Here is a 110941-nt window from a genome sequence, read left to right as displayed (position 1 = left end):
GCCTGGTCGATCAGACCGGTGAGCAGCGGCAGGCGGTCCGCGCGTACCGGCTCGCCGCCGCTGTCGCTCGCAAGGCCGATCACCGCCAGGGTCCGTTCCCCCGCCTTGAGCGGCTGGAACAGCCATTCGGATGCGGCAAGGGTGGCAGAGCCCTTTCCCGCCGGAGCGCCGGTGTCGAAGGCCCAGTTCGCTGCGGCCATGTCCATCGTCTCGAGGCTGTAATCCGCATTGGTCGCCGCCGCGACGGCGAGACCGCCGCCCGACGCCGAAGTCAACAGGACCACCTGCACGTCGAACAGCCGCCGGATGTCGTCACAGATCACGCGTCCCGCTTCCGCCGGATCGTTGATCCCGCCCAGGCGGTGCAGGAATCCGGCGAGCGTCGCATTGGCGCGCGCGCTCGCCGCGGCGAGGTCGGCCTGCCCGCGGACGCGCGAGGTGAGCTGACTGGTGGCGATCGCCACGCCGAGCAGCACGAAGATCGAGACGACGTTTTCGGGATTGCTGACGCTGAGCGTGCCGACGGGGGGAAGGAAGAAGAAATTGTACGCGAGGCTGGAGGCGAGCCCGGCGAACAGGCCGGTACGCAGTCCGTAGAGGCTCGCCGCCGCCATGACCGGCAGAAGATAGAGCAAAGCGACATTGCCGAGATTGAGCACGTGGAACAGCGCGCTCGCCAGCAACGTCACGAGCGCCACGCCGCCCAAGGTCACCGCATAGCCGACGGGCGAGCCCCATGCGCCGCCCGTCCGCGCCGCCCGTTCGCGCCGCGGCGGCTCCCCCTCGACGGGCAGGACGTGGACGGTGACGCCCGGCGTCTCGCGCACGAGCTGATCGACGACGGACCCGTGCCGCAGTTCGAACCACCGCGACCGCTTCGATTTGCCGACGACGAGCTGCGTCGCGCGCGCGTCCGCCAGGAAGTCGCGGATCCCCTCCACGACGGTCGGGGCTGGCACTGTCGCGACCGCCGCGCCGAGCTGGGTGGCCAGCGTCATCGTCGCCGCCAGACGGCGATGCTGCGCCTCGCCGAACTGCGCGGTACGCGGCGTGTCGATGAACAGCGCGGTCCATGGCGCGTGCAGGGCGTCGGCGGCGCGCTTGGCCGCGCGGACCAGCTCGTCGGCACCCGGCAGTTCGCTGACCGCGACGACCAGCCGCTCGCCCCCCGCCCAGGTGCCGCCCACGCCGAGCGAGCGGACATGATCGAGCATCTGCGCGTCCACCGCCTGCGCCGCACGGCGCAGCGCGAGTTCGCGGAGGGCGGACAGATTGGATTTCGAGAAGAAATGCGCCAGCGCGCGGGTCGCCTCCTGCGGCAGGTAGACCTTGCCCGCCTTCAGGCGCTCGATCAGTTCGTCGGGCGGGATGTCGACGACCTCGATCTCCGCCGCTTCGAGAATGCGGTCGGGGACCGTCTCGCGCACGCGGACCCGCGTGAAGCTGGCGACGACGTCGTTGAGGCTTTCGACGTGCTGGATGTTGACGGTGGTGTAGACGTCGATGCCCGCCGCGAGCAATTCCTCGACATCCTGGTAGCGCTTGGGATGCCGGCTGCCCGGCGCGTTGGTGTGCGCGAGTTCGTCGACCAGGGCGAGGCGCGGTCCACGCGCGAGAACCGCATCGATATCCATCTCGTACAGCGTGCGCCCCTCGTAAGGGACGGCGCGGCGCGGCACGACCTCCTGCCCGCGCACCAGCGCCTCGGTCTCGACACGGCCGTGCGTCTCGACCACCGCCACGACGACGTCGACGCCGTCGCGCCGACGGGCGGCGCCTTCCGACAGCATCTCGAACGTCTTGCCGACGCCGGGCGCGGCGCCGAGAAATATCTTCAGGCGCCCGCGCCCTTCCTGCGCGGCCGCGCGCAGCAGGGCATCGGGATCGGGACGCGTGTCGTCCCCCGCCATCAGCGCGCCGCCATCATCATTGCGTCATCCGATCCAGCGCGCGGTTGAGCGCGAGCACGTTGACGTGCGGGTCGCCGAAAAGCGACTCCCCCGTGTTCGTCGCGATCAGGGCGGCGACCTTCGCGACCGGCAGCCCGCGCACGCGCGCGATCCGCGGCACCTGCGCCTCGGCGGCGGCGGGCGAGAGATCCGGATCCAGTCCGGAGCCGCTTGCGGTGACGAGGTCGGCCGGCATCGTGCCGACCACGCCTTCGCCACGACGCTTGGCGACATCCGCCTTGACGCGGTCGGCGAGCGCCTGGCTCGTCGGACCGTAGTTGGAGCCCGAGGAGGCGAGCCCGTCATATCCCTTGCCCGCGGCGGATGGGCGCGTCTGGAAATACCGGTCGGAGACGAACGCTTGTCCGACCACCGACGAACCGATCACCCGGCCTCCGGCATCGCGGACGAGGCTGCCATTGGCCTGGTCGGGAAAGATCGTCTGGCCGATGCCGGTCATGGCGAACGGATAGACCAGCCCGAGCAGGATCGCGAACAGGATCGTCATCGCGATCGCGGGCCGAAAGGCGGAAACGAGGTCTTGGTTCATAACTCTTCTCCTTCAGGTCCCTCCCTTTGGTGGGGAGGGGTCGGGGTGGGGGAGACATGGCCGCCGGTTGTTGCGGCGCTCGCCCCACCCCCATTCCCCTCCCCGAAGGGCAGGGGCTTCCGACGGTTACGCCAGACCCAGTCCGGTCACGGCGATATCGATGATCTTGATGCCGACGAACGGCGCGACGAGACCGCCCAGGCCATAGATCGCGAGGTTGCGCGCGAGCAGCGGCCCCGCCCCCATCGGCTTGTACGCCACGCCCTTCAGCGCCAGCGGCACGAGCAGCGGAATGATCAGCGCGTTGAAGATGATCGCGCTGAGGATCGCCGATTGCGGCGTCGCCAGTCCCATCACGTTGAGCACCCCCAGCCCCGGATAGAGCGCCACGAACATCGCCGGGATGATCGCGAAATATTTCGCCACGTCATTGGCTACCGAGAAGGTGGTGAGCGCGCCGCGGGTCATCAGCAACTGCTTGCCCAGGCCGACCACCTCGATCAGCTTGGTCGGATCGCTGTCGAGATCGACCATGTTGCCCGCCTCGCGCGCCGCCTGCGTGCCGGTGTTCATCGCCACGCCGACATCCGCCTGCGCCAGCGCGGGCGCGTCGTTGGTACCGTCGCCGCACATCGCGACGAGCTTGCCGCCCTGCTGCTCCTCGCGGATCAGCGCGAGCTTGTCCTCCGGCGTCGCCTGCGCGAGGAAGTCGTCGACGCCCGCCTCGGCCGCGATCGCGGCGGCAGTCAGCGGGTTGTCGCCGGTGATCATCACCGTGCGGATGCCCATGCGCCGCAATTCGCCGAATCGCTCGCGGATGCCGGCCTTGACGACGTCCTTGAGGAAGATCGCGCCGAGCAGCCGTCCGTCCTGCGCCACCGCCAGCGGCGTGCCGCCGGCGCGGGCGATCTCGTCGGTGATGCGCCGCAACTCGGTCGCCGCCGCCGTTTCGCCGAGCCCGGCATTGGCACGCAGGATCGAATCGACCGCGCCCTTCTGGATCAGCGAACCGCCGATCCGCACGCCGGAAATGCGCGTCTGTGCCGTGAACGGAATGATCTCCGCCTCCGCCGGCAGTTGCGCCGTCGTCACCCGGAACCTGTCGCGGGCGAGCGCTACGATCGAGCGTCCCTCCGGCGTCTCGTCGGCAAGGCTGGCGAGCAGCGCGGCCTCGGCCAGCTCGGCCTCGCCGGTGCCGCCGACGCAGCGGAACTCGCTCGCCTGCCGGTCGCCGATCGTGATGGTGCCCGTCTTGTCGAGCAGCAGCACGTCGACGTCGCCCGCCGCCTCCACCGCGCGGCCCGACTTGGCGAGCACGTTGAACCGCACCAGCCGATCCATGCCGGCGATGCCGATCGCCGACAGCAGGGCCGCGATCGTCGTCGGGATCAGCGTGATCAGCAGCGCCGCGAGGATCGCGACCGGGATGCTGCCGCCGGCGTATTTGGCGAAGGCGGGGATCGTGCCGACGGCGATCAGGAAGATGATCGTCAGGCCGACGAGCAGGATGGTCAGCGCGATCTCGTTGGGCGTCTTCTGCCGCTCGGCACCTTCGACCAGCGCGATCATGCGATCGAGGAAGCCCTGTCCGGGATTGACCGTGACGCGCACGCGGATCTCGTCGGAGATGACGCGCGTGCCGGCGGTCACGGCCGAGCGGTCGCCGCCCGCCTCGCGGATCACCGGCGCGCTTTCGCCGGTGATCGCCGCCTCGTTGACGCTGGCCACGCCCGCCACGACCTCGCCGTCGGACGGGATCAGGTCCCCGGTCTCGACGAGCACGACGTCGCCGATCCTCAACGCGCTCGCCGGTACGTCCTCGTGCTGGCGGCCGTCGCCCTTGAGCCGCTTGGCGGTCAGCTCCGCCTTGGTCGCGCGCAGCGACGCCGCCTGCGCCTTGCCGCGCCCTTCCGCGAGCGCCTCTGCGAAGGTGCCGAACAGCACCGTGAGCCACAGCCAGACGATCAGTTGCAGCTTGAACCCGATGCCCAGGCCGTCGTGCCCGACGACGAGCAACACGGTCAGCAGCATCGCGACGGCGGCGGTGACGAACATCACCGGATTGCGGATCAGCTCGCGGGGGGAGAGCTTCAGGAAACTCGCCTTGATCGCCGGGACCATCAGGTCGGCGGTGAACAGGCTCTTTGCTTGGGACTGTGCCACGTATCGGCGCTCCCGATCAGAAGAGTTGACCGCGGATCATCGCGAGATGATCGGCGATGGGACCGAGCGCGAGGCTCGGCAGGAAGGTGAGCCCGCCCAGCACCAGCACGATGCCGACGAGCAGGCCGACCCACAGGCCGCCGGTGGTCGGGAACGAGCCCGCCGAGGCCGGCGTGTGCTTCTTGGCGGCGAGGCTGCCGGCGATCGCGAGCATCGGCACGATGATGAAGAACCGGCCGACCCACATGGCGACGCCGAGCAGGCCGTCGTACCAGGGGGTGCTCGCGGTCAGGCCGGCGAAGGCGGAGCCGTTGTTCGCCACCGCGCTGGTGAACGCATAGAGGATTTCGCCGAAGCCGTGCGGCCCCTTGTTGAGCGGACCCGCCAGCCCCTGCGCGGTGACCGCCGACAGGGCCGTCATTCCCAGGATGAACAGCGGCAGCACCGCGATGGCAAGCACGGCGAGCTTGACCTCGCGCGCCTCGATCTTCTTGCCGACATATTCCGGCGTCCGCCCGACCATGAGGCCGGCGACGAACACGGCGAGGATGGCGAACAACAGGAAGCCGTAGATGCCTGCGCCGACGCCGCCGATGACGACTTCGCCGAGCTGCATGTTGAACAGCGGGATCAGGCCACCCAGCGCGGTGAAGCTGTCATGCATCGCATTGACCGCGCCGCACGAGGCCGCCGTGGTGACCGCCGCGAAGAGCGCGCTGGCCGCGACGCCGAAGCGCACTTCTTTGCCCTCCATGTTGACGCCCGGCACACCCAGATGGTGCAGCACGGGGTTGCCCGCCGCTTCCGCCCAATAGGCGACGCTGGCGCCCATCAGGAACAGGATCACCATCGCGGCCAGGATCGCCCAGCCCTGGCGGGTGTTGCCGACCGCCTTGCCGAAGCACCAGGTCAGGCCGAAGCCGATCAGGAAAATCGACAGCATCTGGACGAAATCGACCAGTGCGGTCGGATTTTCGAACGGATGCGCACTATTGGCGTTGAAGAAGCCGCCACCGTTGGTGCCGAGCATCTTGATCGCTTCCTGGCTGGCGACGGGCCCGAGCAGCAGCGACTGCTTGGCACCCTCCAGCGTCTGCACGTCGACGACGCCGCCCATCGTCTGCGGCACGCCGCTCGCGATCAGGAACACGGCATAGACGATCGACAGCGGCAGCAGCAGGTAGAGCGTGACCCGCGTCACATCCGCCCAGAAGTTGCCCAGGCTCCTGCTTTCGCGCCGTGCGAAGCCGCGGAAGAAGGCGAAGGCGAGCGCGATGCCCGTCGCCGCCGACAGGAAGTTGTGGATCGTCAGGCCGAACATCTGGCTGAGGTTCGACATGGTCGATTCGCCGGCATAGCTCTGCCAATTGGTGTTGGTAGTGAAGCTGATCGCCGTGTTGAACGCCAGGTGCGGCGACAGGCCGGCCAGCCCCTGCGGATTGCCGGGCAGCACGCCCTGCAGCCGCAGCACCGCATAGGTCAGCGCCATCAGCATGGCGTTGAACAGCAGCATGTGCAGCGCGTAACGGCGCCAGCCCTGCTGTTCGTCCGGATCGATACCGGCCAGTTTGTAGAAGCCGGTCTCGACCGGCCCCAGAACCACATGGAGCGGCGTGCGCCGCCCCTCGTAAAGCGCGAACAGCCACGCGCCGACCGGCTTGGTCAACGCGATCAGAATCGCGACGAAGCCCAGGATAAGGGCCCATCCCTGGAAGGTCATTCTCCCCTCCCCGTCAGAAACGTTCGGGGCGGATCAGCACCGCCACCAGATAGATGATGAGGCCGAGCGCGGTCAGCGCCGCCAGCCACAGGTCGATGGTCATGGCTATCGCCTCCTCAGGCCGCATCGCACAGCCGGGCGTAGGCGAGCGTCGCCGCCACCAGCCCGACCATGACGAGAATCCAGATCAGATCGTCCATGTCGCGATGCTCCGGTCAGAAGGCCGCGGTCAGCGACACGAGCAGGCGGCTGCCGGCGATCGAGCCGGTGCCGTCCTGCCCCTTGCTGAAGCTCGGCTGGAGGTAGGCGCTGCGATTGCGCGAAATGTCGGTGTCGACCCACGCGAGGCCCAGCGTCAGGTTGCGGTAGGTCGTGTCCGCACCCAGCGACCAGTCCCAATAGCTGCCGGTCGGCGTGACGGCGGTCGCGTTCGGACCCAGGCCGCTCTGCCCCCAGCTGTGGCCGACATGCGCCTTTGCGGTGAACGGCGTGCCGTGGATCGCATAAGCGCCGTCGCCCCACAGGTAGAGATTGTCGCCCTTCGCGCCGGGATGGTCGTACACGCCGGCCGCCGCGCTGGCGCCGTTATCGTACCATTTGCCGATCGCCTGCTGCTTGGGCGCATAGGCGACGCCGGCCAGCAGGGTCGCTGGGCCGACGCTGCCCGACAGCTTGGCATAGGGCTCGGCATAATCAGTCTTGTTGGCGCCGCCGGGGTAGACGTACCAGGTCAGGCCGACGTCGAGCATGCCCGTCGGCGAGACCTTGGTCTTGAAGCCGCCGATCAGATCGAGTTCCATGTTGGCGCCGCCGAACGTGCCCCAGCCCGCGAGGTTCGACGCCCAGGTACCGACATAGAGACCGCTTTCGTGCGCTACGGTGATGCCGGCCTGCACCGCGGGATGGTCGTCCGACTGCGACACGCCGCGGAACCGGTAATCCGAGACGATGGCCGCCGATCCGCTTACGGTAATCGGCGGCGGCGGCGGCGTGTCCGTCTGTGCCCGTGCCGCGACGGGCGCGGCGACCGAAAGGATGCAGGCGACGGGTAGGATAGCTTTCATTCTTGCCCCACGGGACGGCGCTCGCCGACCATCGGGGGCGCCTTTCAGGGCAGGCGATTAGGCACGCGGCGCATAGCAATTCGAGGCCGAAACCCCGGTATCGCATAGTGCCGGCATATAGTCGGCGTTCGGCTATACCGCGGCGTCGCGGATCGTCTCCATCGCCACGAAGGTCGATGTGTTCGCGACATGCGGCAGCGCGGAGATGCGTTCGCCCAGCACCTCGCGATATCGCCGGATGTCGGCGGTGCGCACCTTCAGCAGATAGTCGAAGCTGCTCGCGATCATGTGGCATTCCTCGACCTCCGGAATGCGCAGCACCGCGCGACGGAACTCGTCGAGCGCGGCCTCGCGCGTGTCGGAGAGCTTGACCTCCGTGAAGGCGATATGGTCGAGGCCGAGCCGCGCCGGATCGACCACCGCGCGAAAGCCGAGGATATAGCCGCGGGCGATCAGCCGCCGCATCCTGACCTGGCATGGCGTCTTCGACAGCCCGACGCGCTGCGCGAGCTCGGTGACGGAAATGCGGCCATCGTCACGCAAGACATCGATGATACGCCGATCGAACGAGTCCAAAGGACTGTCCAGGGCTGATTCGCTATCATTTTTGCCTGCCATGGCCCCTCACAACGATGCATACGGATCGTGAGGAAGCAGATAACGGTCTGATCGCCGGCGCGGAAGAGATTATGGGCGGATCATCTGAGAGGATCGATTCCCGCCATGACGACCCAGCCCTTCGCCGCTTTCGCGCCCGCCATCCGTCCGTCGACGCCGCTGCGCGACGCGATCACCGCGGCCTATCGCCGGCCGGAACCGGAATGCCTCGCGCCGCTGCTCGACGCCGCGACGCTGCCCGACGCGATCCGGCACGCCGCGACGGCGACCGCCACCGGCCTCGTCACCGCGCTGCGTGCCAAGCACAAGGGCACGGGCGTCGAGGGACTGGTCCAGGAATATGCCCTGTCCAGCCAGGAGGGCGTGGCGCTGATGTGCCTCGCCGAAGCGCTGCTGCGCATCCCGGACACCGCGACGCGCGACGCACTGATCCGCGACAAGATCGCGGGCGGCGACTGGCGAAGCCATGTCGGCGACGGTCGATCGCTGTTCGTCAACGCGGCGACCTGGGGGCTGGTCGTCACCGGCAAGCTGACCGGCAGCGTCAACGACAGCGGCCTTGGCGCGGCACTGACCCGCCTGATCGCCCGCGCCGGCGAGCCGGTGATCCGCCGCGGCGTCGACATGGCGATGCGGATGATGGGCGAGCAGTTCGTCACCGGCGAGACGATCGCCGAGGCGCTGAAGCGGGCCCGTCCGCTCGAGGCGCGGGGTTTCCGGTACAGCTACGACATGCTCGGCGAAGCGGCCACCACCGCGGCGGACGCGGATCGCTATTATGCCGACTATGAGAATGCGGTGCGGGCGATCGGCGAGGCTGCGGCGGGTCGGGGCATCTATGCCGGCCCGGGCATCTCGATCAAATTGTCCGCTCTCCATCCGCGTTACGTCCGCGCGCAGGCGGATCGCGTCATGGGCGAGCTGCTGCCGCGGGTGAAGGCGCTGGCCGTGCTGGCGAAGGGCTACGACATCGGCTTCAACATCGATGCGGAGGAAGCGGATCGGCTCGAACTGTCGCTCGACCTGCTGGAGAGCCTCGCGACCGATCCCGATCTGGCGGACTGGCACGGGCTCGGCTTCGTGGTCCAGGCCTATGGCAAGCGTTGTCCGTTCGTCATCGACTGGATCGTCGACCTGGCGCGGCGTTCCGACCGTCGCATCATGGTCCGCCTGGTCAAGGGCGCCTATTGGGACGCGGAGATCAAGCGGGCGCAGGTCGACGGCCTTGCCGACTTCCCGGTCTACACCCGCAAGATCCACACCGATGTCGCCTATGTCGCCTGCGCTCGCAAGTTGCTGGCGGCGAAGGACGCGGTCTTCCCGCAATTCGCGACCCACAATGCGCAGACGCTGGCCACCATCTACCACCTGGCGGGCGACGACTTCACCGTCGGCGACTACGAATTCCAGTGCCTGCACGGCATGGGTGAACCGCTTTACGACGAGGTGGTCGGCGCGGAGAAGCTGAACCGGCCGTGCCGCATCTACGCGCCGGTGGGCACGCACGAGACCTTGCTCGCCTATCTCGTCCGCCGCCTGCTCGAGAACGGCGCCAATTCCTCGTTCGTCAACCGCATCGCCGATCCCGAGGTTCCGATCGCCGACCTCGTCGCCGATCCGGTCGAAAGCGTGCGCGCGATGGCGGTGCCGGGCCAGAAGAACCCGCATATCGCGCTGCCCCGCGATCTCTACGGCACGCGCGTCAATTCCGCGGGGCTCGATCTCAGCGACGAGCGCACGCTGGCGATGCTGGCGGAGACGATGGCCGCCGCCGGTCCCTGGGAAGCGGGGGTCGACGGCACGCCGCGCGACGTCCTCAACCCCGCCGATCATCGCGACCGCGTCGGACTGGTCCGCGAACTGTCGCCCGAGCAGGCGCGCGCCGCCGCGCACGTCGCGGCAGCGGCCGCGCCGGGCTGGGCGGCGACGGCACCGAGCGCGCGTGCCGCGATCCTCGACCGCGCGGCAGACGCGATGCAGGCGCGCATGCCTGAACTGCTGGCGCTGCTCGTGCGCGAGGCGGGCAAGTCGCTGGCCAACGCGATCGCGGAAGTGCGCGAGGCGATCGATTTCCTGCGCTATTATGCCGAGCAGGCGCGGACCACATTGGGCGCGGGCCATATGCCGCTTGGTGTCGTCACCTGCATCAGCCCGTGGAATTTCCCGCTCGCGATCTTCATCGGCCAGGTCGCCGCGGCGCTGGTCGCCGGCAACGCCGTTCTCGCCAAGCCGGCGGAGGAGACGCCGCTGATCGCCGCGCAGGGCATCGACCTGCTGCACCAGGCGGGGGTACCGATCGACGTGCTGCAGTTCGTGCCCGGCGATGGTTCGATCGGCGCGGCGCTGGTCGCGGCGCCCGAAACCATGGCGGTGATGTTCACCGGCTCCACCGAAGTCGCGCGCCTGATCCAGAAGGAGCTCGCCAGGCGCCTGTCGCCCGCCGGCACGCCGATCCCGCTGATCGCGGAGACCGGCGGCCAGAATGCGATGATCGTCGATTCCTCCGCGCTCGCCGAGCAGGTGGTGGCGGACGTCATCGCCTCTGCCTTCGACAGCGCCGGCCAGCGCTGCTCGGCGTTGCGCGTGCTGTGCCTGCAGGAAGAGGTCGCCGACCGGACGCTGGCGATGGTCAAGGGCGCGCTGCACGAGCTGTCGATCGGCCGCACCGACGCGCTGAAGACCGACATCGGCCCCGTCATCACCGCCGAGGCGCAGACGAACATCGAGGCGCATATCGCCGCGATGCGCGCATCCGGCCACCACGTCGAGCAGCTCCCGCTCGCCGGCGACACCGCGCACGGCACGTTCGTCGCGCCGACGATCATCGAGCTTGGCGACATCGGCGAGTTGAAGCGCGAGGTCTTCGGGCCGGTGCTCCACGTCGTCCGCTTCCGCCGTGCCGAGCTCGACCGGCTGATCGATCGGATCAACGCGACGGGCTACGGCCTCACCTTTGGCCTGCACACGCGCCTCGACGAAACGATCGCGCACGTCACCAGCCGGGTGAAGGCAGGCAATCTCTACATCAACCGCAACGTGATCGGCGCGGTGGTCGGCGTGCAGCCGTTCGGCGGACGCGGATTGTCCGGCACGGGACCGAAGGCGGGTGGACCGCTCTACCTGGGCCGCCTGGTCGCGGGAGCGCCGCTGCCGCCGCCCATCGCGAGCGACCATGCCGATCCCGCGGCGCGCGACTTCGCCGTGTGGCTGGAGGAGCGCGGCGATGTCGCGGGCGCACGGCAGGTCCGCGACGCAATCGCCGCGTCGCTGCTCGGGGCCCAGACGGAGCTGGAAGGACCCGTGGGCGAGACCAACGTCTATGCGCTGCATCCGCGCGGCCGGGTGCTGCTGATGCCCCAGACCCGCGCGGGTCTGGTCGAGCAGCTCGGCGCGGCCCTGGCGGGCGGCAACGACCCGGTGGTCGTCGCCGAAGACGACCTGCGCTCGGCGCTGCAGCCGTTGCCCGACAGCGTCGCCCACCGGCTGCGCTGGTCGCGCGACTGGCGGCGCGAAAGCGCCTATGCCGGCGCGCTGATCGAGGGCGACGCCGCCACCGTCGCCGAGGCGCTGGCGGCACTGGCGGAGCTTCCCGGGCCGATCGTGCTGCCGCAGGCGTCCGGCGCGGGCTATCGCCTCGACTGGCTGGTCGAGGAGGTGTCGACGTCGATCAACACCACCGCGGCGGGCGGCAACGCCAGCCTGATGGTCCTGCCGACCAGCTGATCGTTCAGACCGGTATCGCGGCGGCCGCGATCGCGCCGCCGCGAACGGTACACCAGGCCAGGCTGCCGCCTTCCGCCGAGGCGGCCGCGAAGGCCAAGCCGCCGAGCGCGCGTGTCTCGATCGCCTCCGCCGCGATGCGCGACGCGATGCCGAGGCGCTTGGCGTGCGCCTCCTTCGTCACCCAGCGGGCAAGCGCCTGATCTTCGCGCATCGCCACCCGTTCGGCGATGGTGAAGGCATCGGGCGGCGGGGGCGGCGCATCCAGCGGTTCGACGTCGACGCCGATCCCGATCCGCGCCACCCCGATCAGCGCGAGCGGCCAGCGGCCGGCGACGCTGACATGCCAGCCGTCGGGTGCGATGACGATCGGCGCGCCGGCCTCGTTCCGCGCGATGCGCACCAGATCCGGGTGTACCCCGGCCATCCGTGCGATCAGCGCCTTGGCCAGCCGCCGCCGGAGCGCACGCATCGCCGCCTGCGGCCGGTCCGCCAGGTCGGCGAGATCCTGCGCCGACACGGCCGCGCGCCTGGCGTCCGCCGCCGTTTGCGCGTCGTCCAGCCGCAGCAACCACGCCACCGGCCCGTGCCCCGCCGGGATCGCCGCGAGCGGCCCGGTCGCCCAGGCGGGCTCCGTCATCCGTTGCGGACGAGTCGTGCGGGCGAACCCTCCCACGACGTGCCCGGCGGCAACGTCTCTCCCTTCATCACCACCGACAGATCGCCGAGCTGCGCGTCTTCGCCGATCTCGGCATCGTAGAGGACGATCGCATAGGACCCGATCGTCGCCCGGTCGCGCACGCTGACCCCGCTCACCTTCATCACGCGATCCTCGAACAGGTGCGTCTGCAACCCGGCGAAATCGTTGAGCGCGACATCGTCGCCGATATCGACCAGATCGTGTTCGGTGACGTCGGTAGTGTCCATGTAGCAGCGCTTGCCGATCCGGCATCCCAGCAGTCGCAGATAGGCGGGCAGCCACGGTGTGCCGCGCAACGGCTCCAGCAGGTTCGGCACGGCAAGATTCTCGTAGGTCGCGGTGACCAGCTCCGTCCGCCACACGAAGGTGCTCCACAGGGGCGCGGTCGTCTGGCGATAGCGGCCGACCACCAGCCACTTGAGCAGCACCACGGACAGGCCGCACGCCAGCGCGAAGCCGATGTAGAGGAACGGAAAGGTCAGCGGCACCAGCCAGGCGCCGTTGCCCAGGTCGTCGATCGTCCCGACCGCCGACAGCAACAGGCTGAAGAAGGCGAGGAACAGCGTCAGCGACAGGGTGACGCGGACATATTCGATGCCGAGGCGCGTCGCGACCAGCCGGCGCCCCGGATTGAAGCGCGCGCCTTCGTCGAACAGCCCGACCGTCTGCCGGACCGGCAGCGAGATCGGCGGCGAGCCGAACCAGGTGCCGTCCGGCTTCTCGGCGCCGCCGTCCGCGGGAGGTTTGGAGAGCACGCCGATCAGCACGCCGTCGCCGACACTGGCCCCCGTCGGCAGCAACGCGGAATTGCCGATGAAGCTGCGTCGACCGATGCGGGTATGGGCAAGCCGGATCGCGCCGGGCTCGACGCGCGCCGCCCCGAACAGCACCGCATCCGCGATGAAGCTTTCCGCGCCGATGTCGACGAGATCCGGGACGATCGCCGCCGCGGTCGATATCTCGGCGCGCTTGCCGACCTTCACGCCCAGCGCGCGATACCAGGGCACGACATAGAGCGTCGCATAGATCGGATGCAGCAGGCGCAGCGCCAGGTCGTTGACCTGCTGCACGAACCAGAAGCGCACGTAGAACCAGCTGTGGATGGGGTAGCGACCCGGCCGCACCCGTCCGAGGAACAGCCGTTTCGCCGCCACCGTCAGCACGCACATCAGGATGACGTAGGTGATGGCAAGCGCGGGTGCGAGCAGCAAATAGGTGTAGCTCTCGCTGCGCCAGTCGAGCTCGATGAGCGTGACGAGGCCCGGCGCGATCGGGAGGATCGCGACCAGCGGCAGCAGCAAGGCGCCCAGCGCGAGCGCGAGGCCGACGGCGAGGCGGCGCGTACCGCTGGCCGGCGGCGCCGCCTGCGTGGCGACCATCCCGTGCGAGGTCGCGGGCGAACCGCTCCAGCACTCGCCCGCCGGCACCTGCGTCCCTACCGGCAGCGCGGACAGATCCTCCAGCTGGGCTCCCGCACCGATCGCGCAGTCGCGTCCGACCACGGCCATCGATCCCACGAACGCACGATCGCCGATGCGCGCGGTGCCGAGGCGGAGCAGCCCCCGCTCGACGGAGGTCGTGGCGAGCATCGCATAGTCGCTGACGATCGCGCCCTCGCCGATCGTCACCAGATCGGCCGCGTCGATGTTGCCGCGGCCGATGAACGCATCCTTGCCCACCTTCGCGCCCAGCAGCCGGTAATAGGCGCGGATCATCGGCGTACCCGCAAGATAGGGCGTCGCGATCACCTCCGAGAAGCGGCGCACGAACCACCAGCGCAGGTAATAGCTGCCCCACAGCGGATAGTCGCCCGCGCGGAAGCGGCCGATCACCAGCCATTTGATCAGGATGGAGGCGAGCATCGCCAGCGGGGGGATGAAGACGAAGCTGAAGCCGCTGAGCAGCAGTGCCGGCACGCGGTCGACCTGATCGGCGAGGCGCGTATAGGCGATATAGGGGAAGAACCACTGCAATCCGGCCACCGCATAAATGGGCAGCAGCAGCAGCGTCTGCGCGGCGTAGCAGAGCCACCGCTTCGCATCGGCGATGCGGTGGAACGGTTCCTCGGGGGCGGCGGCGGCCAGGCCGTTACCGTCCAGCCGCGCGGCGAGCGCGCGGATCGTCGGGGCCGCGTACAGGTCCTGGATGGACACGCCGGCAAGTCCGGGTGCCTTGCGGATCGCGGAGACGAGCCGCGCTGCCTTGAGTGAATGGCCGCCCAGATCCTCGAACAGATCGTCGGTCACGCCGACCTTCTGCGGCGCGAAGGCCTCCGCCCAGATCGCCTGGAGCGTCTCCTCCAGCGGCGTCGCGGGCGCGACGGCCTCGCGCGTCTCGTCGGCGACGACGACCGGGCGCACCAGCGCCTTGCGATCCACCTTGCCCGAGGCGGGCAGCGTCGGCAGCGCATCGAGGCGCTGATAGGCAGCGGGGCGCATGTAGACGGGCAGCCGGTCGCGCACGCGGGCGCGGACCGCGTCCATGTCGATCGTCGCGTCGCCACGCGCGACGAGGAAGGCGGCCAGGAATTCCGCGCCGTCCTCGTCCTTGAACAGATGCACGACCGCCTGCGCCACGGCGGGATCGTCGGCGATCACCGCCTCGATCTCGCCCAGCTCGACGCGGAACCCGCGGATCTTCACCTGCGTGTCGATGCGGCCGATGAAGTCGATGTCGCCGACGGCATCCAGCCGCACGAGGTCGCCCGAACGATAGACCAGCGCGGACTTGCCGTCGGGTCCGGCGAAGGGCGTCGTCACGAACTTGTCGGCGGTGAGGTCGGGCCGGTTGACGTAGCCCGCGCCGACGCCGGGGCCGCCGATGACCAGTTCGCCCTCCGTCCCCGCGTCGACCGGCCACAGCTTTTCGTCGACGATCCACGCGGTATAGCCGGGCAGCGGCCGGCCGATGGTGACGCGGCGCCCCGGTTGCACCTCGGTCCAGGTCGCCGTCACCGTCGTTTCGGTCGGCCCATAGGTGTTGAGCATCCGCAGGCCCGGCCGCGACCAGCGATCGACGAGGTCGGGCGGACAGGCCTCGCCCCCGAGGTTGAGCAGGCGCAGCGAGGGCATCGGCGTCTCGACCAGCGTCAGCAGCGACGGCACGACGTGCCAGATCGTCACGCCCTCGCGCGCCAGCACCTCCGCCATGTCGGGCCCCGCCTTGGCGAGCGCCTCGTCCGCGACGAGCAGTTCGGCACCGACGAAGAAGGCGCTCCACATCGTCTCCACCGACATGTCGAACGCCAGGCTGAAGCCGCCGAAAACCTTGTCGCTTTCCTCCAGCGCCAGGATCGCACTTTCGGACCGTACCAGGTGGCAGGCATTGGCCTGGGTGATCATCACGCCCTTCGGCCGGCCCGTCGTGCCGGAGGTGTAGATGATATAGGCGAGGTCGCCGGGCTCCGCGCCGGTGTCGGCGCGCGTCAGCGGCGTCGCGTCGAGCGCGGCGAGATCGCCTAGCGTCTCGTCGACGACGAGCGTTCGCCGCGGCATCGCGCCTGCCCGGTCGCTGTCCGTGACGATCAGCGCGGCGTCGCTGTCCTCGGCGATGAAATCGATGCGATCCTGCGGATAGGTCCAGTCGACGGGAACGTAACAGGCGCCCGCCCATAGCGTACCCAGGATCGCCATATACTGGTCGAGCCCGCGCGGCAGGCAGATGACCACGCGGTCGCCACGGCCGACGCCGAGGGCACGCAGCTGTCGTGCGAAGCGCACCGCCCGGTCGCGCAACTCGACATAGCTGAGCGCCGTCCGCCGCTCGCTCTCGGGATCGTCGACGAGCATCCGCGTCGCGCAGTTGCGTGCGAACCGCCGGACGGCCGCCTCGAAAAGCTCCTGCAGAAGCTCGTCGCGCGCATAAGGCTCCTCCTCGCGCAACGCGGCGAGCGGCGCGATCGGCGCGAACACGGTCGGATGATCGGTGTTGATCACGGGCGCCGGCGCATCCTCGAACCTGTCACTCATCGATACGCCTCGTCCATCACCGGCTGCCCTCGGCGGCAACCCTTCACTCGATCCTCCTACAGGAACAAACGACGCCTGGATCAAGCTCCGATCCGACGCGAATGTCCGAAATCGGTCGCCTCGCGGCTTGCGCGTGCGACACGGGGTCGCCGCCGTCCTCTCTGGCTGGCCCCCGATCGGACCCGCCATTTGCCGCGTTGACACCTGGGCCACCGGCGCAAATAGCTGGTGTCAAAGCGAAACGACGGGAATTTCGGGATGAGGATGATGCAATGGGCGGCCGGCCTGGCGCTGGCGACGGCGGCCCCGGCGCTGGCGCAGCAGGGACCGGTGGTGCGCGTCGACAGCGGTCGGTTGCAGGGGCTCCGCGAGACCAGCCAGACCGGCGACGGTGCCGGCGACATCGCGATCTTCCGCGGCGTGCCCTTCGCCGCCGCGCCGGTGGGCGCACGACGCTGGCAGCCACCCGCGCCCGTGCCGCACTGGTCCGGCATCCGCCAGGCGACGCAGTTCGGCGCCCGCTGCATGCAGCAACCGCTGTTTGCCGACATGATGTTCCGGTCGCCCGGCGTCAGCGAGGATTGCCTCTTCCTCAACGTCTGGACACCCGCGCGGCTCGGCCGGCAGCCGGCGGCCAAGCTTCCGGTGCTCGTCTATATCTATGGCGGCGGCTTCATGGCGGGCGATGGCTCCGAGAAGCGCTACGACGGCGCGGCTCTGGCACGGCGGGGCATCGTCGTCGTCACGCTGAACTACCGGCTCGGTGTCTTTGGATGGCTTGCCCATCCGGCGCTGACCGCCGAATCGCCGCGGCATGCCTCGGGCAATTACGGCTTGCTCGATCAGGTGGCGGCGCTCTCCTGGGTACGTCGCAACGTCGCCGCCTTCGGCGGCGATCCGGATCGTATCACGATCGGCGGCGAATCGGCGGGGTCGATGTCGGTCAGCGCGCTGATGGTGTCGCCCTTGTCGCGCGGATCGATCGCAGGCGCGATCGGCGAGAGCGGCGCCGTGATGCACCGCCTGAGCCCTGTTTCCCTCGCGCAGGCGGAAGCGCAGGGCGCGGCGTTCGGCGTGGCCGCGGGTATCCCGCAGTCGAACGCCCCGGCGACCGCGGCGGCGATGCGGGCGCTGTCCGCCGACCGGCTGCTGGCCGCGCAGGGCGCCGCCCGTGACCTGATGCTGCGCCCCGTCATCGACGGCTATGCGCTGACCGAGGCGCCGGAGGCGACCTTTGCCGCGGGGCGCGCGGCGCGCGTGCCGCTGCTGGTCGGGACCAACTCGCAGGAGGCAGGGGCCGCCGCGCTGCTCGGCGCCGCCACGCCATCGGTGTCGACCTATCGCACGGCGCTTGCGGCGCGGTTCGGCGCACAGGCGGATGCGGTCTTCGCGCTCTATCCCGCCGCGTCGGACGCGGATGTCGTCCCTGCCGCCACCGCGCTGGCGAGCGACGCCTTCCTCGCGCTGCCGACGTGGATGTGGTTCGACCTGAGCCGTCGCACCGGCGCGCCGACCTATCTCTATCATTATGCCCATGTCCGGCCGCGTGCGCTCGCCGATACGTCCGGCGCGCCGCCGGCGTGGGGCGCGGTGCACAGCGCGGAAATCGAATATGCGCTCGGCAATCTCGACGTGAACCCGCTCTACGCCTGGACCGACGCCGACCGGCGGGTATCGGCGACGATGAGCGGCTATTTCGCCGATTTCATCAAGACGGGCGATCCCAATGGCCCCGGCCTGCCGCATTGGCCCGCCGCCACCGCCGATACGGCCGCCATCACGCGCCAGGTGATCGACGTCGACACGCACAGCCAGCCGTTCGTCGAGCAGCGCCGCTACGTCGCCGCGACGCCGCTCCTGCTCGGGATGAAATGACGCCTCAGCTCAGACCATAGCGCTTCGCACGGTCCGCCAGGCGCCGATCGAGTGCGAGCGCGGCATCGCGATCGCGATCGGCGTCCGCCGTCCGGCCCTGCCGCCGCTCGGCCAGGGAGCGGATGTACAGCGACCAGGCGAGTTTGGGATTGAGCGCCAGTGCAGCGGTGAGGTCGGCGATCGCCGCCGCGTCGTCGCCGCGTCGGAACGCGAGGAGCCCGCGGGAGTCGAGATAGCTCGCATTGCCCTTCACCGCGCGCACGGCCGCGTCGCAGTCGCCCCGCGCCTTGTCGAGATCCTTGTTGGCCAGCGCGCGCGCCCAGCACCGTCCGTTCTGCGCGACGCTGCGCTGGCTGTCGTCGTGGTGCGTCGCCAGCCATATGTCATATTGGCCGATGGCGGCGTCGAACGCGTCCGCGCCGGAATAAAGCTGCGCGACGTGCAGCCGCTCCATATCCTCGCGCGGCATCGCGGCGCTCAGCGCGTCGAGATCGGCGATCGCGCCTTCCGGGTTGCCGGCACGCAGCCGCACCTCCGCGCGCAGCAGGCGCGCGCGCCGATCCGCCGGGTCGAGCGTCAGCACGGTGTTGAGGTCGTCCATCGCGAGGACCGGGCGCCGCGCTGCCAGATAGGCCAGTGCCCGCTGCAGCGGGAAGCGAGGATCCTTCGGCGCAAGCGCCATGGCATGCGAATAGGCCTCGATCGCGCCGGGCAGGTCGCGTTGCGTCTGCGCCATCGCGCCGCGGCGGCTATACCCCTCGGCATCGGCCGGTTCGGCCCCCTCGGTCGCGCCACCCTGCACCGCGATGTTCGTCGTCGCGTCGACACGCGTGCCCGTGCTGAACAACCTGCCGCCGGTATAGGTGAAGTACATCCGGTGCTGCGCGTTGGAGACATAGATACGGTGCGACACGAAATAGTCGGCGCCGAGCAGCATGTCGGTGTCGAGCGGTCCGAGGTCCGCCATGCGCAGCCGCACGTTGTGCAATTCCTCGTCGCCGATCTTGAGCAGCTTGAAATGTCCGATCCAGCCCTGGACGACACGGCTGCCGAGGCCCGATTCCCAGCCCGCCTTCTCGACGCCCGGATCACCCGGATGGACCCCGGCTCGCGCAGCCGCGCGCAGGGTCAACACCGTCTGCGGCGCCCCGGTATCGAACGTCGCCCGCAGCTTCGCGCCATCCAGTTCGATAGCGCCGACGGTGTGGTTGCGCGCTTCCTCCTTGCTCTCGATCGGCAGCATGAAGAACGGTTTGCCCGCCGACCAATAGGCCAACGCCGTCTTGCTGCAGCCCTGCGGCCGGAAAAGGCGCACCGCGCCGCCGGGCAGGTCATATTCGACGTCGGCCAGACCCAGCACATTCTGTCCGATCAGCCCGGTCTGACCGATGTCGCTGCCGCTGACGACGAATTCGACGTTCGGGATGTCCACGCCGGCCAGCCCGAAGTGGCGGACGGTCGCGACGCTCGCCTCGCTGCTGCCGCCGATGCCGTTGACGCGCAGGCCGGGATAGGCGCGCTGTGGCAGGCTCAGGCTCTTCGCGACGGGCGGCGAGATGTTGCTGAAGAAGGCGCCGCTGTCGACGATGAAGGGGGCGGGCTTTCCGTTGATCGTCGTCTGGACGACCGGTCGCAGGCCCTGCATCGTCACCGCCAGTTCGGCGATCTTCCCGATCTTGCAGTTTTCCGCCGCAGCGGGATGTGCGGCGATCGTCGCCACGATGCTGGCGACCGCCGCCACCACCTTCGCCCGCGCGCCGCCCGTTCGTTTCGCCACCGCTCGTCCCCCATGATGGCCCTGGCCGGGCCGGCCGCGGTTCGCGGCGCAGGCGACGCTAGCCCGGGAAGCTGACAATGCGCTTACGACGCGCGGGAATTTTCTCCGATCGCTGCCTCTGCGCGCGCATGCGCGTCATCGAGCGCCGCGCGCAGCCGGTCGACGTCCGTCGCGGCGAGGTCGAAGCGCAGCTCGTGCATCTCCATGCCCGACCGATACCCTTCCGGCCAGATCGCCGTCCGCTCGAATCCGCAGGCGAGGAAAAACGGCGCCACCATCGGCGAGGTATCGACGGTGACATAGCGCGTCGGCGGTTCGGCATGCTCCGCGACGTGCAGCAGCCGCGCGAGCAGCAGCAACCGGCCGAGGCCGGCGCCATGATAGCGCCGGTCCGCCATGCCCCAATAGAGCAGCGCCTTGTTGTAATGATCCCAGATCTCGTAACCGCCGAAGGCCGCGACCTGCGCCCCCACGGTGACGACGAACGCCGGACCATCGGGCTCGTCCAGCGTCTCGGCGAGCCAGCCGCGATCGCCCGCGCCGAAATAGTGCGCCGCGTTGCCGTCGAAGATAGCCAGCACTGCCGCGCGATCGTCCGGCCGGTAGGGCCGCACCGCCACACGCATCCTTGTGCCCTTTTCCAAGCTCATCCCGTCACCTTGCCCGGCATCAAGCGTCCCGGGTCGCGCGTGTCGCCCCCCGCCGCGCCTTCGAGGCGGCGCACCGCATCACCGACGAAAAGGGCAGGACGTGACCGCCCTGCCCCTTCGCCGTTCCGGCGCGCCCGTCCGCTAAGGCTATGCGCACGGTGCACGGGACGGGGGTTCGCCGGCTTACTTGCCGCGCAGCGTGTTGATCAGCGCGATCCCGAGCACGCCGCCCAGAGCCGCAGCGGCGAACGGACGCTCGCGGGCGAACTGGCGGACGTAATCGATCGCCGGACGCACCGCGTCCTTCGCCTCGCCATAGGCCTTCTGCGCCGTACCGCTCAGCTGGTCGGCCTTGCCCTCGGCGCGCAGGCCCTGATCGCCCGTCGCCTCGCCGAGGCCATCCTTGATCTTGCCGCCCAGGTTGGTCGCGGCGCCGGTCAGCGTATCCGTGTTCATCGCTCGTCTCCCTTGTTGCGATCCGAGGCAACGACGACTGTCCCGCCGTTGCCGAGAGCCTCCGGGATGCAACGAGGCATCGCGCGGGGGGTCGGGGGCTGGAAACGCACCGGAAGCGTTCGGGTTGCCGCGCCTCGCCCCCCATGCGCGGCCGCATGCCGCGACGCGCGCGTCATGGCGATCTATGTCGTGCATCACGCCGCGGCCGCCCGATATCGAAGGACGCGTCGGTGCGGCGATAGCCCGCAGCACGATCCGGGAAGCGCTTTTCGGCAGCGCGCGCCCGGCGTGCCGCCGGACGGCAGGAACCGGGGGAAAGCCGACTACCCATTTCCTTGGGCACAAGCCGGCGCTGTCGCGGTCCCGCATGGACAAGCTAATCTTGTCCGCACGCTAGGCCATGCTGCTTGGCGGCACCGCGCCTCCGCTGGCACCTGCTGGAGCATGATCAACGCCCTACCCTCCGCCCGGTCCGCGTCACGGCGCTTCCCGGTGCCGCGACTGCCGGTTGCCGCCCGCATCCTCATCGGCCTCGTCGCCGGCCTCGCCGCCGGCTATTGCGCCGGACCGGAAAACGCCGCCCTTCCGGCTTTCGGGACGATCGGCGGCCTGTGGCTCGATGCCTTGCGCATGCCCATCATCCCGCTGGTCTTCGCGCTGGTCATCACCGGCCTCGGCGGCGGAACCGACGTTGACGGATCGACGCGCTCGGCCCGTCGCGCGATCGTCGCCTTTGCGTGTTTCCTGCTCGCGTCCGCCGTCTTCGGCGTCTCGTTCGGGGCGGCGATGTTCAGCGACTGGCAGGTCGCGGGCCTCGACGCCGTGCGTGGCGGCACCGAAAAGCTGCCGCCCCTGCCCCCGCTGGGCGACACGTTGCGCGCGCTCGTGCCGGTCAACCCGATCGGGTCGGCCGCGAGCGGTGCGATCGTACCCGTGGTGCTCTTCGCGCTGATATTCGCCGTCGCGCTACGCCGCATCGATCGCCCGCGCGCCGCGGCGATCACCGAGCTGTTCAGGGGCGTCGCGGACACGCTGCTCGTGATCATCGGGTGGGTGCTATTGCTTGCGCCGATCGGCGTCTTCGCCCTCGCCTTCGACGTCGCGGCGCGGAGCGGGCTGGCGGTCGGCGCCTTGTTGGCCTGGTACGTGCTGGCGCGGATCATCGGCGGCATCGCGCTGGCCGCCGCCTTCGTCGCGCTGGTGGGGGTGTTCGGGCGGACGCCGCTGCGCGCGTTCCTGCGCGCCGCGCTGCCCGCGCAATCGGTCGCCTTCAGCACCCAATCGTCGCTGGCATCCCTGCCGGCGATGCTGCAAGCCTCGCGCACGCTCGGCCTGCCGGAGCGACAGGTCGGCACCGTGCTCCCGCTTGCCGTCGCGCTGTTCCGCATCAGCGCGCCGACCGCCATCAGCCTCGCCGTGCTGGCGCTCGCGCGTCTGAACGGCATCGATCTCGGTCTTCCCCAGATCATGCTCGTGGCGATACTCGCCGTGCTCAACAATCTGGTGATCGCTGGCCTGCCGAACCAGATCAGCTTCTTCGCGGCCTATGCGCCTGTCGCGCTGGCGGTCGGCGTCCCGATCGACCTCCTGCCGCTGTTTCTGGCCGTCGACACGATCCCCGATATGTTCGCGACGAGCGCGAACGTCACCGCCGATCTCGCGCTCGCGACGCTGCTGACCGAGCGCAGCGCCGCCGCAGACGAGGACTTGGCGCCGTAGCGCGACGGCGGGCGCGGGCGGCGCACCCTTCGCGCGGCAGGCCGTCCGACACGCGTTTCGCCGGGCGGAAAGGGGATCACTCAGCTTGCAGGGGCCGTGGCATATCAAATTCCACAGCCACCGCGCGACAGAAACAGAAGCTGGGAACGCAACCGCATTGCCGCCAGCGGAGCCCGTCAGGGCGGATATGTGGCGGAGACGGAGGGATTCGAACCCTCGGTACGGTTTCCCGTACGACGCTTTAGCAAAGCGTTGGTTTCAGCCACTCACCCACGTCTCCGGCTGCGGCAGGATCGCGGCTATAGCGGCGGTCCGCCGGGGGATCAACCGGGCTCGTTGCGGCAACAGGACGCAAATTCGCCCCTAGCCGAGGCTTCGTTCATTGCCCCGCAAGCGCGCCGGTGGTTTACCGTGCGCGTGACGGGGTCTGACGAGGGGCAAATGACATGAAGCGCGTGATCGGCTTTTCTGCGCTGGCGGCGCTTCTTGCCAGCGGTGCCTCGGCCCAGGTGGCGACCATCGACCCCAATCGTGCGATCGACGGCGATCTCGCGACCAGCGCGCCGCCCGCCCGCCAGTCGGCCCGCCCGGTCCGCCCCTCCCCTGCGCCGGACACTGCGACTTCCGCGCAGCCGCAGCCCGGCTTCGACGATTCGGCGCCCGCCGCCCCCCCGCCGCCCGTCGATCCCGCGACCGCCCAGCAACAGGCGCGCGCCGAGGCGACACAGCGTGCGGATACGACGTACGAACGCGAAGACCTGCTGGCGGCCGGCGAGGGCGTGTTCGGCAAGGGCGCCGCGGGCCTGGCCGGCATCCTCGAGAAGGTCCTCAAGGAACAGGGGCGACCCAACGCCTATATCGCGGGGCGCGAGGCGGCCGGGGCCTTCGTCGTCGGCCTTCGCTACGGCTCGGGGATCATGTCGCACAAGGTGGAAGGGCAGATGCCCGTCTACTGGACGGGGCCGTCCGTCGGGTTCGACGTCGGCGGCGACGCCAACAAGGTCTTCGTGCTCGTCTACAACCTCTACGACAGCGAGGAGCTGTTCCACCGCTTTCCCGCCGCGGAAGGCCGACTGTATCTCGTCGGCGGGTTCGCCGCGACCTATCTGCGGCGCGGCAATGTCGTGCTCATCCCGATCCGGCTGGGGGTCGGCTATCGCGCCGGCGTCAACGTCGGCTACATGAAATTCACGCACAAGGCGAAGTGGCTGCCCTTCTAGGCGCGATCCACGTGCGCGAGGCGGCGCCGGCCCGATTGAGCCTCGCTGGATTGGCCCCTAGAATCTGATCCACGCAGCCGGAAGCGGCACCGCCTCGATTCAGCCTTGCCGGATCGCCCGTTAGGCGGCGGCCGAAAGGGTCATGCCTCCAACCGCCAGGCCAAAGTGCGCCCCGCCAGGAACGGCACGACCGCCGTCTCGCCCGCGCCGGTCATCGCCGGAACCTCCACCGGCGTGCGGATCAGCGTCACGCTGCCCTCGTTAAGCGGCAGGCCGTAGAAGCGGGCGCCATGCTCCGCGGCGAACCCTTCGAACCGGTCCAGCGCCCCTTCCTCGTCGAACACCTGCAGATAGGCCTCGAGAGCGAAGGGCGCATTGTAGATGCCCGCGCAGCCGCACCCCGATTCCTTTGCGCCGACGACGTGCGGTGCGCTGTCGGTCCCCAGAAAAAACCGCGGACTGCCCGACACCGCCGCCTTGCGCACCGCCAGCCGATGCGCCTCGCGCTTGGCGACCGGCAGGCAATAGGCATGCGGACGCAGACCGCCTTCGAAGATCGCGTTGCGGTTGATGATCAGATGCTGGGGCGTGATCGTCGCGGCGATCGGGTGATCCGCCTGCGCGACGAACGCGGCCGCCTCCGCCGTGGTGATATGCTCCATCACGATCTTCAGCGCGGGATAGGCGCGGATCAGCGGCGTCAGCACGCGCTCCAGGAACACCGCCTCCCGATCGAATATGTCGATCGCCGGGTCCGTGACCTCGCCATGGATGAGCAGCGGCATGCCGATGCGCTGCATCGTTTCGAGCACCGGCCCAAGCGCCAGCACGTCGGTCACGCCATGTGCGGAGTTGGTGGTGGCGTGCGCGGGATAGAGCTTGCACGCGGCGAAGACACCTGTCTCATAGCCGCGGCGAATCTCCGCCGGATCGCTGTGATCGGTCAGATAACAGGTCATCAGCGGCACGAACCCGCTGTCGGGCCCGACGGCCTCCAGGATCCGCGCGCGATAGGCTTCCGCCGCGGCGACGTCGGTCACCGGTGGGGTCAGATTGGGCATGACGATGGCGCGGGCGAACTGGCGCGCGGTCGCACCGGCCACGGCCTTCAGCATCGCGCCATCGCGCAGGTGGACGTGCCAGTCGTCGGGGCGGCGGATGGTCAGGCGGTCGGTCATGCCGGCGTCCTAATGCCGCCGGGCAAAATGCGCCAGCCGAACGCCGCGGCGCCCGGTGTGACATGATCCGATGCCGTGGGAGGGTCCCCGCGCTCCAGCACCACGCGGCTTTCAGGTGGCCCCCTCCCTCCCTATGTGATGCCGATGAACGCCACGATGCTCGCCGACCGTTCGCTGCTGCGCCTCTCGGGTGACGGCGTGCGCGACTTCCTGCAGGGACTCGTCACCAACGACCTGAACCTGTTGGCGCCCGAGGCACCGCTCTGGGCAGGGCTGCTGACGCCGCAGGGCAAGGCCTTGTTCGACTTCATCCTCTGGGACGACGGTGACGCGGTCCTCGTCGACGTAGAGTCGGGCCAGCGTGATGCGCTGGCGCGTCGCCTTGCCATGTATCGCCTGCGTCGCGCCATCGCGATCGAGCCCGTCGAGGACCGGCGCGTCCATTGGTCTCCGTCCGACGGCCCCGGCCCGGCCGATCCACGCCTGCCAGCGCTCGGCCGCCGCTGGATCGCGCCGGCGGCGGCGGTCGCCGACGGCTGGCACACCCATCGCCTGTCGCTCGGCGTCACCGAGGGCGTTGCCGAACTCGGCAGCGGGGAAACCTTGTGGCTGGAATGCAATGCGGGCGAACTGCATGGCGTCAGCTTCACCAAGGGGTGCTATGTCGGGCAGGAAAACACCGCGCGCATGCATCACCGCAGCAAGGTCAACCGCCGGCTCGTCGTGGCGCCGCTCGGCGAACCCGGTGAGCGCACGCGCACGACCTATCCCGATCGCGGCGTGATGGTCGAGCATCGCCGGGTCGACGCGCTCGGCGACGCACTCGTCCCGGCCTGGCTGGAAGGCGCGCTGCGCGAGGCTTAGTATGTGATCCAGCAAGGCTGGATCGGCGCGGTTCCGGCCCTCACCCCCACCCGACCGCCCACACAGCGTATCGTGGATGGGCGGTCGGGTGGCTGAGAGGGCCGGCACCGCTTCCACGCACGTGGATCAAACTCTAGCAGAGCGACGCGGTCGCATCGAGCCGGAACGGCCGTATCAATTCTGGACGGGGAACCGAGCTCAGCGCCCGACGGCGGAATAGGTGAAGCCGAGGGCTTCGACGTCGTCGCGGCGATAGATGTTGCGCAGGTCGACGAGGACGGGGGCGGCCATGGTCTGCTTGAGGCGGGTGAGGTCGAGCGCGCGGAAGGCGTCCCATTCGGTGACGATGACGACCGCGTCGGCGCCCTGCGCGGCTTCATAGGCGTCGCTGCAATAGGCAAGGTCGGGCATCATCCGCTTCGCCGCGTCCATGCCCTCGGGGTCATAGGCGCGCACCGTCACCCCGGCATCGCCGAGCGCCTGCGCGATCGCGATCGCGGGAGCATCGCGCATGTCGTCGGTATTGGGCTTGAAGGTCAGCCCGAGCAGCGCCACCGTCTTGCCCTTGGCCTCGCCATGGCCCCGCTCGCCGAGCGCGGCGAGCACCTTGCGGCCCATCGCGCGCTTGCGGCTGTCGTTCACCTTGACCACCGCCTCGACGATGTGGACCGGGCTCTCGAAATCCTCGGCGGTCTTGAGCAGCGCCAGCGTGTCCTTGGGGAAGCACGAGCCGCCATAGCCCGGCCCGGCGTGCAGGAACTTCTTGCCGATGCGGTTGTCCAGCCCGATGCCGCGGCTGACGTCCTGCACGTTCGCCCCCACCGCCTCGCACAGGTCGGCGATCTCGTTGATGAAGGTGATCTTGGTCGCCAGAAAGGCGTTGGCGGCATATTTGATCAGCTCGCTCGTGCGCCGGCCGGTGAACAGGATCGGGCTCTCGTTGAGGTACAGCGGGCGGTAGACGCCCTGCATCACCTTGCGCGCGCCCTCGTCGTCGGTGCCGATGACGATGCGGTCGGGCCGCTTGAAGTCGCCGATCGCGGCGCCCTCGCGCAGGAACTCGGGGTTGGAGACGACCTGGACGGCGACGTCCGGGCGCTTCTCGCGCAGGATCGCCTCGACCTTGTCGCCCGTGCCGACCGGCACCGTCGACTTGGTCACCACCACCGTCGGCCCCGTCACCGCCGCGGCGATCTCCTCCGTCGCCCCGAAGACATAGGACAGATCGGCATGCCCGTCGCCACGCCGCGACGGCGTGCCCACCGCGATGAAGATCGCATCCGCCCCCGCAACCGATGCCGACAGGTCCGTCGTGAAGCTCAGACGACCCGCCGCCACGTTCTTCGCGACCAGCGCCTCCAGACCCGGCTCGTAGATCGGCATCCGACCCGCCTTCAGCGCCGCGATCTTCCCCTCGTCCTTGTCGACGCAGGTCACCTCATGCCCGAAGTCCGAAAAACACGCCCCCGATACCAGACCCACATAGCCCGAACCGATCATCGTAATGCGCATGTGTCATCCATCGCTGGAGAGGCAGGGCCGCAGGCCGGCCGCAGAGGATCCGTCGGCCTCTAGGCGGCAAAGACCGGGGCGGCAATGCCACGCGACGCGCGCCGGTCGGCCGCAAAGCCCGGCGGCGGGGTGCGTCGGCAAACGGACAAAGAAAAAGGGAGGCCGGCGATGCCGACCTCCCCAATTCTTCGAAACCGTCTGGTTCGGTAGGAGGCTTATTGCCCCGCGCCCGGACCGTAGGTGATCTCGACGCGACGGTTCTGGACCTCGCGGACGCCGTCCGCGGTCTGAACGCGAAGGCGGGTTTCGCCGTACGCCTGGGTCGACACGACACCGTCCGGGATCGCATGCGACGTCAGGTACGCCTTCACCGCGTCGGCACGGCGCTGCGACAGACCGACGTTGTACTGGGCCGAGCCCGAGGTGTCGGTGAAGCCGGCGACCATGACCTGCGCATTGCCGCAGCTCTGATACTGCGTCACGGCGTTGTCGAGGATCGACGCTGCTTCCGGCGTGATGTCCGACTTGTCCCACTCGAAGAACACGATGAACGGTCCCGGCGAGCAGACCGCAGGCTCCGCGACCGGCGGCGGCGGCGGGGGCGGCGGGGGAGGCGGCGGCGGCGGCGGAGGCGGCGGCGGCGGCGGGGTCGGCGATCCGAAGTTGTAGGTCACGCCGCCCAGGATGCTGTGCGAACGATAGCGACCGTCGAACGTACGGTTCGAAACGTCGACCAGCTTGACGTTGTCGGCGTTGAAGAAGCGATACTTCAGCGTCGCGTCGATGTGGTCGGTCAGCGGCGCACGGATGCCGGCGAGGCCCTGCCACGCGAACACGGTGTCCGAGTCGTCGAGGAAGTTGCCGCGGGTGTTCAGGCCGTACTTGGCCTTGACGCGCGCGACACCGACACCGCCGCCGACGAAGCCTTGGATGCCGTCGTCAGCACCGAAGTCGAGCAGGCCGTTCAGCATGAAGCTGAGCGCCGAGGTCGAACCACCGGCATAGTCGTACTGGCCGGCGGCCGAGTTGCCCAGGCCAGCCGCGGTGTAAGTCGGCGTGGTCAGGGTCGAGCGGTAGCTGTCGACGGTGGCACGGCGATAGCCGACCTCGGTCTCGACGCGGAAGCCGCCGAAGTCATAGCCGACGACGCCATCGACGTCATAGCCATAGTTGTGGTTGACGGTACCCGCCTTGGCAGTCGCACCGATGTCATAGTCGATATCTTCGACAATCATCGCGCCGCCTTCGATGCCGACGTACCACGACTTGTCGCGGGCGAGGGCAGGAGAGGCGAGAGCGGTGGATGCCAATGCCAGAACGGCAGCAAGCTTCCGCATAGAAGTCCCCTTTCTTGAGTGTCACTACGGACAGCGCAAACTCACTATCTGGAGCTTGGTTTCCGCGCAAGCGCACAAAAGGATCGGGCTGTTGCCGAAAAGCCACATCGTCATGCCGCGATCAGGCCATGTCGGCGCAGCGCAGCGAGTATCCCGGCGATCGCGCCCCGGGCTTCGGCGTCCGCGATCGAGCCGCCGGCGGGGTCCGCAATGGCCGCGCCGCGGGCACCGACCACGGGCAGGCCATCGATCATCAGCCGCGCGCCAGAAACGTCACCATCATGCCACATATCCCCATGGTAAGTGATTGTTCTAGAGGCGAAACTATTCCAGACGGTCATGTCCTCCCGGGGTTCTACGAAGCGCCAGCCCGCGGTCGTCCATCCTGCGATCGCGCCCGCCCTGCCAAGCCAGGCGCCGACCGGCGCCTGGCCCACGATCCAGCAATCGCCCGGCCGGGGATCGGCGGGCGGCGCGTCGACGCCCAGGCCGATCACCGCCGCGCCGAGCGCCAAATCAATCGTGACCAACGCTTCGTTATGCGTGATTTCCTTGCCCGCCTGACCGGCCGCGAGCAGCGGCAGCGCGAATCGGTCCGTTGTGAAGTCATTCATCCGACATGCCTTTCCATTTCGAGGCGGGCCGGCGCCGAGGTCGCCAGCGTGCCGCATTGCACCACGCTGACGCGCCCCCCGGGCCCGGGCAGCGCATCGGCGTCGATCCGCAGCCGCGGTTCGGCGGTCGCGATCGTGCGATCGGCACCGTCGCCGCGCAGCGGATCGGACAGCGTGACGCGATAGGCCTCCCGTTCCTCGCCAAGCGGCGCATCCAGATCGTCGGCCCAGGTCCATCCCGAGCGGCTCCGCCGCGTCCAGCGCAGCGTCGCGCCATCGGCATCGCGCTCCAGCGCGAGGTGGACGGGCGGCGGCGGCGCCACCGACCGGCCGTCCAGCCGCACCGCGGCGGTCGCCGGCGCGTCGCCGTCGCCGACGCCGCTCGCCATCACCCGGACCGTCCGGCCGATCGCGTCCGCCGGTAGCGCCAGCACCGTCGTCGCCGCCGCCTCGATCAGGACGAAGGAGGTGCCCTCCCCCTGCGTTCCGATCGCCGCCTCCGTGCCGCGCAGCCCTCGCCGGAGCAGCTCCAGCCGCCAACGGCCGGGCGCGATCCGTGTCGCGGTGCCGAACTGCAGCAGCTCGTCGCCGACCAGCGCCAGGTTCGCGCCGCGTGCCCAACCGGCCCCGTCCGCATCGGCCAGCGCCGCGCGATCGTCCGGGAACCGGACCTCCATCCGGCTGGCGCGGTCGATCAGTCCCGGCGCCGCGCAAACCGGGGGAATGGCGACGACGCCGAGCAGCGCGGGCGCCGCCGTCGCGCCGATCGCGACCCAGCTCGCGCCGTCATCCAGGCTGTAGAACAGGCTCGCCTGCCGCCACCCCGGTCCGGTGCCCGCCGCGAAGATCGACACGCGCGGCGCGGAAGCCGGCACGTCGTCGAGCCCGGGAAGCTCCACCACCGACAGCAGTGTCCGGCCGATCGTCAGGTCGGGTGCCGCCAGCACCCTGCCGCTGCTCGCCGCGGCGGGGTGCGGCAGGTCGGCGGGGGGCTCCAGCGTGAGCGTCGGCGCCATCGCCTCGATGCGCACCCGCACGACGCGCCACGGCACCGCGTCGAGCGTAACGCACTGCCCCGGTACCACCCCGATCGCGTCGAGCCCGGCGGCGATGTCCCGTCGCGTCCGCGCCGCCTCCGCGCGCGCCAGCATCGCCGCGGCGATACCCTTGGCGCCGGGCGCGTCGATCACCGCCGGCAGATCGATCCGGTCGCCGCGCACACCCGGTCCGCCGCGACGCACGCGCTGCACGCCGATCTGATAGTCCCGCGCCGGATCGTGGTGCGCGACCGCGATCTCGCGCGGCACGCCGTCGGCGGCGGCGACGCTGCGTCGCCCGGTCCCGACGGGCCGTCCCGCCGCGAAACCCGCGTCGGTCAGCACGGGTGCGTCCGCCCGCTCGCCGCGGACCAGCCGCCCGCCATCGGCCCGCCACCAGCCGCCGTCGATCGCGGTCAGCGTCTCCAGCGTGCCCCGCACGCTGCCGCTTGCGGCGAAACCGCCCAGCATGACGCCGCCGTCAGCCGCCACTTCCGGGCACAGCGCCGCCGCGATCGCACCGCTGGCCATCGGTCCGTCATCCGCCTCCACCTCGAAGGTCAGCGAGGGAATACGATTGCCGAACCGCTCCAGCGGCAGCCGCTCGAACACCGCATAGGCGATCCCGCGATAGGCGGGCGTCGCGTCTTCCGCCGAGGCGATCAGCGGATCGGCCGGCTGGTCCTCCCCGCCGCGATGGAGGCGAAAGCCGGTCGTCAGCTTCCAGTCGCCCGCCGCGCCGCGGATCAATTGCCCCTCGGCCCAGATCCGCCCCACCGACCGGATCGGCCGTCCCGAGAGCGCGACCGCGAACGAGGCCGCATAGCTGTAGCGGTTCGTCCCGCCGCCGCCCTTGCCGCCCCCCGCGCGTTCACTGGTCTCGATCAGGTCGGTCGCCCAGATCACCGTGCCCGCGACCCGGATGCGCCCGAACAGCTTCGGGATCGTCGTGCCATAGCTCGACGTCTGGACGGCCAGTTCGGACAGGCGGGGGCCGTCGCGCGCGGGTGCGCGGAACAGCCTCTGGTCCACGCCCTGGCCCAGCAGCGAGCCGATCGCGCCGCCGACCGGCCCGCCCAGTGCCGTTCCCACCGCGGTCAGTATCAAGGTCGCCATCGTCACCCTCCCCACTCCGCCATGCCGGCACCCGCCAAGCCCCCAGCATCGGCCAGTCCGCCGCGCCCCGGCGTTCGACGACCCGGCCCAATCCGGCGTCCGCATGGACGATGCCGACCGCCGTCCGCACGGCGAAATGCAGTTGCCCCGGCCCGGCCACGAAGAGCAGTATGTCGCCGGGGCCCGCGACCGCCGTACGTTCCAGCACCGCGTCGAGCCGGGCCACCACGGTCGCCGCGACGCCGCCGCGCAGCGCATAGCCCGTCGGAACGCCGCCATCCCATCCGTCCGCGCGCAGCGCGGCGACCGCCACGCCCAGGCAGTCCGCGCCGGCACCATCGCGGCCGTGGAGGCGGAAGCGCGTGCCGATCAGCGCCCGCGCGGCGGCCGCCCCCGCCTCACCCACCGGGGTAACGCGTCAGCAGGTCGATGCCCGGCAGATGCGGCTCGCCCCGGAAGTTCGCGGCATTGCCGAACCGGCCTGCGCAGGTGGCGAGGCTCTTGTCGCATCCCTCGGCCAGTTCGACGAGCGCACCGGGCGCGACGGCAAAGGCGGGCGGCTGCGCCAGTGCGACCGTCCGCCCGTCCGACGCGGCGATCGCCTGGTCGAGCCCGGCATTGGCACCGCCGAACCAGCGCAGCCGCCCATCGGCATAGGCGCCGCCCGACGGTTCGTCGGCATCGACCGTGATCATCCGCCCGGCCGCCGCGACGACACGAACGAACCGCCGCCGGCCCGCCATCGCGATGCGGCAGCGCGTATCGCCCAGCTCGGCACGGCATTCCGGCGACGTCTCCTCTGCCACCGGCAGCGCCAGCGCCGCCGTCACCCCCGCCAGTTCCGCCGTGAACCCACCCTGCGCGAGCTCGACCGCGCCGATCGTCCCCTCGCCCAGCTCCGCGACGACCGTACCGTCCGACCAGTCGACCGCGAACACCCGCACCCGCGCGCCGTCCCAGCGTCCCGCGATCAGGTCCGTCTCTCCGATCGCACCGCTCGTCAGCGCGCCCGCGACGTCCATCGTGTCCGGCTCGAGTCCGGCCGCCCGCACGACCGCGGACGGCGTCATCCCGGGCGAGGCCCGGTGGATCAGACCGTCGATGGTCAGGTCGCGGTCGTGCGCGGTCAGGCCGATCGCCACCCCGTCGCGTCGCTCGACCCGCCAGCACAGGGCGATCGTGCGCAGATCCCCGCTCATGGCCGCACCTCGATCAGCGGCACCGACGGCGCCTCGCCGGCGAGGAAGGTCGCGCGATTGACGGTCAGCCGGTCCTCCGCGAACCGCACCACCACGTCGAAGGTGAAGCTCGCCGTCACCGCCGCGCCCGCCGCCGGCGCGGCGTCCAGCGTCACCACGCCGTCGCCGTCCACCGAAAAGCCCTGCGTGGGCTGGCCGGCGACCGCGATGCTGACGCTGCCCGGGACCGGGCGCACGATGCGCCGCGTCGCCTCGCCATAATGCCGCACCAGCGGGAAGCGTCGCGTCACGCCGTCGCCGGTGCCGATCGCCTCGTCGACGCCGCGACTGTCGAAGGGGTCGCGCAGGCGGAACGCCCGCGCCGGCCCCATCCGGGCGCGAAAGAAGGCGAGCAGGATCGCGACATCCGCCTCGGCGCGCAGGCCGGGGCCGATATCGTAATGCGTCCGCGCCTCCGCCCAGCGGGCATTGCGCTGTTCCGCACCGCCGGCCGCCGTCAGGATATCCGTCGAGAAGGTCGGCGAGACCTGTGCCTCGCGTCCCAGCGCGATCGGGAACAGCACGTCGTCATAGGCCTGCATCGCATCCTCCCCGCCGCCGTCCGCATCGTCGAAACGTATGAAGCCGTCGCGCATCACCTGCGGGAGGGCCCACAGCACCACCGAGGCGACGCCGCGCGCCCTTGCCGCCGCGGCCGCCGCCTCGATCATGGTCCACTGATCGGCTTTCGCGGCATCGAGCACGAACCCGGACAGGTAATGCTGCCGCGCCGGCGGATAGCGCAGCCGTGCCTCCGCCGCCGCGACGCCGCGCGTCGTGGCGACGCTGTCGCCCGCGGTGACCCAGTCGTAATCCTCCAGCTGGAGCACATCGAACGCCGGATAGGCCCAGCCGACCGGCATGTTGGCCCGCTTCGCCTCCGGCGCCGCGGTATCGAGCACCGTCGGCAGGAACGTGAGGAGGTGCGTGACGCAGCCCGGTGCGACCGCTCTGGCCGCCGCGCACAGGGCCGCGGTCGATGCGGCCAGGCAGGCCCCCGCACGATCCAGCGTCGCGCGCTGGTCCGCGCTCAACGGTGCGCGCAGCGTGGGGATCGCCGCCGGTGCGAACGCCGCCACCGCCGCCGCATCGTAGAGGCATGGCCGCCCGTCGGCCATCGTCCACCACCACGGCTCGCCGACCTGGAATTTCGCCGCCAGGCCGGCTGCGACCGCCAGTCCCATGAATGCCGCCGCGACCTGTCGCAGATAGGCCATCGCACCCGCATGGGCGGGGCTGAGCAACGTCGACGGCGGCGTCCAGCCGGTCAGCGCCGGACTGCCGTCGGCGGCGCGCTGCTTCCAGTCGTTCCAGCAATGCGCGTCGAACAGCTCGTAGCTCATCGACCAGATGATGTCATAGCCCAGCGCCTGCGCGCGTGCCGCGAAATCGCGATGCCAGGCGGCGCAGGCGGTGTTGAGCGCACCGCCGGACAGGCTGACGTAATAGCCGCCGTACAGTGCCTCGAGCCGGAAATAGTGGCTCATCCCGACATAATGCGTGATCGCGCCGCGATAGCCGAGATGCAGCGCGTTGCGGAGCAGCCGCGCCGGCGTCAGATTGTAGCTGTCGTCATAGCCGCTGGCGATCTGGAAGACCTGTTCCGGCAACACCGCGTCGCCGATCGCCAGCACCGATCCCGGCCCCTCGCACCCGATGTCGGTCAGCTCGACCCAGGCCTCCTGCGCCACCGGAAGCGGTCCGTCGACACCGTCGTACCCGGGCGGCACCAGCGACACGAACATGCGATCCACGTCGCCCGCCCACACCGGATCCGCCTCGCCCGGCAACAGGAACCCGCCCGCGACACGCGCGAAATCGATGGTGACCCGCGCGTCCTCGGGCGTGCCGGTCGCATAATTCCACAGCCGAACGTACCAGGATCGCGGCTGCCCCAGGCTGTCGCGCCCCTCGATCGTCAGCACCGGGCCGTTGACCGCGTCGAGCGCGCGCACCCCCTGCGAGCGCCAGCGGAAGTGCAGGCGGCAGTCGCGGAAATCGCGCGCGGTCGCATAGCGCAGCAGCGGATGGTCCCAGCGATCCTCCGCCTCCCAGATCAGCCCGGCGAGATCGTCGCGCTTGTAGAAGACCGCATCGACGCGCAGCGCGTCCGACGCGGTCGTCGTCACCGCCGCCATCATCGGGCGCGGAAAGTTGACCGTCCAGAAACGCGGGTCGAACCGCGTCACCACGCCTTCGACCTGCCCGGCCCGCGCGCGGCACAACCAATGCCCCATGGCGCGTGTCTCCCTGTGATTGCGATCGCACGGAAAAGGCGGCGATCGCCCTTTCGCCCGGGACAGGCCGGCCGGACGTGACCGCCTCACCCCTCCAGCGCGGCCTTGACCGCGCGCGCCACCTGCCGGCTCGATTGCTGCAAAGCCGCCGGCGCCGCGCCGGGCTCCGCGCGCACGGTGATGGCGACTCGTAAGTCGCGTGCCGCGGCCGGCGGCGACGGTTCCACCCGTCCGGCGCTGGTCGGCACGAACAGTTCGGGGCCGCGCTCGCCGACCATATAGGCTTGTCCCGGCGACACCGGACCGCCCGTCGCGCGCCCGGCAAGGCCGAGCAGGCTTACCAGCGCCCCGCCCAGCGTCTGCGCCTGGCCGCCCGTCGCCGCGCCCACGCCCGCCCCGATCGCCGCACGCGCGATCTCGCCGAGCGCGGCCAGCGCCACGCTCTTCAACTGGTCGAAGCCGAATGCGCCCTGTTTGGCCGCGCGCAGCAGCGCGGTCTCGATCGATCGCCCCGCCCGCATCGCACCCAGGCCCAGCGTGCCCTCCAGCGTGCCGCGCATCGCCTCGACCTCGCGCGCGAACGCGCCCGTATCCAGCCGTACCCGCGTCGCCATCGTCTCCAGGTCATCCATCGGGATGCTCCTTCTGCAACCGCGCAATCAGCGCCGCATCGGCGGGCGGCACCGTTGCGCCCTGGGGCGCAGCGACGCCCGCGACCACGGCGGCGATCTCCGCCGGCGTCGCCTGCCAGAAGGCGTCGGGGCTCCACCCCAGCCCCGCCCCGACGATCCCCGCCAGCCGCGCCGCCCCCTCCCCGAACGTCGACATTTCAGCGCCCCGCCAGGATCTGGCTCAGCAGCACGCGCAGCACCGGCGCCAGTTTCGCCAGCCCCATCGCCGCCAGCGCCTCGCCCAGCACCTCGCGCGTCACCCCCTCCGGCACCTCGCGCAGGCAATGCCAGAACAGCGCCACCGTCTCGGCGAGCGACAGTCTGCCCGCGACGGCGCGTTCGACCAGCGCGAAGAGCGGCCCCAGTTCGCCCTCCGCCGCGACCAGCGCCTGGAAGCTGGGGCGCAGCACCAGGTCCGTGCCGTTGACCCGCACGGCCGCCTCGCCGCGCATCGGATTGGCCGGCGCCGTCATGCCGCCACCACCGGGCCGGCGCTCTCCAGGCTCAATGTGTACGAGCGTTCGCCGTTGAAATCGCCCGCATAGTCCAGGCGCGTGACGAGGAAGCGCCCGGTCAGGCTGTCGCCCCCCTCGAAGCTCAGCCGATAATCGTCGGTCGTGCCGGCGAGCGCATTGCCCTTGATCCGCGCTTCCGCCGCCGATCCGGTGAAGACGCCCGCGCCCGACACGCTGACGCTGCGCACGCCGGCGCCGGACAGCAATTGCCGCCAGCCGCCCGAATCCTTGGTGGTCACCACCACCGTCTCGCCGTTGATGCTGAGCTGCGTCGTGCGCAGTCCCGCCACCGTCGCGAAGACGGGGTTCGCCCCGCCGTCGCCGACCTTGAGCAGAAACGCGCTGCCCCGTTCCACTGCCATATCCCGTCTCCCTTCGTTGTCATGCGGTGCGGGCCCGTCACCCGTTCGCGCGGTACAGGCGCACCGCGAATTCGGTCATGCCGGTCCAGCGCCGCCCTTTGCCCACGATCCGGCTGCGCGAGAGCGCGACGCTCGCCAGCCGCCAGCCGCCCGCGCCGAGGTCCGTCGGCATCGCGTCAACCGCCGCTTCCACCCCCGCCAGCAGACGGCGCAGCCGGTCGGGTGCCTCCCCCTCGTCCTCCGCCGCGATCACGATCGTGCCGCCGCGCCCGCTCAGGCCCGCCGCGTCGATCGCCGCCAGCACCGGCTCGCCGACCACCGCATAGGGCAGCGCGGCGCGCACCGGCGGCGCATCGAACACGCGGAGCGGCGCGAGCTGGCGGAGCATGGCCGCGCGCAGCGCCTCGCCCGCGCCGTTCACAGCCGCACCTGACGATAGGGCCGCAGCAGCGCGGCGACCGCCGCGGGCGGCTGCGCGTCCGCCTCGCGATGCTCGAACAGATGCGCCGCGATCAGCGTGACGCCCGTCGCGACGGGCCCCGGCAGGTCGCCCCAATCGCCCAGCCCCGCGACATAGCTGATCGCCACCCGCCCCGCCGCGCCGGGCGCCAGCACGCGCACCCAGCCGACGCCGCCGCTGTCGATGTCATAGCCATAGGCCTCGACCGGCAGCACGAACGGCGCGCCCTCCGCCGGCAGGCCGACCGCGCCAGTGATCCCGGCGACCGGCGCCCGCGCCAGCCGCTGCCAGCCGTTGCCCGCGCCGATCACCGCTTCGTGCGTGCGCCGGATCCAGGTCCGTCCGCAAAAGTCCTCCGCCACGCCGAGCGCGCAGTCGGCGCATCGCGCCATCACCGCATCCGCCTCGACGCGCAGATATGCGCCCGCCGCCGCCGCCGCATCCGCGACCGCCGCGGCGGGAAATGCCCCCTCCGCCATTCGCGCCTCCCGCCTTCATCGCTCCGCCCGTGCGAGGGAGCGGCGCCCGCCCGGCACCGCCCCCCCTTCGGGCGGCCCCCGCCCGGACCCACCCCCTCGCCCGTCGCCTCACGCCGCCGCGAACTTCATCAGCTTGATCGCCTCGCTGTCGGCGACGCACCCACCGATGCGCCGCGTCGCGTAGAAGCTGACGAACGGCTTGTTGGTATAGGGATCGCGCAGGATCGCGGTCTCGCTGCGCTCGGCGATCAGATAGCCGGCCCGGAAATTGCCGAACGCGATCGACAGGCTGTTCGGCGCGATGTCGGGCATGTCCTCCGCCTCGACGACCGGATAGCCGAGCAGCGTCGCCGGCTGCCCGCCCGCCAGGCTCGGCTGCCACAGGGGAACGCCGTCGCCGCTCTTCAGCTTGCGGATGCGGGCCAGCGTCGCGGCGTTCATGACGAAGCACGCGCCCTGCCGGTACGGCGCGCGCAGGCTCTGGACCAGATCGACCAGCCGCTCGTCCGCGCCCGCGCCGAAATCGCCCGCGCTGCCCGTCGCCAGATATTGCAGCGTCCCCAGCGGCCGCGCGCCGTCCTTCGCCGCCGCGGTCGGCGCCTGCAGGAACCCCTTGGGACGGTTGACGCCGCTGCCGTTGACGAAGGCCGCGCCCTCCGCCCTGGCGAATTCCTGGCCGATCTCGCCCGCCAGCCATTGCTCGACGTCGAACGCCGCGTCGTCCAGCATCGCCTGGCTCGCGCTGGGATTGGCGTATAGCTCGCCCATCGGCGGCACGAGTTCGGCGAAGACGGGCGTCGCCGTCTCGGGCCGCGCCGCGGTCTCCGCCGCCCAGCCGGACGGCGTCCCGCCGGTGGTAATCAGCTTGCGATAGCCCGCCGACCCGACCTGCACCACCTGCGCGATGCCGCGGATCGGCGAGATGGTCTTCATCACCGACGCGATCTGCGCGTCGATCTCGCGCGGCACCGCATAGCCGCCGGCGTCGCCGCTGACGCCGGTGAACGCCTTCATCTCCAGCGTCGCGCCGCTCCGCACGAAGCTCGCGAACGCCCCGCTCTCTTCCGCCCGCGCGCCGTCCAGCGCCGGCCTCTCGACCACGTCCATGCCTTTTCTCCCTCGTTGAAACCCGCCGCTCAGCCGAGTCGGTCGATCCGTGCCAGCGGCTGCATCGGCACCGCCACCAGGCTCACTTCCGCCAGCGCGACGCGCAGCAGTTCGCGCCGCGCGCCCTGGCGCACCGCCAGCGGCCGATAGCCGACCGACAGCCCCGCCAGCGCGCCGCAGCGCACGAGCCGCGCCACCGCCGCATCGTCGATCGTCCCGGTGACGCGCAGGCCGCGCGCATCCTCCCCGATCGCATCGATCCGCCCCACCGGCGCGCCGCGATGATCGCGCAGCAGCGGCACCGCGTCCGCCCCGGCAAAGGCGCCGGCCCGCATAACGTCGCCGGCACGGTCGACGCGGTCGAACACGGCGGCATAGCCCGCGAAGCTCAGCGCAGCCACGCGCCGAACCCCAGCTTGATCGCCAGTCCCGTCAGCAACAGCGCCGCGCACCAGCCCGCCGCCGCCTTCCACGCGGAGGTCTTGGCCGCCCGCCACGCACCGATCAGCTGGCGCAGTTCGGCAAGGTCGCCATGCGCCGCCTCGTCCGCCAGCCCCAGCCGCGTCAGCGCCCGCGTCGCCCCCAGCTCGCCCGCCTCCTCGACGATCGCGCGCAGCGTCGTCACGTCCGCGCCCTCGCGCGCGCCCTGCGCCAGCAGCTGCGTCAGCACGTCACCGCTCATCGCCGCGCCTCCCCGATCCCGAGCATCGCCCGCTTCTCGTCCAGCGTCAGGAAATCCGCCGCGGTGACGGAGGCCCACAATTGCGCGCGCTCCTCCGCCAGCGCCGGCACATGGTCGAGGTCGACCGCCAGCGCCGCCCCCTCGAACCAGCCCGCCAGCCCCTGCGCCAGGCCCCGCAGCAGCGTGTCGGCGAGCGGCAGCACCGTCAGGCGCCACAGGGCCCGGTTCGCCTCGCGATAATTCGCATAGGTCGCATCGCCGGGCAGGCCGAGCAGCATCGGCGGCACGCCGAAGGCGAGCGCGATGTCGCGCGCCGCCGTCGCCTTCAGCCCGACGAAGTCCATGTCGGCGGGCGACAGCGACAGCGCCTGCCATTTTAGCCCGCCTTCCAGCAGCATCGGCCGCCCGGCATTGCCCGCCCCCGCGAATCCCGCCTCCATCTCCGCCTTCAGCCGGTCGAACTGGTCCGCCGACAGGGCCGATCCGTCGCCGGGATCGTAGACCAGCGCCCCGGACGGCCGGGCGGCATTGTCGAGCAGCGCCTTGTTCCACCGTGCCGCCGCATTGTGGATCGCGATCCCCGGCGCGGCGACGCCCAGGCACCCCATGCCGTAATGGTCGTCGAGCGGATTGAAGCTGCGGACGTGGATCACGTCCGGCCGTGGCCCCTCGGCCGTCAGCCGCGCCACCCGCTCGCCCACGCGATAGCGATAGGCGGCGGGCCAGCCGCCGGCGTCGACCTCGACCGACACGCGCTCGGGCCGCAGCGCATAAAGCGCGACCGCGCCGCCCTCCGGATCGCGCAGCACCTGCACATAGGCGTTGCCGTGCAGCAGCAGCTGCGCCGCCGCGGTCTCCAGCAGCGCCTGTCCGCCGTCGCGCGCGGCGACCATGGCGGCGAGCGCGGGCGCCGACGCGACCAGCGGCGCGCCGCCCACGGCCTCGGCGATCAGCTTGACCGCGCGCTGCGCGATCGGATTGCCGGCAAAGCCCTCGCGCAATTGCGCCTCATAGGACCGGGGCCACGTCCCCGCCTCCATCGGTCCCGCGCCACGCGCCAGTGCCGGGCGCGCGCCGTCGCGCGTCCGTTTTCCGAACAACCGCATCCCATCTCTCCTGGCTCTCGACCTTCCGGCCGGCGGGCGGACGATCAAAGTCGCGCCGCGCAACTCCGTCGCGATCCGGCCCCCGCCCCCACCCTCCGCTCACGCAGCATATCCTGGCTGGGCGGCCGCATGGGGGTGAGGGCCGGTACCGCGCCGATCCGGCTTTGCTGGATCGCACTTTAGACGCGCCGTACCCCCGCCTGCGTCTTCTGCCCCAGCATCAGGGCGGTGACCGCCCAGACGAGCGCATCCGCCCGATCGGGCGAATGTCCCGGCCCCTGGTAGCCGCCGCCGGCGACCAGGCCGCACATTTCATCCTCCAGCGCCGGAAAGCGGCCGCAATGCCGGACCTTGCCGCGTTCGTAGAGCGCCGCGACCGGTTCTGCCCGGGCGGCCTTGCCGCGGCTGGCGCGCACCAGCCTGACCGGCAGCGTCACGTCCGCCGCGAGCAGCACCGACCGCACCATCGCACCGCCCTGGTTCGCCTCCGCCACCACGCGATCCGCGCCGTGCCGCGCGGCGCAGGCCGCGACCGCGCGGGCCCAGCTCTCCGGCGACCCGCCGGCGACGCTCGCATCCTCCAGCACATGGCCGATACCGTCCCCGTCCAGCGCGACCGCGACGATCCCGCAGGCGTCGCCGCCGCTCTGTCCGTCGCCGGCGGGCGGGTCGACGCCGACGACGACGCGTACCGGCGCGGGCCGCTCCCCGCTCGCCGCCGCGTCGAGCAGCGCGCGCGTCCACAGCGCGCCGGGGATATCGTCGATCATCTCGCCGTCCAGTTCCTGGCGGCCGAGCGTCGTGCCGCCATAGGTGTCCTCGACCTGCTCGACGAAGGCGCGCGGCAGATAGGCATTGTCGCGCGTCCGTCCCCGCGTCTCGACGAGGCCCCGGCTGCGCATCACGCGCCGCATCAGGGCGGTCGGGCGCGGCGTCGTCGTCACCACCACGCGCGGATGCGCGCCGCGCCGCATGCCCATCATCAGATTGTCCCAGGCGGCGTCGCCACGGCGCCATTTGGCCAGCTCGTCGCACCATGCCGCATCATGCTCCGGACCACGCAATTGGTCGGGCGCATCGGCCGAATAGACATAGGCGACCGCGCCGCCCGGCCAGCGCACTTCGCCCCTGTGTTGCAGAAAGCGCGGCGCCTTGTTGAACCGTGCCACCGCCCGCAGCCCGCTCGGCCCGTCGACCATCACCCGGCGGACATCCTCGGCGGTCGCGCCGACCAGTGCGATCCGCGCATCGTCGTTGCCGACGGCCACCGCCGTCACCCATTCCGCGCCGGCGCGCGTCTTGCCGAACCCGCGGCCCGCGCGGATCAGCCAGATGCGCCAGAGCGCATCGGGGGGCGGCGCCTGGCCGGGCTGCGCCCAGCCGCCGACCCAGCGCTCCAGCAACTCCCGCTGCATCGGCCTGGTCAGGCTGCGGACAAGCGCGCGTCGCTCGTCCTCGGGAAGGGCGGCCAGCGCGGCGATGATATCGACGCTTGCTTGCGGCGGCCGTTCGCCATCACCCGCCATCACGCCTCCCCCTGCCGCGTTCGCGCCGCGGCGATCACCGCCAGCTTCTTGAGGATCGCGTCATCGGTTTCGTCGCGCGTTGCGACGACCGGCTTGATGCCGCCCGCCTTCGCCCGGCCGTCGCGGCGCGCGCGATACAGGGTCAGCAGCTTGATGCCGCCGTCCCAGTCGACGGGTCCGACACAATCAGGATCGTCCGGCGCGATGGTGTCGTCGCCGCCGCCCCGCAACACATGGCCGAGCAGCCGCGTCTCGAGCAATTGATATCCAGCCTCCAGCGCCGCCGCCCAGGCCTGAGCGAAGGCCGTGTTGGTGCGACGACGGTGGTGCACCTGCGTCGGTGTCACGCCCGTCGCGCGGGCGGAGGCCGCGACGTTGCAGCTGCCCGCCAGGTGGCTGAGGAAGGCTTCCGTCATCTGGCGATTCCAGCGGATCCACTGTCCGCGCGGCCGCATCGCGGTCGAACCGGGCTGCGTCTCGTCCTGCGCCATGTCGCCTCTCCTGTCGCTTGTGGCCGCGCATCCCGGGCCGGAGGGTCCCACCGTCCCGATGGTCTTGCGCTGAGGGATCGAGGCGGGACGGCACCACCGGCTCCGCTGCCGCACCTCGTCGATGTTCCTGTTTTGTGCCATAACAGCGTGACGATGTCAAGCGCAATGTGCCAGATAGGTTATACTCTGGAACAGCAGAGGGTTGGCGGGCAGTGTCGGGCTGCGACGCAGGACTCCGGGGACCTCTTCGCCCTCCGTCGCCGCTTGCATGCCGTCGACAGGACGCGCGCCTCCCTGCTCGGCGATCACGAAGCGCCGGGCGGCGCGATGGTCGGCATGGACCTATCGGTGAGCCGGAAAGGGTTACCGTCCTCCCTGGCGGACGATCGCGACCGTGGGTTCGGCGACATCCGTCCCGACCGTCGCTGATTAAACGCGCGTCCGCTCAGACGCTTCGGGATCGGAAAGCGGCTGCAGGACCGTCGCCAGCGTCATCGACTCGCGACTCGCCGCGGCGGGCGAGGCGAAGATCGCAGCGCGTCTCAGTGCTGCGCGGGTTTTTCGCCGTTCGTGCCTGCCGAACCGCGCGGGACGATCCGCCGCCACCATTGGGCCAGACGCCGCGCCAGTCCGGCGTCTTCCGCCGGTTGGGTCACGATACCGGCATGGTGCGCCTGGGCGGCACCATCACGCGTCGCGCGGTCGCGCAGCGGCTGCTCGCCGGGATAGGGGATGTGCGACAGGTTGATCATCAGGCCCGTCACGTCGCGTCCCAGCGTATCGTGGTTTTCGGCATTATAGGTCGCACGCAGCGCGCGACCGACGGGATAGAGCCGTCCGTCCTGCGCCGCCTTCAGCGCGTCCTCGTCCTGATGCCGTTCGTCCATGGGACACCCCTGCGTCTCCAGGGCGATCAACGAACGGCGGCATCAAGGGTTCACGCGACGATCAAGGCGCGCGTCGCGATCGTGTCAGGCCGCGACCGCATCCTCGTCGGGCGTGTCGGTCACGGCGTCGCCGCTGCCGTAGCAACGGTCGAGGTAATGGTTGGCGATGATGTAGTGCGCGCGCACCGCCATGGGATGCACGGCGCGCTGGGCGAGCTCCAGCTCGGTCTCCGCCCGGTCGTAGAAATAGCTGCTATCGTCCTGCATCGTTCGTACATTTCGTTGGAAGTCAGCGATTTGGCGACACCTGCCCTGCGGGCGGCGGCGCGACCATCACGTGCGTTGAAGGCGAATATGGGACGCACGGCGTCCCGGCACGTCAGCGGTGTCGGCTTACCCCGTCCGCAACCTTCGCCCAGGCGGCGATCTCGTCGTCGAAGTGGCGATCGACCGTCAGGTCGCCCGCTTGCCCCGAGTCGGGGTCGACCGCGATCGAGCCCGACCATTCCCAGGTGGCGTTGCCCGACAGCTGCACCATCGCGTCGCGCGCGACGCGGGCGCGGACCAGGCCGCCCTTGTTGAACACCGTGATCGGCGCGTCATAGCCCAGCCGCCCGGTCAGGCAGGCGGCGAAGCTCGATGCCGCCATCGCGCTGCCGCAGCTGTCGGTAAGGCCGACGCCGCGTTCGAAGGTGCGCACGAACAGGTCGGGTCCACGCACCTCGACGAAGGACACGTTGGCGCGATGGGGCAGCCAGTCGGGCGCGGCCTCGCATGCGGTGCCGATCGCGACCAGTTCCGCCTCGTCGACGGCATCGACGAAGGCGACCAGGTGCGGATTGGGCATCGTCACCGCCGTGAACCGCCTGTCGCTGCCCAGCGGCGGCACGGGCGCGTCGACGATCCGGTCGTCGTCGATGCCGTGCATCGGCCAGTCGGCGAGGCTCAGGCCCGCCGGTCCCGCCGTTTCCCGGATCGTCACGACACCGGGCGCAACCGCCGCGTCGCGCTCTACCGTCGCGGTCGACGTCTTGAGCGACACCAGCGCGCTGTCGCGGTCGGTCGCCTCGAAGCCCAGCCGCGCGACGCAGCGCAGCCCGTTCAGGCACGTCTCCGCCTCGCTGCCGTCCGCGTTGAACATGCGCATCGCGAAATCGGCGCCGTCGCGCCCCGGCGCCAGCAGCAGCAGGCCGTCGCCGCCGACCGGCCCGCGCCGATCGGCCAGCGCGCGCGCGACCTGCGCCCACACCCGGTCGCTCAGGATCAGATGCCGCGCGTCGATCAGCGGAAAATCGTTACCGGACCCATGGCACTTCACGAACTCGAAACGCACGACTTGCCTACCCCACAAGGCGGCTCGCGCCGCCGCACCCTCTCCTCCGGTCCCCGCTCAACGCGCGGCGCCCGTCGCCGTTCCCCTAGCGGATATCAGGGCAGCCGGTAATGGCCTGCCAGCCGGTCCAGCGCCAGCGTCAGCACGAGGCGCCCCGCACGCGCCGGCCAGCCCAGCGCCTTCTCCGCCGCCGGCAGCGCCTCGCCCGCGCAGATCACCCGCCACGCGACGTCGGACAGGCCCGGTCCCAGTTCGGTCACCGCGGCGTCGAACCGCCGCTTCGCCGCGATCTGCGCCGCCGCCGGATCCAGTCCCCCACCGCCGCCGCCGTCGACGCGGACGCCGTCCCAGCCCATCGTCACCCGTGGCGCCAGCGCCGCGCGCTCATAATCCTGCCGCAGCCGCTCGCCCGCCTCGCACTGGCGCGCGTCGACCAGCCCGCGCGCACGCAGCCAGCCCAGCGGCGATTCCGCCACGTTCACCGTCACCCGTCGCCCCGACGCCAGCCGCGCCTCACGAAGATCCCGTCGCATCCGCCTCGCCTCCCGATGTACCCGAATCGCATGGCGGGGCTTGCCACGGCCCATGGTTTGTAGGAAAGCGTAAAAACCTATCTGGTTAGGAACCCTCGATGATTACCGCCATCCGCGACGTTCGCCGTGCCAAGGGCCTGACGCTGGAGGAGGTGGCGCGCCGCTGCGTGCCGCCGACCACGGCGCAGACGATCGGACGGCTGGAGATGGGGACGCGGACCGTCTCCGTCGGCTGGCTCAATCGTATCGCCGCCGCGCTGGAGGTCGAGCCAGCCGCGCTGGTGACGCTGCCCGACCGGCCGGCACTCCCCGTGGTCGCGACGCTGGGGCCGGAGGGGGCCGCCCCGCTGCGTCGGCCGCAGACCATCGCGGTGCCTCCCGCGCCGGCCGGAGGCGTCGCGATCACCATCTCGGGCGGGATCGGCGATTATCGCGCAGGCGACGAATTGTGGTGCGCGATGCTGGCCCCCGACGCCTTCGCCACCGCGCTGCTGCACGACGTGCTCGCGCCGCAGCCCGCGGGCGACATGGCGTTCGGCCGGCTGCTCGCGATCGAGGCGGGCGCGGTCTATCTGCTGCCGCTAACGCCCGGCGCGAAGCCCGTGGCGGTCGAGCATCCCAAATGGATCGCACGCCCCGTTCGCCTCGTCCGCGCGCTCTAGGAATGCTTGCACGCATGCGGTGCCGGCCCTCACCCCCACCCGGCCGCCCATCCAAGATACGCTGTGGGGGCGGCCGGGTGGGGTGAGGGCGGTACCGCCCCATCGAGGCGTGCAATCGCACGTCAGGGCGCCACATTCCCAACCCGGCGCGTCTCTGCTACGGGCGCGCGCATGCTCAACCTCAACGGCATCACCGTGCGCCTCGGCGGCCGCACGATCCTCGACAATGCGTCCGCCGCGCTGCCGCCGGGCAGCCGCGTCGGCCTGATCGGCCGCAACGGCGCGGGCAAGTCGACGCTGGTGCGCGTCATCGCCGGCCTGCTCGAACCCGACAGCGGCACCGCCGCAATGCCGCGCGGCAGCCGGCTGGGCTATATCGCGCAGGAAGCGCCGTCGGGCACCGCGACGCCGTTCGACACCGTGCTCGCCGCCGACACCGAACGCGCCGCGCTGATGGCGGAATCGGAAACCTGCGAGGATCCGGACCGGCTGGGCGACGTCTACGAGCGGCTGATCGCGATCGACGCCTATACCGCGCCGGCCCGCGCCGCGCAGATCCTGCTCGGCCTCGGCTTCGACGAGGCCATGCAGCAGCGCCCGCTCGACAGTTTCTCGGGCGGGTGGAAGATGCGCGTCGCGCTCGCCGCGCTGCTCTTCTCGCAGCCCGACCTGCTGCTGCTCGACGAACCGTCGAATCACCTCGACCTCGAGGCGGTGATGTGGCTGGAGGATTTCCTGAAGAGCTACAGGGCGACGATCGTCGTCGTCAGTCACGAGCGCGACTTCCTCAACAACATCGTCGACCACATCCTCCACCTGCAGGGCGGCAAGATCACGCTCTACCCCGGCGGCTACGACAGTTTCGAACGCCAGCGCGCCGAGCGGATGGCGCAGCTCGCCGCCGCGCGCGCGAACCAGGACGCGCAGCGCGCCAAGCTGCAGGATTACATCGCCCGCAACTCCGCGCGCGCCTCGACCGCCAAACAGGCGCAGAGCCGGCAGAAGATGCTCGCCAAGATGCAGCCGATCGCGGAAATGGCGAACGATCCGTCGCTGTCCTTCGACTTCCCCGACCCCAGCCCGCTGCGCCCGCCGCTGATCACGCTCGACCTCGCCAGCGTCGGCTATGCCGACGTGCCGATCCTGAAGCGGCTCAACCTGCGCATCGACCCCGACGACCGCATCGCGTTGCTGGGCCGCAACGGCAACGGCAAGACGACGCTCGCCCGCCTGCTCGCCGCGCAGCTGGCGCCGATGGAGGGCGACATGGCCGCGTCGGGCAAGATGAAGGTCGGCTATTTCACCCAATATCAGGTCGAGGAACTCGACGGCGACGACACGCCGCTCGCGCACATGACCCGCGTGATGAAGGACGCCAGCCCGGCGGCGGTCCGCGCGCAGCTCGGCCGGTTCGGCTTCTCCGGCGACCGCGCGACGGGGCAGGTCGGCAAGATGTCGGGCGGCGAGAAGGCGCGGCTCGCGCTCGCGCTCATCACGCGCGACGCGCCGCACCTGCTTATCCTCGACGAGCCGACCAACCACCTCGACGTCGACGCGCGCGAGGCGCTGGTACAGGCGTTGAACGGCTATACCGGCGCGGTCATCCTCGTCAGCCACGATCGCCACATGGTCGAGCTGACCGCCGACCGCCTCGTCCTCGTCGACCAGGGCACCGCGCGCGAGTTCGACGGCAGCCTCGACGATTACATCGCCTTCATCCTGGCCGGTGACGACAAGCCCGCCGAACCCAAGGTGAAGAAGGAGAAATTGTCGAAGGAAGCGATCGCCGCCGCACGCGACGCGGAAAAGGCGCGCAAGAAGGCGATCCGCGACGCGGAAGCCGAAACCGCCAGGCTCACCGCGGAACGCAATGCGGTCGATGCGGCGATGTTCGATCCGAAGCAGGCGACGCCGACGCTCGCGAAGCTGACGATGACCGAATTGATGAAGCGGCGCGCCGATCTGCAGGAGCGTATCGACGCGGCCGAACTCCGCTGGCTGGAGGCGAACGAGGCGCTGGAGGCGGCGGCCTAGAGCCTGATCCAAGTGCGTGGAAGCGGTAGCGGACCGGGCGATCGCCGCCGCCGGCCCGACGCGCATCCGGTCGACCCGCACGAGGGTGCCGGTCGGATCGCCGCCGACGACGAAGCCCGGCCGGGCATGGAAAGGCCGCGCCCCGCGTCCATGTCGGCGGCAGGCCCGATCGCCACCATGACTGGACGGTTCGTACGAGCGGCGGGCGATACCGTCGTCCCCCTCTCGCCGGCACCGATATGGTTAACGCAGCCGTTCCCCGCTATGCAGGCGATTGCCATCGGGATCGGCGACGACGAAGGCGCGCTGGCCGTACTCCTGTGGCTTCAGATCCTTCGCGATCCGTGCTCCGGCAGCGGCACATCGCGCCGCCAGCGCTGCTGCATCGCTGACGAACAGGTGCAGTACGTTGGCGGTCGTCTGCCGGCAGGGGCGGCGGTGCGCAGACCGATGGCGGAAGCGGTGTCCCGACCGTAGGCGTGACCAGCCTCCTTCGCGTGTCGACGATAGGCGCCCCCTGCCTCTGCTTGATGAACGAAAGTTTCGTTGCGGCCGCTTCCATGACAGCCGATGGAGCGGCGCATGGCCATGCGTTTCTCGTCCGACCTCGCGCGTCTGTCCTGCGTCGCGGCACTGGCGCTGGCAGGTTGCGCGGCGCAACCGCGTGGCACCGGTCTGCTGGACAGGATGGCGAAGGTCCGGGCTGGCCGGTCGCCGGTCGAACAGCGGGCCGCGATGGTGCGCGACATCCGCGCCGACATCCGCGCCGCCGATCCCACTGCCGACACACCCGCGCTCGAACGCGCGCTCGCGGCGATCGCGATCATCCCGCGCGAGAGGTTCGTGGCGCCGGGCGGCCGTGCTGCCGCCTATGTCGATCTGCCCCAGGACATCGGCTACGGCCAGACGATCTCCGATCCCTATGTCGTCGCCGTGATGACGGCCCAGCTCGACCTGCCGGCTGACCGGAGCGCCAATGTGCTCGATATCGGCACGGGCTCCGGCTATCAGGCTGCGGTACTCGCGCATGTCGCCCACCAGGTAGCCTCGGTCGAGATTGTCGAACCGCTGGCGCACAGCGCAGACGAACGCATTCGCCGAATGGGTTACACGAACATCGACATCCGGGCAGGCGACGGCTTTCTGGGGTGGCCCGAGCATGCGCCGTTCGACGGGATCGTCGTCGCCGCCAGCGCAGCGGCCGTGCCGCAGCCGCTGATCGACCAGCTCAGGGTCGGAGGCCGGATCGTCATGCCGATCGGCGCGACCGACACCGCCACGCAATTGCTGCGCATGACCAAGCGCCCCGACGGAACCCTCGACCGTTGCCGGCTGGGGCCCGCATTGTTCGTGCCGTTTACCGGTGGCCGCGTGAAACCGTTCGCCGCACACGGTTTGACCGACCGTACGATCCCCTTATGCTATAAGGCACCAATCGTCGGGATCGTCTAAGGTAACGATCCATCAAATCTGGGTCGACGCGGCACCGGCCTCCGCTCGCTGATCGGGTCATGACACAAGGGGATAGGCAACGGGCCGGTTGCTATAAAAACTTCGATTCGCAACCTATGGACTGCGGATTAGGGTTAGCAACCGCATCGTTGCCGATCGGTCGGATTCATGCAACACGTCGGTTGCCATGCCAAGTTCCAGCCCAGCAGACATCTTCGCCGCGCTTGGCGACCCGACGCGGCTGGCGCTGCTCGTCGCGCTGCGGAGCGGCGGCACGCGCTCGATTGCCCGTCTCGCCGCGACGAGCGCCATGACGCGGCAAGCGGTCACCAAGCATCTCAAGATCCTGGAACGCGTCGGTCTGCTTCGTGTGGAGCAAAGCGGCAGGGAAACGCACTTCATCTATCGCCCGGAGGCGCTTGACGGCGCCCGCGCCTATCTGGACGCGATCGGCGGCCGATGGTCTGACGTCGGAAGCGCGGTCCGCTCGGCTAGAGTGTGATCCACGTGCGTGGAAGCGGCACCGGCCCTCGCCGATCCAGCTTTGCTGGATCGCACGCTAGAGGCTGACGGAGGTCCGCCAGGCGCCCGCGCACGGTTCGCGTGCGGGGTGGCGATGCCGACGCCGCTGCCGCGCCGGTATCGCGGGACCGGACGTCAGGCCGTCTCGCCCTCGTCCCCGCCTTCGCCAGTGCCCTCACCCTCCGCGGGACGCTCGTACCAGGCTTCGACCTCTCCGCTCAGCTTGAGCGTCAGCGGACGGCCGTGGCGATCGACCTTTTTGCCCAGCGCGACGCGGATCCAGCCTTCCGAGATCGAATATTCCTCGACATCGCGCCGCTCGTTGCCCTTGAAACGAATGCCGATGCCGCGCTCCAGCTTGGGCTGGTCGAAATAGGGGCTCGACGGATCGGTGGACAGGCGGTCGGGGGGCGTATCGGTCATGGCGCTGCGCTTAGCGGGATGGCGCCACCCGCTCCACAAAAAAAGGCGGCGCCGGACGAACCGGCGCCGCCTCCCCGGTTAACCTGGGGACCGCTGGCCTCAATAGCCGTAGTAATAGTCGCGATAGACGACCGGCGGCGGGGGCGGCGGCGGCGCGTAATACCGCTCCTGGTAATAGACCCGCGGCGGCGGCGGCGGCGCGTCGTAATAATAGCGACGGTCGTAATAATAGCGGGGACGGTTGGAATCGGCGATCGCCGCGCCGATGCCCAGGCCGACGATGCCCCCGAGCAGCGCGCCCGCCGCAACATTGCCGCCCCGATCATAATGGCGATAGCCGCCGTAGCCGCCATAACGGCCCCAACGCTGCGCCTCGGCCGGTGCCGCCGCGCTCAGTGCGGTCGTCGCAAGGGCGACGCCGAGGCCTACCTTCTTCAACAAGCCGTTCATTGCTCGAACCTCCTCATACTCACAAACGCCCGGTCCGCCTCTGTTGAACGCACAAGGGTGCGAGCGTGTTTCCGGTCTATGGCCGAGTCGCGCTGAACCGATCCGGAATGGCGCGTTAAGCCGCTGTTTAGGCGCGCTGCATTCACAAAGCGGACACATTCCGCGGCTAGCCGGGCGCGACGCCAGGGGGGCGGGACCATCGACAGACGTGCGGAGACGGCGCCGGGAACGGCGCGGACGAGACGGCACGGCCACGCCTCCTTTGCCGAATCATCAAAGGGGACCTTCGTGACCAATCGTCATCTTCTGAAAGCCATGCTGCTCGTCGGCGTCGCCGGCGCCGCCTCGCCCGCCCTCGCGCAATCGACGACCGCACCCGCACAGGCCGGTGCGACCGACCCGTCGGTCGAAACCGCCTCGACCGATGCGGGCGAAGTGGGCGACATCGTCGTCACCGCGGAACGCCGCGCGGAGAATTTGCAGCGCGTGCCGCTGTCGGTCGCCGTCGTCGGCGGCAGCGACCTGCGCGCCTTCCAGTCGGGCGGCGAGGATACGCTGGCGCTGTCGGGTCGCGTCCCCGGACTCTTTGCGGAAACCACCACGGGCCGCATCTTCCCGCGCTATTATATCCGCGGTCTCGGCAACATCGATTTCTACCTGGGCGCCAGCCAGCCCGTATCCATCATCCAGGACGATGTCGTTCTCGAGCATGTCGTGCTCAAGTCCAATCCCGTCTACGACGTCGCCCAGGTCGAAGTCCTGCGCGGTCCGCAGGGATCCTTGTTCGGCCGCAACACGACCGCCGGCATCATCAAGTTCGACACGATCCGTCCGACGCAGACCTGGCAGGGGAGAATGTCTGCCTCCGCCGGCGAGTACGGCACCTTCACCTATGACGCGGGCGTCGGCGGTCCGATCGTCACCGACAAGGTGGCGATCCGCCTGTCGGGCCTGATCCAGCATCGCAACGACTGGGTCGACAACGTCTTCACCGGCTCGAGCCCCGACGGCACGACGACGCCGCTCCGCAACGCGATGGGCGGCTTCACCGAAAAGGACGCGCGCCTCCAGATCCTGCTGACGCCGACGGACCGCTTCACCGTCAACGTCTCCGGCCATGCGCGCGGCTATGAGGGCACCTCGACGCTGTTCCATCGCGCCGCGCTGGTGAAGGGCTCCAATTCGGTCGATGCCGAGCCGCGCGACCGCGTCGCCTATGACGAGGCGCAGAACAACCCGCAGAATTACGACACCTACGGCTGGTCGGTGAACGCCGCCTACGACTTCGGCGCGGCGACGCTGACCTCGATCAGCGCCTATGAGACGACCTCGGGCTTCAGCCGCGGCGATACCGACGGCGGTGCGGCGGCCAATTATCCGGTCGGCGGCCGCGCCAATGGCTTCGGCCAGAGCCAGGGCAACATCCGCGACCTCGACCAATATACGCAGGAGGTGCGCCTCGCCTCGCCCGGCGACCAGCGCTTCACCTGGCAGTTCGGCGGCTTCTACTTCAACCAGAAGGACACGACGGACTTCTACCAGCGGGCCTATTTCCTGCTGAAGCCGGACGTCAACGGCACGCTGCCTAATCCAAACAACTGGGTGCGGCTGCGCGACAACAACACCAGCTGGGCCGCCTTCGGCCAGGCCAGCTTCAAGGTGACGCCGGACTTCACCATCACCGCCGGCGCGCGCGAGACGAACGACACGAAGAAGACCGCGCTGGTCAAGACCGCGAACACGATCGCCAACGTCTCGACCTATGGCGGCCGTCGCTACGTGCGCCTGTCCGACACCACGCCGAGCTGGGACGTGTCGGCGCTCTACCAGGTCGATCCGGAAAACAGCGTCTATGCCCGCGTCGCGCGCGGTTTCCGCGGCCCGACGATCCAGGGCCGTTCGGCGGTGTTCAACTCCGATTTCACCACCGCGAACAGCGAGACGATCACCTCCTATGAAATCGGCTCGAAGGGCATCTTCCTCGACGGTCGCCTGCGGCTCAACACCGCGCTGTTCACCTACACCGTCGACGACATCCAGCTGAACGGCAACGACATCAACGGCAACGGCGTGCTGTTCAACGCCAACAAGGCGCGCGCCTGGGGCATGGAGCTGGACGCGGAATTCCGTCCGGTGCGCAACCTGGCGATCACGCTCGGCGCCAGCGCGCTCAAGTCGAAGATCGAGGACAGCCGCGTCTATGCGCAGGTCTGCCAGCTCAACGGCGTCGTCGTGTGCACCGTGCTCGACCCGACGATCAAGGTCGGCGCCAACACCTTCGCGCAGATCGACGGCAACCCGCTGCCCAACGCGCCCAAGTGGAACCTGAACGCCACCGCGCGCTACGACGTGCCGCTCGCCAATGGCGGGAAGCTGTTCGCCGCGACCGACTGGAACGTCCAGGGCTATACGAATTTCGTCCTCTATCGGACGAAGGAGTTCTACGCGGACGGCAACTTCGAGGGTGGCCTGAAGATCGGCTACACCACGCCGGACAACGCCTATGAGGTCGCCGCTTTCGCGCGCAACATCACCAACCAGAAGAACCTGAAGGGCGTGATCGAGAACTACATGGCCGCCGTCTTCAACGAGCCCCGCATCATCGGCGTCTCGCTGAGCGGGCGGTTCAAGTAAGAGCTTAGCTTACTCTGCTTCGCCCTCCATCCACCGTTACTCAAACGCGACGGCGTGTGTGTTTGGGGAACGGTGGATGGACGGTACGACGCCCGCACCGCGGGATGACGGAACGTCCGAACGCTGCTCTCCCGGGGCATGAAAAAAGGGCCGGTGGATCGCTCCACCGGCCCTTCCTTTTGGCCGAAGCCCGAAACAGTCAGGCCGCCTGCTTCGCGCGGCTGGCGCGCTTGCGCTCGTGCGGGTCGAGGTAGCGCTTGCGCAGCCGGATCGACTTGGGCGTGACTTCGACCATCTCGTCATCGTCGATATAGGCGATCGCCTGCTCCAGCGTCATCTTCTTCGGCGGGGTCAGGCGGATCGCGTCGTCCTTGCCGCCGCTGGCGCGGAAGTTGGTCAGCTGCTTCGCCTTCATCGGATTGACCTCGAGGTCATCCGTCTTGGCGTTCTCGCCGATGATCATGCCCTCGTACAGCGCCTCGCCGTGGCCGACGAACAGGATGCCGCGCTCCTCGAGCGGCCCCAGCGCATAGCCCTGCGCCTCGCCGGCGCCGTTCGAGATCAGCACGCCGTTCTTGCGGCCTTCGATGTTGCCCTTGTGCGGACCGTACTTCTCGAACAGCCGGTTCATGATGCCGGTGCCGCGCGTGTCCGACAGGAACTCGCCGTGATAGCCGATCAGGCCGCGGCTCGGCGCGGAGAAGGTGATGCGCGTCTTGCCGCCGCCCGACGGGCGCATATCGGTCATCTCGGCCTTGCGCTGGTTCATCTTGTCGACGACCGTGCCCGAATATTCGTCGTCGACGTCGATCACGACGGTCTCGTACGGCTCGGTCTTCTTGCCGTCCTCGTCCTCGCCGAACAGCACGCGCGGCCGGCTGATGCCGAGCTCGAAGCCCTCGCGGCGCATCGTCTCGATCAGCACGCCCAGCTGCAGTTCGCCGCGGCCGGCGACCTCGAAGCTGTCGCGATCCTCGCTCTCGGTCACTTTGATCGCGACGTTCGATTCCGCCTCGCGCATCAGGCGGTCGCGGATCATGCGGCTCGTCACCTTGCTGCCCTCGCGACCCGCCATCGGCGAATCGTTGACGGCGAAGCGCATCGACAGCGTCGGCGGATCGATCGGCTGCGCCTTGATCGGGGTTGAGACGCTGACGTCGGCGATCGTGTTGGCGACCGTCGCGATGGTCAGGCCGGCGAGGCTGATGATGTCGCCCGCCTGCGCTTCCTCGACCGGCACGCGCTCCAGCCCGCGGAACGACATGATCTTCGACGCGCGGCCCGTCTCGATGACGTTGCCGTCGGCGTCGAGCGCGTGGATCGCCTGGTTGAGCTTGAGCGTGCCGGTGTTGACGCGGCCCGTCAGGATGCGGCCCAGGAAGTTGTCGCGGTCGAGCAGCGTCACCAGGAAGCTGAACGGCGCGTCGACGTCGACCTTCGGCTCGGGCACGTGGCTGACGATCAGCTCGAACATCGGGGTCAGCGTGCCCTCGCGCGCGTCCATGTCGGTCGAGGCATAGCCGTTGCGACCCGACGCATAGAGCACGGGGAAGTCGAGCTGCTCGTCGTTCGCGTCGAGCGACACGAACAAGTCGAACACCTCGTCCAGCACTTCCTGGATGCGCGCGTCGGCGCGGTCGACCTTGTTGACGACGACGATCGGCTTCAGGCCCAGCGCCAGCGCCTTGCCGGTGACGAACTTCGTCTGCGGCATCGCGCCTTCCGACGAATCGACGAGCAGGATGACGCCGTCGACCATCGACAGGATGCGCTCCACCTCGCCGCCGAAGTCGGCGTGGCCGGGCGTGTCGACGATGTTGATACGCGTGCCCTGCCATTCGACCGACGTCGGCTTGGCGAGGATGGTGATCCCGCGCTCCTTTTCGAGGTCGTTCGAATCCATCGCGCGTTCCTCGACGCGCTGGTTGTCGCGGAAGGTGCCGGACTGGCGGAACAGCTGGTCGACGAGCGTGGTCTTGCCGTGATCGACGTGCGCGATGATCGCCACGTTGCGGAGGCTCATGGGAAATCCTGATCGGGAAGAGGGAAGTTCGCGCGCCCATAGCGGATTTGTTGCGCCGCGGGAAGGGCGGGCGGCGGACCCGGGTGCGGCGGGGTCGTGGGAGGACGCCGGGCGATCGGACAGGCCGTGACGCAAGGCCATGTGACGCCGTCTCCTCCCGATCGCTTTGCCCTCGCACGGAAGCGGTTTCGACGCGGGCGGGCCGTCCACGTCGTCCATGTCCGCGCGTGCCTGTCCGCACGTACCTGTCCGCACGTGACCGGACGCCATGGCATCGCTATAAGCGTATTATTCGCATGACACACTTGAACCCCGCGCCGGCAACCGGCACATTGCGAAGGACGACCGGGCCGATGCCCGCTGGAGGACGACGATGGCCACTTCCGCCGACACGCTGACCGCGCAACCGGACCTGGTGCTGACCCCGCCCGATCCCGTGCCGACGGTGCAGGCGGAGCGTGCCGCCGGGCTGGTGCCAATCGACGACACCAAGAAGTCGCAGCTCGAGCAGCGCGTCGACACTTTCGTGCGCGACCTGGTGGCGGAGGACGTCAACAGCCCCGAATTCGGCAAGCGCGTCGATGCGATCACCGCGATGGGCGCGAAGGAGATCCGCGAGGCGGCGGGCCAGTCCAACCGCTTTCTCGATCGCCCGATCCGCGCGATGGACAAGGACACGGGCGTCGGCGCCGATCTGGCGCAGCTGCGTCGTGTGATCGAGGATCTCGATCCCGGTAAGAAGGGCGCGCTGTCGGGGCCGAAGAAGATCTTCGGCGTGATCCCGTTCGGGTCGAAGATGCGCGACTATTTCGACAGCTACAAATCGTCGCAGACGCATATCAGCTCGATCCTGAAGAGCCTGGCGTCCGGCAAGGACGAGCTGTTGATGGACAACGCCGCGATCGACACCGAGCGCGCCAATCTCTGGTCCGCGATGGGCCGGCTGGAGCAGATGATCCATCTGTCCAAGGCAATGGACGCGAAGCTGGAAGAGACCGCCAACGACCTCGACCACACCGATCCCGCCAAGGCTAAGGCGATCCGCGAGACCGCGCTGTTCTACACCCGCCAGCGCACGCAGGACCTGCTGACGCAGATGGCGGTGACGGTGCAGGGCTATCTGGCGCTCGACCTCGTCAAGAAGAATAACGTCGAGCTGATCAAGGGCGTCGATCGCGCCTCGACCACGACCGTGTCCGCGCTGCGCACCGCGGTGACGGTGGCGCAGGCGCTGACCAACCAGAAACTGGTGCTAGAAAGCATCACGCAGCTCAACACGACGACCGCGAACATCATCGATTCGACCGGCAAGCTGCTGCGCTCGAACACCGCCGCGATCCACGAGCAGGCCGCCGCCTCGACGATCCCGCTGGAGACGCTGCAGCGCGCGTTCCAGAACATCTACGACACGATGGACGCGATCGACACCTTCAAGGTCAAGGCGCTCGATTCGATGAAGACCACGGTCAACGCGCTCGGCAACGAGGTCGAGAAGTCGAAGGGCTATATCGCGCGCGCCGAAGGTGCCACGCAGGGGGCGCTGAAGGGCCCCGGCGACCAATATCGCCTGGAATCGTTGTAAGGCCGAGATGACCGAAGTCGACGAACAGATCGCCCGCGCGCGCGCCACGATGGCGCGGATCAGTGCGGATTACGGCGGGCAGGTGCGCGACCAGTATCGCGTCCACGGCAAGCGGCTGAAGCGGCGCGCGGTCAGCGCCGGGCGGCGGCTCGCGGTGATCGCGGCGGTCGACGCGGCGATCCTGATCGCGGCGGCAATTCTGGGCATGATCTTTCCGCTCGGCATCTTCGGTGCGCTCGGCGTGCTTTTGCTGATGGTGGCGGCGACGTTGCTCATCGGCCTCGCCCCCGCCGCGCGGGCGCCGAGCGAACGCGCGCTGCGCGAGGGTGACATCAAGGCGCTGCCGGCGAAGACGGAGCGTTGGCTCGAGGCGCAGCGTCCCGCCCTGCCCGCGCCGGCGCGCGCGATCGTCGACCAGATCGGCCAGCGGCTCGAGACGCTGTCCCCGCAGCTGGGGCGGCTGGAGGGCCGCGACGAGGAAGCCTATGAGGTGCGGCGGTTGATCGGCGAGCAACTCCCCGCCTTCGTCAACGATTATGCCCGCGTGCCCGAGCCGTTGCGCAAGGTCGAGCGCAACGGTCGCACGCCCGATACCGAACTCGTCGCGGGCTTGCGTCTGATCGAGCAGGAGATCGCCGACATGACGCGGCGGCTGGCGCAGGACGATCTCGACAGCCTGTCGACCCGCGGCCGCTATCTCGAGGTGAAATACCGCGGCGATGAGCCTGCTCCGGACAATCGCCAGGGCTGAGACGCTCGGGGGTTGCGGATCGCGTTCATGATGTGTTCCATGCGCATCCCATGCGACTCGATGACGACCTGGTGGCCAAGGCGCTGAGCGCGCTCGATGAATCGGCGGCGCGCGCGCGCAGCGAATCGGTCGCGCCCGATTCGTTGCTGCGCTTCGTCCTCGCGTTCCTTCATGCCGCCATACCGCCGGGGCGCCGTGATCGCGGCCCCTTCGACGCGATGTGGCGGGCGATCACGCGCGGTTCGCCGTCCCCGGCACGGCAGCGCCGGGTCGCCGAGGCGCTGCGTGCCATCCGTGCGCAGATCGATGCGCCGGACACGCAGGTCGGCGCCACGCCGCGCGACGCGATGCTGGCGATGCTTCGTGACGGACAGACGGCGGATCGCCATCAGCAGGCGTGGGATTTGAGAGGGAAGGCCTGCCCGATCCAGCGGCCGATGCGCGATCGGTGGCCGGGCTCCTGAACCGCGGCGCGGATGGTGGGCGCTGACGGGTTCGAACCGCCGACCTACTCGGTGTAAACGAGCCGCTCTACCAGCTGAGCTAAGCGCCCCCGATTGCGGGTGTGACGGGCGATGCCAAAGCGGCGGCGTCCGCGCAAGCCCCGTCGCATCGCGGCGGCGTCGATCAGCCCAAACTTCCCTCTACGCGGCGCGCCGCGACCATGTAGTTGCGCATCGCCTCCGACGCGCGCCGCGACAGGGCCATGAACGCCCGGCGACGGTCGGCGGGGTCGGGATGGCGCGCGAGCAGACCCAGGTCCGTCATCTTGGCGATCCAGCGCAGCGCCGTGGTCGGCGCGACTGCAGCGGCGATGCACAGGCTCGATACGCTGACCTGCCGGTCCTCCAGCTCGGCCGCGTACAGGTCGAGCAGCATGTCCCATGCCGGATCCTCGAACAGGCCCTGTCCAAAGCCACCGAAGAACTTGCCGCGCAGGCGGCGCAGCTGGATCAGCCTGCGGACTTCGGTCGGCTCGACGGGCTCGCCGCCGCTGGTGGGGCCTGCGTCATAGCCGCGATGCCGGTCCGCCAGATCATAGGCATCGCCGCCCGGGCCGTGGTCGGCCCGCGCGAGCCGCGCCAGGATTTCCGCGATCCGCGCCACCTCGTCGTTGAGCCGCTGCAACCTCACCCCGTCGTTCTCGCGCAGGCTGTCGCTCAGCATGGGCGGGCCGTGCGGATGGCCGGCCATGGCCAGCGCGAGGATGCGGTCGAAGGGTTCGGGGTCGCACAGCAGCGTGACCTCGGCGAGAGACAGTGCGGCGGCGACCTGGTCGAGCTGATCGCGTCCGAAGCTGAGGATCAGCGGCACGTCGAGCGCGACGGCAAAACCCTCGAGCCGCGCCAGCGCCAGATCGAGGACATCGGCTGCCACGCCGCGCGCCTCCGCCATGAGCAGCGGCGCGAGCATCGGTTCCGCCAGTCGGTGCGGCACATCGGCCCAGCCGATCCGCCGCAGCATCCGGCTCCCGGCACGCGCGATAGCCTGTTCGGCATCGCTCGCCATCGACGCCTCGGCGATCAGGAGCACCGGCCGTGTCGTCGTGGCATATCCCGTCGCAAGGCCGCTCGTCGTCATCGTCCCCCCATGACGATAGGATAGGTCCTTGATAAGCGGGTCAGCGTGCGGATTCCTCTCCGTTTCGGAGGGGAAGCTCGCCACGCCCGTCCGCGTGCGACCATTTTCCATCCATAACGGATGCGACGGCGATCAGTCCAAGCTTTTGACGATGTCCTCGACCATCTTCTTGGCATCGGCGAGCAACATCATCGTGTTGTCACGATAGAAGACGTCGTTGTCGACGCCGGCATAGCCGACGCCCCCCATCGATCGCTTGACGAACAGCACCGTCTTCGCCTTTTCGACGTCGAGCACGGGCATGCCATAGATGGGGGATGACTTGTCCGTCTTGGCGGCGGGGTTAGTGACATCGTTTGCGCCGATGACGAAGGCGACATCGGTCTGGGCGAATTCGGCGTTGATGTCCTCCAGCTCGAATACCTCGTCATAGGGCACGTTCGCTTCGGCGAGCAGCACGTTCATATGCCCCGGCATGCGGCCCGCGACGGGATGGATCGCATATTTGACGCGGACGCCATGCGCCTTGAGCTTGTCGGCCATCTCGCGCAGCACGTGCTGCGCCTGCGCCACCGCCATGCCATAGCCGGGAACGATGACGACCTGCTCGGCCTGGCTCATCAGGAAGGCGGCATCCTCCGCCGAGCCCCGCTTCCACGGCCGGTCCACCTGCGCCGCGCCGCCGCTGGCGCCACCCGAATCCGCGCCGAAGCCGCCCGCGATGACGCTGAGGAAGCTGCGGTTCATCGCGCGGCACATGATGTAGCTGAGGATCGCGCCCGACGATCCGACCAGCGCGCCGGTGATGATCATCGCGCTGTTGTGCAGCGTGAAGCCCATCGCCGCCGCCGCCCAGCCCGAATAGCTGTTGAGCATGCTGACCACGACCGGCATGTCCGCGCCGCCGATCGGGATGATGAGCAGGAAGCCGATCGCGAAGCTGAGCGCGGTGATCGTCCAGAACACCCAGGGGCTCTGGTCCTGCGTGAAATAGGCGACGAGCAACAGGATGGCGGCCAGCACGCCGAGGTTGAGGACGTGGCGACCGGGCAGCAGGATCGGCTTGCCGCCCATGTTGCCGTTGAGCTTCAGGAACGCGATGACGCTGCCGGAAAAGGTGATCGCGCCGATCGCGACGCCCAGGCCCATCTCGATCCGGCTGACCTGATGGATGACGGCGAAGGGCGGGCCGATCAGCGGCACGACGAGGTCGGCGATGCCGAACGCGGAAGGGTTGAGATAGGCGGCGGCGGCGACCAGCACCGCGGCGAGGCCGACGAGGCTGTGGAAGGCGGCGACGAGCTGCGGCATCGCGGTCATCGCGATGCGGCGCGCGGTGCTGATGCCGATCACCGCGCCGATGCCTATGGCGGCGAGGATTTCGAGGACGGTGAGCCAGTCGATCCGCTCGAACAACGGTCCGGTCGAAGCGACCACGCCGGATGGGTCCGTCAGCACGAGGCCGACCGCCTGAAGCGGCACGTGGGTCACCAACGTCGTCACCACCGCGATCGTCATGCCGATCATGCCGAAGCGATTGCCGCGCTGGCTGGAGGTCGGCGACGACAGGCCGCGCAGCGCGAGGATGAAGCACACCCCGGCGATCAGATAGGCGAGCGCCGCGAACGAGCTGCCGGCGGTTGCGTGTTCCATCCTGTCCCCCTTGCCGTCATCCCGGCGGAAGCCGGGATCCACCGCGCCGCGAGCGCAAGTGGATGAGTGGACCCCGGCCCGCGCCGGGGTGACGCGTTCAGTGCTTCGCGGCGGCCGCCGGCCGGTCCTTCTTCTTGTACATGGCGAGCATCCGCTGCGTGACCGCGAAGCCGCCGAAGATGTTGATGCTGGCGAGCACGACGGCGGCAAGCCCCAGCCACTTCGCCACCGGCGACCCCGCCGCCGCCCCGGCGATCAGCGCGCCGACGATGATCACCGACGAGATCGCATTGGTCACCGCCATCAGCGGGGTGTGCAGCGCCGGCGTGACCGACCAGACCACGTAATAGCCGACGAAGCAGGCGAGCACGAAGATCGACAGGATCGCGACGAAGTCCATGGTTTCAGTCTCCTACCGATCGCACGGGCGCCGGCCCGGCTTTCCACGTCGGCGAATCGGGCGACCCGTCGCGCCGCTCTGCCGTCCCCACGCCTTCCCCTGGGTCGCAAGGCGGCATCGGGAGTCGGGACGGGCGGTTCATGCGCCGAGCAGCCGGGCGTGAACCACCTGCCCGTCGCGCGTCAGGCGGATCGCATCGCCGATCTCCGCATCCAGCACGGGTCGCCCCGCCTCCTTGTCCCAGAAGGTCGACAGGAAGTTGTAGAGATTGCGCGCGAACAGCGCCGAGGCATCCGCCGCCAGGCGCGAGGGCACGTTGCGATGACCGACGATGCGGACGCCGTGCCGCTCGACGATCTCGCCCGGGACGGCGCCTTCGACATTGCCGCCCTGCTCGACCGCGAGGTCGACGATGACGCTGCCCGGCTTCATGCTCGCCACCTGCGCGTCGCTGATCAGCCGCGGCGCGGGGCGGCCTGGGATGAGCGCCGTGGTGATGACGATGTCCTGCCGGGCGATGTGCGCGGAGACGAGTTCGGCCTGCGCCGCCTGATATGCCGGGCTCATCTCGCCGGCATAGCCCCCGGCGCCCTCGCCCTCGATGCCGGCGACATTTTCGACGAACACCGGCTTGGCGCCGAGGCTTAGGATCTGTTCCTTGGTCGCGGAGCGGACGTCGGTGGCGGAGACCTGCGCCCCCAGCCGACGCGCGGTGGCGATCGCCTGCAGCCCGGCGACGCCGACGCCCATCACGAACACCCGCGCGGCGCTGACGGTGCCCGCCGCCGTCATCATCATCGGAAAGGCGCGGCCATATGCCGCCGCCGCGTCGAGCACCGCCTTGTACCCCGACAGGTTCGACTGGGACGACAGGATATCCATGGACTGCGCGCGCGTGATCCGCGGCATCAGCTCCATCGCCAGCGCCTCCAGCCCCGCCGCCGCATAGGCGTCGACCCGGTCGCGCGCGCCGAAGGGGTTGAGCCCCGCGACGATCCAGGCGCCCGGCGACACAGCGCCGAGTTCCGCCGGGTCGGGTCCTTGCACGCCCAGGACGATGTCCGCCCCCGCTAGCGTCGCCCCACGGTCGCCGATGCGTGCCCCCGCCTCGGCATAGCCGGCATCGTCGTAGGAGGCGGCCGACCCCGCCCCCGATTCGACGGCAACTTCGGCACCGAGCGCACCGAATTTGCGGACGGTTTCGGGGGTCGCGGCAACGCGACGCTCGCCGTCTGCTCGTTCGCGGAGGACGGCGATCTTCATGGCGCGATCCTTACGCGATCAGCCAGATCACGAAGGCGGCGATGATCGCACACCCGACCGCGCCCCACTTCAGCATCCCGATGACGCTGCCATAGGTCGCCTCGTGCGCGTGCATGTCCCCGTTGCCGGCCATCCTCTGTTCCCTGGCTTGCACCCCTGCAGGGGTCGTTCTGGTCCGGAACGAACCCTGCCCGCAAAGCTCCGCCGCCGTCAAGCAGCGGCACGTACGATGCGCTTAAGCCGACCTTTACCGTCGCCGGGCTAAGCGATGATCCGAAATGGGACGAGATCGACGATGACCCGTAACGGACAGCGGTTGCTTTTGCTGATCGACGACGAACCGGCACAGCGCAGGCTGGTCGCCGCGCTGGCGGCGCGCGCCGGGTGGCGCTCCATCTTCGCCAATGACGGCGAGATGGCCCTGGCGCAGCTCGGCACGCAGGACGGCATGCAGCTGGATGCGATATTGCTCGACCACCGGGCGCCCGACGCGGATACGGCGGACGCGATCGCGGCGCTGCGCAGCCAGCGTCCGGCGCTGCCGATCCTGATGCTGACCGCGAACGGATCGGTCGCGCATGCGGTAGCCGCCATGCGCGCGGGCGCCACCGACTTCCTGGTCAAGCCGCTTGCCCCGGAACGGCTGCTCGCCGCGCTCGAGGCGGCGGTCGCGGGCACCGCGGCGGGAGAGTTGCGCCCGCTGACCGAGAAGATCCCCGCGCTGCTCGCCTTCGACGAGATCGTCGGCTCCGCGCCCGAGTTCCGCGCCGCGCTGGCCATCGCCGCCAAGGCGGCGCGCGCGCGCGTGCCGGTGCTGATCGAAGGCGAGAGCGGCGTCGGCAAGGAAGTGGTCGCGGATGCGATCCACGCCGCCAGCCCACGCGCGCGGCGACCGATGGTGACGGTCAACTGCGGCGCCATCCCCGCGAACCTCGTCGAATCGGAGCTGTTCGGGCACGAGAAGGGCGCCTTCACCGGCGCGTTCGAGCGCAAGATCGGCAAATTCGTCGATGCCGACGGCGGTACCCTGTTCCTGGACGAGGTCGGCGAAATGCCGCTCGACGCGCAGGTCAAGCTGTTGCGCGTGCTGCAGTCGGGAGAGGTACAGCCGATCGGCGCGCGCCACGCCCGCGAGGTCGACGTCCGCGTGATCGCCGCGACCAACAAGCGGCTGATCGAGGAGGTCGAGGCCGGCCGGTTCCGCGAAGACCTCTATTACCGGCTCAACGTCGTGCAGGTGACGATCCCGCCCCTGCGCGAGCGATCCGGCGACATTCCCGCATTGGCCCGGCACCTGCTGGCGCGGATCGCGCACCAGCCGGGACTTCGTCCGCTTGGCATCACCGACGAGGCGCTGGCGCTGCTCGTCGGCTACGATTGGCCGGGCAACGTGCGGCAGTTGCAGAACGCATTGTTCCGCGCCGCGATCCTGTGTGAGGGCGATGCGCTGACGCGCGCCGACTTCCCGCAGATCGCCGCGCTCGGCCAGCGTCGCGGCGGCGTCGTCGCGCCCGCATCGGGCGCGGGGGTCACGCTGTTCCGGCCGGACGGCAATCTGCGTCCGCTGGAGGACATCGAGGCCGATGTCATCCGACTCGCCATCGGCCATTATCGCGGCCGGATGACGGAGGTCGCGCGGCGGCTCGGGATCGGTCGGTCGACCTTGTATCGCAAGCTCGGCGAGCTGGGCATCGACAACGCCGCCTGATCGCGTGCGACACGCGCCGCGTCACCAGAGTACGCCATGCTCCGGCTGCAGCGGAGCCGGCGCTTCGTCGCCGATCGACTGGAGCAGGTCGATCTCGATCGTGCGGCACATCGCCGACAGCGGCAGATCGTGGACGGTATTGGCGAAGGGATCGACCAGATCGTCGCCGATCGCGAGCACCGCGAGGAACATCAGACCCGCCATCGTCGATCCGAGCGGCGTCGCGAACCCCAGCGTCTCGACGAGGCCGATGGGCAGCAGCACGCAGAACAGGTGCACGAACAGCGTCGGGAAGAAGCGGTATTGATTGGGCAGCGGGGTGTTCTTCAACCGCTCCATGCCGCCCTGCGCATTGGCGATGTCGACCAGCACCGATTCCATCTGCGTCTGCTGGATGGTGTCGATCCAGCCCTGACGCCTGGCATCGTCGATCCGCCGACCGGTGCCGTCGAGCAGCCCATTCGCGATGTTGGTTCGCGACAGCGACGGGGTCGCCTCGCCGCGCGACAGGAATCGCAGCACCTGTTCGTCGACCGGCTGGCGACGAAGCTGGCAGCGGAGCGCGTTCACATAAGCGATCTGGCGCAACACGATCGAGCGGCGCAGGTCGCGCGCCTCGTCGCCCGGCAGGAAGTTGCGCGCCTCGCGGCTGAGGTTGCGCGAGGCGTTGATCATCAGCCCCCAGAGCGAGCGCCCCTCCCACCAGCGCGCATAGGCCGAATTGCTGCGAAAGCCGAGGAACAGCGCCAGCACCGTGCCGAACAGCGTCAGCGGCAGCGACGGCGCGCGAAAGGGCAGGAAATAGTAAGTGACGGTCACCGCGACGTCCCAGAAGAACAGGATGGTCAGCGGGCGCCAGACCTCGGCGACGATCTGGCGCAGACGGGGGGTGGCATCGACGATCATGATTCCTCTTTGTCCGCTCGATTAAGGGCAGGCTGCATGGCCGATCCACCTTGGTCGGACATTGTTCCGATCGGATCGGCCACAAAAGCTCTTAGCTGCCCAACGTCTCTGTCCTCGGATTGCTGCGTTGCAAAATGTTTCCGCTTCGGTCCGTTCGTGCCGGATCAGCCGCCCGCCAGCGCCCGGTCGCGCAGGCCCCGCCACAGCTTCAGCGCCTGCACCGTCTCCGGCACATCGTGCACGCGGAGGAACTGCACGCCTGCGTCCGCGCCCTTGAGCGCGAGCGCGACACTGCCGCCCAGCCGGCGCTCGACCGGCGCCGCATTGTCGAGCGCGCCGATCATCCGCTTGCGGCTGGCGCCGAGCATGATGGGGCACCCCAGGCCGTGGAACAGCGCCAGGGCGTTCACCAGGGCAAGATTGTCCGCCAGCGATTTGCCGAAGCCGATGCCGGGGTCCGCGACGATCCGCTCGCGCGGCACGCCCGCCGCGACGATTGCATCGATGCGGGCCTCCAGCCAGTCGAACACCTCCGTCGCGACGTTGCGATAGACCGGGCGGCCATGACCGCCGGCCTTGGGGTCGGGCGAATGCATCAGGATGACGGGACAGCCGGCGCGGACGACGACCTCGAGCGCGCGATCGTCCCACAGCAACGCCGAGACGTCGTTGACGATGTGCGCGCCGGCGGCCAGTGCCGCTTCCATCACGCCCGCCTTGCGTGTGTCGATCGACACCGGCGTGCCGCTGGCGGCGAGCCGCTCGACGACGGGCAGCACGCGGGCGATCTCGTCCCCTTCCCAGACCTGTGCCGCACCGGGCCGCGTCGATTCGCCACCCAGATCGACCAGCGCCGCGCCCGCCGCGGCCATGTCGACGCCCGCCGCGGCCGCGGCCGCGGGATCGCCGGCGTGGCGGCCGCCATCGGAGAAACTGTCCGGCGTGACGTTGAGGATTCCTGCGACGAGGGGCTGGTCGAGCCGCAGCGTGCGCGCGCCCAGGACGAGCGGCGGGCGGGGCGCGGTGATCCGCGCGTGCAGCGCGGCGGCGCGTTCGCCAAGCGATGCGACATCGGCGACGGAGACGATCCTGCGACTCTCGGCGGTGGACACCTCATAGGCGGCGAACCACTGCATGCCCCCCGCGAGCCGCACGACGCTGCCGTCGGGCAGGCCGATCGGCGTATCGACGAAATGGACGGGGCGTAGGTGCAGGCTCATGCCCGGTGTGTTCCCGCTGCGCGCCGGGAAGGCAAGCGCGTTCGCGGCGAGGACGCGGGCGCGCAGGGCTCGAAGGAAAGACGTGCCCTCGTCGGGGCGACGACCCGGCCCTGCGCCGGGTGCCGGCAATCTACGGCTGGGTCGCGAGGATGTAGATCTGCCGCAGGCTGTCGATCGGCTTGAGCGCGCCGTCCGTCTCGTGGTGCCAGAAGGTCCAGCCGTTGCATGCCGGCGCACCCTGCAGCATCGCGCCGAGCTTGTGGATCGACCCCGTCGCGCCGCATGGGCTGGCAAGGCTGCCGTCGGCGCGGACCGTCGCCTGGAAGCGGCGCTTGGCGTCGGTGAGCATTGCTCCGGGGGCGAGATAGCCGTTTTCGACCAGCACGCCGAACGCGACCTTGGGCTGGCTGCGCGGGCTCTGCATCGTCGCCAGCGCCGATTCGTCGAGCGGCAGTGCCGCGGCGATACGCTCCTGGGCGGCGTCGATGTACGACGGCTCGCGCTCTATGCCGATCCAGCGCCGCCCGAGCCGCTTCGCCACCGCGCCGGTGGTGCCGGTGCCGAAGAACGGGTCGAGCACCACGTCGCCGGGCTTCGTGCATGCGAGCAGCACGCGGTACAGCAGCGCCTCCGGCTTCTGCGTCGGATGAACCTTGTGGCCGCCCTTCTTCAGCCGCTCCTGACCGCCGCAGATCGGGAATTCCCAGTCCGAACGCATCTGGAGCTCGTCGTTGAGCGTCTTCATCGAGCGATAATTGAAGGTGTATTTCGCCTTCTCGCCCTTGGAGGCCCAGATCAGCGTCTCATGCGCGTTGGTGAAGCGCGTGCCGCGGAAGTTCGGCATTGGATTGGCCTTGCGCCACACGATGTCGTTGAGGATCCAATAGCCCAGGTCCTGCACCGCCGTGCCGACACGGAAGATGTTGTGATAGCTGCCGATCACCCAGATCGTGCCATCGTCCTTCAGAATGCGGTGCGCCTCCGCCAGCCAGGCGCGCGTGAACGCGTCATAGGCCGCGAACGTATCGAACTTGTCCCAATCGTCGGTGACCGCATCGACGTGCGTGCCATCGGGCCGGAACAGCTCGCCGCCGAGCTGGAGGTTGTAGGGCGGATCGGCGAAGATCATGTCGACCGACTTGTCGGGCAGCGCCTTCATCGCGGCGATACAGTCGCCCATGATGATCTGGTCGAGCGGCAGGATGGCGCGCGCGACATCGGCCGGTGCCAGCGTCGCCGAAACCGCGCCCCGCGCCGCAGCGCGCGGCTGCCGGACCTTCTCGATAACCCCCATCTACGCCCCCTTGTCGTGGCCAGAAGCGCGAATCCGCAGACTCTCGTCAAGCACTGATTGGTTAACGATCTTCGTCAAGATTTCGTGAACGTCCCTGCACAAACCCTCTTGCCTCCCAGATTTTGCGCTGTCGCCTGCCCCGGGCGCCCAATCGCTGGGGGTGTGGCGCGAAAGACTCAAGCCGCCACGTCCTGTTGCGCGGCGCAACTTTTATCGGTCAGGCGGCGTGGATCGCGGGCGAAAGCAGGTCCGCCGCCCGTGCGACGGGCGCGAAGCTGTACCGGTGAATCGGCGAGGGGCCGTGTTCGCGCAGCGCAGCCAGGTGTTTCGGGCAGCCATAGCCCTTGTTGCTCGCCCAGTGATATTGCGGATGGGCGGCGGCGTGATCGAGCATGATCGCGTCGCGCACCGTCTTGGCGACGATCGACGCGGCCGCGATGGACGCGCTCAGCCCATCGCCGCCGACCAGCGGCGTCGCCGCATAGCGCCAGCGCGGCAGGCGGTTGCCGTCGACGAGCACGTGGCCGGGCTCGCAGCCCAGCGCCTCGACCGCGAGCGTCATCGCCTTCATCGTCGCCCAATAGATATTGAGCCGATCGATCTCGTCCGCCTCGACGATGCCGACGCCGACCTGCGCGCGCTGGCGGATCAGCACGGCCAGCCGCTCGCGCTCGGCGGCAGGCAGCTTCTTCGAATCGTCCAGCCCGCGCGGCACGCCACGCGCGGGCAGGATCACGGCCGCCGCGACGACGGGTCCGGCGAGCGGGCCCCGCCCCGCCTCGTCCACCCCCGCGACGGGCGGCAGGCAGGCTTTCTCGTGCTTCAGGCCCGGCATCGATCCGCCGGTATCGCGTTCAAGGCATGTCCCATCGGCCCATGTCCTGCCCCGAGCCCGGGCGCTGCCGCAAGCGCCGCCTGGACATAGGCGATGGCCCGCCCCGTGGCGTCGGCGAGCGACAGGCCGGCGGCAAGGCCGGTGGCGATCCCGCTCGCCAGCGTGCAGCCGGTACCGTGCGTGTGGCGCGTGTCGACGCGCGGATGCGTCCACACCGTCTCCCCGCCGTCGGCGTCGATCAAGCGGTCCTCGATGATCGCACCGTCGCCGTGGCCACCCTTGACGAGCAACGCCGGGCCGAGCGCGCGGACCGCCGCCTCTCCTCCCAGCGCGGTGAGTTCAGGGAGGTTGGGCGTGACGACCGCCGCCATGCGCATCAGACGGGCGAAGGCGGCGATCGTCTCGGCATCCGCCAGCGTCGCGCCCGAGGTCGCGATCATCACCGGATCGAAGACGACCGGCACGCCCGTTCCTTCGAGCGCGTCCGCCACCGCCTGCGCGGTTTCGGCGCTGCCGATCATCCCGATCTTGATTGCGTCGGCGCCGATGTCGGCGAGCACGCTGTCGATCTGCGCGACGACCATGTCGGTGGGGACCGGCAGCACCGCCTGCATGCCCAGCGTATTCTGCGCGGTGATCGCGGTGATCGCCGTGGTCGGATGGCCGCCCAGCATCGTGACGGTCTTGATGTCCGCCTGGATGCCCGCGCCGCCCCCCGAATCGGACCCGGCGATGACGAGGACGCGCGGGATCATGCAGCGGAAGCGCCCAAAGGCCGCACATTTACGCACGAGGACGCCGACGGCCGCTCCGGCCTACGGGAGAGATCAAGGGGAGGGAATGGCAGGAGCAGCGGCATGGCGCGACGGTGGCACAAAGCGGGCTTGCAGGACAGCACCGCCGCGACCCGGCGCGCCTCTCCTTCCGGAGGCGGGGATCCGGAAACGCCGCCGTCATCCCGGCGGAAGCCGGGACCCATGGACATGCCGTCGCCGATGATGCGCGAAACACCGGCCTCCCGCTTCCATGGGTCCCGGCGTTCGCCGGGATGACGAATTGGCGAAGGGGCCGGTCCTATCCCCCGAATCGCCGCTCGGTGCTGGCCGGATTCGCCTTCAGCATCTTACCCGTGCGCGTTGGCCGGTCGAGCAGTTCGCCGCCGCAATTGGGGCAAAGCTCGTCCATCGCATCTGCGCATTCGGTGCAGAAGGTGCATTCCATCGAGCAGATGAACGCGCCGGGCGCCGCGGCGGGAAGGTCGGTGCCGCAGCGTTCGCAGTCGGGCCGCATCTCGAGCATCAGGCCGCCGCCTTGCGTACGGCGTCGCAGATCCGGTCGACGAGCGTTTCGACCTGCCCCGCGTCGTCGCCCTCCGCCATCACGCGGATCACCGGTTCGGTGCCAGACGGACGGATGACGAGGCGGCCGGTCCCGGCCAGCTCGGCGTCCGCCGCGGCGATCACGGCCTTCACGTCGTCATGCTCGAGCGGCTTGCCGCCGGCGAAACGCACGTTCTTGAGCAGCTGCGGCAGCGGCGCGAAGCGGTGCAGCACCTCGCTGGCCGACGCGCCGGCGCGCTTGATCTCGGCGAGCACCTGCAGCGCCGCGACGAGGCCGTCCCCCGTCGTCGCATAGTCGGACAGGATGATATGCCCCGACTGTTCGCCGCCGACGTTATAGCCGCTGGCGCGCATCTTCTCGAGCACGTAGCGGTCGCCGACCGCGGTACGGACGAGGCCCAGCCCCTGCGCCTTGAGATGCCGTTCGAGGCCGAGGTTGGACATGACGGTCGCGACGAGGCCCCCGCCCTTCAGCCGCCCGGCGCGCGCCCAGCCCGCGGCGATCGTCGCCATCAGCTGGTCGCCGTCGACGACATGGCCCTTCTCGTCGACGACGATCAGCCGGTCCGCGTCACCGTCGAGCGCGATGCCGATATCGGCGCCGGACGCGACGACGGTTTCCGACAGCGTCTGGGGCGCCGTGGAGCCGACGCCGTCGTTGATGTTGGTGCCGTTGGGCGTCACGCCGATCGCGACGATGTCCGCCCCCAGTTCCCAGAGGCAGGTCGGCGCGACCTTGTAGGCGGCGCCATTGGCGCAATCGATGACGATGCGCAGGCCGTCGAGCCGGAGGTCGGACGGAAAGGTCGACTTGGCGAAGTGGATGTAGCGCCCCTGCGCGTCGTCGATGCGGCGCGCGCGACCGATCTGCGCCGACGGCGCGAGGGGGATGTCGTCGCCGTCGATCAGCCCCTCGATCGTCTTCTCCGCCTCGTCGGACAGCTTGTAGCCGTCGGGCCCGAACAGCTTGATGCCGTTGTCGGCATAGGGGTTGTGGCTCGCGGAGATCATCACGCCGATATCGGCGCGCATCGACTGGGTGAGCAAGGCGACCGCCGGCGTCGGCAGCGGGCCGACCATCACCACGTCCATGCCGACGCTGGTGAACCCCGCGACCAACGCGGATTCGAGCATATAGCCCGACAGGCGCGTATCCTTGCCGATCAGCACGCGATGCTTGTGGTCGCCGCGCTGGAAATAGGCGCCCGCCGCCATACCGACCTTCATCGCCATCGCCGCGGTCATCGCCCCGGCATTGGTCGCGCCGCGGATGCCGTCGGTGCCGAAATATTTCCTTGCCATGAAACGCGATCCCGTTCGCTATGCCATCGTCCCCGCCTCGTTGCGCCAAGGAAGACGATGTCGCAAGCCACCCGTATCCTGCTCGCGTTGCTGGCCGGCATCCTGATCGGCATCGGCGCCGTCGCGATCGATCGCGATGCGGCGCTCGGACTGACGCGCGTGACGCAGCCGGTCGGGGCCGCATGGCTGCACGCGCTCCAGATGGTGATCGTGCCGCTGATCGTCGGACTGCTCGTCACCGGCATCGCGGCGACGGCGGAGGCGGCGCGCGCGGGCCGGATCGCGGGACGCGGCGTGGCGCTGTTCGTCGCCGTCCTGTGGTCGACGACGCTGATGGCGGCGGTGGTCGAGCCGCTGATCCTCGACGCCTGGCCCCTGCCGGCGGCCTGGTCGGCGGCGCTGCGCGCGGCGCTGACCGGCACGCCCGCACCGGGCAAGGTCCCCGGCCTCGCCGATTTCTTCGACACGATCGTGCCGACCAACATCGTCGCGGCGGCGGCGGCCGATGCCTTCCTGCCGCTCACCGTCTTCGCGCTCGCCTTCGCCTTCGCGATCACGCGGCTCGACGCCGAACCGCGCGCGCTGCTGGTCGCGGTGTTCCGCGCGATCACCGACGCGATGCTGGTCATCATCGGCTGGGTGCTGCGCCTCGCCCCGATCGGCGTGTTCGCGCTCGCATACGGCGTCGGCGCCCGGACCGGGGCGGCGGCGTTCGGCGCCCTGGTGCATTACATCGCCTGCGTCTCCGCCATCGGCTTCCTGGTGCTGCTCGCCGCCTATCCGCTGGCGCGGTTCGGCGGGCGGGTGCCGATCGGCCGCTTCGCGCGCGCCGCGTCGCCCGCGCAGGCGGTCGCGGTGAGCACCCAATCCTCGCTCGCCTCGCTCCCCGCGATGCTCAAGGGCAGCGAACAGCTGCGCGTGCCGCCGGCAACCGCGGGCATCGTGCTGCCGATCGCGGTGGCGATCTTCCGCGCGACCAGCCCGGCGATGAACCTCGCCGTCGCGCTCTATGTCGCGCGCTGGCTGGATGTGCCGATCGGGCCGGGACAACTCGCCGCGGGGGTGGCGACCGCGGCGATCACGACCATGGGGTCGGTGTCGCTGCCGGGTACGATCAGCTTCTTCGCCAGCGTCGCGCCCGTCGCCTTCGCCATGGGCGTGCCGATCGAGGCGCTGGGTCTGCTCGTCGCGGTGGAGACGGTGCCCGACCTGTTCCGCACGGTCGGCAACGTGACGATGGATATCGCGGTCACCACCTGCGTTGCGCGCGGTGAAGGAGACCATCATGCACGACAAGACGCTGGGTGACGGACTGAAGGTCAGCGCGCTGGGCCTCGGCTGCATGCCGATGGCCGGGATCGGCGCGGGCATGTACGGCCAGGCGGACGATACGGAGAGTATCGCCACGATCCACCGCGCGATCGACCTGGGCGTCACGCTGTTCGACACGGCCGAGGTCTATGGCCCTTATCGCAACGAGGAATTGCTGAGCCAGGCGATCCGCGGCCGGCGCGACGGCCTGGTGATCGCGACCAAGTTCGGTTTCAGGATCGGCGCGAAGGGCATGGAAGGCACCGACTCGACCCCCGAGAACGTGCGTCGCGCCTGCGAAGGGTCGCTGAAGCGGCTGGGGATCGAGACGATCGATCTGTTCTACCAGCATCGCGTCGATCCGAACGTGCCGATCGAGGACACGGTCGGCGCGATGGCGGCGCTGGTCAAGGAGGGCAAGGTGCGCCACCTAGGCCTGTCGGAGGCGGGACCGGACACGCTGCGCCGCGCGGCGAAGGTGCATCCGATCGCGGCGCTGCAATCCGAATATTCCCTGTGGGAGCGGACGGTGGAGGACGAGATCCTGCCGCTGGCGCGCGAGTTGGGCATCGGCTTCGTGCCCTACAGCCCGCTGGGGCGCGGCTTCCTGACCGGACAGATCACCAGCCGCGACGATCTGCCCGAGGGCGACTATCGCCGGGGCGACCCGCGATATTCCGAGGAAAATTTCGCGACCAACATGAAGATGGTCGAGGTGGTGAAGGCGATCGCCGCGGATCATGACGCGAGCGGCGCGCAGGTGGCGCTGGCCTGGCTGCTGGCGCAGGGACCGGACGTGGTGCCCATCCCCGGATCGAAACGGCGCGCGACGCTGGAGGACAGCATGCGCGCGGCCGATCTGCACCTGACCGAGGACGACCTGCGCCGCCTCGACGAAGCCGCGCCGCGGGGCGGTACGGCGGGGCCGCGCTATGGCGAACGCGCGATGGCCATGGTGCGGCTGTAACGCCCCCGGAAAGCCCCTCCCGCTTGCGGGAGGGGTTTGGGGTGGGCCTGTCCGCTGGCGCAGGCTCGGTGAGACCCCGGCCCACCCCCATCCCTCCCTCAAGCGGGAGGGGAGAGTTCAGGGCCGCTGTTCGCCGCGTGTGTCGAGCCCGGATGCGGCCGGTTCCGCATTCAGAGGTTCTCCCGCCAGCGCGTGGTCGGGGCGTTCGCCGAGGCTGTCGAGGTGCATCAGCCGCGTCACGAACGGCGCGAGCACCAGCACGACGACGCCGACGCCCATCGCGAACCAGCCGATCCGGCCATAGACCTCCAGAACCCGGCCGGGCCCGGCGCCCTCGCCGCCCGTCGCCTGCGCGATCAGGCTGGCGATGAAATTGCCCGCCGCCGTCGCGAGGAACCAGGTCCCCATCATCAGCCCGGTCATGCTCGGGACCGAAAGCCGCGTCATCGAGGACAGGCCGATCGGCGAGAAGCACAATTCGCCCATCGAGTGCAGCATGTAGAGCAGGATGACGAAGATCGCCGGCGTCAGCCCCGTCGCCGGCGCGCCGAGGATCAGCGCGAAGAAGCCCGCGCCGACCAGGATCAGGCCTATGCCGAACTTGAACGGCGCCGACGGTTCGATCCCGCGCCTGCCCATCGCCGTCCACAGCAGGCCGAACAGCGGCGCCAGCGTGATGATGAAGAAGGAATTGACCGACTGGAACCACGAGGCCGGCATGTCGAAGCCGAGCACGGTGCGGTCGACCTGCTGATCGGTGTAGACGCTGAGCGAGGAACCCGCCTGTTCGAACAGCGCCCAGAACAGCGGCGACAGCGCGATCAGGAACAGCGCCGCGAAGATGCGATGCCGCTCCACCTGGGGCAGGCGGCGGAAACTCGTCATCAGGATATAGCCGATCGTCAGGGCGGAGGCGATCAGCAGCAGGTTGCCGACCGCTCCCTGGCTGCGCACCAGCCACCAGCACAGCAGGATCATCGCCGCCGCGCCGGCATAGATCGCCCATTCGATCGACAGGCCGACCGGCGTGCGTCGCTTGAGCGCCGCGGGGACCGGCGGCTCGCCCACGTCGTACAGCGCCGGCCGGCACAGCACGAAGACGACGAGGCCGAGCGCCATGCCGATGCCCGCCGCGCCGAAGCCCCACGACCAGCCGACCCGCTCGCCCAGGTAACCGACGAGCAGCGGACCGACGAACGCACCCGTATTGATGCCCATGTAGAAGATCGAGAAGGCGCCGTCGCGCCGCGTGTCGTCGCGCTTGTAGAGCGCGCCGACGAGCACGGAGATGTTCGCCTTCAGGAACCCCGTGCCGACGATGATCAGCGCCAGCGCAAGGTAGAAACCGTTGAGCGCGCTGCCCTGCTGTCCGACCGGCCCCTCTACCAACGCGATCAGCAGATGGCCGAGCGTGATGAAGATGCCGCCCGCGAGCACCGCCTTGCGCGGACCCAAATAGCGGTCGGCGATATAGCCGCCGATGATCGGCGTGATGTACACCAGCGAGGTATAGGCACCGTAGATCGCATAGGCCGGCTGCTCGGCGAACAGGAAATGCTTGGTCAGGTAGAAGACCAGGATGGCGCGCATGCCGTAATAGGAGAAGCGCTCCCACATCTCTGCGAAGAAGAGCATGAACAGCCCGCGCGGATGCCCCAGGAACGTCTTGGCGGAGGCCGGAACGCCGCCTCCCGCCGTTGCGGTGATTGCCATCTGGTCGTGATACTCCCTGACCCGCCCCGCGGGGCGCCCTCTCGGCCATGCAACCTAACGAGTCGGAAGCGGGTGTAAACCGGGGGGACGGCGACGCGACGGCAGGCAGAGGATTGGAGCGCCGGCATCGCTGCCCTACAAGGCGCCGATGTTCAACGACGCCTCCTCTCCGCTGTCCCTCCTGTCGACCCGCCGTTCGGGCAAGCCGCGCGATCTCGTCGCGCCGGGCCCGGACGGCGCGCAGCTCGACCGTATCCTCGCCATCGCCGCGCGGACGCCCGACCACGGCAAGCTGGCGCCGTGGCGCTTCGTGATCGTGGGAGACGAACAGCGCGACGCCTTCGCCCGACTGCTGGTCGAATCCTGCCGCGCGGAGAAGCCGGAAGCGACGCAGAAGGAGCTGGACGGGCTGGACCAGTTCGCACGCCAGGCGCCCGCGCTGGTCGTCGTGCTCTCGTCGCCCAGGCCCGACAGCCCGATCCCCCTGTGGGAACAGGAACTGTCCGCCGGCGCCGCGACGATGAACCTGCTGCACGCCGCGCATGCCATGGGCTTCGCAGGCGGCTGGCTGACCGGCTGGGCGGCGTTTTCGCCCCGGGTGCGCGATGCCTTCGGCGCCGCGCCGGAGCGGATCGCGGGCTTCGTCTTCCTCGGCACGCCGGGCCGTCCGCTCGATGAACGACCCAGGCCCGATATGGCACGGATCGTCTCGCACTGGACTCCTTGATATTGGACCTTTTCCGTTTTTGCTGTATTAAAGCAGCATGACAGCGCTCAGCAACGAGGACAGCCCGGTCTACATCCGGCTGCGCGGCACCATCGCGGCGGGAATCCTGCGCGGAGATTATCTCGCCGGCGACCAGCTGCCCTCCGTCCGGGCGTTTGCCGCTGAGCACGGCGCCAATCCGCTGACCGTGGCGAAGGCCTATCAGAGTTTTCAGGACGACGGCTATGTCGAGGTCCGGCGTGGCGTCGGCATGTTCGTGCTGCCGGGCGCCGCCGAGAAGCTGCGCCGCGCGGAATGCGACAATTTCGTCCGCAACCAATGGCCGCGGATCAGGGACTATATCGACCTGCTCGGGCTCGATACCGCGGAACTGCTGGAGCGCGAGCGGGCCTGATCACGCGCGTCGCGCCGACCGCACGCTCCCCGATCGCGGGGACCGCGGGGCCGTTCAGAACAGCCCCAGGCCTTCGACCTCCTCGCGGGTAAGGTCGATCCCGAACATCAGGCTCATGCGCATCCGGTAGACCCGCGGATCGGTGATCTCGGCCACGGTTTCGTCCGCGCCGGCACGGCGGTGATAGCGCCGGTCGGTCAGCCCGGCGAGGCCATGCGGCAGCACGATGCTCGCGATCGTCAGATTGGTGAAGCGGCTGTCCGGCGCGGTCGACGTCCAGTGGTTCGACAGCGCGAGGTCCGACTCGAAGACCGCATCCGTGGTGAAGGCATATTGCGGCTGCCACCCCGGGCCGTTGCCGCGCCCGTCGGTCGATCCCGCCGCGCCGTCGCGGTACAGCATCCAGCCATCGTCCTCCTCGCGGGTCAGGCGGAAGCGCGCGCCGTCGGGCGCGGTCGCCTCGGCCCCGTCGACGAGCGGCATCACCGGTGCGTAGCTGGCGCCGAAACCGGGGTCGGCGATCCAGTCCTGGCCCTCGATCGTCACCAGGCTCAACGTGTGCGTCAGCGGCGGCACCGCGCCGCCCGCCGCGGCGATGCCGAGCCACACGCGGGCAAGCAGCGGCCGCGCCGCGAAGCCCAGCGCCGCGAGCGCATCGAGGAACAGCCGGTTCTGCTCGAAGCAATAGCCACCCCGCTTGCCGGTCACGAGCTTGGCGAAGACCGAGTCGGAATCGATCGCGATGCCGCGCCCGAGGCGCACGTCGAGGTTCTCGAACGGGATCGCGAGGCGGTGCTCGCGCTGCAGGCGGCCCAGCCCTTCCGCGTCGGGCGTCACGCGGGCGGGCAGGTTGATGCGGGCGAGATAGGCGTCGAGATCGAACATGAGAGGCTCTTCGGGGGGATTTTCCTGTATGGCAAGGGCGCGGGGCCGGCTCCGGACGGAGACGATCCTTGTCGCACCGTCATCCCCGCGCGGGCGGGAACGACAGTGCGGTGGAGCGCTATTCCGCCCGGTGACGGCGGTCAGGCCGCGAACGCCTCCGCCGGTACGGCGTAGAGCACGTCCGCGCTGGCACTGGCGGCGGCCTGCAGGCCGAGCGCCTCGGGCACGATCTGATCGAGATAGAAGCGCACCGCCGCGCGCTTGACCGCCTGCGCCTGGTCGTCGCCGGTCGCGAGCCGCCCCTGTCGCTCCATCAGCCAGCCGCAGGTCGCGACCGACAGCATCGTCAGGAACGGATAGCTCGCCGCCAGTTTGTCGTCGGCCTCGGCGGTCGCCAGTCGGCGGCCGATCGCGTCGACCGCGTCGACCAGCGCGACGAGGTGCGCGTGCTGCGCTTCCGCGCGGATGTCGGCGATCAGCGCGGCGAAGGCGCCGCCGTTGTCCAGCCCCAGCTTCCGCCCGACCAGATCGGCCGCCTGGATGCCGTTCGTGCCCTCGTAGATCGGCGTAATGCGCGCATCGCGGAAATATTGCGCGGCGCCCGTCTCCTCGACGAACCCCATGCCGCCATGGACTTGGATGCCAATGCTCGCGACCTCGTTGCCGATGTCGGTGCCATGCGCCTTGGCGAGCGGCGTGACGATCTCAAGCCGGTTCCTCGCCGCCGGATCGCCGAGGCCCGCGCGATCGACCTGGCCGGCGGCGTAATAGACGAGCGCACGGGCCGCCTGAGTCTGCGCCGTCATGCGCAGCAGCATCCGGCGGACGTCGGGATGTTCGACGATCCGCGACGGCTGGCCCGCGCGCGCGCCCTGCACGCGATCAAGGGCATAAGCGACCGCCTTCTGCGTCGCGCCTTCCGCCACCTGCACGCCCTGCAGGCCGACGTTGAGGCGCGCATTGTTCATCATCGTGAACATAGCGCGCATGCCGCCGTGCTCGGGCCCGATCAGCTCACCGACGCAATCGTCGTGGTCGCCGAAGGAGAGGACGCAAGTGGGCGAGGCATGCAGGCCCATCTTGTGTTCGATCGACACGACGCGCACGTCGTTGAACGCGCCCGGCGTGCCGTCTTCGTTCGGGCGGAACTTCGGGACGAGGAATAGACTGATGCCACGCGTCCCCGGCGGCGAGTCAGGCGTGCGGGCGAGAACGAGATGGACGATGTTGTCGGCCATGTCGTGATCGCCGAACGAGATGAAGATCTTCGTTCCCTTGATCGACCACCTTCCGTTCCCGAGCGGCGTGGCGGTCGCGCGCAGCGCGCCGACATCGCTGCCCGCCTGGGGCTCGGTCAGGTTCATCGTGCCGGTCCAGGCGCCGGTCGCAAGATGGGGCAGATAGGTCGCCTGCTGCTCGGGCGTGCCGTGATGGATCAGCGCCTCGATCGCGCCGACCGTCAGCGTCGGGCAGAGCGCGAAGCCCATGTTGGCAGAGCCGAGCGTGTCGAGCACCGCGGTCTGGATGGCGAAGGGCAGGCCCTGCCCGCCCCATTCCTCCGGCACGCCGATCGTGCCCCAGCCGCCATCGACATAATCGTGATACGCCTTGATGAAGCTTTCGGGCATATGGACGCCCTCGGGCGTCCATTTGGCGCCGACCGTATCGCCCTCGCGGTTGAGCGGCGCCCATTCGCCCGCGGCGAACTGTCCGACGCCCTCCAGGACGGCATTGACGACATCGGGGCTGGCGGCGGCGTAGCGCGCATCGGCGGCGAGCTCGTCGATCCGGACGACGTGCTCCAGCACGAAACGCTGGTCGGCGACGGCGGGGCGGAAGGTCATGTTTCTCTCCTTGGATGCCCCGTTTATAGGCATCGAACATGGCCGATTCAAAACCGCGCATCTTACGCTACGGCATGGCCGCGGTCGCCGAAGCCGCGGCGCGAATCACCGCCGGCGAACCGGTCGCGGTGCCGACCGAGACGGTGTATGGCCTTGCCGCCGATGCGACGAACGCACAGGCCGTCGCGCGCATCTATGCCGCCAAGGGCAGGCCGAGCTTCAATCCGCTGATCGTCCACGTCGCCGACCTGGCGGCGGCGGAGGCGCTGGCGGTGTTCGACGCGGACGCACGCCTGCTGGCGGAGCGGTTCTGGCCAGGGCCGCTGACCCTGGTGCTCCCGCTGCGTGTCGGTGCGCCGATCGCGTCGCTGGTGACGGCGGGGCTGACGACCGTCGCGCTCCGCGTGCCCCGGCACCGCGCGATGCAGGCGGTGCTGGCAGCGAGCGGACGACCGCTGGCGGCCCCTTCCGCCAATGCGAGCAACGGCATCAGCCCGACCCGTGCGGAGCATGTCGCGGCGAGCCTCGGCACGCGGATCGGTCTGATCCTCGACGACGGGGCGACGGACGCGGGGCTGGAATCGACGATTCTCGCGGGTCGCACGCTGTTGCGACCAGGACCGATCGGCATCGGCGCCCTGCCCTGGCCGGTCAAGCGGCGCGAGGAACACGCCACGGTGACGGCGCCGGGCCAGCTGACGACGCATTACGCCCCGACCAAGCCCCTGAGACTGAACGCGCTCGCGGCCGAAGACGACGAATGGCTGATCGGCTTCGGGGCCATTCGCGGCAATGAGTCGCTGTCGACGCGCGGCGATGTCGTGGAAGCGGCGGCGGGATTGTTCGACGCGCTGCACCGCGCCGATGCGGGCCCGGCTTCGCGTATCGCGGTGGCACCGATCCCCTCGGACGGGGTGGGCGAGGCGATCAATGACCGGCTGACGCGCGCGGCGCACCGCTGATCCCGCCTCTCCCCTCTTCGCGCCATGCCGGGCCAGCCCTCGCGACGGCTGCGTGCGACAAGCCGAACGCTTGCCGTTTTGGCGACGCAAGCAAGCCGGGGGGCCGCCGCGACGGCCGCCCGGTCATCGTTCACGCGCTGACCGACGCGGCCTTCGAGCGTGCCTGGAAGCTCTTGCGCAGCTTCTGCAGCTTGGGCGGGATCACCGCCATGCAATAGGGATTGGAGCGACCCGAAATTTCCCAATAGTCCTGATGATAGCCTTCGGCCGGGTACCATTCGGCCATCGGTTCGATCGTCGTCACGATCGGCGCCGACTGGTCAGCCTGCGCGCGTTCGATCGCCGCGCGCGCCTCGGCCGCCTGCGTATCGTCGGCCGGGAAGATGGCGGAGCGATATTGCGTGCCGATGTCGTTGCCCTGCCGGTTGAGCTGCGTCGGGTCGTGCGTCGCGAAGAAGATCGCGAGCAGATCGCCATAGCTGATCTGCGCCGGGTCGAAGCCCACGCGGATCGCCTCCGCATGGCCGGTGTCGCCGCCGCACACCTGCTTGTAGGTCGGGTTGGGCACGTTGCCGCCGATATAGCCGCTCTCGACGCTTTCGACGCCGATCACGTCCTTGAACACGGCCTCGGTGCACCAGAAGCAGCCGCCGGCAAGCGTCGCATATTCGGTCATTATGAGGTCTCCTTTGCCTCCAAGATAGGATGCGGCTACCGCATCGCAACGTTGGGACGGGAAGCGCAACTATGGCGATCGACGGCAAAGTGATGGTGACGGGCGGCGCGGGTTATATCGGCAGTCATGCCGTCCTGGCGCTGTGCGATGCGGGCTATGACGTGATCGTCGTCGATAATCTGGTGACCGGATTCGACTGGGCGGTCGATCCGCGGGCGACCTTAGTTACGATGAATGTCGCCGATCCCGCGATTCGCGACATCATCCGCGCGCATGACATCCGGGCGATCATGCACTTCGCCGGATCGGTCGTGGTGCCGGAATCGGTGAGCGATCCGCTGAAATATTATCGGAACAACACCGCCGCGACCCGCGACCTGCTCGAGAGCGCGGTGGCGACCGGCGTCCGGCATTTCATCTTCTCGTCGACCGCGGCCACCTATGGCACGCCCGACAAGGTTCCGGTGGCGGAGGGCGATCCGAAGGCGCCGATCAATCCCTACGGCATGTCCAAGCTGATGACCGAGTTCATGCTGCGTGACACCGCCGCCGCGCACCCGATCAACTATTGCGCCTTGCGCTATTTCAACGTCGCCGGCGCCGACCCGCAGGGACGGTCGGGACAGTCGACGATCGGCGCGACGCACCTGATCAAGATCGCGGTCGAGGCGGCGACCGGCAAGCGCAGCCATGTCGGCGTCTACGGCACCGACTTTCCGACACGCGACGGCACCGGCGTGCGCGACTATATCCACGTCAGCGACCTGGCCGCCGCGCATGTCGCGGCACTGAAGCTGCTGGTGGAGCGGCCCGCGGAAAGCCACACGCTCAATTGCGGTTACGGCCAGGGCTTTTCGGTCCTGGAAGTGCTCGATGCGGTCGACCGGGTGACCAATCGCACGATCGAGCGCCGGCTCGAAAGCCGCCGGGCCGGTGACCCGGCCGAACTCGTCGCCGACAATGCCGCGATCCTCGCGACGCTGCCATGGCGACCCCAGCGCGACGACTTGGACACGATCGTCCGCGACGCGGTGGCATGGGAGCGCAAGCTCGCGGATCGGGCGGGGTAGAGTCTTATCCACCTGGGTCGAATCAGTACCCGCCCAATCCGGGCCAACCGGATCGCAGGTCAGTCTCTCGCGGCGCGATCCAGGTGCTCACCCCCGATCGCACGGCGCGCGCCCGCCGTGGCGATCCACCAGCCGAGCGCCCACAGCGTGCCGAAGCTCCAGCCGCCGATCACGTCGCTCGGCCAGTGCACGCCCAGATAGACGCGGCTAGATCCGATGGCCCCGACCAGCAGCACGGCGATGACAAGCAGGTAGCGACGGGTCGCCCGATCGGGCGTCACCTGACCGCCGAGCGCAGCGAGGGTCAGGTAGATGCAGGCGCTGGATGCGGCATGGCCGCTCGGGAAGCTATAGCCGGTGACATCGACGAGATGCGGGACGAGATCGGGTCGGGTGCGCACCGCGAGCCCCTTGACGAGGTCGACCATCATCCCCGCGGACAGGCTTGCCGCGCCGATCGCCAGCGCGGTCAGCCATAAGCGTTGCACCAGCAGCAGGCCGACGACCGCCACCACCACGATCGTCAGCACTACGCCTCCGCCCAGCGCGGTGATGTCGGCGGCGACCTTGGGCAGCCAGCTTGGGCCATGCCAGGCACGCAGCGAGACGAGGATGACGCGATCGAAGGCGAAGGGCCAGCGGCTGGTCGCGTAGCCACCTGCCAACATCAGCGCGAGGCCGATCGCGATCACCCCCAGGCCGACGAGCAGCGGTGGAACGCGCCGCGGCGACGGTGCGACGTCAGATCCCACGCGATGATCGCCCGTGTCCGTCATCCTTCCGATCCTTGCGCTGTGTGACCCGCCGGTCCGATGGGGACGATCGATAGCAGGACGGGTTCCCTCGCCATGCGGCCGGTAAACGTCGGGACATAGGGGCGCAGTAAGAGGGCTGCCGATGGTGGGTCCGCCGGGACTCGAACCCGGGACCTCTCGATTAAAAGTCGCTTGCTCTACCGACTGAGCTACGGACCCCTGCCATCGGCGCGTGCGGGGGCCTAGGCGCGCGGGCGCCGCCGGTCAATCCTTGCCGCCAATTGACGCACCGTCCGGCCGCGCAGGGGATGCCGCCAGTCGGGGGCGATGTGACGCAGAGGCTGCAGTGCGAAGGCGCGTTCCGCGAGCGCAGTGTGCGGCACGACGAGGTGCCGCGTACGCCAGCGCCCTTCCGACCAGAGCAGGATGTCGAGGTCGATCACCCGTGCCCCCCAGCGCCGTCCCCGTCGTCTGCCAAAGGCCGCCTCGATCCGCTTCAACCGCGCCAGCAATTGCGGCGGAGTTTCAGTGCACTGGATCAGGGCAGCGGCATTGGCGAAGCGGCGGATGGACGGGCCGAGCGGGGGCGTGACGATCACCGGCGAGACCGCAACCACGCCGCCGATCGCCGCCAGCGCGGCCCGCACCTCGTCCGCGGGGCCGCCATGCCGCCCCCGGCGGTTGGACCCCAGGCCGATTGCATAGACCGTCTTCGTCGCCATTGCGCCCCTCACGACCGACCCGTCACGAAGGATCGGCGCGGCGCCGGCACCGCTTCCCCCTACGTGGAACAGCCTCTAACGCAAAAGCCATGTCCATCGAAACCTCCGCCGACGCCGCCCCCCCAGCGCCGAACGCGCCACCCTTCACGCCGCTGCTCGCCATCGAGCCGCCACGCGACTGCCCGCTCTGTCCGCGCCTGGTAGCCGTACGCGAAGAGCTGCGCGCGGAACTGCCGCAATGGTGGAATGCGCCGGTGCCTGCCGTTGGCGATCCCGACGCCTGGCTGGCGATCGTCGGCCTCGCCCCCGGCCGCCAGGGCGCCAACAGGACCGGACGACCGTTCACTGGCGACCGCTCTGGTCCGCTGCTCTACGACACGCTGACCGCCGCCGGCCTGGCGGAGGGAAGCTATACCGGCAAGGCGGACGAGGCGCTGACGCTAAAGGGCGTGATCATTCTCAACGCCGTCAAATGCCTGCCGCCGGAAAACAAGCCGACGCCGGAGGAGATCCGCACTTGTCGCCCCTTCCTAGAGACGGAACTGGCCGCACTCCCGAAGATTCGGCTGGTCGTCGCACTCGGCCAGATCGCGCACCAGTCGGTGGTCAAGGCGATGGGCGGCAAGCTGCCCAAGGCGCGATTCGCGCACGGCGCCGAGCACCGGATGCCCGACGACCGCATCGTGCTCGATAGCTACCATTGCTCGCGCTACAACCAGAACACGGGTCGCCTGACTCCGGATATGTTCGCGGCTGTGTTCGCGCGCGCGGTGCAGCTGTCGCGCTGACTGACGCTGGCTCAGACGTCCTGGACGAGCCGTCCGTACAGCTCGGGACGGCGGTCGCGGAAGAAGCCGAACGCGGCGCGGTGACGGCGGATGCGGGCGAGGTCCAGCGTCGCGGTGATCACGCCCTCCTCCTCCCGGCCCAGTTCGGCGAGGATGTCGCCGCGCTCGTCGGCGATGAAGCTTGTCCCGTAGAAGGTCTGGCCGCCCTCCTCTCCATGGGGCTCCACGCCGATACGGTTGGCGGCGACGACGGGCACGACGTTGCTGACCGCATGGCCGACCATCGCGCGCCGCCACAGCCGTGCCGTATCGAGGCTGGTGTCGTGCGGCTCACTGCCGATCGCGGTCGGGTAGAACAGGATTTCCGCCCCCATCAGCATCAGCGCGCGCGCGGTTTCCGGATACCATTGATCCCAGCAGACGCCGACGCCGAGCGTCCAGCCGGGCGCCTGCGGCGGCGCCGGCCAGACCTTGAACCCGGTGTTGCCGGGACGGAAATAGAATTTCTCCTCATAACCCGGCCCGTCGGGAATATGGCTCTTGCGATAGACGCCCTGAATCGCGCCGTCGGGTCCGATCATCGCGAGGCTGTTGTAATAATGCGGGCCGTCCGCCTCGAAGAAGCTGGTCGGGATGGTGACGCCCAAATCACGGGCCAGGGCCTGCATCGCCCGCACGGCCTTGTGGTCCTGTGTCGGGGCGGCATTGGCGAACAGGCCTTCGTCCTCGACGCGGCAGAAATATTCGCCCTCGAACAGTTCCGGCGGCAGGATCACCTGCGCCCCGCTCCCCGCCGCCTCGCGAACCAGACGGGTGACGTTGGCGATGTTCGCGTCGATATCGCTGGAAAAGCCGAGCTGCAGCGCGGCGACGGTGATTTCGGTCATGACAGGTCCTACAGGGTGACGCCGAATCGCGCGGCGATCGCAACGGTGGCGAGATAGAGTGCAACCGTGACAGCGCAACCGCCGCCGAGCGCCGGCCAGAAACCGACCCCGTGCCTCAGTAGCATCGGGATGACGAGGAACATCGGCAGCGACGGCACGACGTACCAGAGAGTCGCCTGCGCATGATCCGCCAGCCGCACCGGATCGCGCGTGTCGTGCCACAGCCATATCATGCCCAGTACCGAAACGAGCGGCAGCGACGCGACCAGCGCACCCGCCGCCGGGTTGCGCCGCGCGATCAGCGCGACCAGCGCGACGATGATCCCCGACACGGTGGCGCGGACGATCAGCGCGAGCATCGCACCGGGTGCGCCGGCATCATGCCGGCAACCCCAGCCGCCACCGCAGCAAACGCGCGAAGGGGGCAGGATCGTCAAGGCGGAAGGCGATGGCCACGACGGGCGGTTTCGCGCCGAACAGGCCGCGCCGCGGCAGCGGCTCGCGCAGTCGGATCATCAGGTTCGGCCAGGCAAGCAGGCCGACGTTGAGCGTATCCGCCGCGCGAACGCGATCGCCAGCAGGCTCGGCCTCGAACCCGGCGATGTCGGCAAAGGCGATGACCCGGTCCACGAGCGTCCCGACGCGCAGGTGGACGCCGCTCGGCGTCAGCAGCACCGGGCGCAGCCGCAGCGACTTGATGACGCCGACGAGATAGACGAGCGACAATTCGCCGATGACCGCCATGATGGTCGCGGCCGTGCGGCTCCAGTGCGACACGACCAGATGCGTCACGCCGATCTCTATCATCGACAGGATGGTCATGGCCGTCATCATCGGCGCCAGCTGGCGATGATAGGCGAAGCCGCGTGTCCCGGCCGGAATGTCCGCAGGCGCGCTCCAGCGGAATAGCGCGAGGTGGAGCAGCCGCACCTCCGCGATCAGCACGCGCGCGACCGCAGGGGGCAGCATCTCCGACAGCAGCACGCGCCAGCCGTCAGCGTCGCGCAGGTCGGTCCGCGGCAGCAGCGCGCCGACGCGGACGAGGCGCACGCCGGCATGCAGCGTCACGACCAGCATCATCGCCGCGGCGAGCCAAGGGGTCGCGACGATCACCCCGCGCAACGGCGCGGGCGAGAGCATCCAGGCTGCGAAGGCACCGCCCGCCAGCGTCGCGAGCACCTGCCGCGGGAGCGGCCGGCGCCGGCGCGCAACCAATCCGAGCGTCAGCGCGTCGCATGCGATCCAGACGAACAGCAGCGCGGCGATACGGGGATGATTCAGCGCGGGGGCGGTGCGCGTCGCCATTGCCGCCGCCCCTAATGCGGTGATCGGCAGCACATGCGCCAGGATCGTCCGTCGCCGCGCCTGCTCCGTCGTGCCGATCGTCGCGAACGTCATCGCCGCCATCCCTCGCGTCGTCCCGCCCGAGGATCACCGCCCCGTACGCAGGCGCCCGGCAGACTAGGCGTCCGGCGCGCGCCTGTCCATCACGCCGGGATCTGTTGACTGATGCAGTGGAAGCTGCCGCCACCGGTCAGGATATGGTCCGCGCGCAGGCCCACGGCGGTCCGGTCGGGGAAGATCGCCTGGATCGCGGCGACGGCGGCCGCGTCGTTCTCGCTGCCGTACAGCGGCACGACCACCGCGGCGTTGCCGATGAAGAAATTCATGTAGCTTGCGGGCACGACCTCCTCGTCGCGCAGCACGCGCCCCGGCGAGGGGATCAGCACCACCTCCAGACCAGCAGCGCGCGCGTCGCGTTCGGCATGCTGAAACACCTGCCAATTGGGGTCGTTCTCCGCCGCCTGCGGCAAGGCGACGCGTCCCTCGCCGACGAACCGCGCGAGATTGTCGACATGGCCGTCAGTATGGTCGTTGAGCAGGCCGTCGCCGAGCCACACGATACGCGTGAAGCCCAGATCCTCGCGCAGTCGGCGCTCGATGTCCGCCTTGCTCATCGTAGGATTGCGATTGGCGTTGAGTAGGCATTGCTCGGTCGTCACAACGGTGCCCGCGCCGTCGCCGTCGATCGCCCCGCCCTCGAGCACCCAGTTGCAATAGCCGACCTTCGCGCCGATCGACCTGCCGAGCCGCAGCCCGATCGAATCGTCCCCCGGCAGATCGTATTTGCCGCCCCAGCCGTTGAAATCGAAGTCGGCCGCCTCGCCGTTGTCGAGCAGGATCGGTGCGGTATCGCGCAACCAGATGTCGCCGAACGGCTCCACCACCACCTGCGCGAAGGGCGCCATGCTCTCGGCGGCCTCGCCTGCTTCCGCATCGGCCGCGACGAGAATCACCGCCTCTCCGCGTCCCTCGGCGTGGACGGCGCGCGCGAACGCGACGACCTCCTCACGCGCGGGAGCGAGATCGTCCACCCACAATTCGGGATGGCTGGGAAAGCCGATCCACACCGCCTTGTGCGGCGCCCATTCGGCCGGCGGCGTGGGACGGTTCGGGGTGTTCGTCACGGCAAGGGTCACTGCGAAGCTCCTGCGCGGCTCTTGTCTCGGATCGCGCGGAATTCGTCGCCCGGCATCCAGTTGGGCCAGTCGCGTCCGTCCGCGAGATCGCGCGCGATCATGTAATAGAGCTGCACGTCCTGCTCCACCCCGCGCCAATCCCATTTGGGATCATATTCGTCCTGAGGCGCGTGGTAACGATGCTCCTCGTAATCCTTGGCCGCCGCGGCGCCCGCCGCACGGCCGCCCGTCACCAGGTCCTGCCCGGTTTCGAAATAGACCATCGGCACGCCATGCTTCGCCAGGCTGAAATGGTCGGAGCGGTAATAGAAACCCTTTTCCGGCGTCGGCTCGGGCGTGGCGGTGCGGCCCTGCCGCGCAAGCGCCGCGTTCAGATAGCGGTCGAGTTCCGACTTGCCCGGGCCGATGACGATCACGTCCTTCGCCGGCCCGTACATCGCGAGCGCGTCCATATTGGCACCGCCCACCGTCTGGCTGAGCGGATAGATCGGGTTGTCGCCATAGTAAGCGGAGCCGAGCAGCCCCGATTCCTCCGCCGTCAGCGCGACGAACACCATCGAGCGGCGGGCCGGTCCCGCCTTGGCATTGGCCTCAGCCAACGCGACGAGCGCCGCGGTACCGTCCGCATTGTCGATCGCGCCGTTGCAGATGCCGTCACCGTTGACCGGCGTGCAATGGCCCAGATGGTCCCAATGCGCCGACAGCAGCACATATTCGTTCGGCGCCTCGCGCCCCGGCAGGATACCGACGACATTGTGCGACACCTGCTTGGTGATGTCGTTGTCGAACGAGACGGACGCCTTGACGCCCAGCGGGACCGCCTTGAACCCCTTAACCCTGGCGGCGGCGGCCAGCTGGTCGAAGTCCTTGCCCGCACTGGCGAACAGCGCGCGCGCCTTGTCCAGCTGCATCCAGCCGTGCACGGCGGTATCGTCCATGTGGCCGTTGGCGGCGTCCGCGACATGCGCTGGTCCGGTATTGCTCGACCGGACGACGTTCCAGCCATAGGCGGCGGGTTCGGTCTGATGGACGATGATCACCGCCGCCGCGCCCTGGCGCGCCGCTTCTTCGTATTTGTACGTCCAGCGGCCGTAATAGGTCATCGCCCGGCCGTTGAATGGGCCGTTCAGATCCTTCTGCTGCCAGTCGGGATCGTTGATCAGCACGATCACCGTCTTCCCCTTCACGTCGAGGCCGGCATAGTCGTTCCAGCCCTTTTCAGGCGCGACGATGCCATAGCCGGCGAAGACGACGTCGCTGTCCTTCACATCGATATGCGGCGTGACGCGATAGGTGCCGACGACCATGTCTGGGCCATAGGCTAGGCTGAGCGGGGTCTTGCCGCCGGTGATGGTGAGCGGCGTCACGTTCTTAGCGGTGATCTCGACCAGCGGCACGTCCTGCAGCCACTTGCCCTTGTTGCCGGGCTTCAGCCCCGCCTTCTCGAACTGCTGCTGCAGATAGGCGAGCGTCTTGGTCTCGCCCGCGCTGCCCGGCGCGCGTCCTTCGAACGCGTCCGACGACAGGGTCTTCGTGACCTCCTTCATCGTCTCGACAGAGATTTGCGGCAGGGTCTGCGCGGTGGCGGGCGCCGCGGTGGCGAAGAGGAGGGCGGCGAGAAAAGGACGGCGCATCAGGAACTCCGGCATGGCGACATGCCGCGTCTTGTGCCGCGAGGTGGGGGGCTTGTCCACGTTCGTGATCCCCGCGCGTCGCGCCCCGACGCTATACCGGCAGCGGGCGGGATGCACCCTTGCCCCTCGTCCAAGAAAAAGGGCGGCCCCGACGGGACCGCCCTTTTCGACCGACCGCCGAACGGCGCCGTGGCGCCTCCGGTTGGTCTCGCCTTTTCTCAACTTAGCGCGAGTAGAACTCGACCACCAGGTTCGGCTCCATCTTCACCGGATAAGGCACCTCGTCCAGCGTCGGGACGCGGACCAGCGAGACCTTGGCGTTGCCGTCGGCGGCGACGTAATCGGGAACGTCACGCTCGGCCAGGCCCTGCGCCTCAAGCACCAGCGCCATTTCCTGCGCCTTCTTGCCCAGCGAGATCTCGTCGCCGACGTAGCAGCGGCGCGACGCGATGTTGCACTTCACGCCGTTGACGCGGATGTGGCCGTGGCTGACGAGCTGGCGCGCGGCGAAGATCGTCGGCGCGAACTTGGCGCGATAGACGATCATGTCGAGACGCTGCTCGAGCAGGCCGATCAGGTTCTGGCTGGTGTCGCCCTTCATGCGCGCCGCCTCGGTGTAGCAGGCGCGGAACTGCTTCTCGGTGACGTCGCCGTAATAGCCCTTGAGCTTCTGCTTCGCGCGCAGCTGCAGGCCGAAGTCGGAAACCTTGCCCTTGCGACGCTGGCCATGCTGGCCCGGGCCATATTCACGCTTGTTGACGGGGCTCTTCGGGCGGCCCCAGATGTTCTCGCCCATGCGCCGGTCGAGCTTGTACTTGGCGCTTGCACGCTTCGACATAATGATTCCTTGGCAACTACAACGACGTGATCCTGCAGCTTGGGCCGCAGGGGTGGTCCCGGTATCGCGCTGCTGGTCTCCAACAAGGAGGGCAGGCCCGCCGCTTCACCGGGATGCGGGGGCGGTTGCGAAGGCGCGCGCCTAGCGGGGGGGACGCGCGAAGTCAAGCTGGACAGGATGATGCCGCCCCGGCACAGGCGGGCGCATGACGACGATCCTCGCCGGCCCCGACTGCACCACCATGACCGAGGTCCGCGCCGGTGTCGACGCGCTCGATCGCGAGCTGGTCGCGTTGCTCGCGCGCCGATTCGCCTATATGGACGCGGCCGCGCGCATCAAGCCGCAGCGCGGTCACGTCCGCGACGAGGCGCGCAAGGCGCAGGTGATCGCCAATGCGCGCGCCGAGGCGGTGCGGCTCGGCGTGCCCGAAGAGGCTGTCGGCGAGCTGTGGGAGCTGCTGGTCGAGGCGTCGATCGCCTACGAGCTGGCGGCGTTCGACCGGCGGGCGGGCTGAGCGACATCCGTGTTCCTGCGCACGCAGGAACCCAGAGCCACGAATGTCGCCGCCCTCCCCCCCTGGGCTCCTGCGTTCGCAGGAGCGCACGCAACTTACGGCTTGCGGAACTTGTAGACGAACTGGTCGGTGTGGCCGCGGATGGCGGGGTCGAACACCGGCTTGCTGTGGTCGTCGGCGGGGTTGGCCAGCACCTTGCTTTCGCCGACGAAGCGGAAGCCGACCGATTCGACCTGCCGGCGCACCAGCGTCGGATCGATGCGATGCTTGGTGCGGGTGTTGGCAAGGCCGGTGCCGGCGGCATCGGCGTGATCGATGATCACATAGGTGCCGCCTTTCTTGAGCAGCTTGTACACGGCGGTGTCGAAGGCGCGCAGCACCGGCTCGCCCGCGCCCGCATTGGGCACGTCGTGGTAGTTCTGCACGGTCCAGAACAGGTCGACCGGCTGCGGCGCCGTCGGCAGGTTGGTCGGCTGCACCTCCGCGGTCACGTTGGCGAGGTTGCGGGCCTTGAGCGCGGTGAGGCTCTTGTCGGCGCGCGCCGCCGCCGCGGCGGGCCAATAGGCGAAGACCTTGCCCTTGGGACCAACGACGCCGCTGAAGATGCGCGTCCAATAGCCGCTGCCCGGCAGGTAATCGATCACGGTGTCGCCCGGCTTGGCGCCGGAGAAGGCGACGACGGCCGCCGCCTGGCGCCGTTCGTCGTCACCCTGCTGGTCGACGCGGGCCGGATCGGCGAGCGCGCGCGCCACCATCCCGCCGGACGCGGGCGCCTTCGACGCATTCGTCTGCGCCTCGAGGCCCTGGGTCGTCGCCGCTCCCGCCAGCGCCATGACCGCCACCGCACCGATCCACCGCATCATCCGTCTCCATCGCTGGTTTGCGCCGTTCGCTACACTAAATGAATGCGATGAGCGATATCCGCGACGCGATCCAGGATCAGGTGCATCGGCTGGTCGGCTTCGGCGACGGCGGCGTCGACCTAAGCCGGCCGCCGGGTGACGACGGCCTGTTCGGCCCCGCCTCCGCTGCATGGCGGGTCCATGGCGACTTCACCGCGATGATGGCCGGCGGCGTCGCCGCCCTGCTGCTGCAGATGCTGCATCCCGGCGCGCTGGCGGGCGTGTGGGATCATTCGAACTTCCGCCAGGACATGCTTGGCCGGCTGCGCCGCACCGCACAGTTCATTTCCGGCACCACCTATGGCGCGACGGCGACGGCGGAGGCGCTGATCGACCGGGTCCGATCGATCCACGATCGCGTCGCCGGCACGTTACCGGACGGGACGCCATACAGCGCCAACGATCCCGCACTGCTGACCTGGGTGCATGTCGCAGAAGTCGCGATGTTCCTCGCCGCCTATCGCCGCTACCGCGACCCCGACGTGTCCGGGGCGGAACAGGACCGCTATCTGGCAGAGATGGCGACGCTCGGCGAACGGCTGGGCGCAACCGACGTGCCGCGTTCGCGCAACGAGGTGGAGGCCTATTTCCGCTCTGTACGCCCGCAACTGCGCGCCGACCACCGCACGCGCGAAGTGGCACGGGCCCTGATGCGGCAGCAGCCTGCCAGTGCGACGCTTGCCCCGGCCCGGGCCCTGATGATGGAGGGCGGGATCGCGCTGCTGCCCGACTGGGCGCGCGCGATGCACGGTCTCGGCCGATCGCCGATCCACCGCCCGGTGGTGCGGGCGGGGATGGCGGGTGTCGGATCGGTGCTGCGCTGGGCGCTTACGGACGGGTCGGCGAAGCGCGCCCGGGCGCAATAGCGCTCCCTCCCCGCCGGCGTGACGCGCCGATCAGCCCTTGCGCGCGACCTGGAAGCCCGCAAACGATTGGCTGACGGGCATCAGTTCCAGCGAATTGATGTTAAGATGCGGCGGAAGCGTCGCGATCCACAGCACGGTCGCGGCGATGTCCTCGGCCGTCATCGGCTCAGCGCCGGCATAGAGCGTATCGGATGCCTGCTGGTTGCCGCCGGTGCGCACCAGGGTGAATTCCGTCTCGACCATTCCAGGCTCGATCGAGGCGACGCGGACGCCGGTGCCGTGCAGGTCGGACCGCAGGCCGAGCGTGAATTGCTTCACGAACGCCTTCGTCCCGCCATAGACGTTGCCGCCGGTATAGGGGTAGGTGGCGGCGACCGACGACAGGTTGATGATCCCGCCCTTGCGTTCGATCAGCGTCGGCAGCAGCCGGTGCGTGATCGCCACCAGGGCGGTGACGTTGGTGTCGATCATCGTGCGCCAGTCGGCGAGGCTCGACTCCTGCGCGGGCTTGGTGCCGAGCGCTAGACCCGCGTTGTTGACGAGCAGGTCGATCCCACGAAACCCTTCGGGCAGCGCCTCGATCGCCGCCCCGGTCGCATCCGCATCGCGCACGTCGAAGGCGGCGGTGTGGACCCGGCCGTCGAAGGCGGCGGCAAGCGCCTCGAGCCGGTCGGCACGACGGCCGGTAGCGACGACCTGCCACCCGGCGCCTGCCAGCGCGCGAACGGTGGCGGCGCCGATCCCGGCAGTGGCGCCGGTGACGAGTGCGGTCTTCATGTCTGCCTCCCTTGCCCGGGCATGATGATGGCCCGGCATGATCGTGGACTCGCCGCCATCCCGGATCGGTCCGGGACGGCGCGCGCGGTCAGACGTCGAGGTTCGCGACGTTCAGCGCATTGTCCTGGATGAATTCGCGTCGCGGCTCGACCACCTCGCCCATCAGCTGGGTGAAGATCATGTCCGCGGCCGAGACGTCGTCGCTGGTGACGCGCAGCATCGACCGGTTCGCGGGATCGAGCGTGGTTTCCCACAATTGCTCCGCGTTCATCTCGCCCAGCCCCTTGTAGCGCTGGATCGACAAGCCCTTGCGCCCCGCCGCCAGGATGGCGTCGAGCAACTGCGACGGGCGCGCCACGCGCGACTCGCCGCGCGCGAGCGTGGTCGGCACCTGCGCCTCCTCGTCGGTCGGATCGTCCGAAGCCTCGGCATGGCCCTTCATCGGCACCAGCTTGCCCGCGGCGGCGAAGCTGTCCGCCTCCTCGCTCGCCAGCGTGTGCAGCTTGCGCGCCTCCGCACTCGCCAGGAAGGTCGCCTCGACGATGTGATGATCGGTGACGCCGCGCCACAGCCGTTCGAAGTGGATGCCGCCATCCTCGGTCAAGCGCGCGGTCCAGGTCGCCTCGTCGTCGCCCGCGTCGAGCCGGCGGGTCACTTCCGCGACGCTCGCCCCGCGCTGGTCGCGCGTGAACGTCGGGTCGAGCGCGCCGCCCAGCGCAAGCACCTCGATGATCGAGGGATCGTAGCGGCGCGGCACGTAGCGCATCAGCGTGCGCATGCGCCGCGCATGATCGACCAGCGCCTTGAGATCGCCGCCGGAGCGCGGCCCGCCTGCGGTCTCGAACACCATCGAGCCGACGCCCGCCTCGACGAGATAATCGTCGAGCGCGGCATCATCCTTCAGATAGACTTCCGAACGACCGCGCGTCGCCTTGTACAGCGGCGGCTGCGCGATGAAGAGGTGACCGCGCTCGATCAGTTCGGGCATCTGCCGATAGAAGAAGGTCAGCAGCAACGTGCGGATATGCGCGCCGTCGACGTCCGCGTCCGTCATGATGACGATCTTGTGATAGCGCAGCTTGTCCGCGTTGAACTCGTCGCGGCCGATGCCCGTGCCCATCGCCTGGATCAGCGTGCCGATCTCCTTTGAAGAGATCATTCGGTCGAAGCGCGCGCGCTCCGTGTTCAGGATCTTGCCGCGCAGGGGCAGGATCGCCTGGAAATGCCGGTCGCGCCCCTGCTTGGCCGAGCCGCCCGCCGAATCGCCCTCGACCAGGAACAGCTCCGACTTGGCCGGATCCTTCTCCTGGCAATCGGCGAGCTTGCCGGGCAACGAGGCGATGTCCATCACGCCCTTGCGCCGGGTCAGTTCGCGGGCGCGCTTCGCTGCTTCGCGCGCCGCGGCGGCGTCGATGATCTTGGCGACGATCGCCTTGCCGTGCGCCGGATTCTCCTCGAGATATTCGGCGAGCTTGTCCGCCATCAGGCTTTCGAGCGGTGCGCGCACCTCCGACGAGACAAGCTTGTCCTTGGTCTGGCTGCTGAACTTCGGATCGGGCAGCTTGACCGAGACGATCGCGGTCAGGCCCTCGCGCATGTCGTCGCCGGTCAGCGTCACCTTCTCCTTCTTCAGGAGCCCGGACTTTTCGGCGTAATTGTTGAGCGTGCGCGTCAGCGCGGCGCGAAACGCCGCGATATGCGTGCCGCCGTCCCGCTGCGGGATGTTGTTGGTGAAGGCGAGGACGTTCTCGTAGTAGCTATCGTTCCACTCCAGCGCCACGTCCATGCCGATCGCGTCGCGTTGGCCGCTGATCGCGATCGGTTCGGGCATCAGCGGCGTCTTCGACCGGTCCAGCCACTTCACGAACGCGGCGATGCCGCCCTCGTAATAGAGCTCGACGGTCTTGGGCTCATCGTGCCGCGCATCGGTGAGGAACAGGCGGACGCCCGAATTGAGGAAGGCGAGCTCGCGATAGCGATGCTCGAGCTTGTCGAAATCGAATTCGGTGATCTTGAACGTCGCCGGGCTCGGCAGGAAGGTGACGCGCGTCCCCTTCTGGCCCGGCGCCGCCTGGCCGACGACGCGCAGCGGCGCGACGGCATCGCCATGGGCGAAGCGCATGTAATGCTCCTCGCCGTCGCGCCAGATCGTCAGGTCGAGATGTTCGGACAGCGCGTTGACCACCGACACGCCGACGCCGTGCAGACCCCCGGACACCTTATAGGCATTGTCGTCGCTGGTATTCTCGAACTTCCCGCCCGCGTGCAGCTGCGTCATGATGACTTCGGCCGCCGACACGCCCTCTTCGGGATGGATGCCGGTCGGGATACCCCGACCGTTGTCGGTCACGCTGACCGAGCCGTCGGCGTTGAGCTGGATGTCGATCCGGTCGCAATGGCCCGCGAGCGCCTCGTCGATCGCATTGTCGCTGACCTCGAACACCATGTGGTGGAGGCCCGATCCGTCGTCGGTGTCGCCAATGTACATGCCCGGCCGCTTGCGCACCGCATCGAGGCCCTTCAGCACCTTGATCGAGGAGGCGCCGTATTCGCTATTCTGAGGTTCTGCCATGGCAGCCGATATAGGGAGCGGGCGCCTGTAACGAAAGCGAAATGGGACCATGCACGCCCGCCGTCATCCCGGTTTTCGCCGGGATGACGGGGCTGAAAGCCGTTCCGGTCAGTAGCGAGCGAATTCCGTCGCGCGGCGGCCGAGCAGGGTCACTTCGACGCGCCGGTTCTGGCGCATACCCGCGGCGGTCGCATTGGTGGCGACCGGATCGCGCTCGCCATGGCCGGCGACGCTGAACCGCGCGCGCGTCACGCCCATCTGATCGAAGGCGGCACGGACGCTGGCGGCGCGACGCTCGGAAAGGTCCTGGTTGTGCGCGTCGGTGCCGCGGCTGTCGGTATAGCCGTCGATCGCGACGCGTATGCCGGGATTGGCGCGCAGATAGGCGGCGAGCGGCCGCAGCTTCTCGATCGCGCCGGGGCGGAGCCGGTCGCTGTCGGTCGCGAACAAGACATCTTCGGACAGCGTCAGCGTCGCCCCGCGCGGCGTCTGGCGGAAGCCGTAGTCGTGCATCGCCCGACGGTCCCAGCCGCCCGGTGCTCCGCGCTCGATGATCGTCGTCCGCTCTTCCACCACGGTTCCCCGGCGGGGCGCATCCCAGTCGAAGCGGTCGCGACGTGGCCCCGCCGCCTGCGCAAAGGCGCGATTGGCGGCGTCCGCCTCGCGCGGGGACAGGATCCCATCATGGTTCCAGTCGAAGTTGCGCATCACGAAGGCCCGCCCCCGCGGATTGTCGCGCAGCTCCGGAAACAGCATGCGCACGCCCGGTCCCATCAGGCGATACGGCCGGTCGCCGGGACCCCAATCCCAGCGGCCCTGCTCACCTCTGCCCTGCGCGCTCGTGGGCGTAGCGATGCCCGCGACCAGGGCGGCGGTCGCGGCGGCGGTGATCAGCATCTTCATGGCGATTGTCTCCTTCTCGTCCCCGCTCTCAGCCGGGGTGACGTGGCCGAAACGCCTTGAACCCGCGATGAGCCGCACCGACAGGAGGCATTCAGCCGCCACCCAGCGCGATACGGGTCGCCTCCGCGCCGATGGCTTCGAACAGCGCGGGTTCGGTCCCCGTCATCCACACCTGTCCCCGACCGGCCAGGCGTTCGAACAACGCGGCGCGGCGGCGCGGATCAAGATGCGCGGCCACCTCGTCCAGCAGCAGCACCGGCGGGCGGCCGACGCGCGCCGCGACCAATTCGGCATGGGCGAGAACGATGCCGAGCAGCAGCGCCTTCTGCTCGCCGGTCGACGACAAGGCCGCGAGCTGCCGCTTGCCGAGATGCGTGACGACCAGATCGCTGCGATGCGGGCCGACCAGCGCGCGCCCCGCCGCCGCATCGCGGGCGCGTCCCGCCCGCAGGTCGTCGAGCAGGCGGTCGGCACCGCCCTGCCACCCCTCGAGCAAGAGTCCGGCGCGCGCAAACGGACCTTCCGGCTGCTCCGCCAGCGCGTCAGCGAGGAGGTTGACGGTGTTGCGCCGCGCAACTTCGATCTTCTCGCCATGTTCCGCCATCTGCGCCTCGAGCGCCGCGAGCCATGCCGGATCGGGACGCCCCTCCTCGGCAAGCAGGCGGTTCCTCGCGCGCATCGCCGCCTCGTAGCGCGCGGCATGTTGGCCATGCGCGGGTGTCAGCGCCAGCGTCAGACGATCGAGGAACCGCCGTCGCTCACCCGCGGGCTCGACGAACAGGCGATCCATCGCGGGGGTCAGCCACAGGACGGTGATCCATTCCGTCAGCGCATTGGCAGTGGCCGCCGCGCCCTGGATGCGCGTCAGCCGCCGGTCGGGCGCGGTGGCCAGTGCGCCGGTCGCCAGTTCGACGTCCTCGCCGCCCAGCATCGCCGCAACGCCGAAGCCGCCGGGGCCGCCCTGTCGCGCCATGTCGGCGAGCGGCGCGCGGCGCAGCCCCCGTCCCGGCGCGAGCAGCGACACCGCCTCCAGCACGTTGGTCTTGCCGGCGCCGTTCTCGCCCGTCAGCAGGACGAAGCCCGGACCGGGTGTCAGCAGCAGCGCCGCATGATTACGAAAGTCGGTCAGGGCGAGGCGCGACAGCATCGCGCCTGCGCCTAGCAGGATTGGCGCCGCTTAGGCGAGCGCGGCGGCGCGTTCCTTCATCGCGCTGGCATAGGACGACAATTGCTCGCCCAGTTCGACCTGCGCGTGCTTGTAGGCGACCGGCTCGGCGATCCGTAGCCGGGCGCGCGCCGCGTCGAGCGGCTCGTCCATCAGTGCCTCATAATCCTCACCCAGCAGCCAGGCGGCGCGCTTGCCGTTGCGATAGCCTTCGATCACCGCCTTGGCGAACAGCCGGTTGCCCGTGACGCGCAGCGACTTGAGCGCCGCCCCGCCGGCGATGAACGCCCACCCCAGGCCGCGCGTCTGCGCATAGGAGAAGGCGACGAGGCATGCCTCGCCCATCGTCTCGTCGGCCTTGTAGCCGGTCAGCACATGCCAGATGTCGTGGACGTCCCGCGTGCGCCGCCCCATCCAGGCATAGGGATGCTCGACGTCGACGTCGCTTGGCTCGGCGCGGCTGACCTCGACCAGCCCGTCGGCCGAATAGCCCGTCGTCTCCAGGAAGTCGCGATAGGCGGCGCCGACCGTCCCGGGCTTGAAACCCGCGACCCAGTCGCGATCGGAGAAACGCCGCGCCAGCTCGACCTGGCGCACCGCCATCCGGCCGCCGTCGGCGCTCGCGATCAGCCGGCCGTAAGCCGCCGCCGTGTCGCCGACGTTGAGCGCGCGCATGATGCGGAACACCTGCGTCGTGTCGTCGCCGTTCGCGAGCAGCGTGCGCAGCGCCCCGAAGGCGACGCGCCACTGACGGCGACCGGTCGTACCGGGAAAGGGGGGAAGCTTGGCCATCGGACTCGGGCTCCTACTTACAACGATGTCAGTATATCGTCGGTCTTCCCCGAAAACAAGAAGGGCCGCTCCTGGCGGAACGGCCCTCCACAATCGCCAGGTCGAGCCGCCGCGGCGGCTGCCCGTATTGCCGTCACACCCGCATCGGCATCAGCACATAGAGCGCGGGCGCCTTGTCGTTCTCGCGGATCAGCGTCGGCGCGGCGGCGTCGGCCAGGTGCACCTCCACCGTATCGCTGTCGATCTGCCCGAGAATGTCGAGCAGGTAGCGGCTGTTGAACCCGATCTCGAACGGCAGCGCGGTATAGTCGCCGGGGACTTCCTCCGCCGCGGTGCCGTTCTCCGGGCTGGTGACCGACAGCGTGATCCGATCGCGGTCCAGCGCCATCTTGACTGCCCGCGTCTTTTCCGTCGCGATGGTCGAGACGCGGTCGACGCCTTCCATGAAGCTCTTGGGGTCGAGCTTCAGGATCTTGTCATTCGCGGTCGGGATGACGCGGCTGTAATCGGGGAAGGTACCGTCGATCAGCTTGGAGGTGAGGATCGCGCTGCCGAGATCGAAGCGGATCTTCGTCCCGGACAGCGAGACGCCGACCGAACCGTCGACCTCGTCGAGCAGCTTGCGCAGCTCAGCGACGCATTTGCGCGGCACGATGACGTCGGGCATGCCCGCGGCACCCTCGGGGCGCGGCAGCGTGACGCGGGCGAGGCGGTGGCCGTCGGTCGCGGCGGCCTTCAGCGTCGGCTCGCTGCCGTCATCGGCGACGTGCAGGAAGATGCCGTTCAGATAATAACGCGTCTCCTCGGTGGAGATCGCGAACCGCGTCTTGTCGATGATCTGCTTCAGCGTTTCCGCCGGGATCTCGAACTGCGTCGGCAGCTCGCCCTCGGCGATCACGGGAAAGTCGTCGCGCGGCAGCGTGCCCAGGCTGAAGCGCGCGCGCCCCGCGACGATCGTCATCCGCCCCTCGGCCGCCGTCAGCTGGACCTGCGCGCCCTCCGGCAGCTTGCGCGCGATGTCGAACAGCGTGTGCGCCGACACGGTGGTCGCGCCCGGCTGGTCGACCGCCGCCTGGACCGATTCATTGATCTGGAGATCGAGGTCGGTCGCCATCAGCCGCAGCGCGCCCTCAGCCGTCGCCTCGAGCAGCACGTTCGACAGGATGGGAATGGTGTTGCGGCGCTCCACCACCGACTGGACATGGCTCAGCCCCTTGAGGAGCGTCGCGCGTTCGATCGTCGCCTTCATGATAGTAAAACCCCCGTCCCCCGAGTCCGGGGCGTGTCCATCCATAGCTCTACCCACGAAAAAGGGGTCGGAGCAAGCACTCCGACCCCTCCCCCGATTCCGGTTAACGCGGCGTTAGCGCGGGCGGCTTTCCACGACGCCGGCCTGCACCGCCGCTCGCTCAGAAACGCATGCCAACGCCGGCGACGATCTGGTGCCGATCCGCGTCGATGTCGTAGCTGCCCACCGAGCCGTTGGCGCGGCCGTAGTTGGAATAGCGGTACTCGCCCTTGATGTAAGTATTCGCGCCCATCTGATGCTCCAGCCCCGCGCCGAGGCGGAAGCCGTCGAGGTCGGTATGGTCGCGCACCTCGGTCGTGCCGCTGGTGTAGCGCGTGTCGATGCGCGCGTTGGTATAGCCGCCCTTGGCATAAGCGAGCGTCGTCGGGTTGAGCGGGAAGCCGACGCGCGCGCCGAGATAGACGTCGCGCCCCATGCCGACGCGGAAGCGATCGCCCTGGCTGACGAAATTGTCGGTGCGCGTGTCGGTGGTCGATCCGGTCAGTTCGCCCTCGGCGCCGACGACCAGATTGTTGAGCTGCACGTCGTAACCGACGCCGCCGCCATAGACCAGGCCGTCGCTCGACCCGTGACCGTCCTTCAGCGCGTCATAGCCCGCGACGCCTTCGATGCGCAGACCGGTGAACGGCGCCCCCGTGGTCTGCGCCGTGGCGGGGAACGCGGACAGGGCTGCGCCGGCAAGGGCGGCGGAAAGGATCAGGTTACGCATGACTATACTCCGTTACAAAAGATGCTGTTCACACACGCCCGACCGTCTCGCGGCGCGGGGACGGCTCCAATGGGCCAGTGCCGCTGTCGTTGCATGAACCTCACCTAAACGCGCAAAGCCGTTGCTTTTCGGTCACAGCCGGGGACACAGAGAGGCCATGAGCCACGCCGATCCGCCGCGCCGCGGGCGCGATTTCATCGCCCGTCACGGCGAAACCGTGTTCAACGCCGCGCAGCGTCTCCAGGGCGATGCATTGCACACGCCGCTGACCCGCGCGGGCTTTGCGCAGGCCGATGAGATTGGGAAAGTCCTGCGCAACCTTCTGGGTGCACGTCCCGCCCTGACTTTATGGGCGTCGCCGACCGGCCGCGCGCTGCAGACTTTGGCGGTGATCGCCGAGCATCTCGAGCTCGATTGGCATGCGGCATGTACCGATCCGCGCCTGATCGAGATCGGCATGGGCAGCTGGGGCGGCCGCTATTATGCGGATGTGATCGGAGAGGTCGGACCGGTCGTCACCCCCGACGGTTTGCTGCGGTCGGCGGCGGATGGCGAGGATTATCCGGCCATCGCCGCGCGTGTCGCCGGCTGGCTTGCGGCGACGCACGACGATCCGGGCGATCGGCTGGTGATCAGCCACGGCATCACCAGCCGCGTCCTGCGCGGCGTGATGACGGGGGCGCCGATGCATCCTGCATTTGCCACGCCGATCGCTCCCGGCCTGCCGCAGGGATCCCTCGTCATGGTCGAGGGCGGACGCGAGTCGCTGGTGCATCGCGGCACCGGACATGCGCCGGCGTGATCGCGCGGCTGCTGCCGGCCATGCTGCTGCTTGCCGTGCCGGCCGCGGCGCGCGAGACGATCGGCGTATATGAGGGCTGGGGCGCGTTTCGGGATGCGACGCCGGCGCGCTGTTTCGCCATTGCACGCCCGGTGCGCGCGGGCGGTCGCGCCGGAGGCTGGACGAGCGTCGCGACCTGGCCGGGCAGCCCGTTGCGCGCGTCGCTGCACGTGCGCCTGTCGCGCGCCCGCGATCGTTCGGCACCGGTGACGTTGACTGTCGGTGAGCGGCGCTTCGCGCTCGTCGCCAACACGCGCGACGCCTGGGCGGCCGACGCGCCGAGCGATCGCGCAATCGTCGCGGCGCTGCGCGGCGGCCGCAGCATGAGCGTCGAGGCGGTCGCGCCGGGCGGCGCCCCCTTCGCCGACGTCTACCGTCTCGCCGGTGCCGCGACCGCCATCGACGCGGCGGGAATCGCCTGCCTCGGCGCATAAAGGCAAGATCGGCCGAGCCGGCCGCGGCGTCCCGCGGCTATCGCGTCGATCGCCACGACACGGGGAATGGGATGCACGCGGAGACGACCCGTCGCTATCACGAGCGGATGCGCAGGGTGCTCGATCATATCGACCGGCATCCCGACGCCGATCTGTCGCTCGACCGGCTGAGCGCGCTCGCCGCTTTCTCCCCGCATCATTTCCACCGCCAGTTTACCGCCTGCCTCGGCCTGCCGCTCCATCGGTACGTCCAGCTGTCGCGATTGGAGCGTGCGTCGCACCGGCTCGCCTATCGCGCGGGCGAAACCGTCACGACGGTCGCGCTCGACGCAGGCTATGGCGCACCCGATGCCTTCGCCCGCGCCTTCCGGGCGCGGCTGGGCCAGGCGCCGGCGGCCTTCCGCGCGGCGCCCGACTGGGCATCGTGGCATGGGGCGCTTGCGCCGCTCACCCTCGCCAGGAGAAACGTGATGACCGTTCCCACCCCCGCCGATGTCGTGGTCGTCGATCGCCCCGCCGTTCCCGTCGTCGTTCTGGAGCATCGCGGCGATCCCGCTCGGCTCGGGGAAACGATCCGCCGCTTCATCGCCTTTCGCAAGGCCAACCATCTGCCGCCCGCGCGGCACGATACCTATAATCTCTTCCATACCGATCCGGAGGCTGTGGCGCCAGCGGACCATCGCCTCGGCCTCGCGGTCGCCACCGATCACCTCCCCACCGACGAGGAACGCGCCGCCGGCTTCTACCGCGACGTCGTCCCGGCCGGACGCGCCGCAATGCTGCGCGTCGTCGGCGGCGACGCCGCGCTCGCGGCGGCGGCCCTCGTGCTGTATTGCGACTGGCTGCCGCCGAGCGGCGAAGCCCCTGCCGACGCGCCGCTCTATGGCCGACGCCTGTCCTTCTTTCCCGACGTGCCCGAGAGCGAGGCGATGATGGAACTCGACCTGCCCCTGCGCTGAGCCTTTCCGGGCGGGAGTGGAAATCACGGCCGTTTTCGCCTATGTGCGCGGGCATGCTGACAGTGTCGTCCCCGCCCATGCCCATTCCGGGCCATATCGATCCTGTGCCCGTGCCGCGCGCGCCGTCGCTGCGGGAGGACGGGCGCATCGACCTGATCGGCCTGTCGAAGGAGCAGCTGCGCACCACGCTCGCCGAGGCGGGGTTGGACGCGCGCCAGGCGAAATTGCGTGCCAAGCAGATCTGGCACTGGCTCTACAACCGCGGCGCGACCGAATTCGCGCAGATGACCGATATCGCCAAGGCGCAGCATCCCTGGCTCGCCGAGCGGTTCGTGATCGGCCGCCCCGACGTCGTCGAGGCGCAGGTGTCGAACGACGGCACGCGCAAGTGGCTGCTGCGATCGCCGGACGGCCAGGATTACGAGATGGTGTTCATCCCCGATGCCGATCGGGGAACGCTGTGCGTGTCCAGCCAGGTCGGCTGCACGCTCAACTGCCGCTTCTGCCACACCGGCACGATGCGGCTGGTGCGCAACCTGACGCCGGGCGAGATCGTCGGCCAGGTGATGCTCGCGCGCGATGCGCTGGGCGAATGGCCGAGCCAGCCGGAGGGGCGCCTGCTCACCAACATCGTGATGATGGGCATGGGCGAGCCGCTCTACAATTTCGATGCGGTCCGCGACGCGTTGAAGCTGGTGATGGACGGTGACGGCCTGGCGCTGTCGAAGCGCCGCATCACCCTGTCGACCAGCGGCGTCGTGCCGATGATGGCGCGGGCGGGGGAGGAGATAGGGGTCAATCTTGCCGTCTCGCTCCATGCCGTGACCAAGGACGTTCGCGACGAAATCGTGCCGCTGAACAAGAAATACGGGATCGAGGCGCTGTTGCAGGCGTGCGCCGACTATCCCGGCGCCAACAATGCGCGGCGCATCACGTTCGAATATGTGATGCTGAAGGACAAGAATGATTCGGACGACGACGCGCGGGAACTGGTGCGCCTGCTGCGCCAGTACAAGCTGCCCGCCAAGGTCAATCTGATCCCGTTCAACCCCTGGCCCGGCGCGCCGTACGAATGCTCGACGCCGGAGCGCATCCGCTCGTTTTCGAACATCGTGTTCGAGGCGGGGATCTCCGCCCCCGTGCGCACCCCGCGCGGCCGCGACATCGATGCCGCCTGCGGACAGCTCAAGACCGCCGCCGAGAAGAAGAGCCGCGCGCAACTCGACCGCGAGGCGGACGAGAAGATGGCCGCCATTGGCTGACGCCGCTTGATCGACGCGCCATCGCTCACGCTGGCGGGCGGCGCCGGCGTGCTCGGCGGCGCGATGAACGCGCTGGCGGGTGGCGGATCGTTCGCGACCATGCCGACGCTGATCGCGCTCGGCCTGCCGTCGACACAGGCCAATGCGACCAGCAATGTCGCGGTCCAGCCGGGTGCGATCGCCAGCGCCTGGACCTATCGCGCCGGGCTCGCGCCGATCGGCGGGGTCGCCGTCCGCACCCTGTCCGTCGTGACCTTCCTGGGCGGACTCGTCGGCAGCCTGCTGCTCGTATGGACGCCGGCGCGCGCGTTCGACGTCATCGTGCCCTGGCTGCTGCTCGCCGCGACGGTCGCGATCGCACTCGGCCGCCATGCCGCCGACTGGGTGGCGAGCCGCTTCCGCGCCGGTTCGCGCGCGGTGATGGCGGGGCAGGCGCTGCTGGGCGTCTATGGCGGCTATTTCGGCGGTGGCGTCGGCATGATGCTGACCGCGATGTGGGGCGTGCTCACCGGCGCGCATCCCGCCGTCCTCGCCGCGCCGCGCACGCTGATGCTCGCCGTCGCCAACAGCGCGGCGACGATCATCTTCGTCGTCTCCGGCGTGATCGCATGGCGCTACTGCCTGCCGATGCTGGCCGGATCGATCCTCGGCGGCTGGCTCGGCGCGCTCATCGGATCGCGGGCACCCGCCTGGGCGATCCGAGGCTGGACATTGCTCGTCACCGCCGTGACCACGGCGGTGTTCTTCTGGCGCGCCTACGGCTGAGCGGACAGGCTCACCCCGGCCGGCGCATCCGGAACAGCGCGTCCTCGCCGATCTCGAAATAGTCGGCGGGGCCGCCGCCGCGCAGGATCGGCCGCGCGCGGGCGGTCTGATAGACGCCGTCCTCCAGCATCGCACGATCGATGTGGATGCCCACCGCCTCGCCGATCACCAGCCATTGGTCGAGTTCGCGCCCCTCCTTCGTCTCCAGCCGGATGAGCTGGGTCAGCCGGCATTCGAACGACGCGGGGCTCGCCGCGACCCGCGGCGGCGCGATCAGCCGCGACGGCGCGGTCTCGATCCCCGCCAGCGCGAATTCGTCCACCGCCGGCGATACGCTCGCCGCGCTCGCGTTCATCGCCTCCGCGAGGTCGCGCGTCGCGAGGTTCCAGGTGAAGGCGCCGGTCGCAGCGATATTGGCGACGCTGTCCTTCCACCCCATCGACGAGAAGGCGATCAGCGGCGGCGTGTAGTTGACGAGGTTGAAGAAGCTGTACGGCGCGAGATTGGCGACGCCGTCCTGCGACACGCTGCCGATCCAACCGATCGGCCGCGGCGCGACGATCGCGTTGAGGGGATCGTGCGCAAGGCCGTGGCCGGCGCGGGGTTCGTAGAAATGCCATTCGGTCATGACGCAAATTCTGCTACACATGGATCATGATTGCGCCAGCCCCCGATGTCGCCCGGACCGGGTCGCCACCCGGCACGATCCTGCGTCGCCATGCCCTGACGACGCGACTATGGCACTGGATCAATGCGATAGCTTTTTTCATCCTGCTCGGTTCGGGGCTCGGCATCTCGAATGCGCATCCCCGACTCTATTGGGGACGCTATGGCGCCAACTTCGACCATGCCTGGGCGCAGCTGCCCCGTTTCCCCGCATGGCTGACGATCCCGTCGAGCTACAATCTCGCCATCTCGCGGCGCTGGCACCTCTTCTTCGCGCTCGTCTTCGCCTTCGGGCTCGCCGCGTTCATGATCGCGAGCGTGCTCAACCGACATTTCCGGCGGCTGCGGCTGACCCGCGCCGACGTCAGTCCGGCGCATCTGGCCGAGGACGTGCGCGATCACTGGAACTTCCGCTTCCACGATGCGGATGATCCGGCCGCGTACAATTCGCTGCAGAAGTGGAGCTACATCCTCGTCCTCTTCGTCGCATTGCCGGTGATGATCCTGACGGGGCTCGCGCTGTCGCCAGGGATGGACGCTGCCTGGCCGTGGCTGCTCGACCTGTTCGGCGGCCGCCAGTCGGCGCGGTCGGTGCACTTCATCGCGGCAAGCCTCCTCGGCGGCTTCGCGGTGATCCATCTCGTCCTCGTCATCCTGGCGGGCGCGGGCAACGAACTGCGTTCGATGATCACCGGTCGATGGAGGGTGCCCGAATGATCCTGCCCCGCCCCTCTCTTCACCGCCGCAACCTGCTGGCCGGTGGCGCCGGGCTGCTGCTCGCCGGCTGCGACAAGGTGATCCAGCAGCCCGCCGCGCGACGAATCCTGTTCGCCGGCGACGACATGCACAAGGGGCTGCAGCGCGCGCTGACGGACCGCGGCGCGCTCGCGCCGGAGTTCCGCCCGGACCAAATGTCGCCGATCTTCCGCGCCAACGGCACGCGCGACCCCGGCACGCCCGCCTATGCCGCGATGGTGGCGGACGGCTTCGCCAGCTATCGCCTCGCGGTCGGCGGGCTGGTCGACCGGCCGCTGTCGCTGCGGCTCGCCGACCTCGCGGCCATGCCCTCCCGCTCCCAGATCACGCGGCACGACTGTGTCGAGGGGTGGAGCGCGATCGGCCAGTGGCAGGGACCGATGCTGGGCACCGTGCTCAAGGCGGCGGGCCTGCGCCGCAGCGCGCGCTACGTCGTCTTCACCTGCGCCGACCTCTACAACGGCCAGCCCTATTACGAATCGATCGACACGATCGACGCCTTCCATCCCCAGACGATCCTCGCGCTCAAGATGAACGGGCGGCGGCTGGAGGTCGCGCATGGCGCGCCGGTGCGCCTGCGCGTCGAACGGCAACTCGGCTACAAGCATGCCAAATACGTGACCGGGATCACCGCCGTCGCCAGCCTCGACGGCATCGGCAAGGGCCAGGGCGGCTATTGGGAGGATAACGTCGACTACGACTGGTACGCGGGCATCTGAGCCTCCCGCACGCGGCGTAAAGATGAAATAGCCGTAACCCTTACCAATGTCGGTTGCGCTCTGCCCCTGCGGGTCGTTACGGACACGGGCCATGGCGCTGATCGACACCTTCCTCCGCCGCGCTGTCACCCGCGGCGAACTGACCCTCCACCGACCCGGACATCCTGCCGTCACCTTCGGCAAGCCCGACGCCGACCTCGGCCATGTCGTGCTGCGCTTCCACAATGACGGCGTCGTCCGTCGCATCCTCGCCAATCCGTCGCTGGGCGCGGGGGAATCGTACATGGACGGCGGGATCAGCGTCGACGGCGACGACATCATGCGCCTCGTCCGGCTGATGACCGCAAACGACCCGTGGGAAGCGGGGCAGGACCGGCTCGGTGCCTCCGCCCCCGCGCGGGCGGCCGCGGCGGTCAAGCACCGCATCGACCGCGTCAACATGGAGCGCCGCTCGAAGCGCAACGTCGCGCATCACTACGACCTGTCGGCGCGGCTCTACGACCTGTTCCTCGACCGCGACAAGCAATACAGCTGCGCCTATTTCACCGATCCCGCCAATACGCTGGAGAAGGCGCAGGAGGACAAGCTCGCGCATATCGCCGCGAAGCTCGCGATCCGGCCCGGCATGCGCGTGCTCGACATCGGCTGCGGCTGGGGCGGAATGGCGCTCTACCTCAACCGCAAGTTCGGGGTCGAGGTGCTCGGCGTCACGCTGTCGGAGGAACAGCTCAAGATCGCGCGCGAGCGCGCGGCGGCGGCGGGCGTCGCCGACAAGGTGCGTTTCGAACTCATCGACTATCGCCGGGTCGAGGGCAAATTCGACCGCATCGTCTCGGTCGGCATGTTCGAGCATGTCGGGCCGCCGCAATATCGCACGTTCTTCACCAAGTGCCGCGATCTCATGACGGCGGACGGCGTCACGCTGCTCCACACGATCGGCCGGCTCGGCAAGCCCGGCGTCACGGACGACTGGACCGCCAAGTACATCTTCCCCGGCGGCTACAACCCGGCCCTGTCGGAAATCATGACGGCGTTCGAGGGGCTGCGCATGTTCCTGACGGACGTCGAGGTGCTGCGCCTGCACTATGCGCACACGCTCCACGAATGGTACCGCCGCACCGTCGCGGCGCGCGATGCGATCGTCGGCCTCTACGACGAGCGCTTCTACCGCATGTGGACCTTCTATCTCGCCGGCGCCGCGATGGCGTTCGAGAATGGCGGGATGTGCAACTACCAGATCCAGTTCTCGCGCAGCCGCACCGAACTGCCGATCACGCGCGACTATATGATCGAAGGCGAGCGCGCGCTGCGGGATTGAGCCTGCCCCTCCCGCCGGGGAAGGGGCGCCGTCACCGACCCTGCGGCGCCGCGCCCTTGCCGCCGTCGATCACCGCCGCGCGCGCCGCGGCACGCTCGTCCAGGCTGATGACGCCGTCGTGGTTCAGGTCGTAGCGCGAGGCGATGGCGCGGAACAGGCCCTGCATCTCGTACAGCGAGACCTTGCCGTCGTGATTCGCATCGGCGGTGACGAACCAGCGGTTGGCGAACATCTTCGCCTGATCCGGCGACATGCGGCTCTTGCCGACGTCCATCCTGGCGACGCGGGCGTCGATCTCCTCGCGGCTGAGGAAGCCGTCGTGATTGGCGTCGGTCCGCTCGAATTCGGCACGGATGCGGGGATCCACCTCCATCCCGCCGTGTGCCGCCTTTGGCTGGACCTTTTGCGGGGTTTTCGCCGGCGCCTTGTCCGCGGCCAGCGCGGGCGTCGCGGCGAACATCAGGGGCACGAGCAGGAACAGGCGCGACATCAAGACTGGTTTCCGTTTTTGCGAACGACCGCCGGCGCCTAGCGCCGTCCGCCTAAACCCGATGTGAACGCAACCGTTGCACCTGCGGCGGCTTCGCCCTAGGGGCGCGGCGACATACCCCTTTCCCAAGTGCCGAAGGATGCTGCCGTGGCCGATCAGATCAACCGCGTCGTTCTTGCCTATTCGGGCGGCCTGGACACGAGCGTGATCCTGAAATGGCTGCAGCAGACATACAAGTGCGAGGTGGTGACCTTCACCGCCGACCTGGGTCAGGGCGAGGAGCTGGAGCCGGCGCGCCAGAAGGCGCAGATGGCGGGCGTCAAGCCGGAGCACATCTTCATCGACGATCTGCGCGAGGAATTCGTGCGCGATTACGTCTTCCCGATGATGCGCGCCAACGCGCTCTACGAGGGGCTGTACCTGCTCGGCACGTCGATCGCACGGCCGCTGATCGCCAAGCGCCAGATCGAGATCGCGAAGATGGTGGGTGCCGACGCGGTCAGCCATGGCGCGACCGGCAAGGGCAACGACCAGGTCCGGTTCGAGTTGGGCTATTACGCCCTCAACCCCGACATCAAGGTGATCGCGCCGTGGCGCGAATGGGACCTGACCAGCCGTACCAGGCTGATCGAATTCGCGGAGGCGCACCAGATCCCCGTCGCCAAGGACAAGCGCGGCGAATCGCCCTTTTCCACCGATGCCAACCTGCTGCACACCAGCAGCGAGGGTAAGGTGCTGGAGGATCCGTGGCAGGAGGTGCCGGATTACGTCTACAGCCGCACCGTCAATCCCGAGGACGCGCCGGACGCACCGGAATATATCACGATCGACTTCGAACGTGGCGACGGCGTCGCGCTGAACGGCGAGGGCGTGTCGCCGGCGACGCTGCTCACCCGGCTGAACGACCTCGGCCGCAAGCACGGCATCGGCCGCCTCGATCTCGTCGAGAACCGCTTCGTCGGCATGAAGAGCCGTGGCATGTACGAGACGCCGGGCGGCACCATCTATCACCTCGCGCATCGCGGCATCGAGCAGATCACGCTCGACCGCGGCGCGGCGCATCTCAAGGACGAGCTCGCGCCCCGCTATGCCGAGCTGATCTACAACGGCTTCTGGTTCTCCCCCGAGCGCGAGATGCTGCAGGCGGCGATCGATCACAGCCAGGCGAAGGTTTCGGGCACCGTGCGCCTGAAGCTGTACAAGGGCGGCGTCTATATCGTTGGCCGCAAGTCGCCCAACTCGCTGTACTCGGAAAAGGTCGTGACCTTCGAGGACGATCAGGGCGCCTATGACCAGCGCGATGCGGCGGGCTTCATCAAGCTCAACGCGCTGCGCCTGCGCCTGCTCGGCCGGCGCGACGACTGACAGCCCTCCCCTCCCGCCGGCGGGAGGGGATCTCGTCGCCGCCGCACCCATCCCACATCAACGCGGAAGCGCTTGTCGGCACCCAAGCCGGCGCACTAAGGCGGTATGATGCAGGATCAACAGCTGCACTGGTGGCAGACGCGCAGTTTCGTCGTGGCGATGGTGATCGTCGCGATCATCCCCTTGCTGTGGCCGCAAATCCCGCCGCTGGTCGATCTGCCCGGCCATATGGGCCGCTATGCCGTGCAGCTCGACGGCGGCCGGCATCCGTGGCTCGCCGACTGGTACAATTTCCAGTGGTCGCTGATCGGCAATCTCGGCATCGACCTGCTGATCATCCCGCTCGCGCCGATCTTCGGGCTGGAACTGGCGGTCAAGCTGATCGTCATCGCCATCCCGGCGCTGACCGTTTCCGGATTGCTCTGGATCGCGCGCGAGGTCCATGGCCGCATACCGGCGACCGCACTGTTCGCGCTGCCGCTCGCGTACAGCTATCCCTTCCAGTTCGGTTTCGTGAACTTCGCGCTGTCGATGGCGTTGGCGCTCAACCTGTTCGCGCTGTGGCTGCGCCTTGCCCGGACGGGGCACCTGCGCCTGCGCGCCGCCCTGTTCGTGCCGCTGTCCTGCGCCCTTTGGGTATGCCACACGTTCGGCTGGGGCGTCCTGGGCGTGCTCGCCTTCTCGGCGGAGATGATCCGCCAGCACGACCAGATGACGGACCGGGGCGCGCGCCAC

General features: G+C 69.3%; 106 protein-coding genes and 3 tRNA genes (2 of these 109 running past the window's edge). 33 read left to right on the top strand and 76 right to left on the bottom strand.

Annotated features, from left to right (window positions below):
• The 7 genes from IQ292_RS05675 to IQ292_RS05645 all read right to left on the bottom strand — a co-directional run.
• Positions 1-1910, bottom strand: partial view of a sensor histidine kinase gene (locus IQ292_RS05675; protein ID WP_203309315.1) — the 5' portion only. It extends 772 nt beyond the left edge of the window; the window shows 1910 of its 2682 coding nt (coding positions 1-1910); it begins with the start codon at positions 1908-1910; the stop codon falls past the left edge of the window.
• Positions 1911-1926: 16 nt separating this feature from the next.
• Positions 1927-2499, bottom strand: a complete 573-nt coding sequence (kdpC, locus tag IQ292_RS05670; protein ID WP_203309314.1) for a potassium-transporting ATPase subunit KdpC — start codon at positions 2497-2499, stop codon at positions 1927-1929.
• Positions 2500-2625: 126 nt separating this feature from the next.
• Positions 2626-4662 carry a potassium-transporting ATPase subunit KdpB gene (kdpB, locus tag IQ292_RS05665; protein WP_203309313.1) on the bottom strand — a complete coding sequence of 679 codons (2037 nt, stop codon included), beginning with the start codon at positions 4660-4662 and terminating at the stop codon, positions 2626-2628.
• A 16-nt stretch (positions 4663-4678) separates the two neighbouring features.
• Positions 4679-6382, bottom strand: coding sequence for a potassium-transporting ATPase subunit KdpA (gene kdpA, locus IQ292_RS05660; protein WP_203309312.1), 1704 nt, complete (start codon positions 6380-6382; stop codon positions 4679-4681).
• Positions 6383-6395: 13 nt separating this feature from the next.
• Complete coding sequence (kdpF, locus tag IQ292_RS05655; RefSeq protein ID WP_203309311.1) at positions 6396-6485, bottom strand: K(+)-transporting ATPase subunit F; 90 nt, start codon at positions 6483-6485, stop codon at positions 6396-6398.
• A gap of 112 nt (positions 6486-6597) precedes the next feature.
• On the bottom strand, positions 6598-7446 hold the full coding sequence (locus tag IQ292_RS05650; RefSeq protein ID WP_203309310.1) for a TorF family putative porin: 849 nt from the start codon (positions 7444-7446) through the stop codon (positions 6598-6600).
• A gap of 132 nt (positions 7447-7578) precedes the next feature.
• A complete protein-coding gene (locus IQ292_RS05645; RefSeq protein WP_203309309.1) occupies positions 7579-8064 on the bottom strand; it encodes an Lrp/AsnC family transcriptional regulator in 486 nt (161 codons plus the stop codon).
• A 105-nt stretch (positions 8065-8169) separates the two neighbouring features.
• Between IQ292_RS05645 and putA the strand changes: the two genes are divergently transcribed.
• Positions 8170-11787: a trifunctional transcriptional regulator/proline dehydrogenase/L-glutamate gamma-semialdehyde dehydrogenase gene (putA, locus tag IQ292_RS05640; RefSeq protein WP_203309308.1), complete on the top strand. Its 3618-nt coding sequence runs from the start codon at positions 8170-8172 to the stop codon at positions 11785-11787.
• A gap of 4 nt (positions 11788-11791) precedes the next feature.
• Here putA and IQ292_RS05635 read toward each other — a convergent pair whose 3' ends face one another.
• Positions 11792-12424 carry a 4'-phosphopantetheinyl transferase family protein gene (locus tag IQ292_RS05635; RefSeq protein WP_203309307.1) on the bottom strand — a complete coding sequence of 211 codons (633 nt, stop codon included), beginning with the start codon at positions 12422-12424 and terminating at the stop codon, positions 11792-11794.
• Positions 12421-16452, bottom strand: coding sequence for a Pls/PosA family non-ribosomal peptide synthetase (locus IQ292_RS05630; protein ID WP_203309306.1), 4032 nt, complete (start codon positions 16450-16452; stop codon positions 12421-12423). The genes IQ292_RS05635 and IQ292_RS05630 overlap by 4 nt, the downstream gene beginning before the upstream one ends.
• A 258-nt stretch (positions 16453-16710) precedes the next feature.
• Here IQ292_RS05630 and IQ292_RS05625 point away from each other — a divergent pair, with 258 nt between their 5' ends.
• Positions 16711-18327 (top strand): carboxylesterase/lipase family protein, encoded by a 1617-nt coding sequence (locus IQ292_RS05625; RefSeq protein ID WP_203309305.1) that lies wholly within the window; start codon positions 16711-16713, stop codon positions 18325-18327.
• Between the two features lie 4 nt (positions 18328-18331).
• Here the strand turns inward: IQ292_RS05625 and IQ292_RS05620 are convergent, their stop codons facing one another.
• The 3 genes from IQ292_RS05620 to IQ292_RS05610 form a co-directional block, all read right to left on the bottom strand.
• A complete protein-coding gene (locus tag IQ292_RS05620; protein WP_338057591.1) occupies positions 18332-20104 on the bottom strand; it encodes an aspartyl protease family protein in 1773 nt (590 codons plus the stop codon).
• An 83-nt stretch (positions 20105-20187) separates the two neighbouring features.
• Positions 20188-20754, bottom strand: a complete 567-nt coding sequence (locus IQ292_RS05615) for a GNAT family N-acetyltransferase (RefSeq protein WP_238940805.1) — start codon at positions 20752-20754, stop codon at positions 20188-20190.
• Between the two features lie 183 nt (positions 20755-20937).
• Entirely contained in the window at positions 20938-21210 is a 273-nt protein-coding gene (locus IQ292_RS05610; protein WP_203309304.1) for a CsbD family protein, read from the bottom strand.
• A 444-nt stretch (positions 21211-21654) separates the two neighbouring features.
• On the opposite strand from IQ292_RS05610, the gene IQ292_RS05605 reads away from it, so the two are divergent.
• Entirely contained in the window at positions 21655-22929 is a 1275-nt protein-coding gene (locus IQ292_RS05605) for a dicarboxylate/amino acid:cation symporter (protein ID WP_203309303.1), read from the top strand.
• 190 nt (positions 22930-23119) lie between these two features.
• Here the strand turns inward: IQ292_RS05605 and IQ292_RS05600 are convergent.
• Positions 23120-23209: transfer RNA gene (locus IQ292_RS05600), tRNA-Ser, on the bottom strand.
• A gap of 166 nt (positions 23210-23375) precedes the next feature.
• Between IQ292_RS05600 and IQ292_RS05595 the strand changes: the two genes are divergently transcribed.
• A complete protein-coding gene (locus IQ292_RS05595) occupies positions 23376-24149 on the top strand; it encodes a DUF1134 domain-containing protein (protein WP_203309302.1) in 774 nt (257 codons plus the stop codon).
• Positions 24150-24289: 140 nt separating this feature from the next.
• Here IQ292_RS05595 and pyrC read toward each other — a convergent pair whose 3' ends face one another.
• Entirely contained in the window at positions 24290-25327 is a 1038-nt protein-coding gene (pyrC, locus tag IQ292_RS05590; protein WP_203309301.1) for a dihydroorotase, read from the bottom strand.
• Positions 25328-25471: 144 nt separating this feature from the next.
• On the opposite strand from pyrC, the gene ygfZ reads away from it, so the two are divergent.
• Entirely contained in the window at positions 25472-26191 is a 720-nt protein-coding gene (gene ygfZ / locus IQ292_RS05585) for a CAF17-like 4Fe-4S cluster assembly/insertion protein YgfZ (protein WP_203309300.1), read from the top strand.
• 198 nt (positions 26192-26389) lie between these two features.
• On the opposite strand, the gene IQ292_RS05580 is transcribed toward ygfZ, so the two are convergent.
• From IQ292_RS05580 to IQ292_RS05475, 22 genes are all read right to left on the bottom strand, one after another.
• Positions 26390-27703, bottom strand: coding sequence for a UDP-glucose dehydrogenase family protein (locus tag IQ292_RS05580; protein ID WP_203309299.1), 1314 nt, complete (start codon positions 27701-27703; stop codon positions 26390-26392).
• 215 nt (positions 27704-27918) lie between these two features.
• Positions 27919-29040, bottom strand: coding sequence for an OmpA family protein (locus tag IQ292_RS05575; protein WP_203309298.1), 1122 nt, complete (start codon positions 29038-29040; stop codon positions 27919-27921).
• 110 nt (positions 29041-29150) lie between these two features.
• Positions 29151-29654 (bottom strand): DUF2793 domain-containing protein, encoded by a 504-nt coding sequence (locus IQ292_RS05570; protein ID WP_203309297.1) that lies wholly within the window; start codon positions 29652-29654, stop codon positions 29151-29153.
• Positions 29651-31807 (bottom strand): GTA baseplate fiber-binding domain-containing protein, encoded by a 2157-nt coding sequence (locus tag IQ292_RS05565; protein ID WP_203309296.1) that lies wholly within the window; start codon positions 31805-31807, stop codon positions 29651-29653. Before IQ292_RS05565 ends, IQ292_RS05570 begins: the two co-directional genes overlap by 4 nt.
• Before the next feature lie 398 nt (positions 31808-32205).
• Positions 32206-33006 (bottom strand): DUF2163 domain-containing protein, encoded by an 801-nt coding sequence (locus IQ292_RS05560; RefSeq protein WP_203309295.1) that lies wholly within the window; start codon positions 33004-33006, stop codon positions 32206-32208.
• Positions 33003-35282 carry a DUF2460 domain-containing protein gene (locus IQ292_RS05555; RefSeq protein ID WP_203309294.1) on the bottom strand — a complete coding sequence of 760 codons (2280 nt, stop codon included), beginning with the start codon at positions 35280-35282 and terminating at the stop codon, positions 33003-33005. The genes IQ292_RS05560 and IQ292_RS05555 overlap by 4 nt, the downstream gene beginning before the upstream one ends.
• Positions 35283-35368: 86 nt before the next feature.
• Positions 35369-35914: a tail tape measure protein gene (locus IQ292_RS05550; RefSeq protein ID WP_203309293.1), complete on the bottom strand. Its 546-nt coding sequence runs from the start codon at positions 35912-35914 to the stop codon at positions 35369-35371.
• Positions 35907-36110 carry a phage tail assembly chaperone gene (locus IQ292_RS05545; protein ID WP_203309292.1) on the bottom strand — a complete coding sequence of 68 codons (204 nt, stop codon included), beginning with the start codon at positions 36108-36110 and terminating at the stop codon, positions 35907-35909. Before IQ292_RS05545 ends, IQ292_RS05550 begins: the two co-directional genes overlap by 8 nt.
• Position 36111: 1 nt before the next feature.
• A complete protein-coding gene (locus tag IQ292_RS05540) occupies positions 36112-36426 on the bottom strand; it encodes a gene transfer agent family protein (RefSeq protein ID WP_203309291.1) in 315 nt (104 codons plus the stop codon).
• Entirely contained in the window at positions 36423-36830 is a 408-nt protein-coding gene (locus tag IQ292_RS05535; RefSeq protein ID WP_203309290.1) for a phage major tail protein, TP901-1 family, read from the bottom strand. Before IQ292_RS05535 ends, IQ292_RS05540 begins: the two co-directional genes overlap by 4 nt.
• Positions 36831-36867: 37 nt before the next feature.
• Complete coding sequence (gene gp17, locus IQ292_RS05530; RefSeq protein ID WP_288937634.1) at positions 36868-37251, bottom strand: tail completion protein gp17; 384 nt, start codon at positions 37249-37251, stop codon at positions 36868-36870.
• Entirely contained in the window at positions 37248-37769 is a 522-nt protein-coding gene (locus IQ292_RS05525) for a head-tail connector protein (protein WP_203309289.1), read from the bottom strand. The genes gp17 and IQ292_RS05525 overlap by 4 nt, the downstream gene beginning before the upstream one ends.
• A 108-nt stretch (positions 37770-37877) precedes the next feature.
• Entirely contained in the window at positions 37878-38876 is a 999-nt protein-coding gene (locus IQ292_RS05520) for a phage major capsid protein (RefSeq protein ID WP_203309288.1), read from the bottom strand.
• 29 nt (positions 38877-38905) lie between these two features.
• The gene (locus tag IQ292_RS05515; protein WP_203309377.1) at positions 38906-39268 is read right to left on the bottom strand and encodes an HK97 family phage prohead protease; all 363 of its coding nucleotides are present in this window, start codon (positions 39266-39268) and stop codon (positions 38906-38908) included.
• Positions 39265-39558 (bottom strand): DUF6127 family protein, encoded by a 294-nt coding sequence (locus IQ292_RS05510; protein ID WP_203309287.1) that lies wholly within the window; start codon positions 39556-39558, stop codon positions 39265-39267. Before IQ292_RS05510 ends, IQ292_RS05515 begins: the two co-directional genes overlap by 4 nt.
• Complete coding sequence (locus tag IQ292_RS05505) at positions 39555-40664, bottom strand: phage portal protein (protein WP_203309286.1); 1110 nt, start codon at positions 40662-40664, stop codon at positions 39555-39557. Before IQ292_RS05505 ends, IQ292_RS05510 begins: the two co-directional genes overlap by 4 nt.
• 179 nt (positions 40665-40843) lie before the next feature.
• Positions 40844-42190, bottom strand: coding sequence for a DNA-packaging protein (locus IQ292_RS05500; protein WP_203309285.1), 1347 nt, complete (start codon positions 42188-42190; stop codon positions 40844-40846).
• Complete coding sequence (locus IQ292_RS05495) at positions 42190-42681, bottom strand: hypothetical protein (protein WP_203309284.1); 492 nt, start codon at positions 42679-42681, stop codon at positions 42190-42192. The genes IQ292_RS05500 and IQ292_RS05495 overlap by 1 nt, the downstream gene beginning before the upstream one ends.
• Before the next feature lie 542 nt (positions 42682-43223).
• The gene (locus IQ292_RS05490) at positions 43224-43568 is read right to left on the bottom strand and encodes a hypothetical protein (protein ID WP_203309283.1); all 345 of its coding nucleotides are present in this window, start codon (positions 43566-43568) and stop codon (positions 43224-43226) included.
• 84 nt (positions 43569-43652) lie between these two features.
• Positions 43653-43835: a hypothetical protein gene (locus tag IQ292_RS05485; protein WP_203309282.1), complete on the bottom strand. Its 183-nt coding sequence runs from the start codon at positions 43833-43835 to the stop codon at positions 43653-43655.
• A gap of 112 nt (positions 43836-43947) precedes the next feature.
• Positions 43948-44901, bottom strand: a complete 954-nt coding sequence (gene dapF / locus IQ292_RS05480; RefSeq protein WP_203309281.1) for a diaminopimelate epimerase — start codon at positions 44899-44901, stop codon at positions 43948-43950.
• Positions 44902-44996: 95 nt separating this feature from the next.
• Positions 44997-45434: a DUF6456 domain-containing protein gene (locus IQ292_RS05475; RefSeq protein WP_203309280.1), complete on the bottom strand. Its 438-nt coding sequence runs from the start codon at positions 45432-45434 to the stop codon at positions 44997-44999.
• A 98-nt stretch (positions 45435-45532) separates the two neighbouring features.
• Here IQ292_RS05475 and IQ292_RS05470 point away from each other — a divergent pair, with 98 nt between their 5' ends.
• Together IQ292_RS05470 and IQ292_RS05465 are read left to right on the top strand one after the other, a co-directional pair.
• Complete coding sequence (locus IQ292_RS05470) at positions 45533-46096, top strand: helix-turn-helix domain-containing protein (RefSeq protein ID WP_203309279.1); 564 nt, start codon at positions 45533-45535, stop codon at positions 46094-46096.
• Positions 46097-46267: 171 nt separating this feature from the next.
• Positions 46268-48130 (top strand): ABC-F family ATP-binding cassette domain-containing protein, encoded by a 1863-nt coding sequence (locus tag IQ292_RS05465; protein ID WP_203309278.1) that lies wholly within the window; start codon positions 46268-46270, stop codon positions 48128-48130.
• Between the two features lie 243 nt (positions 48131-48373).
• On the opposite strand, the gene IQ292_RS17860 is transcribed toward IQ292_RS05465, so the two are convergent.
• Entirely contained in the window at positions 48374-48790 is a 417-nt protein-coding gene (locus tag IQ292_RS17860; RefSeq protein ID WP_338057590.1) for a VOC family protein, read from the bottom strand.
• On the opposite strand from IQ292_RS17860, the gene IQ292_RS05455 reads away from it, so the two are divergent.
• Both IQ292_RS05455 and IQ292_RS05450 read left to right on the top strand, forming a co-directional pair.
• Complete coding sequence (locus IQ292_RS05455) at positions 48713-49582, top strand: protein-L-isoaspartate(D-aspartate) O-methyltransferase (protein WP_420853652.1); 870 nt, start codon at positions 48713-48715, stop codon at positions 49580-49582. The two genes, IQ292_RS17860 and IQ292_RS05455, sit on opposite strands and share 78 nt — an antisense overlap.
• A 187-nt stretch (positions 49583-49769) precedes the next feature.
• A complete protein-coding gene (locus IQ292_RS05450) occupies positions 49770-50084 on the top strand; it encodes an ArsR/SmtB family transcription factor (protein ID WP_203309276.1) in 315 nt (104 codons plus the stop codon).
• 155 nt (positions 50085-50239) lie between these two features.
• Here IQ292_RS05450 and IQ292_RS05445 read toward each other — a convergent pair whose 3' ends face one another.
• Complete coding sequence (locus IQ292_RS05445) at positions 50240-50527, bottom strand: DUF3297 family protein (protein ID WP_203309275.1); 288 nt, start codon at positions 50525-50527, stop codon at positions 50240-50242.
• 99 nt (positions 50528-50626) lie between these two features.
• Positions 50627-50977, bottom strand: coding sequence for a hypothetical protein (locus IQ292_RS05440; protein WP_203309274.1), 351 nt, complete (start codon positions 50975-50977; stop codon positions 50627-50629).
• 315 nt (positions 50978-51292) lie between these two features.
• Between IQ292_RS05440 and IQ292_RS05435 the strand changes: the two genes are divergently transcribed.
• Positions 51293-53611 (top strand): TonB-dependent receptor, encoded by a 2319-nt coding sequence (locus IQ292_RS05435; RefSeq protein WP_203309376.1) that lies wholly within the window; start codon positions 51293-51295, stop codon positions 53609-53611.
• A 199-nt stretch (positions 53612-53810) separates the two neighbouring features.
• Here the strand turns inward: IQ292_RS05435 and typA are convergent, their stop codons facing one another.
• Positions 53811-55634: a translational GTPase TypA gene (gene typA, locus IQ292_RS05430; protein ID WP_203309273.1), complete on the bottom strand. Its 1824-nt coding sequence runs from the start codon at positions 55632-55634 to the stop codon at positions 53811-53813.
• Positions 55635-56007: 373 nt separating this feature from the next.
• On the opposite strand from typA, the gene IQ292_RS05425 reads away from it, so the two are divergent.
• Genes IQ292_RS05425 through IQ292_RS05415 form a run of 3 tightly spaced genes read left to right on the top strand, consistent with a single transcriptional unit; the run spans position 56008 to position 58431 of the window.
• Positions 56008-57216 (top strand): toxic anion resistance protein, encoded by a 1209-nt coding sequence (locus tag IQ292_RS05425; RefSeq protein ID WP_203309272.1) that lies wholly within the window; start codon positions 56008-56010, stop codon positions 57214-57216.
• 7 nt (positions 57217-57223) lie between these two features.
• A complete protein-coding gene (locus tag IQ292_RS05420) occupies positions 57224-57967 on the top strand; it encodes a hypothetical protein (RefSeq protein WP_203309271.1) in 744 nt (247 codons plus the stop codon).
• Between the two features lie 50 nt (positions 57968-58017).
• Positions 58018-58431: a hypothetical protein gene (locus IQ292_RS05415; protein WP_203309270.1), complete on the top strand. Its 414-nt coding sequence runs from the start codon at positions 58018-58020 to the stop codon at positions 58429-58431.
• Positions 58432-58444: 13 nt separating this feature from the next.
• On the opposite strand, the gene IQ292_RS05410 is transcribed toward IQ292_RS05415, so the two are convergent.
• The 6 genes from IQ292_RS05410 to IQ292_RS05385 form a co-directional block, all read right to left on the bottom strand.
• Positions 58445-58520 (bottom strand) — tRNA-Val (locus IQ292_RS05410).
• Between the two features lie 74 nt (positions 58521-58594).
• A complete protein-coding gene (locus IQ292_RS05405) occupies positions 58595-59548 on the bottom strand; it encodes a MarR family winged helix-turn-helix transcriptional regulator (protein WP_203309269.1) in 954 nt (317 codons plus the stop codon).
• Between the two features lie 132 nt (positions 59549-59680).
• The gene (locus tag IQ292_RS05400) at positions 59681-61201 is read right to left on the bottom strand and encodes an NAD(P)(+) transhydrogenase (Re/Si-specific) subunit beta (protein WP_203309268.1); all 1521 of its coding nucleotides are present in this window, start codon (positions 61199-61201) and stop codon (positions 59681-59683) included.
• A 97-nt stretch (positions 61202-61298) separates the two neighbouring features.
• Complete coding sequence (locus IQ292_RS05395) at positions 61299-61601, bottom strand: NAD(P) transhydrogenase subunit alpha part 2 (RefSeq protein WP_203309267.1); 303 nt, start codon at positions 61599-61601, stop codon at positions 61299-61301.
• 138 nt (positions 61602-61739) lie between these two features.
• A complete protein-coding gene (locus IQ292_RS05390) occupies positions 61740-62864 on the bottom strand; it encodes a Re/Si-specific NAD(P)(+) transhydrogenase subunit alpha (protein ID WP_203309266.1) in 1125 nt (374 codons plus the stop codon).
• A 10-nt stretch (positions 62865-62874) separates the two neighbouring features.
• Positions 62875-62997: an aa3-type cytochrome c oxidase subunit IV gene (locus tag IQ292_RS05385; RefSeq protein ID WP_238940804.1), complete on the bottom strand. Its 123-nt coding sequence runs from the start codon at positions 62995-62997 to the stop codon at positions 62875-62877.
• 162 nt (positions 62998-63159) lie between these two features.
• On the opposite strand from IQ292_RS05385, the gene IQ292_RS05380 reads away from it, so the two are divergent.
• Entirely contained in the window at positions 63160-64572 is a 1413-nt protein-coding gene (locus tag IQ292_RS05380; RefSeq protein ID WP_203309265.1) for a sigma-54-dependent transcriptional regulator, read from the top strand.
• Between the two features lie 21 nt (positions 64573-64593).
• Here IQ292_RS05380 and IQ292_RS05375 read toward each other — a convergent pair whose 3' ends face one another.
• The 7 genes from IQ292_RS05375 to glmM all read right to left on the bottom strand — a co-directional run bounded on the left by IQ292_RS05375 (position 64594) and on the right by glmM (position 71469).
• Positions 64594-65478 (bottom strand): bestrophin family protein, encoded by an 885-nt coding sequence (locus tag IQ292_RS05375; RefSeq protein WP_203309264.1) that lies wholly within the window; start codon positions 65476-65478, stop codon positions 64594-64596.
• Positions 65479-65642: 164 nt separating this feature from the next.
• Positions 65643-66698, bottom strand: a complete 1056-nt coding sequence (folP, locus tag IQ292_RS05370) for a dihydropteroate synthase (RefSeq protein WP_203309263.1) — start codon at positions 66696-66698, stop codon at positions 65643-65645.
• A 130-nt stretch (positions 66699-66828) separates the two neighbouring features.
• Positions 66829-67992, bottom strand: coding sequence for a site-specific DNA-methyltransferase (locus IQ292_RS05365; RefSeq protein ID WP_203309262.1), 1164 nt, complete (start codon positions 67990-67992; stop codon positions 66829-66831).
• Between the two features lie 217 nt (positions 67993-68209).
• A complete protein-coding gene (locus IQ292_RS05360) occupies positions 68210-68827 on the bottom strand; it encodes a ribonuclease HII (RefSeq protein WP_203309261.1) in 618 nt (205 codons plus the stop codon).
• Entirely contained in the window at positions 68815-69582 is a 768-nt protein-coding gene (gene thiD, locus IQ292_RS05355; protein WP_203309260.1) for a bifunctional hydroxymethylpyrimidine kinase/phosphomethylpyrimidine kinase, read from the bottom strand. The genes IQ292_RS05360 and thiD overlap by 13 nt, the downstream gene beginning before the upstream one ends.
• 319 nt (positions 69583-69901) lie before the next feature.
• Complete coding sequence (locus tag IQ292_RS05350) at positions 69902-70126, bottom strand: DUF1272 domain-containing protein (protein WP_203309259.1); 225 nt, start codon at positions 70124-70126, stop codon at positions 69902-69904.
• Positions 70126-71469: a phosphoglucosamine mutase gene (gene glmM, locus IQ292_RS05345; protein ID WP_203309258.1), complete on the bottom strand. Its 1344-nt coding sequence runs from the start codon at positions 71467-71469 to the stop codon at positions 70126-70128. The genes IQ292_RS05350 and glmM overlap by 1 nt, the downstream gene beginning before the upstream one ends.
• Positions 71470-71526: 57 nt before the next feature.
• Here glmM and IQ292_RS05340 point away from each other — a divergent pair, with 57 nt between their 5' ends.
• Together IQ292_RS05340 and IQ292_RS05335 are read left to right on the top strand one after the other, a co-directional pair.
• A complete protein-coding gene (locus tag IQ292_RS05340; RefSeq protein WP_203309257.1) occupies positions 71527-72777 on the top strand; it encodes a dicarboxylate/amino acid:cation symporter in 1251 nt (416 codons plus the stop codon).
• On the top strand, positions 72755-73747 hold the full coding sequence (locus IQ292_RS05335) for an aldo/keto reductase (RefSeq protein WP_203309256.1): 993 nt from the start codon (positions 72755-72757) through the stop codon (positions 73745-73747). The genes IQ292_RS05340 and IQ292_RS05335 overlap by 23 nt, the downstream gene beginning before the upstream one ends.
• Before the next feature lie 117 nt (positions 73748-73864).
• Here the strand turns inward: IQ292_RS05335 and IQ292_RS05330 are convergent, their stop codons facing one another.
• On the bottom strand, positions 73865-75460 hold the full coding sequence (locus IQ292_RS05330) for a peptide MFS transporter (protein ID WP_203309255.1): 1596 nt from the start codon (positions 75458-75460) through the stop codon (positions 73865-73867).
• A gap of 148 nt (positions 75461-75608) precedes the next feature.
• Here IQ292_RS05330 and IQ292_RS05325 point away from each other — a divergent pair, with 148 nt between their 5' ends.
• Together IQ292_RS05325 and IQ292_RS05320 are read left to right on the top strand one after the other, a co-directional pair.
• Positions 75609-76187, top strand: a complete 579-nt coding sequence (locus IQ292_RS05325; RefSeq protein WP_203309254.1) for a nitroreductase family protein — start codon at positions 75609-75611, stop codon at positions 76185-76187.
• A 37-nt stretch (positions 76188-76224) separates the two neighbouring features.
• Positions 76225-76581 carry a GntR family transcriptional regulator gene (locus IQ292_RS05320; RefSeq protein ID WP_203309253.1) on the top strand — a complete coding sequence of 119 codons (357 nt, stop codon included), beginning with the start codon at positions 76225-76227 and terminating at the stop codon, positions 76579-76581.
• 54 nt (positions 76582-76635) lie between these two features.
• Here IQ292_RS05320 and IQ292_RS05315 read toward each other — a convergent pair whose 3' ends face one another.
• Complete coding sequence (locus IQ292_RS05315) at positions 76636-77466, bottom strand: arylamine N-acetyltransferase family protein (protein ID WP_203309252.1); 831 nt, start codon at positions 77464-77466, stop codon at positions 76636-76638.
• Between the two features lie 140 nt (positions 77467-77606).
• The gene (locus tag IQ292_RS05310; protein WP_203309251.1) at positions 77607-79310 is read right to left on the bottom strand and encodes an acyl-CoA dehydrogenase family protein; all 1704 of its coding nucleotides are present in this window, start codon (positions 79308-79310) and stop codon (positions 77607-77609) included.
• Between the two features lie 38 nt (positions 79311-79348).
• On the opposite strand from IQ292_RS05310, the gene IQ292_RS05305 reads away from it, so the two are divergent.
• Positions 79349-80272, top strand: coding sequence for an L-threonylcarbamoyladenylate synthase (locus IQ292_RS05305; protein WP_238940803.1), 924 nt, complete (start codon positions 79349-79351; stop codon positions 80270-80272).
• A 130-nt stretch (positions 80273-80402) separates the two neighbouring features.
• Here IQ292_RS05305 and msrA read toward each other — a convergent pair whose 3' ends face one another.
• Positions 80403-80948 carry a peptide-methionine (S)-S-oxide reductase MsrA gene (gene msrA, locus IQ292_RS05300; protein ID WP_203309250.1) on the bottom strand — a complete coding sequence of 182 codons (546 nt, stop codon included), beginning with the start codon at positions 80946-80948 and terminating at the stop codon, positions 80403-80405.
• 71 nt (positions 80949-81019) lie between these two features.
• On the opposite strand from msrA, the gene galE reads away from it, so the two are divergent.
• Complete coding sequence (gene galE / locus IQ292_RS05295; protein WP_203309249.1) at positions 81020-82018, top strand: UDP-glucose 4-epimerase GalE; 999 nt, start codon at positions 81020-81022, stop codon at positions 82016-82018.
• Between the two features lie 59 nt (positions 82019-82077).
• On the opposite strand, the gene IQ292_RS05290 is transcribed toward galE, so the two are convergent.
• The 3 genes from IQ292_RS05290 to folK all read right to left on the bottom strand — a co-directional run bounded on the left by IQ292_RS05290 (position 82078) and on the right by folK (position 83495).
• Positions 82078-82794 carry a phosphatase PAP2 family protein gene (locus tag IQ292_RS05290; RefSeq protein WP_203309248.1) on the bottom strand — a complete coding sequence of 239 codons (717 nt, stop codon included), beginning with the start codon at positions 82792-82794 and terminating at the stop codon, positions 82078-82080.
• 122 nt (positions 82795-82916) lie between these two features.
• Positions 82917-82992: transfer RNA gene (locus tag IQ292_RS05285), tRNA-Lys, on the bottom strand.
• Positions 82993-83015: 23 nt separating this feature from the next.
• Positions 83016-83495 (bottom strand): 2-amino-4-hydroxy-6-hydroxymethyldihydropteridine diphosphokinase, encoded by a 480-nt coding sequence (gene folK, locus IQ292_RS05280; protein ID WP_203309247.1) that lies wholly within the window; start codon positions 83493-83495, stop codon positions 83016-83018.
• An 89-nt stretch (positions 83496-83584) separates the two neighbouring features.
• Here folK and IQ292_RS05275 point away from each other — a divergent pair, with 89 nt between their 5' ends.
• Positions 83585-84283 carry a uracil-DNA glycosylase gene (locus tag IQ292_RS05275; RefSeq protein ID WP_203309246.1) on the top strand — a complete coding sequence of 233 codons (699 nt, stop codon included), beginning with the start codon at positions 83585-83587 and terminating at the stop codon, positions 84281-84283.
• An 11-nt stretch (positions 84284-84294) separates the two neighbouring features.
• On the opposite strand, the gene aguB is transcribed toward IQ292_RS05275, so the two are convergent.
• The 6 genes from aguB to rpsD all read right to left on the bottom strand — a co-directional run bounded on the left by aguB (position 84295) and on the right by rpsD (position 90122).
• The gene (gene aguB, locus IQ292_RS05270; RefSeq protein WP_203309245.1) at positions 84295-85170 is read right to left on the bottom strand and encodes an N-carbamoylputrescine amidase; all 876 of its coding nucleotides are present in this window, start codon (positions 85168-85170) and stop codon (positions 84295-84297) included.
• Between the two features lie 8 nt (positions 85171-85178).
• A complete protein-coding gene (locus IQ292_RS05265) occupies positions 85179-85529 on the bottom strand; it encodes a DUF3147 family protein (RefSeq protein WP_203309244.1) in 351 nt (116 codons plus the stop codon).
• 19 nt (positions 85530-85548) lie between these two features.
• The gene (locus tag IQ292_RS05260; protein ID WP_203309243.1) at positions 85549-86568 is read right to left on the bottom strand and encodes a hypothetical protein; all 1020 of its coding nucleotides are present in this window, start codon (positions 86566-86568) and stop codon (positions 85549-85551) included.
• 89 nt (positions 86569-86657) lie between these two features.
• Positions 86658-87650, bottom strand: a complete 993-nt coding sequence (locus IQ292_RS05255) for an agmatine deiminase family protein (RefSeq protein WP_338057588.1) — start codon at positions 87648-87650, stop codon at positions 86658-86660.
• The gene (locus IQ292_RS05250; RefSeq protein ID WP_203309372.1) at positions 87647-89284 is read right to left on the bottom strand and encodes a M28 family metallopeptidase; all 1638 of its coding nucleotides are present in this window, start codon (positions 89282-89284) and stop codon (positions 87647-87649) included. The genes IQ292_RS05255 and IQ292_RS05250 overlap by 4 nt, the downstream gene beginning before the upstream one ends.
• 223 nt (positions 89285-89507) lie before the next feature.
• Positions 89508-90122 carry a 30S ribosomal protein S4 gene (gene rpsD, locus IQ292_RS05245; protein WP_203309242.1) on the bottom strand — a complete coding sequence of 205 codons (615 nt, stop codon included), beginning with the start codon at positions 90120-90122 and terminating at the stop codon, positions 89508-89510.
• Between the two features lie 205 nt (positions 90123-90327).
• Between rpsD and IQ292_RS05240 the strand changes: the two genes are divergently transcribed.
• Positions 90328-90636, top strand: coding sequence for a chorismate mutase (locus IQ292_RS05240; RefSeq protein ID WP_203309241.1), 309 nt, complete (start codon positions 90328-90330; stop codon positions 90634-90636).
• A gap of 95 nt (positions 90637-90731) precedes the next feature.
• Here the strand turns inward: IQ292_RS05240 and IQ292_RS05235 are convergent, their stop codons facing one another.
• Positions 90732-91499, bottom strand: a complete 768-nt coding sequence (locus IQ292_RS05235; protein ID WP_238940802.1) for a class I SAM-dependent methyltransferase — start codon at positions 91497-91499, stop codon at positions 90732-90734.
• A gap of 47 nt (positions 91500-91546) precedes the next feature.
• Here IQ292_RS05235 and IQ292_RS05230 point away from each other — a divergent pair, with 47 nt between their 5' ends.
• Positions 91547-92404, top strand: a complete 858-nt coding sequence (locus tag IQ292_RS05230; protein WP_203309240.1) for an oxygenase MpaB family protein — start codon at positions 91547-91549, stop codon at positions 92402-92404.
• A gap of 30 nt (positions 92405-92434) precedes the next feature.
• Here the strand turns inward: IQ292_RS05230 and IQ292_RS05225 are convergent, their stop codons facing one another.
• The 7 genes from IQ292_RS05225 to IQ292_RS05195 form a co-directional block, all read right to left on the bottom strand.
• Positions 92435-93181 (bottom strand): SDR family NAD(P)-dependent oxidoreductase, encoded by a 747-nt coding sequence (locus IQ292_RS05225; RefSeq protein WP_203309239.1) that lies wholly within the window; start codon positions 93179-93181, stop codon positions 92435-92437.
• A gap of 88 nt (positions 93182-93269) precedes the next feature.
• Positions 93270-95753 (bottom strand): DNA topoisomerase (ATP-hydrolyzing) subunit B, encoded by a 2484-nt coding sequence (gene gyrB / locus IQ292_RS05220; RefSeq protein WP_203309238.1) that lies wholly within the window; start codon positions 95751-95753, stop codon positions 93270-93272.
• Between the two features lie 108 nt (positions 95754-95861).
• On the bottom strand, positions 95862-96656 hold the full coding sequence (locus IQ292_RS17770; protein ID WP_203309237.1) for an OmpA family protein: 795 nt from the start codon (positions 96654-96656) through the stop codon (positions 95862-95864).
• 91 nt (positions 96657-96747) lie between these two features.
• Complete coding sequence (recF, locus tag IQ292_RS05210) at positions 96748-97803, bottom strand: DNA replication/repair protein RecF (RefSeq protein ID WP_203309236.1); 1056 nt, start codon at positions 97801-97803, stop codon at positions 96748-96750.
• Between the two features lie 30 nt (positions 97804-97833).
• On the bottom strand, positions 97834-98613 hold the full coding sequence (locus tag IQ292_RS05205; RefSeq protein WP_203309235.1) for a Coq4 family protein: 780 nt from the start codon (positions 98611-98613) through the stop codon (positions 97834-97836).
• Between the two features lie 133 nt (positions 98614-98746).
• Positions 98747-99862, bottom strand: a complete 1116-nt coding sequence (gene dnaN, locus IQ292_RS05200) for a DNA polymerase III subunit beta (RefSeq protein ID WP_203309234.1) — start codon at positions 99860-99862, stop codon at positions 98747-98749.
• Positions 99863-100022: 160 nt separating this feature from the next.
• The gene (locus tag IQ292_RS05195) at positions 100023-100631 is read right to left on the bottom strand and encodes an outer membrane protein (protein ID WP_203309233.1); all 609 of its coding nucleotides are present in this window, start codon (positions 100629-100631) and stop codon (positions 100023-100025) included.
• A gap of 157 nt (positions 100632-100788) precedes the next feature.
• On the opposite strand from IQ292_RS05195, the gene IQ292_RS05190 reads away from it, so the two are divergent.
• The 5 genes from IQ292_RS05190 to IQ292_RS05170 all read left to right on the top strand — a co-directional run bounded on the left by IQ292_RS05190 (position 100789) and on the right by IQ292_RS05170 (position 104892).
• Positions 100789-101433, top strand: a complete 645-nt coding sequence (locus IQ292_RS05190; protein WP_203309232.1) for a histidine phosphatase family protein — start codon at positions 100789-100791, stop codon at positions 101431-101433.
• 20 nt (positions 101434-101453) lie between these two features.
• Positions 101454-101906, top strand: a complete 453-nt coding sequence (locus tag IQ292_RS05185; protein ID WP_203309370.1) for a hypothetical protein — start codon at positions 101454-101456, stop codon at positions 101904-101906.
• Positions 101907-101977: 71 nt separating this feature from the next.
• On the top strand, positions 101978-102865 hold the full coding sequence (locus IQ292_RS05180; protein ID WP_203309231.1) for an AraC family transcriptional regulator: 888 nt from the start codon (positions 101978-101980) through the stop codon (positions 102863-102865).
• Positions 102866-102918: 53 nt separating this feature from the next.
• Entirely contained in the window at positions 102919-104127 is a 1209-nt protein-coding gene (rlmN, locus tag IQ292_RS05175) for a dual-specificity RNA methyltransferase RlmN (RefSeq protein ID WP_203309230.1), read from the top strand.
• Between the two features lie 6 nt (positions 104128-104133).
• The gene (locus IQ292_RS05170; protein ID WP_238940801.1) at positions 104134-104892 is read left to right on the top strand and encodes a sulfite exporter TauE/SafE family protein; all 759 of its coding nucleotides are present in this window, start codon (positions 104134-104136) and stop codon (positions 104890-104892) included.
• Between the two features lie 10 nt (positions 104893-104902).
• On the opposite strand, the gene IQ292_RS05165 is transcribed toward IQ292_RS05170, so the two are convergent.
• Positions 104903-105520 (bottom strand): flavin reductase family protein, encoded by a 618-nt coding sequence (locus tag IQ292_RS05165; RefSeq protein WP_203309229.1) that lies wholly within the window; start codon positions 105518-105520, stop codon positions 104903-104905.
• Positions 105521-105546: 26 nt separating this feature from the next.
• On the opposite strand from IQ292_RS05165, the gene IQ292_RS05160 reads away from it, so the two are divergent.
• The 3 genes from IQ292_RS05160 to IQ292_RS05150 all read left to right on the top strand — a co-directional run bounded on the left by IQ292_RS05160 (position 105547) and on the right by IQ292_RS05150 (position 108351).
• On the top strand, positions 105547-106275 hold the full coding sequence (locus IQ292_RS05160; protein WP_203309228.1) for a cytochrome b/b6 domain-containing protein: 729 nt from the start codon (positions 105547-105549) through the stop codon (positions 106273-106275).
• On the top strand, positions 106272-107033 hold the full coding sequence (locus IQ292_RS05155) for a molybdopterin-dependent oxidoreductase (protein WP_238940800.1): 762 nt from the start codon (positions 106272-106274) through the stop codon (positions 107031-107033). Before IQ292_RS05160 ends, IQ292_RS05155 begins: the two co-directional genes overlap by 4 nt.
• 91 nt (positions 107034-107124) lie before the next feature.
• Entirely contained in the window at positions 107125-108351 is a 1227-nt protein-coding gene (locus IQ292_RS05150; RefSeq protein ID WP_203309226.1) for an SAM-dependent methyltransferase, read from the top strand.
• A gap of 31 nt (positions 108352-108382) precedes the next feature.
• On the opposite strand, the gene IQ292_RS05145 is transcribed toward IQ292_RS05150, so the two are convergent.
• Entirely contained in the window at positions 108383-108841 is a 459-nt protein-coding gene (locus IQ292_RS05145; RefSeq protein WP_203309225.1) for an EF-hand domain-containing protein, read from the bottom strand.
• Positions 108842-108988: 147 nt separating this feature from the next.
• On the opposite strand from IQ292_RS05145, the gene IQ292_RS05140 reads away from it, so the two are divergent.
• Together IQ292_RS05140 and IQ292_RS05135 are read left to right on the top strand one after the other, a co-directional pair.
• Entirely contained in the window at positions 108989-110206 is a 1218-nt protein-coding gene (locus IQ292_RS05140; RefSeq protein WP_203309224.1) for an argininosuccinate synthase, read from the top strand.
• Positions 110207-110314: 108 nt separating this feature from the next.
• On the top strand, positions 110315-110941 hold the start of the coding sequence (locus IQ292_RS05135; RefSeq protein ID WP_420853650.1) for a hypothetical protein. Its footprint extends 1005 nt past the window's final position; only the first 627 of its 1632 coding nucleotides appear in the window; the start codon lies at positions 110315-110317; its stop codon lies beyond the right edge, outside the window.

The organism is Sphingomonas beigongshangi, assembly GCF_016820445.1.
Lineage (GTDB): Bacteria > Pseudomonadota > Alphaproteobacteria > Sphingomonadales > Sphingomonadaceae > Sphingomonas > Sphingomonas beigongshangi.
The sequence above is the reverse complement of the archived record's forward strand: the minus strand, read 5'-3'. Positions and strand labels throughout refer to the sequence as shown.

What these genes read in the sequence shown, in the direction of transcription:
- IQ292_RS05150 (WP_203309226.1), top strand. Translation starts at nt 107,125, where the DNA reads ATGGCGCTGATCGACACCTTCCTCCGCCGCGCTGTCACCCGCGGCGAA.
- IQ292_RS05190 (WP_203309232.1), top strand. Translation starts at nt 100,789, where the DNA reads ATGAGCCACGCCGATCCGCCGCGCCGCGGGCGCGATTTCATCGCCCGT.
- IQ292_RS05380 (WP_203309265.1), top strand. Translation starts at nt 63,160, where the DNA reads ATGACCCGTAACGGACAGCGGTTGCTTTTGCTGATCGACGACGAACCG.
- IQ292_RS05525 (WP_203309289.1), bottom strand. Translation starts at nt 37,769, where the DNA reads ATGGCGGAGGGGGCATTTCCCGCCGCGGCGGTCGCGGATGCGGCGGCG.
- IQ292_RS05490 (WP_203309283.1), bottom strand. Translation starts at nt 43,568, where the DNA reads ATGGACGAACGGCATCAGGACGAGGACGCGCTGAAGGCGGCGCAGGAC.
- IQ292_RS05225 (WP_203309239.1), bottom strand. Translation starts at nt 93,181, where the DNA reads ATGAAGACCGCACTCGTCACCGGCGCCACTGCCGGGATCGGCGCCGCC.
- IQ292_RS05645 (WP_203309309.1), bottom strand. Translation starts at nt 8,064, where the DNA reads ATGGCAGGCAAAAATGATAGCGAATCAGCCCTGGACAGTCCTTTGGAC.
- rpsD (WP_203309242.1), bottom strand. Translation starts at nt 90,122, where the DNA reads ATGTCGAAGCGTGCAAGCGCCAAGTACAAGCTCGACCGGCGCATGGGC.
- IQ292_RS05365 (WP_203309262.1), bottom strand. Translation starts at nt 67,992, where the DNA reads ATGGGGGTTATCGAGAAGGTCCGGCAGCCGCGCGCTGCGGCGCGGGGC.
- typA (WP_203309273.1), bottom strand. Translation starts at nt 55,634, where the DNA reads ATGAGCCTCCGCAACGTGGCGATCATCGCGCACGTCGATCACGGCAAG.
- IQ292_RS05635 (WP_203309307.1), bottom strand. Translation starts at nt 12,424, where the DNA reads ATGACGGAGCCCGCCTGGGCGACCGGGCCGCTCGCGGCGATCCCGGCG.
- IQ292_RS05505 (WP_203309286.1), bottom strand. Translation starts at nt 40,664, where the DNA reads ATGCGGTTGTTCGGAAAACGGACGCGCGACGGCGCGCGCCCGGCACTG.
- IQ292_RS05425 (WP_203309272.1), top strand. Translation starts at nt 56,008, where the DNA reads ATGGCCACTTCCGCCGACACGCTGACCGCGCAACCGGACCTGGTGCTG.
- aguB (WP_203309245.1), bottom strand. Translation starts at nt 85,170, where the DNA reads ATGACCGAAATCACCGTCGCCGCGCTGCAGCTCGGCTTTTCCAGCGAT.
- glmM (WP_203309258.1), bottom strand. Translation starts at nt 71,469, where the DNA reads ATGGCAAGGAAATATTTCGGCACCGACGGCATCCGCGGCGCGACCAAT.
- IQ292_RS17770 (WP_203309237.1), bottom strand. Translation starts at nt 96,656, where the DNA reads ATGAAGATGCTGATCACCGCCGCCGCGACCGCCGCCCTGGTCGCGGGC.
- rlmN (WP_203309230.1), top strand. Translation starts at nt 102,919, where the DNA reads ATGCTGACAGTGTCGTCCCCGCCCATGCCCATTCCGGGCCATATCGAT.
- IQ292_RS05630 (WP_203309306.1), bottom strand. Translation starts at nt 16,452, where the DNA reads ATGAGTGACAGGTTCGAGGATGCGCCGGCGCCCGTGATCAACACCGAT.
- IQ292_RS05450 (WP_203309276.1), top strand. Translation starts at nt 49,770, where the DNA reads ATGCCAAGTTCCAGCCCAGCAGACATCTTCGCCGCGCTTGGCGACCCG.
- IQ292_RS05260 (WP_203309243.1), bottom strand. Translation starts at nt 86,568, where the DNA reads ATGACGTTCGCGACGATCGGCACGACGGAGCAGGCGCGGCGACGGACG.
- IQ292_RS05500 (WP_203309285.1), bottom strand. Translation starts at nt 42,190, where the DNA reads ATGGCGGGTGATGGCGAACGGCCGCCGCAAGCAAGCGTCGATATCATC.
- IQ292_RS05160 (WP_203309228.1), top strand. Translation starts at nt 105,547, where the DNA reads ATGATTGCGCCAGCCCCCGATGTCGCCCGGACCGGGTCGCCACCCGGC.
- IQ292_RS05290 (WP_203309248.1), bottom strand. Translation starts at nt 82,794, where the DNA reads ATGACGGACACGGGCGATCATCGCGTGGGATCTGACGTCGCACCGTCG.
- IQ292_RS05470 (WP_203309279.1), top strand. Translation starts at nt 45,533, where the DNA reads ATGATTACCGCCATCCGCGACGTTCGCCGTGCCAAGGGCCTGACGCTG.
- IQ292_RS05265 (WP_203309244.1), bottom strand. Translation starts at nt 85,529, where the DNA reads ATGCTCGCGCTGATCGTCCGCGCCACCGTGTCGGGGATCATCGTCGCG.
- thiD (WP_203309260.1), bottom strand. Translation starts at nt 69,582, where the DNA reads ATGATCCCGCGCGTCCTCGTCATCGCCGGGTCCGATTCGGGGGGCGGC.
- recF (WP_203309236.1), bottom strand. Translation starts at nt 97,803, where the DNA reads ATGCTGTCGCGCCTCGCCCTGACCGACTTTCGTAATCATGCGGCGCTG.
- kdpA (WP_203309312.1), bottom strand. Translation starts at nt 6,382, where the DNA reads ATGACCTTCCAGGGATGGGCCCTTATCCTGGGCTTCGTCGCGATTCTG.
- IQ292_RS05595 (WP_203309302.1), top strand. Translation starts at nt 23,376, where the DNA reads ATGAAGCGCGTGATCGGCTTTTCTGCGCTGGCGGCGCTTCTTGCCAGC.
- IQ292_RS05385 (WP_238940804.1), bottom strand. Translation starts at nt 62,997, where the DNA reads ATGGCCGGCAACGGGGACATGCACGCGCACGAGGCGACCTATGGCAGC.
- IQ292_RS05540 (WP_203309291.1), bottom strand. Translation starts at nt 36,426, where the DNA reads ATGACGGCGCCGGCCAATCCGATGCGCGGCGAGGCGGCCGTGCGGGTC.
- IQ292_RS05315 (WP_203309252.1), bottom strand. Translation starts at nt 77,466, where the DNA reads ATGTTCGATCTCGACGCCTATCTCGCCCGCATCAACCTGCCCGCCCGC.
- IQ292_RS05325 (WP_203309254.1), top strand. Translation starts at nt 75,609, where the DNA reads ATGTTCAACGACGCCTCCTCTCCGCTGTCCCTCCTGTCGACCCGCCGT.
- IQ292_RS05580 (WP_203309299.1), bottom strand. Translation starts at nt 27,703, where the DNA reads ATGCGCATTACGATGATCGGTTCGGGCTATGTGGGTCTGGTATCGGGG.
- IQ292_RS05415 (WP_203309270.1), top strand. Translation starts at nt 58,018, where the DNA reads ATGCGACTCGATGACGACCTGGTGGCCAAGGCGCTGAGCGCGCTCGAT.
- IQ292_RS05455 (WP_420853652.1), top strand. Translation starts at nt 48,713, where the DNA reads ATGGCCATGCGTTTCTCGTCCGACCTCGCGCGTCTGTCCTGCGTCGCG.
- IQ292_RS05545 (WP_203309292.1), bottom strand. Translation starts at nt 36,110, where the DNA reads ATGTCGACGTTCGGGGAGGGGGCGGCGCGGCTGGCGGGGATCGTCGGG.
- IQ292_RS05330 (WP_203309255.1), bottom strand. Translation starts at nt 75,460, where the DNA reads ATGGCAATCACCGCAACGGCGGGAGGCGGCGTTCCGGCCTCCGCCAAG.
- ygfZ (WP_203309300.1), top strand. Translation starts at nt 25,472, where the DNA reads ATGAACGCCACGATGCTCGCCGACCGTTCGCTGCTGCGCCTCTCGGGT.
- IQ292_RS05560 (WP_203309295.1), bottom strand. Translation starts at nt 33,006, where the DNA reads ATGAGCGGGGATCTGCGCACGATCGCCCTGTGCTGGCGGGTCGAGCGA.
- IQ292_RS05405 (WP_203309269.1), bottom strand. Translation starts at nt 59,548, where the DNA reads ATGACGACGAGCGGCCTTGCGACGGGATATGCCACGACGACACGGCCG.
- IQ292_RS05185 (WP_203309370.1), top strand. Translation starts at nt 101,454, where the DNA reads ATGCTGCTGCTTGCCGTGCCGGCCGCGGCGCGCGAGACGATCGGCGTA.
- IQ292_RS05575 (WP_203309298.1), bottom strand. Translation starts at nt 29,040, where the DNA reads ATGCGGAAGCTTGCTGCCGTTCTGGCATTGGCATCCACCGCTCTCGCC.
- IQ292_RS05155 (WP_238940800.1), top strand. Translation starts at nt 106,272, where the DNA reads ATGATCCTGCCCCGCCCCTCTCTTCACCGCCGCAACCTGCTGGCCGGT.
- IQ292_RS05535 (WP_203309290.1), bottom strand. Translation starts at nt 36,830, where the DNA reads ATGGCAGTGGAACGGGGCAGCGCGTTTCTGCTCAAGGTCGGCGACGGC.
- folP (WP_203309263.1), bottom strand. Translation starts at nt 66,698, where the DNA reads ATGAGCCTGCACCTACGCCCCGTCCATTTCGTCGATACGCCGATCGGC.
- IQ292_RS05180 (WP_203309231.1), top strand. Translation starts at nt 101,978, where the DNA reads ATGCACGCGGAGACGACCCGTCGCTATCACGAGCGGATGCGCAGGGTG.
- IQ292_RS05235 (WP_238940802.1), bottom strand. Translation starts at nt 91,499, where the DNA reads ATGATGCGGTGGATCGGTGCGGTGGCGGTCATGGCGCTGGCGGGAGCG.
- putA (WP_203309308.1), top strand. Translation starts at nt 8,170, where the DNA reads ATGACGACCCAGCCCTTCGCCGCTTTCGCGCCCGCCATCCGTCCGTCG.
- IQ292_RS05400 (WP_203309268.1), bottom strand. Translation starts at nt 61,201, where the DNA reads ATGGAACACGCAACCGCCGGCAGCTCGTTCGCGGCGCTCGCCTATCTG.
- folK (WP_203309247.1), bottom strand. Translation starts at nt 83,495, where the DNA reads ATGGCGACGAAGACGGTCTATGCAATCGGCCTGGGGTCCAACCGCCGG.
- IQ292_RS05440 (WP_203309274.1), bottom strand. Translation starts at nt 50,977, where the DNA reads ATGAACGGCTTGTTGAAGAAGGTAGGCCTCGGCGTCGCCCTTGCGACG.
- gyrB (WP_203309238.1), bottom strand. Translation starts at nt 95,753, where the DNA reads ATGGCAGAACCTCAGAATAGCGAATACGGCGCCTCCTCGATCAAGGTG.
- IQ292_RS05475 (WP_203309280.1), bottom strand. Translation starts at nt 45,434, where the DNA reads ATGCGACGGGATCTTCGTGAGGCGCGGCTGGCGTCGGGGCGACGGGTG.
- IQ292_RS05240 (WP_203309241.1), top strand. Translation starts at nt 90,328, where the DNA reads ATGACGACGATCCTCGCCGGCCCCGACTGCACCACCATGACCGAGGTC.
- kdpC (WP_203309314.1), bottom strand. Translation starts at nt 2,499, where the DNA reads ATGAACCAAGACCTCGTTTCCGCCTTTCGGCCCGCGATCGCGATGACG.
- IQ292_RS05605 (WP_203309303.1), top strand. Translation starts at nt 21,655, where the DNA reads ATGATCAACGCCCTACCCTCCGCCCGGTCCGCGTCACGGCGCTTCCCG.
- msrA (WP_203309250.1), bottom strand. Translation starts at nt 80,948, where the DNA reads ATGACCGAATATGCGACGCTTGCCGGCGGCTGCTTCTGGTGCACCGAG.
- IQ292_RS05445 (WP_203309275.1), bottom strand. Translation starts at nt 50,527, where the DNA reads ATGACCGATACGCCCCCCGACCGCCTGTCCACCGATCCGTCGAGCCCC.
- IQ292_RS05550 (WP_203309293.1), bottom strand. Translation starts at nt 35,914, where the DNA reads ATGGATGACCTGGAGACGATGGCGACGCGGGTACGGCTGGATACGGGC.
- IQ292_RS05360 (WP_203309261.1), bottom strand. Translation starts at nt 68,827, where the DNA reads ATGCCGGGCCTGAAGCACGAGAAAGCCTGCCTGCCGCCCGTCGCGGGG.
- IQ292_RS05145 (WP_203309225.1), bottom strand. Translation starts at nt 108,841, where the DNA reads ATGTCGCGCCTGTTCCTGCTCGTGCCCCTGATGTTCGCCGCGACGCCC.
- IQ292_RS05520 (WP_203309288.1), bottom strand. Translation starts at nt 38,876, where the DNA reads ATGGACGTGGTCGAGAGGCCGGCGCTGGACGGCGCGCGGGCGGAAGAG.
- IQ292_RS05395 (WP_203309267.1), bottom strand. Translation starts at nt 61,601, where the DNA reads ATGGACTTCGTCGCGATCCTGTCGATCTTCGTGCTCGCCTGCTTCGTC.
- IQ292_RS05275 (WP_203309246.1), top strand. Translation starts at nt 83,585, where the DNA reads ATGTCCATCGAAACCTCCGCCGACGCCGCCCCCCCAGCGCCGAACGCG.
- galE (WP_203309249.1), top strand. Translation starts at nt 81,020, where the DNA reads ATGGCGATCGACGGCAAAGTGATGGTGACGGGCGGCGCGGGTTATATC.
- IQ292_RS05230 (WP_203309240.1), top strand. Translation starts at nt 91,547, where the DNA reads ATGAGCGATATCCGCGACGCGATCCAGGATCAGGTGCATCGGCTGGTC.
- IQ292_RS05310 (WP_203309251.1), bottom strand. Translation starts at nt 79,310, where the DNA reads ATGACCTTCCGCCCCGCCGTCGCCGACCAGCGTTTCGTGCTGGAGCAC.
- IQ292_RS05465 (WP_203309278.1), top strand. Translation starts at nt 46,268, where the DNA reads ATGCTCAACCTCAACGGCATCACCGTGCGCCTCGGCGGCCGCACGATC.
- IQ292_RS05495 (WP_203309284.1), bottom strand. Translation starts at nt 42,681, where the DNA reads ATGGCGCAGGACGAGACGCAGCCCGGTTCGACCGCGATGCGGCCGCGC.
- IQ292_RS05610 (WP_203309304.1), bottom strand. Translation starts at nt 21,210, where the DNA reads ATGAACACGGATACGCTGACCGGCGCCGCGACCAACCTGGGCGGCAAG.
- IQ292_RS05565 (WP_203309296.1), bottom strand. Translation starts at nt 31,807, where the DNA reads ATGGCGACCTTGATACTGACCGCGGTGGGAACGGCACTGGGCGGGCCG.
- IQ292_RS05650 (WP_203309310.1), bottom strand. Translation starts at nt 7,446, where the DNA reads ATGAAAGCTATCCTACCCGTCGCCTGCATCCTTTCGGTCGCCGCGCCC.
- IQ292_RS05350 (WP_203309259.1), bottom strand. Translation starts at nt 70,126, where the DNA reads ATGCTCGAGATGCGGCCCGACTGCGAACGCTGCGGCACCGACCTTCCC.
- pyrC (WP_203309301.1), bottom strand. Translation starts at nt 25,327, where the DNA reads ATGACCGACCGCCTGACCATCCGCCGCCCCGACGACTGGCACGTCCAC.
- IQ292_RS05340 (WP_203309257.1), top strand. Translation starts at nt 71,527, where the DNA reads ATGTCGCAAGCCACCCGTATCCTGCTCGCGTTGCTGGCCGGCATCCTG.
- kdpF (WP_203309311.1), bottom strand. Translation starts at nt 6,485, where the DNA reads ATGACCATCGACCTGTGGCTGGCGGCGCTGACCGCGCTCGGCCTCATC.
- IQ292_RS05205 (WP_203309235.1), bottom strand. Translation starts at nt 98,613, where the DNA reads ATGGCCAAGCTTCCCCCCTTTCCCGGTACGACCGGTCGCCGTCAGTGG.
- IQ292_RS05320 (WP_203309253.1), top strand. Translation starts at nt 76,225, where the DNA reads ATGACAGCGCTCAGCAACGAGGACAGCCCGGTCTACATCCGGCTGCGC.
- IQ292_RS05390 (WP_203309266.1), bottom strand. Translation starts at nt 62,864, where the DNA reads ATGAAGATCGCCGTCCTCCGCGAACGAGCAGACGGCGAGCGTCGCGTT.
- IQ292_RS05510 (WP_203309287.1), bottom strand. Translation starts at nt 39,558, where the DNA reads ATGAGCGGTGACGTGCTGACGCAGCTGCTGGCGCAGGGCGCGCGCGAG.
- IQ292_RS05420 (WP_203309271.1), top strand. Translation starts at nt 57,224, where the DNA reads ATGACCGAAGTCGACGAACAGATCGCCCGCGCGCGCGCCACGATGGCG.
- dnaN (WP_203309234.1), bottom strand. Translation starts at nt 99,862, where the DNA reads ATGAAGGCGACGATCGAACGCGCGACGCTCCTCAAGGGGCTGAGCCAT.
- IQ292_RS05165 (WP_203309229.1), bottom strand. Translation starts at nt 105,520, where the DNA reads ATGACCGAATGGCATTTCTACGAACCCCGCGCCGGCCACGGCCTTGCG.
- IQ292_RS05435 (WP_203309376.1), top strand. Translation starts at nt 51,293, where the DNA reads ATGCTGCTCGTCGGCGTCGCCGGCGCCGCCTCGCCCGCCCTCGCGCAA.
- IQ292_RS05570 (WP_203309297.1), bottom strand. Translation starts at nt 29,654, where the DNA reads ATGAATGACTTCACAACGGACCGATTCGCGCTGCCGCTGCTCGCGGCC.
- IQ292_RS05615 (WP_238940805.1), bottom strand. Translation starts at nt 20,754, where the DNA reads ATGAGCTTGGAAAAGGGCACAAGGATGCGTGTGGCGGTGCGGCCCTAC.
- IQ292_RS05250 (WP_203309372.1), bottom strand. Translation starts at nt 89,284, where the DNA reads ATGCGCCGTCCTTTTCTCGCCGCCCTCCTCTTCGCCACCGCGGCGCCC.
- IQ292_RS05485 (WP_203309282.1), bottom strand. Translation starts at nt 43,835, where the DNA reads ATGCAGGACGATAGCAGCTATTTCTACGACCGGGCGGAGACCGAGCTG.
- IQ292_RS05555 (WP_203309294.1), bottom strand. Translation starts at nt 35,282, where the DNA reads ATGGGGCATTGGTTGTGCCGCGCGCGGGCCGGGCAGGTCGAAGGCGTG.
- IQ292_RS05375 (WP_203309264.1), bottom strand. Translation starts at nt 65,478, where the DNA reads ATGATCGTCGATGCCACCCCCCGTCTGCGCCAGATCGTCGCCGAGGTC.
- IQ292_RS05335 (WP_203309256.1), top strand. Translation starts at nt 72,755, where the DNA reads ATGCACGACAAGACGCTGGGTGACGGACTGAAGGTCAGCGCGCTGGGC.
- IQ292_RS05305 (WP_238940803.1), top strand. Translation starts at nt 79,349, where the DNA reads ATGGCCGATTCAAAACCGCGCATCTTACGCTACGGCATGGCCGCGGTC.
- IQ292_RS05195 (WP_203309233.1), bottom strand. Translation starts at nt 100,631, where the DNA reads ATGCGTAACCTGATCCTTTCCGCCGCCCTTGCCGGCGCAGCCCTGTCC.
- IQ292_RS05625 (WP_203309305.1), top strand. Translation starts at nt 16,711, where the DNA reads ATGAGGATGATGCAATGGGCGGCCGGCCTGGCGCTGGCGACGGCGGCC.